Origin of the sequence: Streptomyces sp. NPDC087901 (genome assembly GCF_044742205.1) — a bacterium.
Lineage (GTDB): Bacteria > Actinomycetota > Actinomycetes > Streptomycetales > Streptomycetaceae > Streptomyces.
This window is the reverse complement of the sequence record NZ_JBIUUC010000010.1, coordinates 1-115,343: the sequence shown is the minus strand read 5'-3', so window position 1 is coordinate 115,343 and position 115,343 is coordinate 1. Positions and strand designations below refer to the sequence as shown.

Annotated in this window: 95 protein-coding genes (1 of these 95 running past the window's edge); 51 read left to right on the top strand and 44 right to left on the bottom strand. The window is 70.2% G+C overall.

The genetic code is table 11. The features are described 5' to 3' along the window. Positions 1-191: the final stretch of an urease accessory protein UreD gene (locus ACIOEW_RS27670; protein WP_401966767.1), read on the top strand. 583 nt of this gene lie to the left of the window's left edge; only the last 191 of its 774 coding nucleotides appear in the window; its start codon lies beyond the left edge, outside the window; the stop codon is at positions 189-191. Between the two features lie 155 nt (positions 192-346). Further along, a complete protein-coding gene (locus ACIOEW_RS27665) occupies positions 347-1,924 on the top strand; it encodes an alpha/beta hydrolase (protein WP_401966766.1) in 1,578 nt (525 codons plus the stop codon). Between the two features lie 65 nt (positions 1,925-1,989). On the opposite strand, the gene ACIOEW_RS27660 is transcribed toward ACIOEW_RS27665, so the two are convergent. The 6 genes from ACIOEW_RS27660 to ACIOEW_RS27635 form a co-directional block, all read right to left on the bottom strand. Continuing rightward, on the bottom strand, positions 1,990-3,039 hold the full coding sequence (locus tag ACIOEW_RS27660; RefSeq protein WP_401966764.1) for an NAD-dependent epimerase/dehydratase family protein: 1,050 nt from the start codon (positions 3,037-3,039) through the stop codon (positions 1,990-1,992). 64 nt (positions 3,040-3,103) lie between these two features. Further along, the gene (locus ACIOEW_RS27655; RefSeq protein ID WP_401966761.1) at positions 3,104-3,817 is read right to left on the bottom strand and encodes a lysophospholipid acyltransferase family protein; all 714 of its coding nucleotides are present in this window, start codon (positions 3,815-3,817) and stop codon (positions 3,104-3,106) included. A gap of 143 nt (positions 3,818-3,960) precedes the next feature. Further along, positions 3,961-4,401, bottom strand: coding sequence for a Crp/Fnr family transcriptional regulator (locus ACIOEW_RS27650; protein ID WP_401966759.1), 441 nt, complete (start codon positions 4,399-4,401; stop codon positions 3,961-3,963). A 147-nt stretch (positions 4,402-4,548) separates the two neighbouring features. Beyond that, the gene (locus tag ACIOEW_RS27645) at positions 4,549-5,280 is read right to left on the bottom strand and encodes a GAF and ANTAR domain-containing protein (protein ID WP_401966757.1); all 732 of its coding nucleotides are present in this window, start codon (positions 5,278-5,280) and stop codon (positions 4,549-4,551) included. 87 nt (positions 5,281-5,367) lie between these two features. Further along, positions 5,368-6,138 (bottom strand): GAF and ANTAR domain-containing protein, encoded by a 771-nt coding sequence (locus ACIOEW_RS27640; protein WP_401966756.1) that lies wholly within the window; start codon positions 6,136-6,138, stop codon positions 5,368-5,370. Between the two features lie 329 nt (positions 6,139-6,467). Further along, a complete protein-coding gene (locus ACIOEW_RS27635; RefSeq protein ID WP_401966755.1) occupies positions 6,468-6,917 on the bottom strand; it encodes an STAS domain-containing protein in 450 nt (149 codons plus the stop codon). Between the two features lie 383 nt (positions 6,918-7,300). On the opposite strand from ACIOEW_RS27635, the gene ACIOEW_RS27630 reads away from it, so the two are divergent. After that, on the top strand, positions 7,301-7,705 hold the full coding sequence (locus tag ACIOEW_RS27630) for a DUF5133 domain-containing protein (protein ID WP_401966752.1): 405 nt from the start codon (positions 7,301-7,303) through the stop codon (positions 7,703-7,705). A gap of 57 nt (positions 7,706-7,762) precedes the next feature. Here ACIOEW_RS27630 and ACIOEW_RS27625 read toward each other — a convergent pair whose 3' ends face one another. Both ACIOEW_RS27625 and ACIOEW_RS27620 read right to left on the bottom strand, forming a co-directional pair. Beyond that, positions 7,763-8,653: a sugar ABC transporter substrate-binding protein gene (locus ACIOEW_RS27625; RefSeq protein WP_362555813.1), complete on the bottom strand. Its 891-nt coding sequence runs from the start codon at positions 8,651-8,653 to the stop codon at positions 7,763-7,765. Between the two features lie 119 nt (positions 8,654-8,772). Continuing rightward, positions 8,773-9,177: a cupin domain-containing protein gene (locus tag ACIOEW_RS27620; protein ID WP_362555815.1), complete on the bottom strand. Its 405-nt coding sequence runs from the start codon at positions 9,175-9,177 to the stop codon at positions 8,773-8,775. Between the two features lie 271 nt (positions 9,178-9,448). Here ACIOEW_RS27620 and ACIOEW_RS27615 point away from each other — a divergent pair, with 271 nt between their 5' ends. From ACIOEW_RS27615 to ACIOEW_RS27560, 12 genes are all read left to right on the top strand, one after another. Continuing rightward, the gene (locus tag ACIOEW_RS27615) at positions 9,449-10,012 is read left to right on the top strand and encodes a carboxymuconolactone decarboxylase family protein (RefSeq protein WP_350993841.1); all 564 of its coding nucleotides are present in this window, start codon (positions 9,449-9,451) and stop codon (positions 10,010-10,012) included. Further along, positions 10,009-11,547, top strand: coding sequence for a sugar ABC transporter ATP-binding protein (locus tag ACIOEW_RS27610; RefSeq protein ID WP_401966749.1), 1,539 nt, complete (start codon positions 10,009-10,011; stop codon positions 11,545-11,547). The genes ACIOEW_RS27615 and ACIOEW_RS27610 overlap by 4 nt, the downstream gene beginning before the upstream one ends. Then, positions 11,544-12,557, top strand: a complete 1,014-nt coding sequence (locus ACIOEW_RS27605) for an ABC transporter permease (protein ID WP_401966747.1) — start codon at positions 11,544-11,546, stop codon at positions 12,555-12,557. The genes ACIOEW_RS27610 and ACIOEW_RS27605 overlap by 4 nt, the downstream gene beginning before the upstream one ends. 86 nt (positions 12,558-12,643) lie before the next feature. Then, on the top strand, positions 12,644-13,600 hold the full coding sequence (locus ACIOEW_RS27600; protein WP_401966745.1) for a sugar ABC transporter substrate-binding protein: 957 nt from the start codon (positions 12,644-12,646) through the stop codon (positions 13,598-13,600). 172 nt (positions 13,601-13,772) lie between these two features. Then, the gene (locus tag ACIOEW_RS27595; RefSeq protein WP_362555823.1) at positions 13,773-14,690 is read left to right on the top strand and encodes a LysR family transcriptional regulator; all 918 of its coding nucleotides are present in this window, start codon (positions 13,773-13,775) and stop codon (positions 14,688-14,690) included. A 139-nt stretch (positions 14,691-14,829) separates the two neighbouring features. After that, complete coding sequence (locus ACIOEW_RS27590) at positions 14,830-15,750, top strand: VOC family protein (RefSeq protein WP_401966742.1); 921 nt, start codon at positions 14,830-14,832, stop codon at positions 15,748-15,750. A 32-nt stretch (positions 15,751-15,782) separates the two neighbouring features. Next, positions 15,783-17,231, top strand: coding sequence for an NAD-dependent succinate-semialdehyde dehydrogenase (locus ACIOEW_RS27585; RefSeq protein ID WP_401966740.1), 1,449 nt, complete (start codon positions 15,783-15,785; stop codon positions 17,229-17,231). A 5-nt stretch (positions 17,232-17,236) separates the two neighbouring features. Then, the gene (locus tag ACIOEW_RS27580; RefSeq protein WP_401966737.1) at positions 17,237-18,025 is read left to right on the top strand and encodes a fumarylacetoacetate hydrolase family protein; all 789 of its coding nucleotides are present in this window, start codon (positions 17,237-17,239) and stop codon (positions 18,023-18,025) included. Between the two features lie 34 nt (positions 18,026-18,059). Then, a complete protein-coding gene (locus tag ACIOEW_RS27575; protein ID WP_401966735.1) occupies positions 18,060-18,431 on the top strand; it encodes a VOC family protein in 372 nt (123 codons plus the stop codon). A gap of 24 nt (positions 18,432-18,455) precedes the next feature. Next, positions 18,456-19,241 carry an alpha/beta hydrolase gene (locus tag ACIOEW_RS27570; RefSeq protein WP_362555832.1) on the top strand — a complete coding sequence of 262 codons (786 nt, stop codon included), beginning with the start codon at positions 18,456-18,458 and terminating at the stop codon, positions 19,239-19,241. Next, positions 19,238-19,705: a heme-binding protein gene (locus tag ACIOEW_RS27565; RefSeq protein ID WP_362555834.1), complete on the top strand. Its 468-nt coding sequence runs from the start codon at positions 19,238-19,240 to the stop codon at positions 19,703-19,705. The genes ACIOEW_RS27570 and ACIOEW_RS27565 overlap by 4 nt, the downstream gene beginning before the upstream one ends. Positions 19,706-19,708: 3 nt before the next feature. After that, a complete protein-coding gene (locus tag ACIOEW_RS27560) occupies positions 19,709-20,761 on the top strand; it encodes a methionine synthase II (cobalamin-independent)-like protein (protein ID WP_401966733.1) in 1,053 nt (350 codons plus the stop codon). 61 nt (positions 20,762-20,822) lie between these two features. On the opposite strand, the gene ACIOEW_RS27555 is transcribed toward ACIOEW_RS27560, so the two are convergent. After that, the gene (locus ACIOEW_RS27555; protein WP_401966731.1) at positions 20,823-21,110 is read right to left on the bottom strand and encodes a putative quinol monooxygenase; all 288 of its coding nucleotides are present in this window, start codon (positions 21,108-21,110) and stop codon (positions 20,823-20,825) included. A 221-nt stretch (positions 21,111-21,331) separates the two neighbouring features. Here ACIOEW_RS27555 and ACIOEW_RS27550 point away from each other — a divergent pair, with 221 nt between their 5' ends. From ACIOEW_RS27550 to ACIOEW_RS27530, 5 genes are all read left to right on the top strand, one after another. Further along, positions 21,332-22,783 carry an aldehyde dehydrogenase family protein gene (locus ACIOEW_RS27550; protein ID WP_401966728.1) on the top strand — a complete coding sequence of 484 codons (1,452 nt, stop codon included), beginning with the start codon at positions 21,332-21,334 and terminating at the stop codon, positions 22,781-22,783. A 42-nt stretch (positions 22,784-22,825) separates the two neighbouring features. Continuing rightward, the gene (gene lhgO / locus ACIOEW_RS27545; protein WP_401966726.1) at positions 22,826-24,037 is read left to right on the top strand and encodes an L-2-hydroxyglutarate oxidase; all 1,212 of its coding nucleotides are present in this window, start codon (positions 22,826-22,828) and stop codon (positions 24,035-24,037) included. A 130-nt stretch (positions 24,038-24,167) separates the two neighbouring features. After that, positions 24,168-25,028, top strand: a complete 861-nt coding sequence (locus ACIOEW_RS27540) for an amidohydrolase family protein (protein ID WP_351002612.1) — start codon at positions 24,168-24,170, stop codon at positions 25,026-25,028. A 13-nt stretch (positions 25,029-25,041) separates the two neighbouring features. Continuing rightward, a complete protein-coding gene (locus ACIOEW_RS27535) occupies positions 25,042-26,751 on the top strand; it encodes a thiamine pyrophosphate-dependent enzyme (RefSeq protein WP_401966724.1) in 1,710 nt (569 codons plus the stop codon). 16 nt (positions 26,752-26,767) lie between these two features. After that, positions 26,768-27,838: an Ldh family oxidoreductase gene (locus tag ACIOEW_RS27530; RefSeq protein WP_401966723.1), complete on the top strand. Its 1,071-nt coding sequence runs from the start codon at positions 26,768-26,770 to the stop codon at positions 27,836-27,838. A 123-nt stretch (positions 27,839-27,961) separates the two neighbouring features. Here ACIOEW_RS27530 and ACIOEW_RS27525 read toward each other — a convergent pair whose 3' ends face one another. The 11 genes from ACIOEW_RS27525 to ACIOEW_RS27475 all read right to left on the bottom strand — a co-directional run bounded on the left by ACIOEW_RS27525 (position 27,962) and on the right by ACIOEW_RS27475 (position 42,760). Beyond that, the gene (locus ACIOEW_RS27525; protein WP_362555848.1) at positions 27,962-30,082 is read right to left on the bottom strand and encodes a glycoside hydrolase family 6 protein; all 2,121 of its coding nucleotides are present in this window, start codon (positions 30,080-30,082) and stop codon (positions 27,962-27,964) included. 219 nt (positions 30,083-30,301) lie between these two features. Next, positions 30,302-31,846, bottom strand: a complete 1,545-nt coding sequence (locus ACIOEW_RS27520) for a cellulose binding domain-containing protein (protein ID WP_401966720.1) — start codon at positions 31,844-31,846, stop codon at positions 30,302-30,304. Continuing rightward, positions 31,843-34,599 carry a glycoside hydrolase family 48 protein gene (locus ACIOEW_RS27515; protein WP_362555852.1) on the bottom strand — a complete coding sequence of 919 codons (2,757 nt, stop codon included), beginning with the start codon at positions 34,597-34,599 and terminating at the stop codon, positions 31,843-31,845. The genes ACIOEW_RS27520 and ACIOEW_RS27515 overlap by 4 nt, the downstream gene beginning before the upstream one ends. A gap of 150 nt (positions 34,600-34,749) precedes the next feature. Next, positions 34,750-36,282 (bottom strand): endo-1,4-beta-xylanase, encoded by a 1,533-nt coding sequence (locus ACIOEW_RS27510; RefSeq protein ID WP_401966718.1) that lies wholly within the window; start codon positions 36,280-36,282, stop codon positions 34,750-34,752. A gap of 749 nt (positions 36,283-37,031) precedes the next feature. Beyond that, positions 37,032-37,430 (bottom strand): cupredoxin domain-containing protein, encoded by a 399-nt coding sequence (locus tag ACIOEW_RS27505; RefSeq protein WP_362555856.1) that lies wholly within the window; start codon positions 37,428-37,430, stop codon positions 37,032-37,034. A gap of 3 nt (positions 37,431-37,433) precedes the next feature. Continuing rightward, positions 37,434-37,964: a hypothetical protein gene (locus tag ACIOEW_RS27500; RefSeq protein WP_401966715.1), complete on the bottom strand. Its 531-nt coding sequence runs from the start codon at positions 37,962-37,964 to the stop codon at positions 37,434-37,436. A 151-nt stretch (positions 37,965-38,115) separates the two neighbouring features. Then, on the bottom strand, positions 38,116-38,274 hold the full coding sequence (locus ACIOEW_RS27495; protein ID WP_351002619.1) for a hypothetical protein: 159 nt from the start codon (positions 38,272-38,274) through the stop codon (positions 38,116-38,118). Positions 38,275-38,520: 246 nt separating this feature from the next. Then, positions 38,521-39,471, bottom strand: coding sequence for a cytochrome c oxidase assembly protein (locus ACIOEW_RS27490; RefSeq protein ID WP_362555860.1), 951 nt, complete (start codon positions 39,469-39,471; stop codon positions 38,521-38,523). 118 nt (positions 39,472-39,589) lie between these two features. Further along, the gene (locus tag ACIOEW_RS27485; RefSeq protein WP_362555862.1) at positions 39,590-40,615 is read right to left on the bottom strand and encodes a 6-phosphofructokinase; all 1,026 of its coding nucleotides are present in this window, start codon (positions 40,613-40,615) and stop codon (positions 39,590-39,592) included. Positions 40,616-40,758: 143 nt separating this feature from the next. Continuing rightward, entirely contained in the window at positions 40,759-41,487 is a 729-nt protein-coding gene (locus ACIOEW_RS27480) for a glutamine amidotransferase (protein ID WP_351002622.1), read from the bottom strand. 34 nt (positions 41,488-41,521) lie between these two features. Beyond that, positions 41,522-42,760, bottom strand: coding sequence for a MurT ligase domain-containing protein (locus tag ACIOEW_RS27475; protein WP_351002623.1), 1,239 nt, complete (start codon positions 42,758-42,760; stop codon positions 41,522-41,524). 260 nt (positions 42,761-43,020) lie between these two features. Here ACIOEW_RS27475 and ACIOEW_RS27470 point away from each other — a divergent pair, with 260 nt between their 5' ends. The 12 genes from ACIOEW_RS27470 to def all read left to right on the top strand — a co-directional run bounded on the left by ACIOEW_RS27470 (position 43,021) and on the right by def (position 55,355). Then, positions 43,021-44,187 carry a LysR family transcriptional regulator gene (locus tag ACIOEW_RS27470; RefSeq protein ID WP_401966711.1) on the top strand — a complete coding sequence of 389 codons (1,167 nt, stop codon included), beginning with the start codon at positions 43,021-43,023 and terminating at the stop codon, positions 44,185-44,187. 415 nt (positions 44,188-44,602) lie between these two features. Then, positions 44,603-46,168, top strand: a complete 1,566-nt coding sequence (locus ACIOEW_RS27465; protein ID WP_362555867.1) for a 4-hydroxyphenylacetate 3-hydroxylase N-terminal domain-containing protein — start codon at positions 44,603-44,605, stop codon at positions 46,166-46,168. Between the two features lie 113 nt (positions 46,169-46,281). Further along, on the top strand, positions 46,282-47,217 hold the full coding sequence (locus ACIOEW_RS27460; RefSeq protein ID WP_401966708.1) for a VOC family protein: 936 nt from the start codon (positions 46,282-46,284) through the stop codon (positions 47,215-47,217). Beyond that, on the top strand, positions 47,214-47,966 hold the full coding sequence (locus ACIOEW_RS27455) for a dimethylmenaquinone methyltransferase (RefSeq protein WP_401966706.1): 753 nt from the start codon (positions 47,214-47,216) through the stop codon (positions 47,964-47,966). Before ACIOEW_RS27460 ends, ACIOEW_RS27455 begins: the two co-directional genes overlap by 4 nt. A gap of 24 nt (positions 47,967-47,990) precedes the next feature. Continuing rightward, complete coding sequence (locus ACIOEW_RS27450; protein WP_362555872.1) at positions 47,991-48,392, top strand: cupin domain-containing protein; 402 nt, start codon at positions 47,991-47,993, stop codon at positions 48,390-48,392. Between the two features lie 56 nt (positions 48,393-48,448). Then, positions 48,449-49,999 carry an aldehyde dehydrogenase family protein gene (locus tag ACIOEW_RS27445; protein WP_401966704.1) on the top strand — a complete coding sequence of 517 codons (1,551 nt, stop codon included), beginning with the start codon at positions 48,449-48,451 and terminating at the stop codon, positions 49,997-49,999. A gap of 11 nt (positions 50,000-50,010) precedes the next feature. Next, on the top strand, positions 50,011-50,412 hold the full coding sequence (locus tag ACIOEW_RS27440; RefSeq protein ID WP_362555876.1) for a RidA family protein: 402 nt from the start codon (positions 50,011-50,013) through the stop codon (positions 50,410-50,412). 78 nt (positions 50,413-50,490) lie between these two features. Continuing rightward, positions 50,491-51,948: a cytosine permease gene (locus ACIOEW_RS27435; RefSeq protein ID WP_362555878.1), complete on the top strand. Its 1,458-nt coding sequence runs from the start codon at positions 50,491-50,493 to the stop codon at positions 51,946-51,948. 93 nt (positions 51,949-52,041) lie between these two features. Next, the gene (locus tag ACIOEW_RS27430) at positions 52,042-52,638 is read left to right on the top strand and encodes a flavin reductase family protein (protein ID WP_362555880.1); all 597 of its coding nucleotides are present in this window, start codon (positions 52,042-52,044) and stop codon (positions 52,636-52,638) included. Next, entirely contained in the window at positions 52,635-53,831 is a 1,197-nt protein-coding gene (locus ACIOEW_RS27425) for an acyl-CoA dehydrogenase family protein (protein WP_362555882.1), read from the top strand. Before ACIOEW_RS27430 ends, ACIOEW_RS27425 begins: the two co-directional genes overlap by 4 nt. A gap of 72 nt (positions 53,832-53,903) precedes the next feature. Further along, positions 53,904-54,722 (top strand): fumarylacetoacetate hydrolase family protein, encoded by an 819-nt coding sequence (locus ACIOEW_RS27420; protein WP_362555884.1) that lies wholly within the window; start codon positions 53,904-53,906, stop codon positions 54,720-54,722. Between the two features lie 87 nt (positions 54,723-54,809). Next, entirely contained in the window at positions 54,810-55,355 is a 546-nt protein-coding gene (def, locus tag ACIOEW_RS27415; protein WP_362557417.1) for a peptide deformylase, read from the top strand. Between the two features lie 9 nt (positions 55,356-55,364). Here the strand turns inward: def and ACIOEW_RS27410 are convergent, their stop codons facing one another. Beyond that, complete coding sequence (locus ACIOEW_RS27410; protein WP_362557415.1) at positions 55,365-56,015, bottom strand: TetR family transcriptional regulator; 651 nt, start codon at positions 56,013-56,015, stop codon at positions 55,365-55,367. Between the two features lie 169 nt (positions 56,016-56,184). Between ACIOEW_RS27410 and ACIOEW_RS27405 the strand changes: the two genes are divergently transcribed. Both ACIOEW_RS27405 and ACIOEW_RS27400 read left to right on the top strand, forming a co-directional pair. Continuing rightward, positions 56,185-57,414 carry an acyl-CoA dehydrogenase family protein gene (locus ACIOEW_RS27405; protein ID WP_362557413.1) on the top strand — a complete coding sequence of 410 codons (1,230 nt, stop codon included), beginning with the start codon at positions 56,185-56,187 and terminating at the stop codon, positions 57,412-57,414. 148 nt (positions 57,415-57,562) lie between these two features. Next, on the top strand, positions 57,563-57,961 hold the full coding sequence (locus tag ACIOEW_RS27400; RefSeq protein WP_401966698.1) for a hypothetical protein: 399 nt from the start codon (positions 57,563-57,565) through the stop codon (positions 57,959-57,961). Between the two features lie 61 nt (positions 57,962-58,022). On the opposite strand, the gene ACIOEW_RS27395 is transcribed toward ACIOEW_RS27400, so the two are convergent. Then, the gene (locus ACIOEW_RS27395; protein ID WP_362557409.1) at positions 58,023-58,511 is read right to left on the bottom strand and encodes a glutathione peroxidase; all 489 of its coding nucleotides are present in this window, start codon (positions 58,509-58,511) and stop codon (positions 58,023-58,025) included. Positions 58,512-58,547: 36 nt separating this feature from the next. Further along, positions 58,548-59,552 carry an AsnC family transcriptional regulator gene (locus tag ACIOEW_RS27390; RefSeq protein WP_362557408.1) on the bottom strand — a complete coding sequence of 335 codons (1,005 nt, stop codon included), beginning with the start codon at positions 59,550-59,552 and terminating at the stop codon, positions 58,548-58,550. A gap of 150 nt (positions 59,553-59,702) precedes the next feature. Here ACIOEW_RS27390 and ACIOEW_RS27385 point away from each other — a divergent pair, with 150 nt between their 5' ends. From ACIOEW_RS27385 to ACIOEW_RS27375, 3 genes are all read left to right on the top strand, one after another. Continuing rightward, positions 59,703-61,262: an amidase gene (locus ACIOEW_RS27385; protein ID WP_362557406.1), complete on the top strand. Its 1,560-nt coding sequence runs from the start codon at positions 59,703-59,705 to the stop codon at positions 61,260-61,262. Between the two features lie 101 nt (positions 61,263-61,363). Next, positions 61,364-62,794: an MFS transporter gene (locus ACIOEW_RS27380; RefSeq protein ID WP_362557404.1), complete on the top strand. Its 1,431-nt coding sequence runs from the start codon at positions 61,364-61,366 to the stop codon at positions 62,792-62,794. Positions 62,795-62,841: 47 nt separating this feature from the next. Continuing rightward, positions 62,842-64,089, top strand: coding sequence for an amidohydrolase family protein (locus ACIOEW_RS27375; RefSeq protein ID WP_362557402.1), 1,248 nt, complete (start codon positions 62,842-62,844; stop codon positions 64,087-64,089). Here ACIOEW_RS27375 and ACIOEW_RS27370 read toward each other — a convergent pair. After that, positions 64,059-64,625, bottom strand: a complete 567-nt coding sequence (locus tag ACIOEW_RS27370; protein ID WP_362557400.1) for a GNAT family N-acetyltransferase — start codon at positions 64,623-64,625, stop codon at positions 64,059-64,061. The two genes, ACIOEW_RS27375 and ACIOEW_RS27370, sit on opposite strands and share 31 nt — an antisense overlap. 13 nt (positions 64,626-64,638) lie before the next feature. Beyond that, on the bottom strand, positions 64,639-65,220 hold the full coding sequence (locus tag ACIOEW_RS27365) for an XRE family transcriptional regulator (RefSeq protein WP_362557398.1): 582 nt from the start codon (positions 65,218-65,220) through the stop codon (positions 64,639-64,641). A gap of 178 nt (positions 65,221-65,398) precedes the next feature. On the opposite strand from ACIOEW_RS27365, the gene ACIOEW_RS27360 reads away from it, so the two are divergent. Then, positions 65,399-65,836, top strand: coding sequence for a hypothetical protein (locus tag ACIOEW_RS27360; RefSeq protein ID WP_362557396.1), 438 nt, complete (start codon positions 65,399-65,401; stop codon positions 65,834-65,836). A 33-nt stretch (positions 65,837-65,869) separates the two neighbouring features. On the opposite strand, the gene ACIOEW_RS27355 is transcribed toward ACIOEW_RS27360, so the two are convergent. Next, complete coding sequence (locus ACIOEW_RS27355; protein WP_362557394.1) at positions 65,870-67,210, bottom strand: chloride channel protein; 1,341 nt, start codon at positions 67,208-67,210, stop codon at positions 65,870-65,872. 147 nt (positions 67,211-67,357) lie between these two features. Beyond that, positions 67,358-68,794, bottom strand: coding sequence for a DUF2252 domain-containing protein (locus tag ACIOEW_RS27350; protein ID WP_401966691.1), 1,437 nt, complete (start codon positions 68,792-68,794; stop codon positions 67,358-67,360). 168 nt (positions 68,795-68,962) lie between these two features. Here ACIOEW_RS27350 and ACIOEW_RS27345 point away from each other — a divergent pair, with 168 nt between their 5' ends. Beyond that, the gene (locus ACIOEW_RS27345) at positions 68,963-70,780 is read left to right on the top strand and encodes a glycoside hydrolase family 15 protein (protein ID WP_401966689.1); all 1,818 of its coding nucleotides are present in this window, start codon (positions 68,963-68,965) and stop codon (positions 70,778-70,780) included. Between the two features lie 44 nt (positions 70,781-70,824). Here ACIOEW_RS27345 and ACIOEW_RS27340 read toward each other — a convergent pair whose 3' ends face one another. Together ACIOEW_RS27340 and ACIOEW_RS27335 are read right to left on the bottom strand one after the other, a co-directional pair. Continuing rightward, positions 70,825-72,594, bottom strand: coding sequence for a cation:proton antiporter (locus ACIOEW_RS27340; RefSeq protein ID WP_401966688.1), 1,770 nt, complete (start codon positions 72,592-72,594; stop codon positions 70,825-70,827). 256 nt (positions 72,595-72,850) lie between these two features. Continuing rightward, positions 72,851-73,540 carry a hypothetical protein gene (locus tag ACIOEW_RS27335; protein WP_401966686.1) on the bottom strand — a complete coding sequence of 230 codons (690 nt, stop codon included), beginning with the start codon at positions 73,538-73,540 and terminating at the stop codon, positions 72,851-72,853. 66 nt (positions 73,541-73,606) lie between these two features. Between ACIOEW_RS27335 and ACIOEW_RS27330 the strand changes: the two genes are divergently transcribed. Beyond that, positions 73,607-73,837 (top strand): DUF6011 domain-containing protein, encoded by a 231-nt coding sequence (locus ACIOEW_RS27330; RefSeq protein ID WP_401966685.1) that lies wholly within the window; start codon positions 73,607-73,609, stop codon positions 73,835-73,837. A 4-nt stretch (positions 73,838-73,841) separates the two neighbouring features. Here ACIOEW_RS27330 and ACIOEW_RS27325 read toward each other — a convergent pair whose 3' ends face one another. Then, positions 73,842-74,723 (bottom strand): acyl-CoA thioesterase, encoded by an 882-nt coding sequence (locus ACIOEW_RS27325; RefSeq protein ID WP_401966683.1) that lies wholly within the window; start codon positions 74,721-74,723, stop codon positions 73,842-73,844. Positions 74,724-74,769: 46 nt separating this feature from the next. Continuing rightward, positions 74,770-77,283 (bottom strand): DUF3516 domain-containing protein, encoded by a 2,514-nt coding sequence (locus ACIOEW_RS27320; RefSeq protein WP_362557386.1) that lies wholly within the window; start codon positions 77,281-77,283, stop codon positions 74,770-74,772. 170 nt (positions 77,284-77,453) lie between these two features. On the opposite strand from ACIOEW_RS27320, the gene ACIOEW_RS27315 reads away from it, so the two are divergent. Continuing rightward, positions 77,454-78,245 carry a metal-dependent hydrolase gene (locus ACIOEW_RS27315; RefSeq protein ID WP_351000169.1) on the top strand — a complete coding sequence of 264 codons (792 nt, stop codon included), beginning with the start codon at positions 77,454-77,456 and terminating at the stop codon, positions 78,243-78,245. Between the two features lie 153 nt (positions 78,246-78,398). Here the strand turns inward: ACIOEW_RS27315 and ACIOEW_RS27310 are convergent, their stop codons facing one another. After that, positions 78,399-79,394, bottom strand: a complete 996-nt coding sequence (locus tag ACIOEW_RS27310) for an Lrp/AsnC family transcriptional regulator (RefSeq protein ID WP_401966680.1) — start codon at positions 79,392-79,394, stop codon at positions 78,399-78,401. A gap of 275 nt (positions 79,395-79,669) precedes the next feature. Between ACIOEW_RS27310 and ACIOEW_RS27305 the strand changes: the two genes are divergently transcribed. Continuing rightward, a complete protein-coding gene (locus ACIOEW_RS27305) occupies positions 79,670-81,319 on the top strand; it encodes an MFS transporter (protein ID WP_401966677.1) in 1,650 nt (549 codons plus the stop codon). A 31-nt stretch (positions 81,320-81,350) separates the two neighbouring features. Here ACIOEW_RS27305 and ACIOEW_RS27300 read toward each other — a convergent pair whose 3' ends face one another. The 4 genes from ACIOEW_RS27300 to ACIOEW_RS27285 all read right to left on the bottom strand — a co-directional run bounded on the left by ACIOEW_RS27300 (position 81,351) and on the right by ACIOEW_RS27285 (position 88,587). Further along, entirely contained in the window at positions 81,351-83,141 is a 1,791-nt protein-coding gene (locus ACIOEW_RS27300) for an ABC transporter ATP-binding protein (protein WP_401966674.1), read from the bottom strand. After that, the gene (locus tag ACIOEW_RS27295; protein ID WP_401966673.1) at positions 83,138-84,898 is read right to left on the bottom strand and encodes an ABC transporter transmembrane domain-containing protein; all 1,761 of its coding nucleotides are present in this window, start codon (positions 84,896-84,898) and stop codon (positions 83,138-83,140) included. Before ACIOEW_RS27295 ends, ACIOEW_RS27300 begins: the two co-directional genes overlap by 4 nt. A gap of 63 nt (positions 84,899-84,961) precedes the next feature. Further along, entirely contained in the window at positions 84,962-86,743 is a 1,782-nt protein-coding gene (locus ACIOEW_RS27290) for an ABC transporter ATP-binding protein (RefSeq protein WP_362555550.1), read from the bottom strand. Next, positions 86,740-88,587: an ABC transporter transmembrane domain-containing protein gene (locus tag ACIOEW_RS27285; protein ID WP_401966671.1), complete on the bottom strand. Its 1,848-nt coding sequence runs from the start codon at positions 88,585-88,587 to the stop codon at positions 86,740-86,742. Before ACIOEW_RS27285 ends, ACIOEW_RS27290 begins: the two co-directional genes overlap by 4 nt. Positions 88,588-88,835: 248 nt before the next feature. Between ACIOEW_RS27285 and ACIOEW_RS27280 the strand changes: the two genes are divergently transcribed. Beyond that, positions 88,836-89,570: a hypothetical protein gene (locus tag ACIOEW_RS27280; protein ID WP_401966670.1), complete on the top strand. Its 735-nt coding sequence runs from the start codon at positions 88,836-88,838 to the stop codon at positions 89,568-89,570. A gap of 15 nt (positions 89,571-89,585) precedes the next feature. On the opposite strand, the gene ACIOEW_RS27275 is transcribed toward ACIOEW_RS27280, so the two are convergent. After that, positions 89,586-92,519: an FAD-binding and (Fe-S)-binding domain-containing protein gene (locus ACIOEW_RS27275; protein WP_401966668.1), complete on the bottom strand. Its 2,934-nt coding sequence runs from the start codon at positions 92,517-92,519 to the stop codon at positions 89,586-89,588. 43 nt (positions 92,520-92,562) lie between these two features. Then, a complete protein-coding gene (locus ACIOEW_RS27270) occupies positions 92,563-93,009 on the bottom strand; it encodes a MarR family transcriptional regulator (RefSeq protein WP_351000149.1) in 447 nt (148 codons plus the stop codon). Positions 93,010-93,217: 208 nt separating this feature from the next. Here ACIOEW_RS27270 and ACIOEW_RS27265 point away from each other — a divergent pair, with 208 nt between their 5' ends. From ACIOEW_RS27265 to mltG, 3 genes are all read left to right on the top strand, one after another. Further along, entirely contained in the window at positions 93,218-95,026 is a 1,809-nt protein-coding gene (locus ACIOEW_RS27265) for an ABC transporter ATP-binding protein (RefSeq protein ID WP_401966665.1), read from the top strand. Between the two features lie 67 nt (positions 95,027-95,093). Further along, positions 95,094-95,702 (top strand): hypothetical protein, encoded by a 609-nt coding sequence (locus tag ACIOEW_RS27260; protein WP_401966663.1) that lies wholly within the window; start codon positions 95,094-95,096, stop codon positions 95,700-95,702. A gap of 370 nt (positions 95,703-96,072) precedes the next feature. Beyond that, positions 96,073-96,933: an endolytic transglycosylase MltG gene (mltG, locus tag ACIOEW_RS27255; RefSeq protein WP_401966660.1), complete on the top strand. Its 861-nt coding sequence runs from the start codon at positions 96,073-96,075 to the stop codon at positions 96,931-96,933. Between the two features lie 21 nt (positions 96,934-96,954). Here the strand turns inward: mltG and ACIOEW_RS27250 are convergent, their stop codons facing one another. The 4 genes from ACIOEW_RS27250 to ACIOEW_RS27235 form a co-directional block, all read right to left on the bottom strand. Beyond that, complete coding sequence (locus ACIOEW_RS27250) at positions 96,955-98,046, bottom strand: NAD(P)-binding domain-containing protein (RefSeq protein WP_401966658.1); 1,092 nt, start codon at positions 98,044-98,046, stop codon at positions 96,955-96,957. 175 nt (positions 98,047-98,221) lie between these two features. Beyond that, positions 98,222-99,430, bottom strand: coding sequence for an LLM class flavin-dependent oxidoreductase (locus ACIOEW_RS27245; RefSeq protein WP_401966656.1), 1,209 nt, complete (start codon positions 99,428-99,430; stop codon positions 98,222-98,224). Further along, entirely contained in the window at positions 99,427-100,260 is an 834-nt protein-coding gene (locus tag ACIOEW_RS27240) for an ATP-binding cassette domain-containing protein (RefSeq protein WP_401966654.1), read from the bottom strand. The genes ACIOEW_RS27245 and ACIOEW_RS27240 overlap by 4 nt, the downstream gene beginning before the upstream one ends. Before the next feature lie 263 nt (positions 100,261-100,523). After that, positions 100,524-100,607, bottom strand: a complete 84-nt coding sequence (locus ACIOEW_RS27235) for a putative leader peptide (protein WP_401967072.1) — start codon at positions 100,605-100,607, stop codon at positions 100,524-100,526. 91 nt (positions 100,608-100,698) lie between these two features. On the opposite strand from ACIOEW_RS27235, the gene ACIOEW_RS27230 reads away from it, so the two are divergent. Further along, positions 100,699-101,106 (top strand): YjbQ family protein, encoded by a 408-nt coding sequence (locus ACIOEW_RS27230; RefSeq protein ID WP_401966652.1) that lies wholly within the window; start codon positions 100,699-100,701, stop codon positions 101,104-101,106. 1,147 nt (positions 101,107-102,253) lie between these two features. On the opposite strand, the gene ACIOEW_RS27225 is transcribed toward ACIOEW_RS27230, so the two are convergent. Together ACIOEW_RS27225 and ACIOEW_RS27220 are read right to left on the bottom strand one after the other, a co-directional pair. After that, on the bottom strand, positions 102,254-105,700 hold the full coding sequence (locus ACIOEW_RS27225; protein ID WP_401966650.1) for an alkyl sulfatase dimerization domain-containing protein: 3,447 nt from the start codon (positions 105,698-105,700) through the stop codon (positions 102,254-102,256). Beyond that, positions 105,700-106,971, bottom strand: a complete 1,272-nt coding sequence (locus tag ACIOEW_RS27220; RefSeq protein ID WP_401966648.1) for an MFS transporter — start codon at positions 106,969-106,971, stop codon at positions 105,700-105,702. Before ACIOEW_RS27220 ends, ACIOEW_RS27225 begins: the two co-directional genes overlap by 1 nt. A 239-nt stretch (positions 106,972-107,210) precedes the next feature. Between ACIOEW_RS27220 and ACIOEW_RS27215 the strand changes: the two genes are divergently transcribed. From ACIOEW_RS27215 to ACIOEW_RS27200, 4 genes are all read left to right on the top strand, one after another. Beyond that, on the top strand, positions 107,211-108,488 hold the full coding sequence (locus tag ACIOEW_RS27215; protein WP_401966646.1) for a PucR family transcriptional regulator: 1,278 nt from the start codon (positions 107,211-107,213) through the stop codon (positions 108,486-108,488). A gap of 691 nt (positions 108,489-109,179) precedes the next feature. Next, on the top strand, positions 109,180-109,617 hold the full coding sequence (locus ACIOEW_RS27210; protein WP_401966643.1) for a hypothetical protein: 438 nt from the start codon (positions 109,180-109,182) through the stop codon (positions 109,615-109,617). After that, a complete protein-coding gene (locus ACIOEW_RS27205; RefSeq protein ID WP_401966642.1) occupies positions 109,614-113,003 on the top strand; it encodes a GH116 family glycosyl-hydrolase in 3,390 nt (1,129 codons plus the stop codon). The genes ACIOEW_RS27210 and ACIOEW_RS27205 overlap by 4 nt, the downstream gene beginning before the upstream one ends. A 248-nt stretch (positions 113,004-113,251) precedes the next feature. After that, entirely contained in the window at positions 113,252-114,178 is a 927-nt protein-coding gene (locus tag ACIOEW_RS27200; protein ID WP_401966640.1) for a helix-turn-helix domain-containing protein, read from the top strand. Positions 114,179-115,343 lie beyond the last annotated feature (1,165 nt).

The following is a 115,343-nucleotide window of genomic DNA, read 5'->3' as shown; positions in this document are numbered from 1 at the left end:
GCCAACTGCTCCTCGTGGACCCGGCCTTCGACGATGCGGGCCCGGAGACCAGGCTGCTGGGACCCACCGCCGTGCTCACCCGTCTCGCGGGCCCCGCCGTCCTGGTGACCGCGCTCGCCACCGACGCGAGGGAGCTGCGCTCCGTGCTGGACCGGGCTGCGGGCGAACTGGCGGCCCCCGCGAGCTGCTGAACACCGCTGGCAGGAGCCCGCTGTCCGGTTATCGATTCGGTAAAGAAGTATGTGTGCGATCTGTTCTCAGGCGGCTCACAGGAGACAGGATCCGCGGGAGGTACCTACTGAACAGCGCCGCACCCGAAGGCGCTTCACCATGGGGGAGGTTCCACTTGAGACGCACAGCAGCGCTCGGCTCGGCCGGCGCTCTGATCGCGGGCACGCTCATAGCGGGCGCGATAGCCGCACCGGCTGCCACCGCCGACGGCCGCCACCACAACGGCTCCGAGGCACGCGGCGTCCAGCTGGCCGCGGCACGCGCGGCCAGGGCCGGCATCGACTGGGCGGACTGTCCTGCCGACTGGGCCATCGCCGCGCCGATCCAGTGCGGATGGGTCACCGTCCCGCTCGACTACGCCCGGCCCGACGGCAAACAGATCAAGATAGCCGTCGACCGGCACGTCAGCACCGGGACCAGCAGCGAGCGCCAGGGCGCCCTGATCTACAACCCGGGCGGCCCGGGTGGCTCGGGCATGGCGTTCCCCAAGCGGATCGCCACGAAGAGCCCGCTCTGGCTGAACACGGCGAAGGCCTACGACTTCGTGGGCTTCGACCCCCGCGGTGTCGGCCATTCGGCGCCGATCTCCTGCATCGACCCGCAGGAGTTCGTCAAGGCACCCAAGGCCGACCCGGTGCCCGACTCCGAGGCCGACAAGCGCGCCCAGCGCAAGCTCGCCGCCGAGTACGCGGACGGCTGTGCCGAACGCAGCGGCGACATGCTGCCGCACATGACGACACCGAACACCGCCCGCGACCTGGATGTCATCCGCGCCGCGCTCGGCGAGAAGAAGCTCAACTACCTGGGCGTCTCCTACGGCACGTACCTGGGCGCGGTCTACGGCACGCTCTTCCCGGCCCATGTCCGCCGCATGGTCGTCGACAGCGTCGTCAACCCGGCGAAGGACAACATCTGGTACCAGGCGAACCTCAACCAGGACATCGCCTTCCAGAAGCGCTGGGACGACTGGAAGGCCTGGGTCGCCGCCAACGACGCCACCTTCCACATCGGCGACACGCCGCAGAAGGTCGAGCAGGAGTGGCTGAAGCTGCGCGCAGCCGCCAAGAAGAGCCCGATCGGTGGCGTCCTCGGTCCCGCCGAGCTCATCGGCTTCTTCCAGAGCGCCCCGTACTACGACTCCGCCTGGGCACCCACCGCCCGGACCTGGAGCGCCTACCGGGCCGGTGACACCCAGGCACTGATCGACGCCGCCGCCCCCGACCTGTCGGACACGGCGGGCAACATCCGGTCCGAGAACAGCAACGCCGTGTACACGGCGGTCGAGTGTGCTGACGCCAAGTGGCCCACCAGCTGGCAGAAGTGGGACCGCGACAACACCCGGCTGCACAAGGACTACCCGTTCATGACCTGGGCCAACGCCTGGATGAACCTTCCCTGTGCGACCTGGCAGGCCAAGCAGCAGACCCCGCTGGACGTCCGCACCGGCAAGGGACTGCCCCCGGTGCTGATCGTGCAGTCCACGCGTGACGCCGCCACTCCGTACGAGGGCGCCGTCGAGCTGCACAAGCGTTTCCAGGGTTCGCGCCTCATCACGGAGGAGGGCGCCGGATCGCACGGCGTCACCGGCCTGGTCAACCCCTGCATCAACGAGCGGGTGGACAGCTACCTGCTCACCGGGAAGACCGACCGGCGCGATGTGACGTGCACCCCGCACGCCACGCCGAAGCCGTAGCACCCGAGTGACGGGACGGGCCGCCGGTAGGTCACCGGCGGCCCGTCCCTGTTGGCCGGAGCGGCTCACACCTCCCGGTCGTACCGCTCCAGCCAGGCGTCCTCCGCCGCGTAGTCGAAGAGCCCGGCGCCGTAGGCCCGCACCATCGCCGGATAGGCGTCCGTCCAGTCACGGCCCGCGAGCTGCCCGGCGATCCACTCGACCGTCTCCGGCAGCGACTCGGCATAGCCCGTCACCGCCCGGTACCCGAGCTCCCGCTCCGCGGCCGTCATGTCGTACACGATGGGATGCGGAGTGCTCCACGGCGTGTCACCCACGCCCTCCGGTGTGGCGGCTCCCCGCATCAGTACGGTCTGCGCACTCCGGCCCAGCACCGCATCCACCGCCTCGCCGATCTCCGCGACCGTCGGTGCCTGCGGATCGGCGGCGTTGAGCACCCGCGAGCCCGGCTTCAGAGCGGCGAGGCGGATCAGCTCAGCCACATTGGAGGCGTGGACGGGATGGAAGCGCGAGGTCCCGCCGTACGCCAGGACCCGCCGCGTGCGGCCGTCCAGGGCCCGCTTCACGAAGTAGAGCTCCCGCGGTGAGCGGCAGTAGGGGCCGTGGACCGCGCCCGCCCGCAGCAGTGTGACCGGCAGCGAGTCACCTGCCGCCAGCAGGTCCTGCTCCAGCCGGATCTTCCGCGTCGCGTACGTGGCCCCGCCCGGCGCGACCGTGGCCTGAGACTCCGGAACGGGCACCGGGTAGCGTGGCCACCCGTCCGGCTCGTCCTGGGTGTCGAAACTGCGGCCTCGGCCGTCCGCGTACACCGCGCCGCTGGAGACGACCACCGCGGAGCCGACCCGGTCCGCGAGAGCCGTCAGCTGCAGGGCGTGCTGCTCGCCGTACGCCACCATGTCCACCAGCACGTCACAGCCGTCGCCGAGCGCCGTCGCGAGCGCGCCGTCCTCGTCGCGGTCCAGAGCGGTCGTCCGGACGTCCGCGTGCCAGCTCGTGTCACGGTCACCGCCGCGCGAGGCGGCAGTGACCTCCCAGCCGTCCTCGACGAGCGAGCGCACCGCGGCCCGCCCGATCTGACCCGTCGCTCCCAGTACCCATGCGTGTCCCTTGCTCATGCACCGCACGCTAGGGTCTGCGCGAAGCTCGGACCAGCGGGGTTCACCGAGCGCGAATCCGCCGTCAGCGTTGCCGTTTCGGGAACTTTCCCGCGCTGTCGGCCTGTTCGGCCGCCTTCACTTTGGCCGCGTACTCGTCGACGTACTCCTGACCGGAGAGACCGAGGATCGCGTACATGATCTCGTCGGTGACCGCGCGGATCGCAGCCTTCTCGTTCTCCAGACCGGCATAGCGGGAGAAGTCCAGCGGTTCGCCGAAGCGGATGGTGACCTGCTTGATGCGCGGGACGACCTTTCCGGGCGGCTGGATCTCGAACGTGCCGACCATCGCGCACGGCACCACGGGCACCTGTGCCCGGATGGCCATCACCGCCACACCGACCTTGCCCTTGTAGAGCCGGCCGTCGTGCGAGCGGGTGCCCTCCGGGTAGATGCCGAGCAGCTCGCCCCTGCTCAGCACCCCGAGCCCCTCGCGGATCGCCGCCTGCCCGGCGTTCTTGCCCGACCGGTCCACCGGGATCTGACCGATGCTGTGGAAGAACGCGGCGGTCAGACGGCCTTTCACGCCGGGTCCCGTGAAGTACTCCGCTTTCGCGAGGAAGGTGATCCGCCGCTTGATGATCGCGGGCATCAAGAAGTGGTCGGAGAAAGACAGGTGGTTGCCTGCGATGATCGCCGCGCCGTCCTCCGGAATGTGCTCCGTCCCCTTGATGACAGGACGGAAGAACAACCGCAGCAGCGGGCCCAGGACGACGTACTTGAGCACGTAATAGAACACCCGGTTGCTCCCTAGTGTGGCGAACCGTCGCGCGGAGTCCGTTTGTGCTGGTCACCGCCGCTTTCCAGGCCGTTCAGTGTAGGTGCAGCTCTCGCCGGGTGTAACCACTTCCCGTCGTCCTCTCGCGGCCCAACGAGCGGGTGTCAGGCGTGCGTGGCCGATTCGTACAGATCGAGCAGCCGGCTGCGGGTGGCCTGCAGCCGCTGGGCGAGCACCATGCCGACCCACTGACTGATCGCGAATCCGAACACGGGGTCCGAGCGGCACTCGGCCCGTACGCGTGGAGCGTCGAATTCATGGGCACGGACGGGGCTCAGCGTCTCGGCGCCCAGCTCCCACTCGTAGGGCGGGAAGAGCCAGGACAGGCCGACCAGATCTCCCGGCTCCAGCATGGCGATCTCCGCACGGCGCCGGTGTGGAAGCCGTGCGTCCAGCGTCACCGCCCCCGTCTTGAGGATCCAGAAGCGGTCGGCTACGGCATGTTCCTCGAAAAGCCGCTGCGCCGCTGGGAACTGAACGTGTTCGGAGAGGCTCAGAAGGTGGTCACGGTGTGCGGACGTAAGGGCCGAGAGTGTGGTGGTCATCGGAGTTCTCCTCCGAGGAGCGGCTGTGTACGGAATTCACGTGGCATCCAAAGGTGTTGTTCCCCTTCACGGCGGAAGTACGCAGCACAGGGCCGGCCTCGCGTCGGATGCCGTCCGGGCCGGTGCCGACCGCCACCGGCCCCGTCCTTACGGTGTCCGGGCCAGGACGGTGCCGGGCTCGATCAGCCTGCGTACCAGTTGATCCGCCACCTCGGCGGGGCGCAGGTCGCTGCGGGCGGCGTAGGCCTGCAGTTGGCGGGCCGCCTCGTACGGCGGGATGTGCCCGGTGGCGGCGAGCATGCCGGCAGCCGTGTCCAGGAGTGCCTTGGCGGAGAGCGTCGACTGCATGCGGGTCACGATGTCGGAGGGCCGCAGCGGGTCGCTGCTCCAGGTCACGACAGCCGTCACGGCGACGTCGGCGAGCGCTTGGACGAGCGCCGTCTGCTCCGGGGCGAGAGCTCGCGGATCGTGGGAGAGCAGGCTGAGGGCTCCCACGGCCCGGCCCTGCACGCGCAGCGGCAGCGCATGAGCACTCGCATAGTCGCCGGAGCTCGCCAGCGTCGCGAACTCCGGCCAGTGGGCCGCGCCGTCCCGGATGACGGGCGCATGCACGGGAATGTTCGTGCGGTACGCGTCGGCGCCGGGGCCCCGCAGGATCTGCGAGGTGAGAAGACCGGTCAGCCCCGGGCGGTCGTCCGTCGTGGCGGCGGTCCGCAGATCTCCACGGGCGTTCGCCAGCAGGACACCGGCATCGTCCATCCCGGTCAGCGGGAGGCAGTGCCGGGTCAGACGGTGCAGCAGTGTGAGGGGTTCGACATCCCTGGCGAGGGTATCGGTGAGGTCGACGAACGCATCGGCCAGTTGCTGTTCCCTGTTCATGCGACTCCACCGTCTTCCTGTCGCTCTTCCGCATCGGAGCGGGTGCCGGTGGCCGCCGCTCGCATTCCGGGACGATCACGACCAACCTCAGTCATGAATCCTGACCTTCCCCTCGAGGACGGAGCGGGCAGCTTCCGTCACTGTCAGATCATGGGCGAAGGCATGTGCTCTGAGGCGCGCCAGCGCCTGCTGGGGATTCACGCCCAGGTGAACCATGATCATGCCGGTGGCCTGGTGTACCTCTTCATGATCGCTCTCCGCCATGGCCAGCCACCTGTCCTCGTCCGGATCGGACGTGGCAGGCCCCCCGGGCAGGTTCAGCAGCGCGGTGGTGATGGCCTCCGCCATGGGGAACGCGAAGGCCCGGTCCCGTTCGGAGAGGTCACCCGGATCCTCCCGGTACAGATCGAGCGTGCCGAGCGCCAGTCCGCCCGCCCCGAGCGGCAGCGAGAACACGGCGCGCACCCCGAGTGCGACGGCCTGCTGGGCGAAGAACGGCCAGCGCCTGACATCCGGGCCCTGCGTCAGATCGGCGGCGAGTACCGGTGCCACCAGATCGATCGCGGACTGGCACGGACCGTCACCCAGGGTGTACTGGGCCTCGGCGAGCTGTCCGGCGACCTCGCTGCTGGACCACCACAGGACGCGTGCGTCCCCTTCGCCCTGCAAGGAGATCGAGGCACCGGTGATGTCCAGAAGGTCCACGCACGCCTGACACAGGACAGCGGGCACCGCCACTTCCGATTCCTCGGCGGTGGCGCGGGCGAGCGCTTCGGAGAAGCGTCCGGCGTCTCCGGGCGGGATGCCCTCGACCGGGTACGAGGACTCCTCGTCGTCCTCGTGGGCCACGGGTTCCACGGCGCTTCACCTCCGATGGCTGGGCCTCACCACCATCCTCCACCACCCCGGCTGCCAGGACCCGCAACGGGATCACGCGTCGACCGAGTGATTCGTCCCGTGAACGGGCCGGGCCCACGGGTCACGCCCCGCCGCCACGGAGAGGGGGCTGCCGCCCGGCCGGCCGGTTCCCGTACGCCCGCTGCTCACGTGCCCGGAAAGTGAGAGTCGCCGGAACGCACCCGCCGGTCCGGAGGACCCCCGGCGTCCCCGGCGACGCCGGAGCGGGGCGGGCCACTCCGCGGACAGCCTCTCCCGCACCCGAACCCTGCGAAGGCAAGGGGAACCGCTCAGCAGACGGTCGTGGAGCCTGCCGACGCCGTCGCCCCCAGGGAGTCGGCAGCCGATTCGCGCTGCCGGTCGGCCCGCTCCTGGACCAGGCGGCGGAAGCCGGCGAACGCCCCGCGCCCGGGCGGACACCCGCCACGCGGGGGCAGGCCGGCGACCGCTTCCATCACCCGCTTCGGCTGCGCCTGCCAACCCACCACGATGACCCGGAGGAAGCGGAGCTGTGCGCGCCGGTGCAGTTCGAGAAAGAGCAACAGCCCGGCCGAATCCATGAACTGCACGTCGTGGACGTCCAGCAGGAGCACGTCCGCGCTCGGCTGTACGTCGTTGAGCACCTGCTCCAGGAAGGGCGCAGCCGCAGCGTCGAGATCCCCGGCCGCGCTGACCAGGACGGGACTCCCGGTGCGCTGTAGTGCTGTGGTGAACGTAGCCGCCACCGGATCGCCGCCCACACTCCGGCCCTGCTTTTCCGCTTGCTCCCGCCCGATCAGGCTCGGACGATGCCGCTGAGCGCGGCCGGTGCCCGCCATGCGCGCCGCTGAGCCCGTCACGGTTGAGCCCTTCGTGTCACGACTGACGCGACACGGCGTATTCACCGTGTCGCGAAGGGGCCGCGCGGGAAAGGATTCCGGTGCCGGCAGGACTCGGCGCAGCCCGGTGCCGCACGCCGAGTCGTTCCCCTCGTTGCGAAGCGATGGCTCCCATGACGACTTCTCCTTCTGTCTCCTCCGTGCAACCGCAGGGCTCCGGTGGACGTCGCCGTAGGGCCGAGGCCGGGCCCCGGGGAAAGCCTCTCCTGGAAGAACCGACGACAGCGTGGGCGATCGGCATGATCATGGCCGCGACGCCGTGCTCGGCTCTCCAGGCCGCACAGATCCTGGCGACCGCGGCGGAGGGCGCCCACGTCACCCCGGGGCAGGCCGCCGCGGCCATGATCGCCGGATCGCGCGGAGCGACTGTGCCGACGCATCTGGAGCGTTCACTGCGCAGGGCGATCGGGAATGCGCGCACCCCGTCCCTCGCGGCAGCCCGGGTCGCCCTGCTGCCGAGCCGCAAGCGGACCGAGGAAGTGCTGGCGGAGTTCCGGCGGTGCCGGTCGCGGCTGGCGGCATCACCGCCGGACGAGGCGGCGCGCCGGGCGGTCGACGACGCCGCGTACACCCTGTGCGTCATGCTGGGAAGGACGAGCGTGCACGATGCCGTGCTGGCTGCGGAGCAGCACCTGGCCTCTCCGGCTTGAGGTCTGTCCCGACGGGGTTGAGGGTCCGGTGCCGTCAGGGGCGAGGGTCCGGTGCCGTCAGGGGCAGTACTGAGGAGCCTGGTTCAGGTTGTTCTTCGTGACCAGGACCAGGGGGACGGAGCCGATCCGGTCCGCCTTCCTGCCCGCGAGCAGCGCCAGGGTGTTCCTGACGGCCATTGTTCCGTTCACCAGGGGGGAGTTGGTGACCGTGGCGGACAGGGTCCCCTTCTTGATCGCGGCCAGACCCCTGTCGGTCCCGTTCACCGTCACGATTCTGACGTCCTTCCCCCCGGCCGCGTCGAAGGCCTTGCGCACGGCGAAGGCCATCTCCTCGTTGGCGACGAACGCGTAGTCCAGGCCCGGGTGTTCCCGGATCATGACCGTTGCTTCCTCCTGCGCCCGCGCCGGGTCGAACATGCCTGGTCTGCTGGCCACGACCGGAGTGTTGGAGGGCAACGCGGCAGTGAAACCGGAGACGAGCAGATCGGATGCGGCGCCCGGCGCTCCGGCCACGACGCCGACCTCGGCCTGCTTCCCGTTCGCGTCCTTGCCTATCCACTCGGCGTCCAGCCGCCCCGCCTGTTCGAGGTCCACGACGACCGCACCGAGGATGTCCGAGGTGTCCTCGGGGACCACCGAGGTCAGGAAGACCGGCACGCCGGCACTTCGGGCCCGGGCGATATCGCCCGGCAGGGCGCCGATGTCCACGGTCTGGACGATCAGCGCGTCCACCTTCCAGGACGTCATCTTTCCGATGTTGGCCAGCTCCTTCGCCGCGTCCTGCTGCGAGTTCGCGGTGAAGAGCTTGACGCCCGCGTTCTCGGCGGCGAGTTCGACGGCACCCTGGAGACACGTGTGGAAGTCGGAGTGGGCTCCGTTGACGAAACCGAGCGTGACGGTGGTTTCGTCTTGCCCCGCGTCGGAGCCGCCGCCGCAGCCGCTCAGCATGAGAGCGGCGCCGGCCGCCGATGCGGTGAGGGCTCTGCGGGATCTGCGGCGGCTGTCCGGTCGACCGGGTCTGTCATGTGGGAGGGACACGGGGGAGTACCGCCTTTCGTAAGGGCTCTTCAGCCCATCTGGTCCTGCGGCGAGAGGTGTTCCACCGTCACCCCGGTCCCGGTGAACGTGCGGGTCACATGTCCTGAGCTGTAGACCCACAGAATGCGCAACGGCGTGTCGCCGACGTTGCGGAAGAGGTGCGGGACGGGGGCGGGGACGTACGTGGTGTCGTACCGCACCAGACGGGTCACCTCGCCGTCGATGACCACCTCCGCGTCACCGTCCAGGACCGTGACGTGCTCGTCGCAGTTGTGCGAGTGCAGGGGCGCGCCGGAGCCGACCGGGTAGACGCTGATTCCGCTGGTGATCCGGTTCTCGCCATGGGCGGAGGCCGTCGTGATCAGGGGCGTCGTGACGACAGCGCCGCCACGGTCGAGCAGGGGGACTTCCGCGACTTTGATCACGGTGGACATCAGGGGGTTCCTTTCGGCGGAGCTGAGCCGAACGAGGCCGGGGCCTGTCCGGCGGATCGTGGCTGGTTCGCGTCTGATCCGCCGGGCAGACCCTAGGGCCAGGAACCGGGAAGGGATGCCCTCCGGTATGCAGTTTTACATTGCACGTCAGGAGGGATGTGGTTGCCGGATACGCGGGTACGGTCGGCCACCATTGCACGGCGAAACCGGACCGTGCCCGAGGCTAAGGCGGATTGCCGACATGAGGCTCCCCGTACTCACCGAACACGAAATGACTCCGCCCCAGAAGGAGCTGGCCGAGCGCATCACGGCCCGCCGCGGTGCGGTGCGGGGGCCGTTCCGGGTCTGGCTGCACAGCCCGCAGATGTGTGAACGCGCCGAGTCGCTCGGCGCCTTCGCCCGCTTCGACTGCAGCCTTCCCGAGCATCTGCGCGAGCTCACCCTGCTGCTCGCGGCCCGCAACTGGGACGCCCAGTACTCATGGAACGCGCACGTGCGCACCGCGATAGAGGCGGGAGTGCCCGAGGAGGCGGTCCGGGCCATCGCCGAGCGGCGCCGGCCGGACTTCGGGAACGAGCCGGACCAGGCGTTCTACGAGTTCTGCCGGGAGATCCTCCAGGACCACTTCGTCTCCGACGAGACGTTCGCCCGCGCCCACGAGCACTTCGGTTCGCAGGGCCTGGTCGACACCATCGGGGCTCTCGGCAACTTCACCATGCTCGGCATGTGTCTCAACGCCTTCCAGGTCGACCTCCAGGCCGACCGTGAGCCCCCCTTCCCGGACATCCGCGGTTTCGAGCGGGTCGTCCGTGACGGGGACGGGCACCGGCCGTGACGGCGCGGACCACCCGTCCGGCCTCCGCGGCCCCCGGCTCCGACCGTTCCGCACCCCTGGTCCGGCTCCGCGGGGTCACCAAGAGTTTCGGCGGGGCCGCCGCGCTCAAGGGGGTCGACCTGGACCTGTATCCGGGAGAGATCCACGCCCTGATGGGCATGAACGGTGCCGGCAAGTCGACGCTCGTCCAGGTCCTCTCCGGAGTGCACCAGGCGGACGGCGGCACCATCGGCGTCGACGGGCACGACCACGCCGGTCTCACCGTGCGCAAGGCCCGCCACCTCGGGATCGCCTTCGTACCCCAGCGCCGCGAGCTGGTCATGGGCCTGAGCGTGGCCGAGAACATCATGCTCGGCGACCTGCCCCGCCGGGGCGGGCTCGTGAGCCGGCCGCAGATGGTCTCGCGGGCCCGGACCGCTCTCGCCGGCCTGGGCATCGACATCGACGTGCGGCGTACCGCGGGCGAACTCACCGTCGCCGAGCAGACCATGGTCGAGGTCGCGCGGGAGGTCCGCCGCGGCGGATGCGTGCTGATCCTCGACGAGCCGACCGCGTGCCTCGGCGCGGAGGCCGCCGGACGGATCAGGGAGCTGGTCCGCAGACTGCGCGACGAAGGCGTCGCCGTCGTCTACATCTCGCACTACATCGACGAGGTACTGGGCCTCGCGGACCGGGTGACGGTGCTGCGCGACGGCGCAGTGGTGCGCAGCGCACCGGCCTCCGAGTTCGACGCGCCGGAGCTCGTACGCGGCATGGTCGGCCGGGACGTGGTGTCGCACCGGCCGGAGCGCCCCGTACCCGGGGACGAGGTCGGTCTCGCGATCTGCGGACTCACCCACGGCCGGTCCATCCGTGACTTCACCGCGCAGGTCCGCAAGGGGGAGGTCGTCGCCGTGCTCGGTCCCGCCGGGGACGCCCAGTCGTGCCTGTTCGACCTGCTCTCCGGGCGGCAGCGGCCGCAGAGCGGGGAGCTCCACGTGGACGCCAGGCCCGTGCCGCTGGGACGGGTGCCGGCCTCGCTCGCGAGCGGGCTGCGCTGCGTCACGGGGGACCGCCGTGCCCTGGGCCTCGTGCCGGGACTGTCCGTGGACGAGAACCTGATGCTCGCCGACGACCGGTTCCACCGCAGGAGGCTGCACCGCCGGGGCGACCTCGCCCGGCGGTCGGCGACCCGCCGGACGGACTACGGGGTCGTGACGCTCGGCGGCGACCCGCCGGTCGGCAGTCTGTCCGGCGGAAACCAGCAGAAGGTGCTGCTGGCCAAGTGGCTGGAGACCGCCCCCACCGCCTGCTTCCTCGAAGACCCCACCAACGGCGTGGACGTCGCAGCCGTGGCGGACATCCACACCCTCATCGACGCCCTCGCCTCGCGGGGGGTCGCGGTTCTGCTCGCCTCCTCGTCCGCGGAGGAGGCGATGCGCCTGGCCGACCGCATCCTCGTGGTCCGGGCGGGGCGCACCGTCGCGGAGTACGAAACCACCGCCATCACCCACGACGAACTCGTCGCCACCGCCCTCGGAGGAGCGCCGAAGTGAGCCTGAAATCCCCCTCCGTCGCCCCTGACCGGGCGACCGCGCCGGCCACCGCCCGGCCCCGCCCGACGATCAGGTCGCTGGGCCGGATACCCCACGGCGGGCTGATCGCCGTACTGATCCTGATGATCGTCTTCACCGCTCTGCGGGCGGACTCGTTCACCACCTCGCAGAACCTCCTCAACATCCTCCGCCAGATCAGCGTGACCGCCGTCATCGCCGGCGGACTCACCCTGCTGATGACGGCGGGCGGCATGGACTTCTCGATGGGCAGCAATGCCGCCGTGACCACCGCGGTGGCCGCGCAGCTGCTCTCCCACGGACATTCCACGACCGTCACGGTGGTCGTCACCCTGCTGCTGGCCACGGTGATCGGCCTGGTCAACGGCTTGGTCGTGACCTTCACACGGGTGGCGCCGTTCGTCGCCACACTGGCCACGGCCATGCTGCTCGACGGTGTCGCCCTGCTCGTCCTGAACGGCATGAGCATCTCCATCGGGGACCGGATGTCGGCGCTCGGCAACTCCAAGGTCCTCGGCATTCCCTGGCTGCTCATCGTGGCCGTCGTGGTCCTGGTGGCCGTCGGTCTGGCGATGCGGTTCACCACCTTCGGGCGGGACGCCTTCGCGATGGGCGGCAACGAACACGTCGCCCGCCTGAGCGGCATCAACGTACCCGCCCGCAAACTCGCCCTCTACGGTCTCGCCGGAGGTCTGTCCGGTCTGGCCGGCCTGATGCTCCTCTCCCGGCTGGGTGCCAGCGCACCCAACACCGGAGGCCTTCAGCTCCAGCTCACCGCAGTGGCCGCCGTCGTCATCGGGGGCACGCTGCTGGCCGGCGGGCACGGCACGATTCCCGGCACCGTGCTCGGTGTGATCCTCCTGGGCGTCGTCGCCAACGCGCTGAACCTGCTCCAGGTGAACAGCTACTACCAGCCCGTCGTCACCGGTGCGGTGCTCCTCGTCGCAGCAGTGGTCAACGAGTTCAACCGCAGGTCCGGGCCGGGTCACTGACCCACGGCCCGCCCGCTGTGCCGACCTCGTCGGCTTCCCCCCCCCCACACCCTTCCCGTCAATGTCGCAGGAAAGGTCATACCTCCATGTCTTCGACCACCCGTTCCCGCCGCGTCCTCGCGGTCTCGCTCGCCGGCGTCGCCGCGCTCGTCCTGTCCGGATGCTCCGACAGCGGCGAGGCCGGATCCGGTGACGGCGCCACCTCCCTGGGATTCGTCAACGGCGCCAACACCCACTTCCACACCTGTCTGCTCAAGGCGGTCGAGCAGACCGCCAAGGTGAAGGGGGCCAAGCTGTACTCCGCCAACTCCAAGCAGGACGCGGGCACCGAACTGTCCAACATCGAGGACATGATCGCCCGGAACGTGAACGCGCTGATCGTGCAGACCGTCAATGTCGACGCACTCGAAGGCGACATCACCAAGGCGAAGAACGCGGGCATCCCGATCTATCTCACCTCGGTCGCCACCGACGACCTCTCCGACATCCTGGGTGCCGCCGTGGTCGACCTGAAGAAGGTCGGCGCCATGGACGCCGGATGGATCGAGAAGGACGCCGCCGGAAAGCAGGTCCAGGTCGGCGTCGTCGCCGGTGCGCCGGGTGCCGCCTCCGACCTGCTGGTCGGCGGCTTCAAGGCGGCGCTCCCCGCCACCGCGAAGGTGGTGGCGAACCAGCCCGGCATGTTCAACCCCGCAAAGGCCCAGGATGTCGCCGAGAACATGATTCAGGCCCATCCCGACCTCGACTACGCCTTCGTCGCCAACGAGGAGATGGCCTTCGCCGTCCGCAAGGCGTTCGATGCCGCCGGCGCCAAGGACGTCAAGATCGTCTCGGTGAACGGTACGGAGGAGGGGATCGCCGCCGTCCAGGCGGGCACGCTCTCCGCGACCGTGGCCAACTCGGCCATGACGATCGGACAGACCGCCGTCGAGAAGGCGCTCGCGCTGCTCGCCGACAAGAAGGGCGACAAGATCAGCAATGTTCCGTTGACTCTTGTCACCAAGGACAACGTGGCGCAAGCTCCTCAATACTGCCCCAAGTAACCCGGACGGGTGGGTTTCCGGTGCGTGTGGTGCGGCTCGGTCACAGCCAACGCCCGTACCCTCACCGCACCACCCCCGGCCCTGCCGCGGCCGGCCGTGTACGGCAGCAACACCCGCCCTTAGGCACGACCGGTCCCGGGTCCACGCGGCCCCGGGGCCACCCGGAGGATCCATGGACCGCCTGCTCGTCATGCACAGCTTCGTCACCGTCGCCCAGACCGGCAGTTTCAACGGAGCCGCCAAGAAACTGGGCTCCTCGGGCTCCCTGGTGTCACGGCACGTGGCGGAGCTGGAGCGACAGGTGGGCGTACGCCTCGTCCATCGCACGGCCCGTTCGGTGAGCCTGACCGAACAGGGGCAGAGATACGCCGAATTCTGCATTCGCATTCTCGGAGAGATAGAGAGCGAGGATGCTTCCATTGCCCACCTTCACGACCGTCCCGAAGGGTCGCTGAGCATCAGCTGTCCGAAATGGATAGGCAGTCTCGATCTGGGTGACGCCATTGCCGCATTCTCTGCGGCCCATCCGAAGATTCAGGTGCGCTTCGAGCTCGGCGGAATGTCCGACCGGACCTATGACTTCCTGGAGGGCGGCTTCGATGTCGCGTTCCACACCCGGGACCTGCGCGACTCCGGCGTACGCCTCAAGAAGATCGCCTCGCTGCCGTTCGCGCTGTGCGCGGCCCCCTCGTACCTGGAGCGCCACGGGGCGCTGACCGAACCCAACGGCGTCGCCTCCCACGAATGCCTGGTGCACGTCAACGACCCCGTCTGGCGCATCGGGCACGGGCACGCCTCCACACTGCACAAGATCCGTAACGTGGCGTTCTCGTCCAACTCCTACATCGCGCTGCAGAAGGCCGCCGTCCACGGCCGTGGCATCGGTCTGCTTCCGCAGCGGTCCGCGTACGACGACCTGCTGTCCGGGGCCCTGGAGATCCTTCTCCCCGAACGGGGCGTCCCCGACCGCCCGCTCTTCGCCATCTACGGACCCGGCCCGTCCACTCCCCGCAAAGTCGGCGTATTCCTCGAGTTCCTCACCGAATGGTTTTCCAAGAACCCCATTCCCAGGATTCCCGACGGTGTTTGAGAGGCAGGCCGCACTCCGTGCAATCAAGGATTGCGGAGCCTGCACGGCAGGACCGTTGAGGCATGCGCCCGGAAAATCTAGGATCGCCGGGAACGGTGACCGGTCCGCATGCGGCGACATCATCTGAAGTGAGGAATCCATGGGGATCCAGCGAATCGAATCGGTCACCTACAGCGTCGAGGTACTCGAGGAGTCTGTGCGGTTCTTCGAAGACTTCGGCCTCTTCCTGGTCGAACGGACCGACGAGCACGCGGTGTTCGAGACCCTCGCCGGCCAGACCCTCCACCTGGACACCCGCCCCGGACCGCTGCTCCCGGCACCGGTCGAGGACGGCCCCACCCTCTGTGAGGTGGTGTGGGGCGTCGACACCGCCGAAGAGCTGGAGCGGATCGTGGAAGCGGTGCGACGGGATCACCCCGTCCGCACGAGCGCCGACGGGGTCCACCGCACCGTCGACGTGACCGGCTTCGGGGTGGGCCTCACCCTCGCCCGGCCCAGGCCCCTCCCGGCCCGCTCCCGGACCGCCAACATCTCCGGCGACGTCAACCGCTGGAACGCCCCGCTGGAGACGGTCGGACAGGTCCGGCCGCTGCGGATGTGCCACGTGGCCCTCAACATCGCCAAGGAGGGCCGGGAACAGGCCGTCGCCTTCTACACCGGCCTGCTCGGCTTCCGGCCGACCGACGTCATCGAGCCCATGGGCGTGTTCATGCAGGCGCCCGGCGACGACGACCAGCACACCTTCCTGCTGTGCCACCGACCCGACCGGGCGGGCGTCAACCACATCGCGTACGAGGTTCCCGGCTTCGACGACGTGGTCGAAGGCGGCAACCACATGATCGAGCGCGGCTGGCGGGAGGCCCGGAAGCTGGGCCGGCACACCATCGGCTCGAACGTCTTCCGGTTCCTGCACGCCCCGTGCGGCGGCCGCGTGGAGTACGCCTGCGACATGGACCGGGTCGACCACACGTACGAGACCCGCGTCCACGCGACCGCACCGCCGCACACCATCTGGTCGCTGCGCTCCAACCGGGACGCCCAGGACACTCCGGCCTCCTGAACCCACACCATTCCCCGAGAGGGCACCCACCCATGACCACCGACCAGGGTTACCCGCCCGTCCGCATGTTCATAGCGGGCGAGTGGTGCCAGGGCAGCACCGGACAGACGTCCCCCGTCGTCAACCCCGCCACCGAGCAGGTGATCGGTGAGGTGCCGCTTGCCACCGCCGCCGACCTGGACCGCGCGGCCGAGGCCGCCGCCGGCGGCTTCGAGATCTGGCGTACCACTCCTATCGCCCGCCGTACCGCGATCCTGCACGCCGCGGCCGACCTGGCCACGGCGCGCGCCGAAGTCATCGGCCGCATCATGACCGTGGAACAGGGAAAGCCGCTCGCCGAAGCCGCCGGAGAGGTCCGCAGGGTCGCCGACTCGCTGCGCTGGCACGCCGACGACGCCCGCCGCGCCTACGGCCGCATCATCCCCTCCGCACCCGGCACCCTGCTCACGGTGCGCCGCGAGCCGGTCGGCCCCGTCGCCGCCTTCGTCCCGTGGAACTTCCCGGCCGGCTCGCCGATGCGCAAGATCTCCGCCGCACTCGCCGCCGGCTGCTCCCTCGTCATCAAGGCGTCCGAGGAGACCCCGGGGACGGCCTGCGCGCTGGTGCGCTGCTTCGAGGACGCCGGTGTCCCGGCGGGGGCCCTCAACCTCGTCTTCGGCGAGCCCGCGGAGGTCTCCGCCCGGCTCATCGCCCACCCGGTCGTCCGGCTGGTCGCCTTCACCGGCTCCGTACCGGTCGGAAAGCTGCTCGCCGCCGATGCCGGTGCGCGGATGAAGCCCTCACTGATGGAGCTCGGCGGGCACGCCCCGGTCATCGTCTGTGCCGACGCCGATCCTGCCGTCGCGGCCCGCCGGGCGGCCGGCGCGAAGTTCGCCAACGCCGGGCAGGTGTGCACCTCGCCCAGCCGGTTCCTGGTGCACGAGAGCCTCGTCGAGGAGTTCACCGCCGCCTTCGTGAAGGCCGCCGAGGCCCACCGGGTCGGCGACGGGCTCGACGCGGCGACCACCATGGGGCCGCTCGCCAACGAGCGCCGGCTCGGCGCGATGGAACGCCTCACCGCCGACGCCGTGGCCCGCGGCGCGAACGTCCTCGTCGGCGGTGAGCGCATCGGGGGACCGGGCTACTTCTTCCCGCCCACGGTCCTGACCGACGTCCCCGCCGACGCCCTCGTCATGACCGAGGAGCCCTTCGGCCCGATCGCCCCCATCGTCTCCTTCGCCGAGCTGGACGACGCGCTGGCGCAGGCCAACTCCCTCCCGTACGGACTCGCCGCGTACGGCTTCACCGAGTCCGCGGCCACCGCCGAACGGCTTTCGGACGGTCTCCAGGCGGGCATCGTGTCGATCAACCACTGCGGTGGCTCCGTCCACGAGGCACCCTCCGGCGGAATGAAGGACAGCGGCTACGGGCGCGAGGGCGGCCCGGAGGGTCTGGACGGCTACCTCGTCACCAAGCGCGTCTCCCACCTGCTCGCCGGCTGACCACCATGAGATACACGCGTGTCGCGGCGCGCGGAATGGCGGTGTGGGGCCGTGTCCACGACGAGCACATCGAGCTGCTGTCCGAGTCGCCGCTGGACGGCCGGCCCACGGTCATCGGCACCGTGGCGACGGCCGACGCCGTGTGGCTGCCGCCCGTCGTCCCGCCCGTCTTCTACGCCGTCGGGCTGAACTACACCCGCCACATCGAACACGCCCGCGCGCTGGGCAACACGGCGGCCGTCATGCCTGAGCGGCCGGAGATCGGCTACCGCGCCAACAACGCGCTGACGGGACACCTCTCGCCCATCGTGAAGCCGCGGGAGGTGACCGGCCGGTTCGAGGCCGAGCCGGAACTCGTCGCCGTCATCGGCCGCACCCTGCGGCACGCCACGTATGAGCAGGCCAGGGAAGCGGTCTTCGGCTGGACGATCGGCAACGACGTCAGCGCCCGCACCTGGCAGCACGAGGACCGCACTTTCTGGCGCAGCAAGAACGCCGACTCCTTCAAACCGATGGGGCCCTGGATCGAGACGGAAGTGGACGCGCTCGCCCAGACGACGACCCTGCGGGTCGACGGCCAGGTGCGGGCCTCCTTCCCGACAGGCGGCATGGTGTTCGACCCGTACGACTACATCGTCGAGATGACCCGATACCTCACCCTGCAGCCGGGCGACGTCCTGTGGATGGGCGCCGAGTCCACCTGCGGGCTGGAACCGGGCAACACGGTCGAGGTCGAGATCAGCGGCATCGGCGTCCTGGCCAACCCCGTGCACGAGGAGCCGCCCCGATGCTGAGCCGCCGCGAGCAGACACCGAAAGGAAAGAAGCGATGAGCAGGGAACCCCGCTACATCCATCACGTCAACTTCCCCACCACCGACCCCGACCGCACCGCCGATTGGTACGCCAGGGTCTTCGGGATGAAGCGCATCATGCCCAAGTCCAACACCCGCGTGGTGCTGATGACCCGGGGCAACTTCGACCTGCACTTCACCCCGGTCGAGGAGATGGAACGGATGGCGCCGTACCACTTCGCCGTCGAGGTCGACGACTGGGACGACTTCATGGCGCACCTCAAGGAACTGGGCATCCGGCACACCCGCCCGATCGAACGCCCGGAGAACCAGTCCAAGTTCTGCTACATCCACGACCCCGACCACACCATGATCGAGCTGGTCTTCCACGGCAAGCGCCCCAACTGACCGGTCGTTGCGAGGAGATGTTCCATGCCCTACGCCGATTCCGACGGCACCTCCATCTACTACGAACGCCACGGCAGCGGCCCCGCGATCCTCTTCGTCCACGGCTCGGGCGGTCACCACGCCGCCTGGTGGCAGCAGGTCGCCGCACTCCGTGACGAGTTCACGGTCGTCACTGCGGACCTGCGCGGATTCGGCAAGTCCGACTCGTCCATGCCCGAGTTCGACGGACAGGACTTCCCCGGCGACGTCGTCGCCGTCCTGGACGCCGAGGAGTTGACCGACGTCATGGTCGTCGGCCAGTCCATCGGCTCCGTCGCCGCCCTGCGGGCCGCCCTCCAGCGCCCCGACAGGGTGTCCGCCGCAGTCCTCGGGCACTCCCTCGGCGGCATCAGCCACCCGGAACTCACCGAACTGGCCGCCGCCGACCGCGCCGAGGCCGTCAAGCTCCCTGTCATCGACCGGCTGCTCACCCAGGGCTTCCAGCGGGAACGGGCCGACCTCACCTTTCTGTTCCAGCAGATGGGTACCTTCAACGTCGCGAAGATGGCCGACCTGCGCAACCTCGACACCGACGGCCCGAGCCTGGACGACATCCGGGAATCCGGGGTGAAGGTCGCCTTCCTGGCCGGCGAGAAGGACGCGGTCCTCAGCGTGAAGACCGTCACCCGCGCCCACGAACTGCTGCCGGGTTCCCACCTGGAGATCGTCCCCGGCGCCCCGCACTCCATGTACTGGGAAGCTCCCGCGAAGTACAACGCCGCCGTCGCCCACCTGCGCCGCACCCTCACCGCACCGAAGGAAGCAGTATGAGCAGCCTCACCCTCGACGCCGCCGACGCGATCGCCGACGCCGTCATCGAGCGCGCCCAGTCGCTCGGCAAGGCCGTGAGCGTCGCCGTCGTGGACGCCGGCGGATTCCCGGTCACCATCCGACGGTCGGACGGTGCCCGGCCGCTCACCCCCGACATCGCGCGGGCCAAGGCGTACACCGCGGCTGTGATGCAGCGGCCCGGCAGGATGCTGAAGAAGTGGCAGGAGAGCCAGCCCGTCTTCTTCTCCCAGCTCTCCCAGCTGCCCGGCGCGGCCATGCCGATCATGGCCGCCGACGGCAGCGTCACCGTCAAGAAGGACGGTGTGATCATCGGCGGCCTCGGTGTCGCCGGTGGCACCGCCGACGAGGACCAGCAGCTCGCCGACGAGATCCTCGACTCCCTCGGCTACGAGTTGGAGTTCCCCGCCTGGGGCGTCCCCGGCAAGCCCACCGGTAAGGAGTGAGTCATGGCGGACACGTTCAACTACCGCATCGACCACCACGGCAGCCTGGTCCGCCCCGCGGCCCTGCTGACCGCCCGCGAGCAGTACGCACGGGGTGAGACCGGGGCCGAGGTCCTCCAGGAGGCCGAACGCACCGCGGTCGAGGAAGCGGTGACGTTCCAGCGCAGGCTGCGCACCACCGTGGTCACCGACGGCGACTTCCCCCGCGAGGACTTCCGCAGCGCCGTGCTCGACCACGTCTCCGGCTTCCGGCGCACCGGCGAGGAGACCGACGGCCTGGCCCGCTGGGTGGCGGAGACCCTGCCGAAGGCCGACGGTCCGCTGGTGGCAGACGGGGCGGCGCGGTTCGCCGAACTGACGGTGATCGCGCCCAAGGTGTCGCTGCCCTCGCCGGCCTACCTCGCCGCGACGTGCTTCGACCCCGGTCCGGCCGGCTCCGGCGGTCCCGCCTCGGCCCGGGAGCTCGGCGAGGCGCTCGCCGAGATCATCCACCGGGAGATCGAGCTGCTCGTCGCACGCGGTGTGAAGCTCATCCAGCTGAACAACCCGCTCCTGCTCGCCCACACGGCCACCGGGCCCGCCGCACCGGCAGCGCTCTCCTTCGAGGACGCACTGGCCGTGGACGCGCTGGCGGTACGCCTGGACACGCGCCCCGAAGGCGTACGGGTGGGCATCTGCCCCGGCTGGTCGGCGCCCGCGCAGGTGGACCGGGCCGCAGCCGAACGGCTCTTCACGGCAGTCCCGGCGGACCGCTGGGTGCTGCCGTTCGACCGTGGCACGGCGGCCGAGGTCGACCTGCTCGCAGCCCTGCCCGAGGACCGGGACGCCTGTCTGGGCGTCGTCGATCCCACGGTCGCGGCGATCGAGGAACTGGACACGGTGCTGACGCGCATCGACGCCGCCGCCGAGGTCAAGGACCTCGAGGACATGGCGCTCTCGCCCTCCCGCGGCTTCGCCGACACCGCCGGCCGGCCGCTGCTGACGACGGAGGAGCAGCGCCGCAAGCTGATCCTGGTCGAGACGCTGGCCCGCTACTGCTGGGGCAACGAGTTCTGACCCCGGACACCGGTGAGCCGGGAAGCACCGCGGTGCTTCCCGGCCATTCCCGAACCTGATCTCAGAGGCGTTCGGCGAACGTCACCGTCCGGTCCGTCAGCAGCGGACGCACCGTCCCGACGATGAGCTCCGTGAAGTGGTCCGTCGACGCGTGCGCGTCGAATCCCGCCCGGTCGGCGTACACCTCGTACAGCACGAAGCCGCCCGGTACGTCCTCTTGCGCGTGCACCTCGTACTCCCGGTTCGCGGGCTCGTTCCGGGTGTGCTCGCGCATCTTCAGCAGTGCGTCCCGCACCGTCGCCTCGTCGGCGGGCTCGCAGCGGTAGTGGGCGAAGACGGCGTACGCCATGGGTGTCTCTCTTCCGGTCCTGCGGTGGTGCGCGACTGCGCCTCGGGTCAGCCGATTCCAGCACGGATCAAGCCCGTCGCGGCCCTCACGACGTGCAACCAATGACTGCCGTCCCGGCTCTGTGCGTCGTGCCCTTTGGTGGTGTGTCGTACAGGCGGTTCCCCGAAACCGGATCCGCGACCGCGACGACCGCATCGCGGCGAACGAAAGAAGTGATTGTGATGCGTACCGTGGAAACCCTCCTGGGCGGGGAGTGGGTGGCCTCCGGCGAGTGGATCGACGTGCACGACCCCGCCGACCTGCGTGCCCCGGCCTTCCGCGTCCCGGCGCTGAGCCCTGAGGACGTCACCCGCGCCTACGACGCCGCGGAGGCGGGCGCATTGCTCTGGCGGCGCACCAACCCCATCGAACGGGGCACCGTACTCGGCCGCGCGGCCGCGCTGCTGCGGGAGCGCGTCGACGAGATCGCCGCCGACATCGCCACGGAGAACGGCAAGACCCGCGCCGAGGCGCGCGGCGAGGCGCTCAAGGCCGCCGACTTCCTGGAGTACTACGCCACGCTCGTGGGCCGCGGCGGCTACGGCACGCTGCTGAACGACGTCCGCCCCGACACCCGCACCAGCGCCCACCAGGAGCCGCTCGGGGTCGTACTGGCGATCACCCCGTGGAACGACCCGCTGATCACCCCGGCCCGCAAGCTCGCGCCCGCCCTGGCCGCCGGCAACGCGGCCGTGCTCAAGCCCGCGACCGAGACCCCCGTCTCCGGACTCCACCTCGCCCGCGCGCTGCACGACGCCGGTCTGCCCGCCGGCGTACTGAACGTCATCACCGGCCGTACCGGCGAGATCAGCGAGGCCCTGCTCGGCGACCCGCGCATCGCCGCGGTCACCTTCACAGGCGGCAACGCGGTCGGCGACCGGCTGCGCGAGCGGTTCGCCATCCGCAACATCCGCTTCCAGGGCGAACTGGGCGGCAAGAACGCCTCCGTCGTCCTCGCCGACGCGGACCTGCCCAAGGCCGCGAAGACCGTCGCGGCGGCCTCCTTCGGACAGGCCGGACAGCGCTGCACCGCCACCAGCCGGGTCATCGTGCAGCGGGACGTGTACCTGGAGTTCACCCGGTTGCTCCTCGACGAGGTCGCAGCCCTGCGTACGGGACCCGGTCTCGACGCGGGGACGACCATGGGGCCGCTGTCCGGAGCCCGTCAGCGTGACGCCGTGCTCGCGGCCGTCGAGGGCTCGGTCAAGCAGGGCGCGACCGTGATCGCGGGAGGGGCCGGCGCGGGGGAGGAGCTGCCCGAGCACGGCTGCTTCGTCCGCCCCACCGTCCTCGCGGACGTCACGCCCGCCATGGACATCTGGCGCGACGAGGTCTTCGGCCCGGTCCTCGCCCTGCGTGCCGTCGACTCGTTCGACGAGGCCGTCGACGCGGTGAACGACTCCGCCTTCGGACTCGCCGCCGCCGTCTTCACCCGGGACCTGGGCGCCGCCCACCGCTTCGCCGACCGGGCCGAGTGCGGACAGATCGCGGTCAACCTGACCACCCCGGGCTGGGACGTCCACCACCCCTTCGGAGGGTTCCGGGACTCCGGGTCACCCTTCAAGGAGCAGGGCACCGAAGCCCTCCGCTTCTACACCCGCGTCAAGACCGTCGCGATCCACTTCGGCGTATGACGCCCGTACCACCCGCGCCACCCGAACAGAGAGGAGGGGCCGATGGCTGACGAGACGATCGGCGTCGTCGGCGCCGGCATCGTGGGCCTTGCCACCGCCCGCGAGATCGCCCTGCGCCGCCCCGGCACCCGCGTCGTGGTCCTGGAGAAGGAGAGCGGCGTCGCCGCCCACCAGACCGGCCACAACTCCGGCGTCGTGCACGCCGGGATCTACTACACGCCCGGCAGCCTCAAGGCCCGGCTGTGCACCCGGGGCGCCGCCCTGCTGCGCGAGTACTGCCAGGACAGGTCGCTGCCGTACGAGGAGTCCGGCAAGCTCGTCGTCGCCGTCGGTGACGACGAACTGAGCCGCCTTGACGGCCTCTACGCCAATGCCCGGGCGAACGACGTGCCCGGCGTACGCAAGGTGTCGGCCGGCGAGATCCGCGACATCGAACCGCACGCCGTGGGCAAGGCCGCGATCCACTCCCCGCGCACCGCGGTCACCGACTACGTCGCCATCGCCCGTGCCTTCGCCGACGACATCGTCGCCGCAGGCGGCGAGGTGCGCCTCGGCTTCCCGGTGACCCGGGTGACCCGGCTCGGCCACGGCGGTCTGGAAGTCGCCTCAGGCGACGACAGCCTCACCGTGGACCGCCTCGTCCTCTGTGCCGGACTGCAGAGCGACACCGTCGCCGAACTCGCCGACGACGGGGCCGAACCCCGGATCATCCCGTTCCGCGGCGAGTACATGACGGTGAGCCCGGACAAGGCCCATATGGTGCGCGGGCTGATCTACCCCGTGCCGGACCCCCGCTACCCCTTCCTCGGCGTCCACTTCACCCGGCGCGTCACCGGCGAGGTGGAGGTCGGCCCCAACGCCGTCCTCGCCCTCGCCCGCGAGGGATACCGCCGCACCCAGGTCGACGTGCGCGAACTCCTGCGCATCGCCGCCTTCCCCGGCACCTGGCATCTGGCCCGTCAGCACTGGCGCACCGGCATCAAGGAGATGCGCGGCTCGCTGTCCGCCCGCGCCTACATGAAGGCCGCGAAGCGGTACGTCCCCGACATCGGTGCCGGGGACGTGAAGCGCGGCGGCGCCGGCGTCCGGGCCCAGGCGCTGGGCCGGGACGGGTCACTCGTCGACGATTTCCGCATCCACCGGGTCGGCGCGGTGACCGCCGTGCGCAATGCGCCGTCGCCCGCCGCGACATCCTCGATGGCGATCGCCGAGCACATCGTGGACACCGTGTTCGGCGACGGATCCGCGGACTGAACTCGCTTCTGTACTGCGCCTATTCGTGCAACAACAGCTTGCGCGCGTGGATATCGGCAGACCCGATCGAGCCGCCTAACGTCTCATCCGTAGCACCCCACCACTCCCCGGAATCGAAAGAGGCACCGCCATGTTCGTCGTCGACACCCAGATCCACGTCTGGAAGGAAGAGACCCCGGACCGCCCCTGGGTCCCCGGAGCTCGCGAGCGCATCCGCCTCAACGGCCACCGCGAGGAGGCCTTCAGCTACGAGGAGGCGCTTGAGCTGATGGACGAGGCGGGCGTCAACCGGGCGCTGATCCTCCCGCCGTCCTGGGAGGGCGACCGGATCGACTACGCCCTGGAGGCGTGCGAGGCCCACCCGGACCGCTTCGGGATCATGGCCCGCATCCCGCAGAACAAGCCCGAAGAGGGCAAGGCCATGCTGAAGGACTTCTCGCAGAACCCGCACATCAAGGGAACCCGGCTCACCTTCCACCGGCCGCAGGACCGCAACTGGATGATCGACGGCACCAACGACTGGTACTGGCCGATCGCGGAAGAGCTGAAGACCCCCACCATGGTGCACGCCCCGATCTGGAAGAAGGAGATCGGTGAGATCGCCGGCCGGCACCCCGACCTGAAGATCATCATCGACCACATGGGCATCATGGCCCGCTGTGTGGACGACGCCATCGGGTACTGGGTCCAGGAGACCGCTGACCTGCACGAGCACCCGAACATCTACGTCAAGCTCTCCGCACTGCCGGGCTACTCGACGCAGCCCTTCCCGAACAGCAACATCGAGCAGTACGTGCGCACGATGGTCGACCGGATGGGACCCGAGCGCTGCTTCTACGGCACCGACATCACCCGCCTCCTCGGTCACGGCATCAGCTACACCGACACCATCGAGCAGTTCACCAAGCACTGGGACTTCACGCCCGAGGAGCTTGAATGGATGATGGGCCGCGGCATCGCCGAGGTCCTCGACTGGCCGATCGAGGGCTGAGGACGAACCAGAGATGACGGACACCTTGAACACGCCAGGCGCCGACGGCGGGGATGCCTTCGTCTCGGCCTGCACCGCCGTCGGCGCCGACTACATCTTCTGCTCATCGGGATCCGAATGGGCCCCGGTGTGGGAGTCCCTGGCCCGCCGCCACCGCGACGGAGTCCCGTGCCCCCGGTACCTCGACCTCACGCACGAGACCGTCGCGGTCGGCATGGCCACCGGATACGGCCTCATCAAGCGCCGTCCGCAGGCCGTGCTGCTGCACGCGGCCCCCGGCCTCCTCCAGGGATCGATGGCCGTACACGGGGCGCTGCTCGCCGGAGTCCCGATGGTGGTCACCTCCTCGGAGTCGAGCACGTACGGGGACGGGCCGGGCCAGGACCCCGGCGGCCAGTGGTACCGCAACCTGTCGATCGTGGGCGGACCGCACACCATCGCGCAGCCGTTCACCAAGTGGTCCAACGAGGCCGCCAGCGTGCACACCCTGACCGGGATGGTCACCCGGGCCGCGGAGCTCGCCTGGCGTGCCCCCGCGGGTCCCGCCTACCTCAACATCCCGCTGGAAGTGCTGCTGGAGGAGTGGGACGGGCGCGAGGCCAAGCCCGTCGTCCTGCCGGGCTCGACGCACAGCTCGCCGGAAGAGGTCGATCCGGTCGCGCAGATGATCCGCGAGGCCGAAAACCCCGTGATCGTCACGGAGACGGCGGGGCGTGAGGCCGGCGGGTTCGAGGCTCTGCTGGCCTTCGCCGAGGCCTGGAACATCCCGGTCGTCGAACCCGACTCCGCGGTCTGCGCCAACTTCCCCCGCACCCATCCGCTGCACGCCGGCAGCGACATCGGGCCGTGGATGGACGAGGCCGACCTCATCCTGCTGGTCAACTGCCGGGTCCCGTTCTACCCGCCGAGCCGCAGCCCCTCGAAGGCGAGGATCGTCGTGATCGACGAGGTGCCGCAGCGTCCGCACGTCGTCTACCAGGTGCTCTTCGCCGACCGCTACCTGGAAGGCAACGTGACGAACACGTTGCGCCAGCTAACCAAGAGGGCGAAGGACCTCGACGATGCGGCCGTCAAGGTGCGGCGCGCCACCCAGGACGAGCGTCACACGGCCGAGCGGGCCGCGGCGGAACTCGCCGAGACGAAGGCGGCAGGGGCCGAGGGCATCGACCCCGTGCTGGTGGCGGCGACCCTGCGCACCCTGGTCGCCGGCCGGGACGCGATCGTCGTCGACGAGACCATCACGCACAGCCGGGTCGTCAGGCGCCATCTGCTCACCGAGAACCCCGACTCGTACTTCTACGTGCAGGGCGGGCTCGGCCAGGGCATCGCGGTCGCGCTCGGGGCCAAGCTCGCCGCCCCGGACCGGCCCGTCGTCCTCACCATCGGCGACGGCGCGTTCACCTACAACCCGGTCATCCCGTCGTACGACGCCTCCAAGGCGTACGACGTGCCCGTGCTGATCGTGGTGTTCAACAACCGTGTCTACAAGTCGATGAACCTCAACCACCGCAGGTTCTACCCCGACGGCGCGGCGGCCGAGACGGGCGAGTGGCTGGGTACCGACCTGCACCGGCTGCCCCGGCTCGCGGCCTTCGCCGAGCCGTTCGGCATGCACACCGAGACGGTCGACGCCCCGGACGCCCTCGGCCCCGCCCTCGAACGGGCACTCAAGGCCGTCGACGGCGGCACCACCGCCGTTGTCGACGTCCTCGTCACCCGCTGACCCCAGGAGAACCTCCATGACCGACACACCGACCACCGCGCCGGCAAAGATCCTGGTCCCCGCCGAGGACCTGCGGACCTTCTCCGCCGCGCTCCTGGAGACCGGCGGCCTCAGCCCCGAGCACGCCCGCACCACCGCGGACGTGTTCGTCTGGGCCGCGCTGCGCGGCGTCGACTCCCACGGCATCGCCCGCGTCCCCGCCTACCTGGAGCTGCTGGCCAAGGGCGTCGCCAACGCCCGGCCCGAGCTCACCGTCGAGTCCACCACGCCGGCCGCCGCAGTCCTGGACGCCGACCGCGCCCCCGGTCCTGTGGCCCTCACCGCCGCCGCCGCGGAGGCCGTGAACAGGGCCCGGACCAACGGCATCGCCACGGTGGGCGTACGCCGCACCGTCCACACCGGCGCCATCGGCTACTACGTTTCGAAGATCGCCGAACAGGGCCTGGTCGGCATCGGCTTCGTCTCCGGGATGCCCAACATGGGCTACACCGGAGTCAAGGGCGCCGCCGTGGCCACCAGCCCGCTGGCCATCGCCGTACCCGCGGCCGACCGTGCCCCGCTGCTCCTCGACATGGCCACCGCCACCATCGCACTGGGCAGGATCCGCCAGGCGAAGGCGAGCGGCACACCCCTGCCCGAGGGTGCCGCGGCCACCGCCGACGGCCGCCCCACCACCGACCCGGCCGAGGCCGTCATGCCGCTGCCGCTCGGCGGGGCCAAGGGCTCCGGCATGTCGCTGGCCTTCGAGCTGATCACCAGCGTGCTCGTCGGTGCGCCGATCTTCTCCGCCTTCCACTCGGACGACCCCCAGGGCCGCAAGCACCGGCAGAACGCGCTCCTGGTCGCGATCGACCCGGCGGCCTTCGGCGACCCGGAAGCGTTCGTGGCGTCCGTGGACGCCACCCTGGGCACGCTCAAGCAACTGCCCCCGGCGGACGGTGCGGACGGGGTCTACTACCCCGGCGAACGCAGCGCCGCCACGGCCGCCCTGCGCGGTGAGAACGGAATCGCGGTGGCCCCCAAGGTCTGGCAGCAGCTGACCGCGGCCGCCGCGGAGGCGGGCATCACCGTCCCCACCGTGCTCTGACGGTCCCGCCACATGACACCGCCCCCTGCCGGTCATCCGGCAGGGGGCGGGTCCGTGGAGAGGCCCGGGCCCGGCCCCCGTCACCGTGTCAGGACGGGACGGGACGGGGGCCGGAGCGCGGGATCAGGGGGCGGTGCCCCAGGCAAGCGTGCCGGTGACGTACACACCGATCTTCGCCGCGTCGGCGTAACTGGTCACGGTCGAACGGCTGTAGTCGTCCGCCTCGCTGAAGTTGGACCAGTCGCTCTTGTTCAGCCGCAGCTGCATCTCACCCGTGGACGCGCCCGCCGCCAGGGTGCCGCTGCCGAAGCCGACCTCCAGGTAGTGGCTGGCACCGGCCGCCGAACCGGCCGTCTTCACACCGTGCGTCAGGGTCCCGCAGCCGATGACCGCGTAGTCGCACGAGGTACCGAAGGTGGAGGCCCCGGCCTCGGGGGTGAACCAGTAGCGCAGCTTCACCGTGGACAGGTCCACCGCGGTGCTGCCCGTGTTGACCAGCTGCAGACCCATCCGGATCTGGTTGTCGGTCGCGGAGGAGTCCGTGTTCTTGTACTGGACCTTGAGCGCGCCCGTTCCGGTGCCGCCGCCCGCGGACGTGGTGGCGGACAGGGCGGAGGAGGCCGCCGAGACGTTGCCGGCCGCGTCCTTGGCCTTGACCGTGTAGCTGTACGCGGTCGACGCGGTCAGACCCGAGTCCGTGTACGAGGTCGTGGTGGAGGTGCCCACCTGGACCCCGCCGCGGTACACGTTGTAGCCGGTCACACCGGTGTTGTCGGTCGAGGCGGTCCAGGACAGCGAGACACTGCTGCTCGTCTTCGCTGTCGCGGTCACACCGGTCGGCGCGGTCGGCGCCTGGGTGTCGTCGCCGCCGCCGGGGTTGCCGCCGCCGTCGAGCGGCGGGTAGGCGTTGCGCACGAGCTCCTGGAACTGCGCGGAGAACCAGTGACCCGCGAGCGGGGAGTTCGCCAGCGCGCCGGTCATGCTGTTGCCGTTGCGGCCGTTACCGGTGTACGTGGGGTCGCACATCCTGTCGAAACCCTTGCCCTCGTCGTTCTCGACGGGGGCGCTGTTGCCGTCCGACTCGCCCGGGGGCTTGGCCCACACGTACGCGTCGATACCGGACTCAGGGGCCGAGGTGGGACGTTCGCCGATGCCGGCACCGGTCTGGTTGCACCAGTTGCCGGCGTGGATGCGCCGGTCGACCCGGCCGCCGTTGACGTAGTCGTCGACGCTGGTCAGCGGGCCCGCGCCGGTGGGCCGGGAGGTGCCGCCCCAGCCGTTGCGGGCGGTGTCGATCAGCATGCCGATGCTGGAGTTGAAGCCCTCGCTCACCAGCAGCGTGCGCAGCGCCTGGGCGAACGTCAGCTCATCGGTGTAGTAGTTCCAGTCGACCCACTTGGACTGGCGCACCGTGGTGCCGTTCACCGAGTCGGTGATCTTGAAGTTCGGCTCCTTGAGAGCCGAGTAGTTGGCCGTGTTCACGATGAAGCCGGCCACGTCGTTGACCGTGGCGCCTTCGGACGTGGCGGCCTTCTTGAACTCCGTGGCGGCCGGACCCATGTTGCTGTCCCAGCCCAGCCAGCCGTGGTGGGCGGCGTCGATGTAGTTGTAGACGTTGGGGATGGCGCCGAGGGTGTGCAGGGCGTAGCCGACACCCTTCTCGTAGTTTCCGTTCGCCTTCATCGTCGCGCAGGCGTCCGTGGAACCGGCGGTGCCGCCCGCGTTGGTGACGATGTTGGGCAGCGAGTCCGGCTCGATGATGGTGACGATCCGCAGGCTCGCGTACGCCGGGTCGGCGAGGATGTCGGAAATCGGGTCGATGTACTCGTTCTTGTACCGGTCGAGCTCGGTGGGGCCGAGCTCACCGTTGGACGCCAGCGCGGCACAGTCGCGTCCCGGCAGGTCGTAGATGACGACCTGGAACAGGTTCGCTCCCTGGTCGAGAGCGGTGTCGAGGTGCTCGCGCAGGCTCATCGCGGAAGCCGAGCCGCTGATGGCCGCGATGCGGTCCATCCAGACGAAGGCCGGTGTGTCGGCGATCGCGGCGCCACCCGGTTCGGCCGCCGCCTTGGCGGACCAGTCGGGGTTCACATATGCCGTGGCGCCCACATAGGGGTTGTCGACCCGCGCGGCTGCCGATGCGGGGGTGGGCATGGCCACCATCAGTGCTGCGCCCATGGCCAGGGCGGAGACTGCGGCCAGCCTCCGGTGTAGCCCGTGCATGATCGTGCCTCTGCTACTCATTGCGGCTCCGTGCTCCTCTCGTACGCCTGCGGAAGCTCCCCGCAGACGGGTCGTGGGGGTGTTGCCGGGGGCCGGGGCCCCCGCAGGCCGCCGTCAGCGGGGACGGTGACCCGTGGTGCGTCGGTGGGACGGTGGTGGTTCCCCGATGGCGGGCACAGCGGGGCGAATGGAAAGCCCGCCATCGGGAGTGCGGTGGGTGGCCGGCCGTTCAGCGGCCGGTCACGGGGCGGTGCCCGCGGACAGGGCGCCGTTGACGTACACCCCGACCTTCGAGGCGTCGGCGAAGGCCGTGTTGGCCGCCCTGCTGTAGTCGTCGGTCTCGTTGAAGGCGGACCAGTCGGCCTTGTTGAACCGGAGTTGCATCTCCCCGGTGGAGGCGCCGGGCGCCAGGCTGCCGCCGGTGAAGCCGACCTCCAGGTAGTGGTCGGCACCCGGTCCGGCGGAACCGGCCGACGCCACGCGGTGGGTGACCGCGCCGCAGCCGAGGACCGCGTAGTCGCACGAGGTGCCGTACGAGGCGGAGCCGGACTCACCGCTGAACCAGTAGCGCAGGGTGACCTTGCTCAGGTCCACCGCCGTGGTGCCGCTGTTGACCAGCTGGAGGCCGGGCCTGATCTGGTTGTCTCCGGGCGACGCGTCGTTGTTCTTGTACTGCGCCTTGAGTGCGCCGGTCGTCCCGCCGTTGCCCGCCGTGGTGGTCGCCGTGACCGCCGGGGAGGCCGCGGAGGTGTTCCCGGCCGCGTCCCTGGCCCGCACGGTGTAGTTGTGCGAGGACGAGGCGGCGAGGCCGGTGTCGGTGAACGAGGCGGATGTGGTGGAGCCCGCCTTCACCCCGTCGCGGTAGACGTCGTACCCGCTGACCCCGGTGTCGTCCGTCGCCGGGGTCCAGGACAGGGAGACCGAACTGTCGGTCGTACCGGTCACGGCCACACCGGCCGGCGCCGTCGGCGCCTGGGTGTCCTCGCCGCCACCGCCGGGCTCCGTGCTCGCCTCGAAGGAGAACTCCTTCATCCCGAGGCCCTGACCGCCCTGCCAGATCTCGAACCCGGCCTCGGCGTCGATCAGGTAGTGCGCCGGGTCGATCGACCCGCGGCCGACGCCGTCGTCGATCAGACCCTTCACATCGAAGTCGGCGAGCTCGGTGGCGCCGCCCTGCAGGACGTACGAGATCACCTTCCAGCCCGAGGCGCCGGGACCCGTCCAGACGTCCCAGGTCCGGCCGTCGAGCTGCACCGTCGCGGTGCGGGACCCGATCGGCTGGACTCCGCCGCGGTGGTTCATCCAGATCATCACCTCGGTGCCGTCCGGCTGGTCGTCGGTGACCGGCGCCGAGTTGAACCAGATGTCCATCGACACGTTGTACGCGCCGGAGTCGACCTGGGTGGTCGACCAGTCGGTACGTACGCTGCCCAGCTCGTCGACGCGCAGCGGCAGCCCGCTGTCCGTCGTGCACGCCCCCCAGTGACAGCCCTTGTAACTGGAGGGGTACGTCGCCGGGGCGCCGTTCGTCGGCAGGGAGAACGAGGACTTGGTGACGCTCCAGGCGCCCGTCGCCGGGTCGACGCTGACGCACTGCTCGGTCTCGGAGTTCCACTCGTTCTGCTGGTAGAGGTACTCCCCGCCCTGCAGTTCGGTGGTTCCCCACTGGGTGCAGTCGGTGACCGGCACCGCCGATGCGGCCGAGGCGCCGGTGAGCATCGACGCGGCGGCGAGTACGAGTGCCGCGGCAGTCCCGGCCAGCGCCGGGAACCTCGGGCCGGTCACGGCTCGACTCCCCAGGCAAGGGTGCCGGCGACGTAGGCCCCGACCTTGGACGCGTCCGCGTACGTGGTGTTGGCGGCGCGGCTGTAGTCGTCGCTCTCGTTGAAGTTGGACCAGTCGCTCTTGTTGAGCCGCAGCTGGAGCTCACCCGTCGACGCACCGGCGGCCAGCGTGCCCGCACCGCCCGTGAAGCCGACCTCGAGATAGCGGTCGGCACCCGTCTTCGGGCTGGAGACGGCAACCACGGAGTGGGTGATGTTGGACGAACCGAGCGCGGCGTAGTCGCAGTACGTGCCGAAGGTGCTCGGGCCGCCGTCGGAGGTGAACCAGTACCGCACCTTCACCGTCGACAGATCGATCGGGGCGCTGCCGGTGTTCAGCACCTGCAGGCCCAGCCTGATCTGGTTGTCGGTGGCAGAGGAGTCGGTGTTCTTGTACTGGATCTTCACCGCGCCGGTGCCGGTCGAGCCACCCGTCTTCGTGGTGGCGGTGACCGCCGCCGACAGCGCGGAGGTGTTGCCGCCCGCGTCCCGTGCCGCGACCGTGTAGCTGTACGCGGTCCCCGCGGCGAGGTCCGGGTCGGTGAACGTCCGGGTGGTGGCGTTCCCCGCCAGCACCCCGTTGCGGTACACGTCGTAGCCGGTCACGGCGACGTTGTCGGTGGAGGCCGACCAGGAGAGCGACACGCTGTTGCTGGTCGTCGCCGTCACGGTGAGGCCGGCCGGAGCCGTCGGCGCCTCGGTGTCCCCGCCCGGCTCGCTGCCGCCCTCCACCAGCAGCTCCGCATAGATCGCGAAGGCCAGCGCGAGCGCCGCCTGCGCCCAGAACCGGTGGTAGGTGAAGGTGGGGGCGGCGCCGCCGTCCAGGTAGGCCTGCACCTTCGGCCAGTCCGGGTCGTCCTTGTACCAGCTGCGGATGTCGATGAAGGTCGAACCCGGCTCGATGGTGTCGCCGTTCGGCATGGTGCCCGACCACCCGGCCGGGATGTACACCTCGTCGTTGAAGCGGTTGTAGTCCTTCCTGGTCTCCGGCACCGAGATGCCCTTGTCGGTGGCGTTCAGCGCCATCGCGTCGAGCAGCGCCTTGGCCAGCGCCCCGGCGTCCTCGTCACCCGACTTGGCGGCGTAGTAGGTGAGCGTCTTGACGTACGCGGCGCCCACACCGACGTCGTTGGCGTAGTCGACGACCGAGACGTGCAGACCCGCGTTGTTCCCGGGGGACGCCGCGTCCCAGGTGTCGGGCTGTCCTGTCCACTTGAGCGTGGACGGGAAGCGGAAGCTGCCGTCGGCACCCACCGTCGTCTCGGACGAGGCCCAGGCGACCCACTTGGACAGCACCGCCTTGGCAGCCGCGTTGCCCGTCTCGTGGTAGTACGCGGCGAGGCGCTCCATGCCCCAGGCCTGGAAGCCGAACCAGTTGTTGCTCGCCGGGTCGTGGTACACCGGCTGCCAGTCGTAGGCCATGCCGTAGAAGGTGGGAGTGCCCGCCGGCGGCTCGCTGTAGCTCCCCTCCCAGCTGTTGGTGCAGCCACCCGCGAAGGCGCCCTCGCTGGACTGCAGCCAGGTCAGGAACTCCAGCTGACGGGTCAGGCTCTTGGACCAGTCGGACCTGGCGGTCGCCGACTTCGGGGTCAGCGCCGGCACATTGGACAGGGCCCAGGCCGCCAGCGGGTTCTGATAGCCCTGGTGGGAGGCGCCGTCACCGATGCGCCAGGCCCAGCCGCCGCCACTGCCGGCCGCCGCACCGCCCCAGGCGTAGTACCAGGAGAGCAGGTAGTGCTGGGAGTCCCGGCCCGTGGCGGCCGGGCAGGATGCCGGGTCGGTGCAGTCGCCGATCCGCTTGAAGTACTTGTCGAACATGGCGTAGCGGAGGTAGTCGCCCATCTTGGCGGCCTTCGCGACGGAGGCCGAGACCTGGCTCTCCTTGCCCTGGCCGGAGGCCCAGCGGTACGCCCAGTAGGCAGCCTGCACCGCGCGGGCGTCGGCGTCCGGCGCGTTGGTGTACTTCCACTGCTTGGCGTAACTCGCGTCGCCGACGAACAGGTCCAGATACCCGTTGGGACCGCCGTACTTGAAGAGGTCGGTGGTGGGCTGCGGGACGGTCTCCCAGACCGACTCCTGCGCGCCGCGCTGGTAGGTGTTGATGTAGGAGGCGCCGGCGCCCGGCCCGGACTCCCCGCCGGTGCCCGGCTTGTTGCCGTACCCGTAGACGTTGTCCAGGTCCATCAGCCAGTGCATGCCGTACACGTCCATCGTCCCGTAGGACGAGGCGAGTTCGGTGGCGAGCGGGTCGGTGCCCACCTTGACGGTGCCGTCCAGGGCGGAGGGGTAGCCGCTGGGCAGCGGGTGCTCCGGGGCGTAGGTCGCGGGTGCCGACGGGTTGTAGGAGTCGGCGGTCGACTGGTCCGCGTGCTGGGGGATGATGGTCTTCTCGGCCACCGCCCAGGCCGCGTTGAAGGGCGCCCAGTCACCGGTCACCCGGCCGTACGCCGCCTCCAGCCACATCCAGAAGCTGACCGCCTCCGACGTGGTCTGGTGGCCGTGGTCGGGTGCCTCCACCATCAGGGTCTCGACCGAGTGGTACGGCAGGCCGTCCGGGCTGAAGTAGCCGTTGGCGGACGCCTTGATCTTGCCGTACTGGGTGAGGAAGGCCTGGGTGTACGGGTCGTCGGCCGCGGCCGCGCGGGCACTGCTGCCGGCCGTCTGCTCGGCTGGCTTGGCGACGGCGGTGCCCTGCGCCAGGCCCATGGCGAGCATGCTGCCACCCAGGGCGCTACTGAATGTTCTACGTGATATCGACACAAATCCTCCATTGGCGGGTGTCGTTGGGGGAAGGGAGGAGGCGAAAGCGGGGATGGCGGAGAAGTGGGGGAGCGCGGAAGAGGGTCGGGCCGGTAGGGCCGGCCGTCAGGGCTCGATGCCCCAGACCAGGTCACCGGCGACGTAGACGGCGACCTTCGGCGCGTCCGCGTACGAGGTGCCGGTGCCGTGGCTGTAGTCGTCCGACTCGTCGAAGTTCGACCAGTCCGTCTTGCTGAGGCGCAGCTGGATCTCGCCGGTGGTGGCGCCCGGCGCCAGACTGCCACCGGTGAAGCCCACTTCGAGGTAGTGGTCGGCGCCGGCCTCCGGGGTGCTCACGGCGGCGACCCGGTGGGTCACGCCGGAGCAGTCGATCGGGGACCAGTCACACCAAGTTCCGTACGTGGAAGCTCCGTTGTCGGAAGTGAACCAGTAGCGGACTGTGACGTCCGAGAGGCTGACCGCCGTGGTGCCGGTGTTCACGAGTTGGAGACCGGGCTTGATCTGGTTGTCGCCCGCCGAGGAGTCGCTGCTGCGGTACTGCGCCTTGAGCGCGCCGGGGTCGCCGCCCTCGCTCCCGTCGTCGCCGCCGAGCGCGGTGCGCACGGCGGAGTACGCGGGCTTCGGCAGCAGGTTCTCGTCGTACAGATTGGCGGCACCCTGACCCGGGAACGTGCTGGGGACCCAGGAGTACTTGTCCGTGTAGTCCCAGACGGTGATGCCGACGCAGCGCTCGACCGCCAGGCAGGCCTCGGTCGTCTGCCGGTAGTACGAGGACTGCGTGGCGGTCTTGGCCGCATCGGCGGGCAGCTGCATACGCACGTCGAGTTCGGTGACGGCCACGTCGAGACCGAGATCGGCGAACCGCTGCATGTTCGCCTGCATCTGGTACGGGAAGCCGTACTGGACGGCCAGATGCGCCTGCATTCCGACCCCGTCGAGCGGCACACCCTCGTCGAGCAGCTCGCTCACCAGGGCGTACATGGCGTCGCTCTTCGCGCCGAGCCCCTCGATGTTGTAGTCGTTGACATACAGCTTGGCGTCGGGGTCCGCGGCATGGGCGGCGCGCAGGGCGGTGGCGATGTAGTCGCTGCCCATGGCGGTGTAGAAGGGACTTGTGCGGAAGGTCCCGTCCTCGTTGAACGGCTCGTTCACCACGTCCCAGGCGGAGACCGCACCGCGGTAGTGCGTCGCCTCCTCGGTGACGTGGTTCGTCATGGCGGCCTCCACCTGGGCCGGCGGCAGCGAGCCGACCCAGCCGGGCAGCTGGCTGTGCCAGACGAGGGTGTGGCCCCGCACGGTCTGGCCGTGCTGCTCCGCGAAGTCGGTGATCACATCACCCTTGGTGAAGTCGAACCGGCCCTGCGCCGGCTCCGTGGTGTCCCACTTCATGGAGTTGCCGGGGGTGATCTGCCCGAACTCGGAGCCCAGGGTGGCCGCGTAGGCGGCGTCGGGGAGTTCGGGATTATCGGTGGCGGAGCCGAAGTACTTGCCCTGGGCGGCGGCGAGTTCATGCAACGTGCCCTGGTCGGCCGCGGTCGCCGGGCCGCCCGTCAGGGTGGTGGCGAGGGCCAGGGCTCCGACCAGTAGGGCCGGGAGCCCTCCGGTGCGGCTGTGTCTACAGCGCTTCACCAAGCTCATGACGAACGCCTTCCTCTGCCGGGTGGCGTGGAGCGTGACGGGGAGCGCGGCTGCGCCCCGTAACGCCCCTTTGGCCACCTGGCGTTGGGGGAGAAGGGAGGGGAGTGGAGTGTGCAAGACTTGATTGTGGGAGCGCTCCCAAGGTGGCGTGGTGATGGGCACCTGTCAAGACTTAAATCACAACTGCCTTACGGGCGCGTTAACTCGGCCATACGTCGAACGGACGCCGGTGGCAGCGTGGTTGACGGTCCTCGGAGCCGCCCGTGGTGCTCGACGGCAGAGTCTGTCCCGCCGGCGTGTGAACGCTCCGATGGGCGCGGGGGTGAAGGTGCGTGCGGGGCGGGCGCGGCGTGTTCGCGATGGCGTGTGCACGGCGGTGGAGGGCGTCGCGGGTGTCGGCGAGGTCGCGCACGGTGGGTGATGGCCGGGGAGGTTCCTGCGTCAGTGCACCGACTTCCGGCAGGCCGGCGTCATCGCTTCGCACCGCCCGCTCCCCGTCGGCGCAATCCGCTGGACAGCCGAGCGGAGGAGGGCGGCCGGCGGCTCCACGGAGAAGCCCGCGCCGGGCGCGGTCCGCGTCGCGTGAGTAGTGCAATCGTGTACCAATTTTTGCGGAGAGTGACGAGCGGACCGCGCCGGGGGCCGGTGCGGGCTGGGTGTCCGAGTGGTCCGCACGGCGTACGCGAACGTGTACGCGTACGGCCGCCCGGTCGGGCGAGCCGGTCCGCCGGGTGGCGCGGAAAGTCGTCTCAGCGCACCGTGAGCGAGCCGTTCATCGTCGGATGGATGGTGCAGATGTACGGATATGAGCCCGGCCGGGCCGGAGCGTCGAAGGTGACCGTTTGCCCCGACTTCACCTGGCCGGTGTCGAAGGCCTTGCCGGACGTGGCCGTCACTGTGTGAGTTGCCGAATCCTTGTTGATCACGGTGACCTTCGTACCCGGGGCGACGGTCAGGGCGGCCGGATGGAACGCGAAGTCCTTGATCGTGATCAGGGCGCCGCCAGCCGGCCGCGAGGCGGTGGGCAGGGTGGGGGATGCGGAGGACGAGGAGCCGCCACCGCCGCCGGAACAGCCGGCCAGGGCGGTGGCGCAGGCCACCGAGGCCACCACGGCGATGCGCGCCCTCGCGGGAAGCAGCGCGAGCACGGCTCAGTACCCCCCGTTGTTCGAGGGGGAGGGGGAGGGCGGGGCCTTGGTGATCTTGTTTCCGGCGGTGTCGAGCACGTACCAGGCCGCACCGAAACCGTTCGATCCCTGTCCGTTGGTGTCGCCGGCGTTCGTGTCGCCCGCGTAGCGGTACAGCGGGTGCCCGTTGTACGTGATCTCCTTGCGGCCGTCGTCACGCGTCGTGGTGCCGAGCAGGGAGGCCTTCACGCCCTTGCCCGCGACCGGCTTGCCGGTGACGGTCACGGGCGGCCAGGCCGTTGCGCAGTCACCGTTGCAGGTCGACTTCGAGGAGGTGTCCGCCTCCCAGAGGTACAGGGTCCGGCCCTCGTCGTCGACCAGGATGGTGCCCAGCGGGCTCGACGCGGCCGCCACGGTGCCGGAGGCCGGCGAGCCGCTCGCGGACGCCGCCGACGACGCCGTGCCGCCGCTTCCGCTGTCGTCCGAGCATCCGCCGAGCACGGCGGCCAGCAGGCCCACCGTGACGGCAGCGGTCGTTCCAGCGCGGTTCCGCATCACGCACTCCTCGAGCCCGGCCGCCGTGACGGCGGCACCGTGGCCCGAACAGTAGGGGCCGACCCGCCCGGCCCCGGACAGGCGCTCGGGGCGAGCCGGGGGCCGGCACCGTCCGGGTGTAAGCAACCGGCCGTTCCCTGCTCCGTCCGGCTCAGGTCTCGCGGGTGGCCGCCATTCCCATCGTGATCAGCCCCAGCACCACCCAGCCGAACCAGAGCCAGCCGTTGCTCCCCAGCGCCACCGTGTACGCGGTGACTGCCACCAGGGCACCTACGGTGAGCATTCCCATGGTCTTCGTGGATCCGGACATGCGCGCACCCTCCTAGAGGTACTGTCCCGGGTTCCCCGTCTGCGCCCCGCCGCCCAGCACACACGATCGCCGCACGGTGCCGCAGGACAGGTGGCTCCGCCACATGACCCGCCGCACCGTACGCCGGTCGCACGCAGCGACCGCCGTTGCGCCCGCGCTCCGCGCGGACGACGGGGGAACCCCGGACAGGACCTCATCGGCCGCGCGGCCGTGGATGCCATCGTCACCCCGAAGGCCCCTCCACCGCTACTGTCCGCGCGCCTGCAACGAGGCGAGATAGGCGTTGTACGCCTGGAGCTCCTGGTCGCCGTCCCGGTCCGCGGCCCGGTCCGTGCGCTTGGCCGTCCGCTGTTCCGAGCGGTACCACTGGAACACCAGAGCCACCAGGACCAGCACCGACGGGATCTCGCTGAACGCCCACGCGATGCCTCCCGCGGCGTTCTGGTCGGACAGGGCGTCGATGCCGAGAGAGGCCGGGGGGTTCTCGTAGACCTTCACCATCGGCTGGCTCGCCATCATCAGCGCGATGCCGAAGAAGGCGTGGAACGGCATTCCGGCGAAGAGCTCCAGCATTCGCATCAGATAGCCCGGGCGGTGGGGCCCCGGGTCGATGCCCATGATCGGCCAGAAGAAGACCAGCCCGACCGCCAGGAAGTGCACCATCATCGCGAGGTGCCCGGCCGTCGAACCCATCAGGAAATCGAAGAGCGGAGTGAAGTACAGCGCGTACAGGCTGGCGATGAAGAGCGGGATCGTGAACACCGGATGCGTGATGATCTTCATGTACCGGCTGTGCAGCAGCATCAGGAGCAGCTCGCGGGGCCCCTTGGTGCCACGCGCCGCGACCGGCAGGGCACGCAGCGCCAGGGTGACGGGCGCGCCCAGCAGCAGGAGGATCGGCGACAGCATGCTGATCACCATGTGCTGCACCATGTGCACACTGAACATGACCATGCCGTAGTCGTTCAGCTTGGTGCACATCACCAGGGCGATGGTCAGCACCCCGACGACGAAGAAGACGATCCGGTTGACCGGCCACGCGTCCCCGCGCCTGCGCAGCCGCAGGACCGCGTACCCGTACAGGACCACTGCGAGGACGCAGCCGGTCAGGAAGAACGGGTCCGCGGAGAACTGGAGTCCGCGTCCCAGCGTGAACGGCGGCAGATCCATGTTCATGCCGTGCCCGCTGTGATCCATCTGTTCACTCCCGATGGGGACGCCGGGACGTCCCCGTTTCGTGCCGGTTGTCCCGACCAGAGTAGAACCGCCCCCGGCCGCAGTTGCGGCCGGGGGCGGTCTCGGGTCGTGGTGTGGCTCAGAGCACGCACTCGGCCTCGGCGTAGCGCTCCGCCGGGACCGTCTTCAGGGTCTCCACGGCGTCCGCGAGGGGCACCATCGTGATGTCCGTGCCGCGCAGGGCCGTCATCATGCCGAACTCGCCGCGGTGTGCGGCCTCCACCGCGTGCCAGCCGAAGCGGGTCGCGAGGACGCGGTCGTACGCGGTCGGCGTGCCGCCGCGCTGCACATGGCCGAGGATCACCGGGCGCGCCTCCTTGCCCAGGCGCTGCTCCAGCTCGATGGAGAGCTGCGTCGCCACGCCGGCGAAACGCTCGTGCCCGTAGATGTCCTTGACGCCGGTGTCGAACTCCATGGAGCCCGCGCGCGGCTTCGCGCCCTCGGCGACCACGACGATGGCGAACTTCTTGCCGGCCGAGAAACGCCGGCCGACCAGCTCGGTCAGCTCGTCGATGTCGAAGGGGCGCTCGGGAACCACGATGGCGTGCGCGCCGGCCGCCATGCCGGAGTGCAGGGCGATCCAGCCGGTGTGACGGCCCATGACCTCGACGATCATGACGCGCTGGTGCGACTCGGCGGTGGTCTTCAGCCGGTCGAGGGCCTCGGTGGCCACGCCCACCGCGGTGTCGAAACCGAAGGTCACGTCGGTGGAGGCGATGTCGTTGTCGATCGTCTTCGGTACGCCGACGATCGGCAGGCCCGCCTCGGACAGCAGGTTGGCCGCCTTCAGCGTGCCCTCGCCGCCGATCGGGATGATGGCGTCGAGGCCGAGGTCCGCGACATGGCCCCTGGCCTGTTCGACGCCGCCGCGCAGATGCGCGGGCTGGACCCGGGAGGAGCCGAGGATCGTACCGCCGCGGGCGAGGATGCCGCCTACGGCGTCCAGGTCGAGCTTGCGGTAGTCGCACTCCAGGAGGCCCCGCCACCCGTCGTGGAATCCGATGACCTCGTCGCCGTGGTCGACGACAGCACGGTGGACGACGGAACGGATGACGGCATTGAGGCCGGGGCAGTCGCCGCCGGAGGTGAGCACACCAATTCGCATTGCCCGGGAAACCTTTGCAACGTGGGCCGACGACCGGACCACGTCGTCCGGTTGGATCCCCGCCACCCTACCGGCGCAGGGTGGGGGGACCGAACCGGGCGTCCGCCTGCTGGACTCCGCTCAACTGAGCCGAATACGCCTCATCAGGCGGGCTGGGTGGCGGCGGCGATGCGCTCGGCGCGCAGCGCCTCGTACCAGCGGTCGTCGGTGGGCGGCAGCGCGTTCACATCGAGGGCCAGCTTCAGCAGCAGATCCGCGATCAGCGGGTTGCGCGCCATCACGGGCCCGTGCATGTACGTACCGAACACGGTGTCGTTGTACGCACCCTCCGTGCCGTCGCCCGTGCCGTTGCCCCGGCCGAAACGTACCTGGGCGAACGGGCGTGCTGTCGGCCCGAGATGAGTGATGCCCTGGTGGTTCTCGAAACCGGTCAGCGGCGGCAGTCCGAGGTGCGGGTCGATGTCACCGAGCACGTCGCCGACGCACCGCGCACCCTCGCCGCGGGTGGAGACCACGTCGAGCAGCCCGAGACCCTGCTCGCGCTCACCGAGGTCGTTGACGAACTCGTGGCCGAGGATCTGGTATCCGGCGCAGACCGAGAAGATGATCGCGCCGTTGGACGCGGCCCGGCTGAGACCGCCGTCGCGGCGCAGCCGCTCCGCCGCGAGCCGCTGCGGCCTGTCCTCACCGCCGCCGATCAGGTAGATGTCGCCGGAGGTGGGGACCGGCTGGTCGCTGCGCACGTCGACGCGCGACACGTCGAGCCCGCGCTGTCGTGCCCGGCGCTCCACCACGAGGGCGTTGCCCTGGTCGCCGTAGGTGCTCAGCAGGTCCGGGTAGACCCACACCAGCCGCAGGCTGTTGTTGCTCATGCTTCGTCCTCTCCGGAGGGGGCCGGGGCCGGGGTCAGTTGCCGACACGACGGCGCAGATCCTGGAAGGCGGTGTAGTTGGCGATGACCTCGATACGGCCCGGCGGTGCGTACTGCACCGCCTCGTCGAGGTTCTCGCAGACCCGGAAGTCGAGACCGGCGACTTCGAGGCGGACCGCGAGGTCCAGCTTCCGGTCGCCGAGAACGAAGATCGGGTGGCCCGCGAGCTGGGTGTAGTCCACGTCCCACAGCCACGAGGTGTCCGTGCCGTCCGCGCCCCGCGCGTTGACGGACAGGATCACCGGGGTGGGCGGCGGATCGATCAGGGAGAACGTCTCCAGCCAGCCCGCCGGGTTCTTCGCGAGCAGGAGCCGCAGCTCACGGCCGAGGAAGGTGACCACGTCGTAGCGGCCCGCGACGGCCTGCACCTGGTACATCCGCTCCAGGGCGACCTGCGGCGGCACCCCGAAGACGGCGGCCACGGCGGCCGAGCTGGTGGCGTTGGCCTTGTTCGCGCGGCCGGGCAGCTGCAGATGGATCGGCCATGCCGAACCGTGCGGGTCGAGCACGTAGTCACCGTGCAGGACCCAGCTGGGCGGCGGGCGGCGGAAGCCGCACTCGCCGCAGAACCAGTCGTCGCCGGGGCGCTGCATCACACCGCCGCAGGACGGGCAGGACCAGGCGTCGTCCTTCCACGCCTGGCCGGCCGCGACCCACACCACGTTGGGGGAGGAGGAGGCCGCCCAGACGATCAGCGGGTCGTCGGCGTTGGCGACGATCACGGCCTTCGAACCGGACAGACCCTCCCGCCACTTCTCGGCGAGCATCCGGGTCTCCGCGGCACGGTCCAGCTGGTCGCGGGAGAGATTGAGGAGTGCGATCACCTTGGGCGTCGTGTCGCGGGCGACTCCCGCGAGGTACTTCTCGTCGACCTCGATCACGCCGTACTGCGCGTCCGAGCCGCCGGCCAGGGCCGAGGTGATGCCCGCGGGCATGTTGGCGCCGAGCGCGTTCGACACGACCGGGCCCGCGGCCCGCAGTGCCTCGGCGATCAGCCGGGTCGTGGTCGTCTTGCCGTTCGTCGCCGACACGAGGATCACGTCCAGGTGCTGCGCCAGCCGCCCGAGCAGGTCGGGGTCGAGCTTGAGCGCCACCCGGCCGCCGATCACCGATCCGCTGCCTCGCCCGGCCGCTCGCGACACCGCCGCAGCGGCCTTGCCCGCCGTCACGGCCAGCTTGGCCCGCGGCGACAACGGCTCCGTGTTGCCTGCCATCGTCCTAGATCCTCCTTGCATCGGTCCGCGCCCAGCCTATCGATGTCCGGCGCGGCGGAGGCACGGCGGCACCGCCAGGGCCGTGGAGTTCCCATGGAACGGGCAGCGGGTGAACCAACACCACTTTGCCGATCTGGCAAACATACAGGTCAGACGGGACCTGAGTCCTCGGGGTGGGCCCCGGCCTTTTCCCGTTGCCCGGAGGGTGCCGCGAGAGGCGGCCTCTCGTCGCGCTTCCTCGCCCCTGCCCCCTCCCTCCCGTGCCGCGCCGGTGGCCGGTTTTCGGTGTTCCGTGCGGGCCGGCCCGCACGGAACCGTTCGTCGGCGGCCGGGCAGCGCCGTGGTACGTCATCGACGGCGCCGGCTACGCGATCCTGTGCCTCGCGGTTGCCGCCGACACGGCCGCGACCTGCACGAGCATGCGCCCGGCCACGCCGTACGCACGTCGAGGAACCGATCCGGAAGCGGGGCTAATCTGCCTGCTTGTCGGCATGCGCCGGCGGCCACGGAAGGCAGGCACCATGGACTTTCGTCAGCTCGAGTACTTCAAGGCGGTCGTCGAGGCCGGCTCGGTTTCGCAGGCTGCCAAGAACCTCAACATGACGCAGCCGCCGGTGAGCCACGCCATCGCGAAGCTGGAGGCCGAGCTGGGGGTGCGCCTTCTCGACCGGACGGCGAAGGGAGTCCACCCCACGTCGGCCGGCCTCTATCTCCTCTCCAAGGGCGGACGCCTGGTGGAGGACCGGAACCGCGCCGTGGAGACGCTGAAGCTGATGGGCGAGGGGGCGCTCGGTGAGCTGCGCATCGGCGTGGAGCCCATGGTCATCAACGAGATCATCGCCGACGTCCTTGCGGAGTTCCTCGACCAGGCTCCGGGCGTTCGCGTCGGTCTGACCGACGTCACTCCCGACGTCATCGTGCAGGGTATTCGAGACGGCCGCCTGGACATGGGCTGCATTCCCTTCGGCCCCAGCCAGTTCGCTGGATTCGTCGCGGATTTCTGCGATTCGTATCCCGTCATGGATATCGACATCAAGCTCGCTGTTCCGCGGAATCGTGCGCGAGAGGAACACCCCGACGGAAAGGGCTGGGGCCGCTGGATCCTTCCGTATCGGATTCCTGCCTTCGTGGGCATGCCCGATGTCGTGGAGGCCGCCCTTTCGGACGACGACTCCTTCGAGGTCCTCGAAGTCTCCACGCCGCAGACCGCCCTCGCCTTCGTCGCGGCGGGGCTCGGTGTGGCTCCCGTTACCCAGCGCATCGCGGCCAGGAGTGATGCGGTGGCGCTCCTCGATCCTCCGCGCTGGCTCGCCCCCATGCAGGCGACGCTTCTGTGGAGCCGCGAGGCTGAGATCAGCCCGCTGATGGAGCGCTGGCTGCAAGCGACTCGCATCGTCGCGGAGCATCGGCGTGCGCTCGGCTCGTGAGCGGAGCCATACACGAAACTATGCCCCCCTCTTCTGTGTCACGTATGGGCTGGGAGAGAAATGGCGTGAGTGCATCTCGCAAATCGAGATGAATTCTCTGTGACGTGCGTCACTCATGACCCTTCCCGGGCTCCGTCGCCGTACCCCCGAGGATGTGAAAACTGCCTGGTCAGGGCCGGTTCGTGGACAGAACCGAAGTTGCCCTGCGGCTCGTCGGCCGGCGTGCCCGATCCCTTCGCGCCCCAACGATTCCTATTGCCCGGCACTACCGCCCATGTAAGTCTTCCGAGCAATTCGACGCCGCAGGCAGCTTCGGATCAGTGAGGTAAATCCTTCTTTCTGGATCGCTGATCGCGTATGGCCTGGACCGGCGACGTAATTCATTCCGTGGGGGAGAAGATGGGGTTTTCGGTCCATGAACATGGGAAACGCGAATCAGTCGGCAAATAACTCTGCCGGACGCGAACACATCCCCTTCACCGGAGATGAGTATCTCGAGAGTCTCAATGACGGCCGCGAGGTGTGGATCTACGGGGAGCGGGTGGAGAACGTCGCCGAGCATCCCGCGTTCCGAAACTCGGCCCGCATGATCGCTCGCATGTACGACGCCCTGCACGATCCCGCGCGCAAGGACGTCCTCACCGCGCCCACGGAGTGGGGAGGCTTCACCCACCGCTTCTACCAGGCGCCGAAGAGCGTCGAGGAGCAGGTGGCGTCCCGCGATGCCATCGCCGAGTGGCAGAAGATCACGTGGGGCTGGATGGGACGTTCCCCCGACTACAAGGGCTGCTTCCTCGGCACCCTCGGCGCCAACGCGGAGTTCTACCGCGGCTTCGAGGACAACGCGCGCAACTGGTACCGCAAGGCCCAGGAGAAGACGTGGTACATCAACCACGCCATCATGAACCCCCCGGTCGATCGCGGTCTCGGTGCAGACGCCGGCAAGGACGTGTTCGTCCGGGTCACCAGGGAGACCGACGCCGGTTTCTACGTCAAGGGCGCCAAGGTGGTGGCGACGGGGTCGGCGCTCACGCATTACACCTTCGTCGGCCACGTGGGCCAGGTCGCCGTTCAGGACCCTGCCTTCTCGCCCGTGTTCATCATGCCGACGAACGCCCCCGGCGTGAAGCTGCTCTGCCGCACGTCCAACGAGTACCGCGCCGCCGCGCTGGGCAGCCCGTTCGACTACCCGCTCTCGAGCCGCCTGGACGAGAACGACGCGATTCTCGTGCTCGACGACGTGTTCATCCCCTGGGAGAACGCGTTCATCTACAACGACCTCGAACAGGCCAACAAGTACAACATCCACTCGGGCTATCTGGAGCGTGCCTCCCTGCACGGGTGCACCCGGTTCGCGGTCAAGATGGACTTCCTGGTCGGGATGCTGTCCCGCGCCCTCGACGTCACCGGGGCAGGCCAGTTCCACGGCGTCATGTCCCAGCTCGGCGAAGTCATCGCCTGGCGCAACACCTTCTGGGCGCTGTCGGATGCGATGGCGAAGAGCGCGGTGCCGTGGAAGGGCGGCATGATCCAGCCCGACCCGCAGTTCGCCGGCGCCTACCGGGTGATGAACCAGCTGGCCATGCCGAAGATCAAGAACATCATCGAGCAGGTCGTGGCCAGCGGGCTGATCTACCTCAACTCCCACGCCAACGACTTCAAGACCCCCGAGATCCGTGGCTACCTGGACACCTACCTGCGCGGTACGGGTGGCATCGACGCCGAGGAACGCGTCAAGGTCATGAAGATGCTCTGGGACTCCATCGGCACGGAGTTCGGCGCCCGGCACGAGCTGTACGAGATCAACTACATCGGCAGCAACGACGTGACCCGTCAGACCAACCTGTTCGGCGCCCGGGGCAGCGGTCTCCTCGACTACTGCAAGAACTTCGCGCAGAGCGCCATGGACGAGTACGACCTCGACGGCTGGACCGTGCCGGACCTGATCGGACCGGACGACGTCAGCATCCTCAAGCGCTGACCGTCCGCGCGGCCCCCGGCCCGTCCTTCGGACCGGTCCCCGGGGCGACCCGGCTCATCAGGCGGCGACGAACAGAGCGCGCCGCCACGCTCGCACCCACCACAGGAGGACCCGTGGCTACGGCAATTGATGCTGCCCAAGTCACCTACGAGGCACCCGATCTCGAAGTGATGGAGAAGTTCCTGACCGCGTTCGGTATGACGAGGGCCGAGGGCAGCGACGACCGGACCCTGTACATGCGGGGGACGGGCACCCAGCGACACATTCACGTGACCCGCAAGGCCGACCGGCAGCGCTTCGTCGGCGCCTCGGTCGAGGTCGCCGCCTTCGACGATCTCGTCGATCTCGCCGCGAAGCCGGGGTCCTCCCCGGTCAACGAGTCGACGGAGCCCGGCGGTGGCTACGAGGTCGCGATGACCATGCCCGACGGCATCGAGATCCGGGCGGTCTGGGGCCGGGAGAAGGCCGAGCCGCTCGCGGACCGGGAGCCCTTCGCGATGAACAACATCCGCGACAAGAACCGGGTGAACGCCCCCGTCCGCCAGTCCGTCGCGCCGTGCACCATCGCGCGCCTGGGACACTTCGTGCTCCACGTGAAGGATCACGACGCCTCCATGGCGTGGCTGAACGAGCGCTTCAACTTCCTGCCGTCCGACTACTTCCTCCCGCCGGGCGAAGAGGGCCCCGTCGTCGGCACCTTCGTCCGGCTGGACCTGGGCGAGCAGCTCGTGGACCACCACTTCCTGCTCGTGCTGCAGTCGGACTGGGTGGGCGTTCACCACAGCGCGTTCGAGGTGACCGACGTGGACGCGGTCATGTCCTCGCACGACTACCTCCTCCAGCAGGGGTACGGCCTCGACGTCGGAGTCGGCCGCCACCTCCTCGGCAGCCAGATCTTCGACTACTGGAAGGACCCGTTCGGCTTCCGTGTCGAGCACTACACCGACGGCGACACCGTGGACGGCACCCATGGTCCGGGCACGTTCAACGGCACGGCCAGTGACACCACGCAGTGGGGGAACCGTCCGCCCCTGGAGTTCTTCCAGTGAGCGGCGCGACGCCGGCGAAGCACGGCGGACCACTGTCGGGAACGGTCCGGGAGCAGCTGGCGCGGGCGGGCTCGGCCACCGTGGCCAACATGCTGCTCAGGCGAGGGCTGCGCAATGCGGTGATGGCCGGTGTCCGGCCGCTGGCCGACGGCGGGCAGCCGCTGGTGGGCCCGGCCTACACACTGCGGTTCATCCCCGCGCGTGAGGACCTCGACACCCTCGCCGACTACGCGAGCAGCGACAACGTGCACCGGCGCGCGATCGAGGAGTGCCCGCCCGGCGCGGTGCTCGTGATCGATGCGTTCGGTTCCACGGACGCGGCGTCCATGGGCGACATGATGGCGGCGCGATTGAAGAACCGCGGAGTGTCGGGCGTGGTCACGGACGGCGGCTACCGCGACTCCGGTGCCATCAGGAGGACCGGGCTGCCGTGCTTCCACCGGGACAACGCCCCCAGGGCGACCCCGATCGCCCTGCACCCGGTCGCGCTGGACGAACCCGTCGGCTGCGGCGGGGTGGCGGTCTACCCGGGTGACGTCCTGCTGGGCGACGGCGACGGCGTCGTCGTGGTTCCGCGTGGACTGGCCTCGGACATCGCCGCGGAGGCCGCCGACGCGGCGGCGTACGAGGAGTTCGCGGCTCTCGGGATCCGGCGCGGCCGGTCCCTCTTCGGGCTCTTCCCCGGCACCCCGGAAAGCCGTCAGGAATACGACACATGGGTGGCCGCGGGCCGCCCGGGTCTGGAGTGAACAGTGGACATCGACCCCACAACCATGAAGTCGCTCGAAGTCCTGATCCATTCCGTCGATCTCGACGACGAGAACTGGATCGACTACCCCGACTACGGGTTCCGCCAGTACTTCCTTTTCAAGAACCCGGAAACCGGCGCCAGCATCGCCCTTCTGGAGTACGAGAAGGGCGGCACCATCCCGACGAAGCACACGCACGCCTCGAACCAGTTCATGTACTGCCTCGAGGGCGAGTACGAGTACACCGACTCCGGCCTGCGGCTGCGTCCCGGTTCGTTCTACATGAACCCGAAGGACCACCCCCACGGCCCGACGCTGGCCCACGAGCGCAGCGTGCTGATCGAGATCTACGACGGCCCGCACTACTACGAGAAGCCCGAGTACCACACCGACGAGACGATCGGGGACTTCCTTGCGAAGGAATGAGGAGCTCACCCGTATCCGTATGCCTGCTGAATCCACGACGTTGCTGGGGAGTGATGATGACCGAGACGACCACGACTCTGTTTGACAGCGAGAAGGTGCTGGCCGAATTCGGGCTCGACCAGGTGCATTCCGGTTCGTACGCGGATTCGCTCGGCTGGGGAACCGTCGAGGGCCGTCCGGTCATCGAGGCGAGCTGCCCTGCCGACGGAGAGACAGTGGGCCGGGTGGCGGCCTCCGACGCCGAGGACTACGAGCTGATCGTCGCCGCCGCCGTCGGGACGCAGGAGAGGTGGCGGATGGTCCCGCCGCCGAGGCGTGGCGAATTCGTGCGCCGGATCGGTCAGTTGATCGAGGAGAACATCGACAGTCTGGCGGCCGTGGTCTCGCTGGACACCGGCAAGTCGACGATGGAGGCCCGGGGCGAGCTCCGTGAGGCAGTCGACATGTCCACCCTGGCAGCCGGCCAGGCGCGGATGATGTACGGATCCACGCAGCAGTCCCAGCGCGCCGAACACCGCATGTACGACCAGTGGCTGCCGCTGGGTGTCGTCGGGCTCATCAGCGCGTACAACTTCCCGGCGGCCGTCTGGGCGCAGAACGGGTTCCTCTCCGCGATCGCCGGCAACACGGTGATCTGGAAGCCGAGCCCGAAGGTGCCGCTCACCGCCATCGCCCTGCAGAAGCTGGTCAACAAGGCAGCGGCTGAGCTGGGCTGCGAGGGCGTCTTCTCCCTGTTCATCCCCGCTGACGACGCCGTCGCCGAGAAGCTGATAGCCGACACCCGCGTCGCCATGGTCTCGTTCACCGGCTCCACCGGCGTGGGACGCAAGGTCGCCGACATCGTCGGCTCGACGCTCGGGCGCCGCTACCAGCTGGAGTGCTCGGGCAACAACGGCTGCATCGTCGACGAGACCGCCGACCTGCAACTCGCGGCGAAGGCGCTGACGTTCGGCGTGGTCGGCACGACCGGCCAGCGCTGCACGAGCACCCGCCGGGTCATCGCCCACGTGAGCATCGCCGACGAGCTGGTCGGGCTGATGAAGAAGGCCTTCGACCAGATCACCATCGGGGATCCGCGCGAGAAGGACACCGTCGTGGGCCCCCTGATAGACCGCCGGGCGGTGGAGGACTACAGGGAAGTCCTCGCAGGTGCCGAGCGGGAAGGGGCGTCCGTGGTGTACGGCGGCCGGGTGATCGACCGCCCAGGGCTGTACGTCGAGCCGGCCATCGTCACGGGCGTCGAACCGCACTTCGCCATCGCCCAGTCGGAGACTTTCGCCCCCATCGTCTCCGTGCTGGCCTACGAGGACCTCGACGAGGCGATCGCGATCCACAACGGCGTGGCCCAGGGGCTGGCCTCGGGCATGCACAGCACCGACCTGACCCACATCGAGACCTTCCTCTCCGCCCGGGGCAGCGACTGCGGCATCGTGCGCATCAACATGGGCACCACGGGCGCCGACGTCGGTGCCGCCTTCGGCGGCGAGAAGGAGACCGGCGGGGGCCGTACGGCCGGCTCAGGCGCATGGCAGGGGTTCATGCGCCGTCAGAGCGTCTGCGTGAACTGGGGCGGGACGTCCGCCTGGGACAGCCGGATTGACCTGTGAGGACCACGACCATGAAGAAGAAACGATTCTCCTCCGATGCCGTGCGTGAGCCGGCGGACAGGACCTGGTCCAACTGCCTCCGGGTGGACGACCTGATCCTGGTCTCCGGGATGACCGCGCGCGGGGCGGACGGCGAAACCCTCCTCGGCGACACCGCGTACGCACAGGCCAAGGTCGTCTTCCAGAAGATCAAGGACCTGGTCGAGGCGGCGGGCGCCGTCATGGACGACGTCGTCAAGATGACCATCTTCGTCACGCGCATGAGCGACAACGCCGAGGTGTGGAAGGCCCGTCAGGAATTCTTCTCCGGCAACTTCCCGGCCTGCTCACTGGTTCAGGTCGCCGCCCTCGCCAAGCCCGAGATCCTGCTGGAGATCGAGGCCGTCGCCGTCGCGGGATGCAGCACGGACTGACCGATCACGGCGACACCAGGCGCGTTCCCACGCGGAGCGCGCCACGGGCGCTATTTCTTCTCCGACGGGTAGGAAACTGTGTCGTCACCAACAAGAAACCCCAAGTCCGCCGATTCGGTGCTGTCGGCCGCGGCGGAGGACCATGCGCTGGCCAGCGTCCCGACGGCTGAGCGACGGAGCGGCTACCAGCTGGCTCTCAGCCCGATCAGCGTGGCCACCGCCCTCGTCGTCTTCGCCATCGCCGGATTCACCGTGGTGCTCGCCGGTTTCACGGTGGGCCTGATAGTCGGAACCCTCGTGGCTGCCTTCGGGATGTTCCTCGGCAAGGCCCTGGGCCGCATGGCCTTCCAAACCGGCATGTCCAGCACGATCACCTCCCGGTTCTTCGGATTCGGCTTCCGGGGTTCGGCGATCGGCTCGGTCGTCTTCGCGTTCATGATCCTCGGCTTCCTGGCCATGGAGTCCGCCCTTCTCTACCAGGGCACACTGCTGATGCTCGATCTGCCCGACTCCTGGGCGGTACGCATCCTTGTCTACGGCCTCATGACGCTGCTGTGGATCGGTCTCGCGATCTTCGGCATCAAGCTCGCCCTGCGCGCGTCCGGCGTTCTGACAGCGGTCACGATCCTCGTCACGATTTACATGATCATTCATATCTACGTGATCGAGGGCGCCGATCCGATGGACGTGTTCCGCTACGCGGGCGTCGTTCCCGGAGGCCTGTGGCCGCGGTTCGAAGCCGCTGTGTCGGTCATGGGCGCGACAGCCGGAACCATCGCCCTGGTCACGACGGACTTCGCCCGCTACTGCCGTACGCGCCGCGACGTCACGATCCTGGCCGCGGCCGGCCCGGTCACCCAGAACATCGTCATGACCGTCCTGGGATCGCTCGTCGTGATCGGCGGCATGCCCGACGTCGTCGCCTACCTCATGGCGCACGACAGGGGCCTGACCCCGGAGGCGGCAGCTGCCGCGGGCAGCACGTTCGTCATGCAGAACACGGGCGCCTTCTTCGTCGTGTTCGCCGCCTGGATGGGCTTCGTCACCATCTACGCGGCCCAGGCGAAGGCCCAGGCCATCAACGCCTACTCCGGATCGCTCTCCCTGGTCAACCTGGTGGATGCCCTCACGGGCAGGAAGCCGGGCAGGGCCGCGATGGTGGTCGCCGGAAACATCATCGCGCTGGTGATGATCGGCGCCGGGATCCTGGAGAAGTTCAGCACCTACCTCGCCTATCTGGGCGCCATGACCCTCGGCATGTGCGGCGTGATGATCGCGGACTACTACCTGGTGCGCAGGGCGCGGTACGACCGTGCCACCCACCGGGTCGAGAACTGGAACTGGGCCGGAGTCACCACGCTGGTGCTGTCCGCCGGCGTCGGCATGGTCCTGATGGCCACCGATGTCTCCGCCCTCGGATTCCTGGTCTCGTTCGTCGCTGCACTCGCCCTGTACCCGGTGCTCAGGAACCGGATGCCCGAGGGGACAGGAACCTCGTTCGTCGCGGGCGAGGAAGCCGCCGAAGAAGCCCGTTGACCCAGGCCGGCAGCCCATGTCAGACGCATGCGGCTGCCGGTTCCCCCCGGCCCCTGTGCGGGCCGTACCCACGATTCATCCAGGAGGTTCGGGATGACCGACATCATGTGGGACGCCGAGATCTATGAGAAAGCCGCTGACGCAAAGACCCTTGCGCCGAGCGCCGCGATCCCATCACTCGCCGATCCCCGTCAACTTCGCAATACGCTGGGCAACTTCGCCACCGGCGTGGTCGTGCTCACCTACCGCGCCGACGACAGCTACTACGGCGTCACCGTGAACTCCTTCACCTCGGTGTCCCTGGATCCGCCTCTCGTGCTCGTCTCCATGCAGCGGTCTTCGCGCGCACTGACGTACCTGCTGGAGCGCCCCTTCGCGGTCAACGTGCTCGGGGACAACCAGCTCGACACCGCGCTCCACTTCGCGGGCAAGCCGCAGTCCCGGCCCGTCGAATGGGTCGGGGACGACCTGGCGCCCCGGATCAACGGCTCGCTGGCGTACTTCCAGTGCACGCCATGGGCGGGCTACGACGGCGGGGACCACGCCCTGGTGCTCGGGCGCGTGGTGTCGTACGGCCAGCAGGACGACACCCGGCCCCTGCTCTTCTACCGCGGCCAGTGGAGCGCCCTGGCCCCGGAGACCGAAGCCGGCGCCGGGGACGGCGCTCAGCCCGAGAGGAGCCGTCCGTGACGGTCCGCACGCAGACACACGACGAAATCTCCGGGCTCCTTGAGGAACTGGACGCCATCTACCCGCTCCTGCAGAGCGAGGCCGCGGACAGCGAGCGGCTGCGCCGACCGACGCCGGTGGTGCAGGATGCCCTCCGCGACAGCGGAATCTTCAAGCTGATGTTGCCCGCCGAGCTCGGCGGCATGGACGCCTCCCCGCTCCAGATCCTCCAGGTGATGGAGAAGCTGTCCCATGCGGACGCCTCGCTGGGCTGGCTCGTACGGGCCCTCACGAGTGAGACGGGAATCGCGGCCACCTACCTGGGGGACGCGGCGGTGGCCGAACTCTTCGCCGACGGCACGTACCCGCTGGTGGCCGGGCAGTCGACCTCGTTCACGGGCCGGGCCGTACGCGACGAAGGCGGCTACCGGGTCAGTGGCGTCTGGCAGTTCGCTCCGGGAGTCTCCATGGCCACGCATCTCAATCTCGCGGCGACGGTCGAAGGGACCGGGGAGCAGGTGGTCTGCCTCGTGCCCCGGTCGGCCGTGCGGATCAGCGACAACTGGGACATGCTCGGGCTGCGCGCGACCGCGAGCCTCGACTACCGGGCCGAGGACGTGGCGGTCGACGACACGTACGTCTTCGGCATCGGTCCCGAGAACGCGCGGCGAGGCCGTTACGCGAACTGGCTGAGCCCCGCCCCGGCGGCCGGACTGCACCAGGCCGCCTGGTCGCAGGGTGTCGGCCGGCGCATGCTCGACGAACTGCGCGAGCTGACCCGGCGCAGGAACCCCGCCGAGGGGTCCCTGGTCACCAGCGATGAGTTCTTCGCCGAGTTCGCCCGCCACTTCTCGCACGTCCGCGGCACGATGGCGCTGCTGCGCGAGACCTGGCAGGACAACGAGTCGACGCTCGCCGCCGGGGCTCAGCTCAGCGACGAGCAGGAGACGATGTCGCGCCTCGCCTGCAGCCTCGCAGGCCGGACCGCGCTGGAGATCAGCCAGCTCGTGCACCGTTTCGCGGGTGCGCAGGTCATGAGGGACGGCGTGCTGCAGCGCTTCTTCCGCGACAGCCACGCCGGAAGCCAGCACCGGGGCTCCTCGCACATCGTGACGCAGAAGTGCGGCCGGATGCTCTCGGGCACCCTGCCCGCCGGTTCGCACTGGGGATTCTTCGACCTGGTCGTCCCCGAGCCGTCAGCCCCGGGCGCCTGAGACGTCTTCCGGCGCATGCGGCCACGTCGCGGAGCGGGCTGCGGCAGCCGGAGAAACAAGGAGGAGAGAGACATGAAACTGGCAACCGTGCGCACCCTCGACGGGACGGCCGGAGCCCGCGTGGACGGCGAGGTGCTCACCGAGATCCCCGGCTACGCCGATATCGGAACCCTGTTGAGGGAGGAGAACTGGCGCGAGATCGCGGGCAACGCCACCGGGCGCCGCCGTCGCGTCGACGAGACCGAGCTGGACGCCGTCGTACCCCACCCCTCGAAGATACTGTGCGCCGGCCTCAACTACACCGGCCACATAGAGGAGATGGGCAGAGGCCTGCCCTCCTTCCCCACCCTCTTCGCGAAGTTCGCCGACACCCTGACAGGTCCGGCCGACGCCGTGGCGGCCGTACCGGAAGACCCGGAGATGGACTGGGAGGGTGAGCTCGCCGTCGTCGTGGGACGGACCGCCTACAGGGTGAGCGAGGAGGAGGCGGCAGACTGCATCGCCGGCTACACGGTGGCCAACGACATCTCGATGCGAGGCTGGCAGTACCGCACGACGGAATGGCTCCAGGGCAAGATCTGGGCGCGCTCCACCCCGGTGGGCCCGGTCCTGACCACGTCCGACGCCTTCGACCCCGCAGCCGCGACGTTGCGCACCACGGTCAACGGAGCGACCGTGCAGGAGCACGGCATCGCGGACCTGCTGTTCACCCCCGCCCACCTCGTCGCGTACATCTCCACCATCCTGCCGCTCCGTCCCGGAGACCTGATCCTCACCGGCACCCCGGGAGGCGTGGGAAGGGCGCGCACGCCGCGGTGGTACCTCAAGGCCGGCGACGTGGTCGAGGTGAGCATCGACGGGATCGGCACGGTGTCCACGCCGATCGTCTGAACACAGTGGTGCACAGGAGCTGCCACCGCCCTGTTCCGTGTGCCCGGCGGGGCCGGGCACACGGAGGCGGAACGTACGATGGCCGTCATGCGAAACCGCCCCATCCCCGGCAGTTCCGGCCTCGTCCGGACCATGAGCCTCCTCGGCGACCCGGTGCTCCACGCCGCGTGCGAGCCGGTCACGGACTTCGGGCCCTCGCTCGCCCGGCTGGTCGAGGACATGTTCGCCACGATGTACGCGGCGCAGGGCGTCGGGCTCGCCGCCAACCAGGTCGGTGTGCCGTTGCGGGTGTTCGTCTACGACTGCCCCGACGACGAGGACGTCCGTCATCTCGGCCACGTGGTCAACCCCACCCTTGTCGAAGCGGACGGCATCACCGTGCGCGGCCCCGAGGGCTGCCTCTCGCTGCCCGGCATCGAGGCGGGCACGCCCCGCTTCGACCACGCCGTGGTCGAGGGGCTGAACATCGAGGGGGAGCCGGTACGGATCGACGGGACCGGCTTCTTCGCCCGCTGCCTCCAGCACGAGTGCGATCATCTCGACGGCTCCGTCTACACGGACCGGCTGACCGGGCTGCGCCGGGCACGCGCGCTGCGCGCGGCCCGCCGGGCGCCCTGGGGGCGCACCGGCTGACCGGCCGCGTCAGAACCCGGGGCCACCGGGGCGGTCGCCCGCCGCGGCCAGCCTGCCCCAGAGCAGATCGGCCAGGCTGCGGACCAACTGCTCGCGTGAGCAGGGGCGTTCGCCCAGCCACCAGTCGCCGGCGGCATGCATCATGCCGACGATGCCGTGGCCCCAGATCCGGGCCATCTCCTGGCTGTCGGGGCCGAGGTCCACCCGCTCCGCGATGACCATGGCGAGCTCCTCGCCGAGGCGGCGCAGCAGCGGGGCCGAGTGCCTTCCGACGTCGAAGCCCTGCTCGGGGGAGGGCACCGCGTCCTCGGACGGGTGCATCAGGAAGCGGTAGACCTGCGGTCGTGCCTCGATCGCCGCGAGGTAGGTGTCGAGCGTCGCCTCGACGCGTCGGCGGCGGTCGGCGGGGGCGTCGAGCGCGGCTCGCAGGGCGCTCAGCAGTGCGTCGGTGTGCCGTTTGGCGAGGGCGCGGTAGAGGCCGCCCTTGTCGCCGAAGTGCCGGTAGAGGATGGGCTTGGTGATGCCCGCCTCTGCGGCGATGGCGTTCATCGAGGCCCCGGGGCCGTCTCTGAGCACCACGCGGTCGGCGGCCTCGAGCAGCTCACGGCGGCGGCGTTCGGCCGCTGTCCGCTGTCGCTCGGCCTGTCGTGTGGTCTCCATGTCGTTTCTCCCACCCCTGACCCTGCATGTCCGTCCTGCCTGCGCAACGTAACACCCTGCCCAGCGGTGCGTGGATCGCCGCCCGGGCGGTTGACACAGGCTACTTGTCGGTAACAGACTGTTGTTACCGCAAGTAACGATCTTTTGACGGCAGTACGTGGAGGGGAACATGGCCGAGTTCACGCTCGAGCTCAACGACGACCAGAAGCAGGTCCGTGACTGGCTTCACGGCTTCGCCGCGGATGTGATCCGTCCGGCAGCTTCGGAGTGGGACGAGCGTGAGGAGACGCCCTGGCCCGTCATCCAGGAGGCCGCCAAGGTCGGAATCTACTCCCTGGACTTCTACGCGCAGCAGTTCTTCGACCCGACGGGCCTCGGCATCCCGATGGCGATGGAGGAGCTGTTCTGGGGCGACGCGGGCATCGCCCTGTCGATCGTCGGCACCGGCCTGGCGGCCGTCGGCGTCCTCGCCAACGGCACCGAGGAGCAGATCGGCACCTGGATCCCCCAGATGTACGGCGACGCGAACGACGTGAAGGTCGCCGCCTTCTGCTCCTCCGAGCCCGACGCCGGTTCCGACGTCGCCTCGATGCGTACCCGCGCGGTGTACGACCAGGCCAAGGACGAGTGGGTGCTCAACGGCACCAAGACCTGGGCGACCAACGGTGGCATCGCCAACGTCCACGTCGTGGTCGCGGTCGTCGACGCCGAGCTCGGGTCCAAGGGGCATGCCTCCTTCATCGTGCCGCCGGAGACCCCCGGCCTCTCGCAGGGCCAGAAGTTCAAGAAGCACGGCATCCGCGCCTCGCACACCGCCGAGGTCGTCCTGGAGGACGTGCGCATCCCGGGGCACTGTCTGCTCGGCGGCAAGGAGAAGCTCGACCAGCGCCTCGCCCGGGCCCGCGAGCGCGCCGCCTCCGGTGGTGGCGAGCGCGTGAAGAACGCCGCGATGGCCACGTTCGAGGCGTCCCGCCCGGCTGTCGGCGCGATGGCCGTCGGCACCGCCCGTGCCGCGTACGAGGTCGCGCTGGACTATGCGAAGACCCGGACCCAGTTCGGCCGTCCGATCATCGACAACCAGGGCATCGCCTTCCAGCTCGCCGACATGCGTACCCAGATCGACGCGGCGCGTCTGCTGGTCTGGCGCGCCTCGTGGATGGCGACCGCCGGCAAGCCGTTCGAGTCGGCCGAGGGTTCCATGTCCAAGCTGTACGCGAGCGAGACGGCCAAGAAGGTCACCGCTCAGGCGATCCAGATCCTCGGCGGCAACGGCTTCACCCGTGAGTACCCCGTGGAGAGGATGCACCGGGACGCGGCGATCTACACGATCTTCGAGGGGACGAGCGAGATCCAGCGCCTGGTGATCGCCCGCACGCTGTCCGGGATGCCCATCCGCTGACGCCCCTCCAGGCCCCCGGTCCCGGCCCCCGCTCCCTGTCGCGCCGACAGGGGCGGGGGCCGCGCCGGTCCGGCGGGAATGGTGTGCCCCCGGTCCGTCCCTGTAGATTCCCCGTGAAGATCGTGACCGGTCGATGGAGGGGGCATCCATGCTGAAGATCGCCATCGCCCGGGCCGTGACAGCCGCCGCTGCCGCGCTCGGGCTCGTCGTCGCGGTCCAGGGCACGGCATCTGCCGCGCCGAAGACGATCGCCGTCGGATCCGGCGGATACGGGCAGTGGAACGCCGACCCGTCCGGTGACATCCCCGGTGACTCGATCCGTGCCTGCGACACGGCCGCGGACGGCTGGAGCGTCGAGGTGAAGCTCGACATCGGCCGCAACGGCACCTGGGACCGTGTCACGAACACCCGGGGCCACAACTCGCCCTACTGCAGCCCGTGGAAGAGCGGCGACATCCAGGAAGGCACGCCGGTGAGCGTCCAGGTGACGTACGTGAACGGCGAAGTCACCTACCCGAAGGGCTCCCTCCTGCTGAGCCACGCCTGACAGCGGGCCCGGTCCGCCGGGTGGGTGGTCACCAGCCCACCCGGCGGGGCGCCGGGGGTACTCAGGCGGGGAGCTGCGCCTCGATGGCCGCGACGACCTCCGGGGCCTCCGGCTCCGTGCGGGGGCGGATGCGGGCGACCGGCTCGCCCGCGGGGGAGATCAGGAACTTCTCGAAGTTCCACTGGACGTCACCGGCCTCGCCGTCCGCGTCCGTGAGCCGGGTGAGCTCCGTGTAGAGCGGGTGCCGGCCGGCGCCGTTGACGTCGGTCTTCGCCAGCAGCGGGAAGCTCACCCCGTACGTCGTCGAGCAGAACGTCTGGATCTCCTCCGAGCTCCCGGGCTCCTGGCCGCCGAACTGGTTGCACGGCACGCCGAGCACCGTGAAGCCGCGGTCCCCGTACTCCTTCTGGAGCCGCTCCAGGCCGGCGTACTGCGGGGTCAGCCCGCACTTGGAGGCGACGTTCACCAGCAGGACCGCCTGACCGCGGTAGGCGCCCAGCGTGGTCGGCTCGCCGGTGAGGGTGTGCAGCGGGATGTCGTGCAGCGTCATGGGTTTCTCCTCGTCATGTGTCTTCCACGGCCATTGTCACGCCCAGAGGTCCATCGGTACGAAGCCGGTCGCCCGGCCGTCCGGATCCAGCAGCCGGCCCATGAGCTTCACAGCGCGCAGCGCGACCGCGCGGTCGGCGATCCGCAGATGGGGGATGGTCGCGGCGAGGCGGACCTCCAGGGCCTGGGCGTCCACCAGGGACGAGACCCAGACAGTGGCGATCAGGTTCTGCGGACCGGCCAGGCCCAGGCACTGCCTGATCTCCGGAAGCTTCGCCAACTCCCGCGCAGTGGCGTCCAGATGCTCGGCCGGAACAGTCCCGAAGAGGGTCACGGCGACCGGTGAGCCGGACAGTGAGCGGGCCAGATCGCAGCGGAGTACGAGACGTCCCGTTTCCAGCAGCCGGTTCAGCCGGCGGCTCGCCGTGTTCACCGAGACGCCGAGGGCCTCGGCGAGTTCGCTGAGGGACATGCGCCCGTTCTCGCCAATCGACGTGACGAGTTCGGCGTACTCGGGCAGGTGCTGTGTGTCGCCCAGTGCCGACCGGCGGGACGCGGTCAGCGCCTCCTGCTGGGTGCGGCTCAGGCTCGTCAGACGCCACACGCTGCCTTCGGTGTAACTGCGGGTGATCAGATGGGCCCGGGTCGCCGCGATCCCGGGAGTGGTGCCCAGCCGGTCCACGATGTAGCTCGAGAGCGCGCCGAAACCGGTGGCCATCGCGGTGATCAGAAGGTCGCGGCCGCCTGCCGCGTGCTCCACGGTCACCGCGTGCGGGTCCGCAGACAGGAGCTCGGCGACCGCTCCCGCCTGCCCCGGCGCGCAGTCGATCTCGATCAGCGCGCCGGCCCCCGAGCCGCCGTACGGATACGCCGTCACCCAGGCGTGGCCGGCGGCCCGCAGCCGCTCCCAGCGCCGGGCCACGGTCGCGGCATCGACCTCCAGGGCCTTCGCCAGCTCGGTCCAGGGAGCCCGTGGGTTGATCTGCAGAGCGTTGACCAGGGCCAGGTCCAGCTCGCTGAGTGAGGCCAGATTTTCAGTCATCGGGAGTCCGTACTGACGGGTGCTTTGGGAAAAAACTGCATTCGATCAAGGTTCACGACAGGGATAGGCAATTCCGAGTGGAATGTTGAGCGGAGATTAGCATCGCCGTACCTCATCAGATCCAGCCACATCCGACTCCGGAGGCGCAGCGTGCAGCAGCCTTTCGCCACCCTCGCCGACGCCGCCGCTGCCCTGCGGTCGGGCGCCGTCGGCAGCGAGGAACTCGTCACTGCCGCACTCGCCGACGCCGAGGTGCTCGATCCGCTGCTCGGTGTGTACGTGACCCGCTTCCCGGAACAGGCGCTTGCCGCCGCCAGGGCGGCCGACTCCCGCCCCGCCGGTGAACGCGGCCCGCTGCACGGGCTGCCCCTCGCGGTGAAGGACAACATCGCCACCGTCGAGGGCGCGGCCACCGCGCAGAGCCCCGTCCACGACCCGCACTGGTGGAGCGGGCTCGACGCACCGGCCGTCGCCCGGCTGCGCGGCGCCGGGGCGGTCGTCCTCGGCAAGACCACCATGGCCGAGTACGCCATGGGCCGCCCCGACCCCGCCCACGGCTTCCCGGTGCCCCGCAACCCCTGGGACCCCGAGCGGTGGACCGGCGGATCGAGCACCGGAAACGGTGCGGGCATCGCCTCCGGACTCTTTCTGGGCGCCCTCGGCAGCGACACCTCGGGCAGCGTCCGGCTGCCCGCCGCGCTCTGCGGAGCCACCGGCCTCAAGACCACCTTCGGACTGCTGCCCGTCGACGGCTGCATCCCGCTCAGCCCTTCGCAGGACGTCCTCGGTCCGATGGCCGTCACCGCCCGCGACTGCGGGCTCCTCCTCGACGCGCTGACCGGCCTCCCGCCCAGGGCTCCCGCGCCGGACGGGGCGCGCGGACTGCGCATCGGTGTTCCGTACGGACTGATCGACGGTCCGGGCGTCACCGCGGAGTGCCGCACCGCATTTCAGGACGCGCTGCGGACCTTGCGTGAACTCGGCGCACAGATAAGGGAGTTGGAACTCCCGGAGTTCGGCGGGCTGCTCGCCGTCAATGGCGTCACCATGCTTGCCGAAGCCTTCGCCGCGCACGGCGACCGGCTTGCCGCCGACTGGGACGGGCACGGCCGGACCTTTCGCCGGCTGGCCGCCGCCGGCGGACTCGTCCCGGCACACCTCTACCTCCGCGCCCAGCGCACCCGCGGACAGCTCACCGCGCAGCTGCTGGCGCGGATGGACGGCCCCGGCGGCGTCGACCTGATCGCCACCCCGACCTGGCCCGCGCCCGCGCGGCCGTACGCACAGGAGGCCGCACCCGGCGAGGAGCTCAACCTCACCGCCGTCTGGAATCCCACCGGCTTCCCGGCCCTCGCCCTGCCCATGGGCGCGGACCCTGCCGGGCTGCCGCTCTCCCTCCAGCTGGCCGGCCGCCCCCGCTGCGAGCACACCCTGATCGCCGCGGGCGACGCCTACCAGTCCGCCACCACCTGGCATCTGCGCCGGGCCGCGCCCGACCCCGGGCAACGGCCCGCCCCGCTCCGGGACCCGGACGGTGCGGGGCCGGACCACACGTCCCTGGCCCCGTCCACGCCCGCTCCTCCCGACAGCTCCGCCGATGCCGGGGCGGCCCTGGCCGCGATCGGCATCACCCCGGGACCGGCCGATCTGGCCGTCGTGCGGGCAGTGGCCCGCTCGCTCCTCGACGCCGGCCGCCGCCCCGCCGCCTGACCCCGGCCGGGCGGCGCCCCACCGACGCCGCCCCCGAACTTCCCCTGACCCACCCTCACCCGCCGCGCCTGTGCGCGCGGCCGTGCCCAAGTGGAGAGCCCATGTCGCGTATCCAGCCCACCGCGGGCGCCGGCGCGCCAGGCCTCGGCGCCACCCGCGTCGCCGCGGTCGTCGGATTCCTGGTCTTCGTCGAGCTGACCAGCGGCATCATCCAGGGGATGATGCCGACCCTGCTGCCCGAACTCGGCACCGTGCTCAACGTCGGCGCGGGCGACCTCAACTGGGTCAACGCGGCCCAGCTCCTCGCCGCCGCCGTCTCCGTACCGCTCTTCGGACGGCTCGGCGACATGTACGGCCACCGGCGGCTGCTGCGCATCGCCGTCCTCTGCCTCGCCGTCGGTTCCGTACTGGTCGCCTGGGCGCCCTCCTTCGAGGTGCTGCTGGTCGGCCGGGTGCTCCAGGGACCGCTTGCGGCGCTCCTGCCCCTGGAGATCGGACTGGTCCGCGACCGGCTGGACGCCGCCGGTGCCCGGAGCGCCATCGCCATGCTCGTCGGCGCGCTGACCTTCGGCGCCAGCGCCGGCATGGTCGTCGCCGGACTGCTCCGTGAGGCCATATCCTCCGTGCACGGCGTCCTCTGGATCCCGGCCGCTGCCACCTTCCTGTGCGCCGGAGTCGTGTTCTTCCTGGTGCCCGAGTCGAAGACCAGAGCCCCGGGCCGGGTCGACTGGGCCGGCGCCGGACTCCTCAGCGCCGGACTCGCCACGCTGCTGCTGGGCATCTCCCAGGGACCCAAGTGGGGCTGGACCGACGCCACCACCCTGGCCCTGTTCGCCGTCGCCGCGGTCAGCCTCGTCGTCTGGGTCCTGGTCGAACTCCGCGTCGCCGAGCCGATCGTCGACATCCGCCTCACCGTGCAGCGCACCCTGCTTCCCGTCTACGCGGCGAGCTTCCTGCTCGGCACCGCTCTCTTCGGCGCCCAGACCGCCCTGGTGCTCTTCGTGTCCTCGCCCGCCGACAAGCTCGGCTACGGATTCGGCTACGACGCCCTCGGGATCGCCTGGCTGATGCTGCCGTCCGGTGTCATGGCGTTCATCGCCTCGCTGTTCGCCTCCCGGCTCTTCAGGCTCATCGGCGGACGCGGCGCCCTCGCCCTCAGCGGGGTACTCATGACGATCGGCTATGTGTTCCTGATCGCCGCCCACGACCACCCCTGGCAGTTCGTCGTCGTCAACCTCATCGTCGGTTCCGGCGTCGGCCTCGCCCTCAGCGCGATGCCCGTCCTGATCATCGACTCCAGCCCGCACGAGCGCACCGCCATCGCCACGGGCATCTACAACACCGCCAAGACCGTGGGCGGTTCCGTCGCGGGAGCTGTCTTCGCGGCCATCCTCACCGCGCTCACCTTCAAGGGCACCGAGATCCCGACGATCGACGCCTACACCACCGTGTGGTGGTGCTGCGCCGGGGTCTCGGCCCTCGTCGCCGTCGCCGCGGCGGTCGTCGCCCGCCCCGTGAAGTCCGCCAACTGAACCAGCGTCCCGCCCCCTTGCGCCCTCTCCAGGGAAGGAACAGCGCCATGCCCGCCCCCACCACTTCCGTACTCCTGCACAACGGCCTGCTCATCGACGGCACCGGGAGCGAGCCGGTCCGCGACGGTGCGGTTCTCATCGAGGACGGTCGCGTCCGGTGGGCGGGCCGCACCGCGGACAGCCCCGTCACCACGGCCGCGACCCGGCGCGTCGACGTCCGCGGAGACGCGATACTCCCGGGCTTCATCGACTGCCACGTCCACATGGCGGCCCCCGGAACGGCTTTGAGCCACGCCGAGATCGCCGCCATGCCGCACAGCCTGGTCACCTTCCTGGCCGGGCCCAGGATGAAGCAGACGCTCGAAGCCGGCGTCACCACGGCGCGGGACCTCGGCGGCGCGGACGCCGGACACCGGCGGGCCGTCGAATCCGGCCTCCTCATCGGCCCCCGGCTCCAGGTCGCCGTCGCCATGCTCAGCCCCACCGGCGGGCACGGCGACTTCCGGGCCGGCAACGACGGCCGCCCCAACAGCAACCCCATGGGACAGCTGGCCGACGGCCCGGCCGAATGCCGCAAGGCGGTCCGCGATGTGCTCCGCCGTGGCGCCGACTGCGTCAAGATCGCGGCGACCGGCGGGGTATGGAGCCCGACCGACCAGCCCGACGACGACGGCTTCCTGGAGGACGAGATCCGCACGATCACGGAGATCGCCGCCGGCCACCGGGGCAAGAAGGTCGCCGCCCACGCCCAGGGCCGGGGCGGGATCCTCAACGCCGTGCGCGGCGGCGTCGCCAGCGTCGAGCACGGCTACGAGATCGACGACGAGGCCATCGGGCTGATGCTGGAGCGGGGCACCTTCCTCGTACCGACGCTCACCACCGCCAACACCGACCCGGACCCCGGGAAGGCCGCGCCCTGGGCATACGCGAAGAAGAAGCACTGGCAGGACGTCGCCCGCCGGCACATCCCGCGCGCGATCGAGCGCGGGGTGCGGATCGCGATGGGCACCGACTGCGGCATCGCCGAGCACGGAACGAACCTGCGCGAGCTCGGGTACCTCGTCGACTGCGGCATGACCCCGATGGCCGCACTGCGCGCCGGGACGTCCGAAGCGGCCGAACTGCTGGGAATCGCCGACGAGACCGGCACCCTGGAGCCCGGCAAGCGCGCCGATGTCGTGATCGCGCGAGGCAACCCGCTCGATGACATCACGTCCCTCGGCGACTCCGGGAACATCCTGCTCGTCATGAAGGACGGCGTCGTCTACAAGGACCTCGAAGGGCTCACCGCCTGAGCGGGCGCCGCACCGTCCTGGCCGATGGCCTTGTAGTAGAAGGTGGTCGGCTTCAGGACACCGGCGGGGTCGGCGGCGTAGTCCGGAACGGACCCGCACTCCGTCCATCCGGCCGAGCGGTACAGCCGCTCGGCCGGACTTCCGCTCTCGGTGTCCAGGATCAGCAGCGTGACGCCTTCCCCGGCCGCCGAGCGCTCGACGGCGTCCAGCAGGGCCCGGGCGAGCCCGCGGCCGCGCGCCGACGGACGGACCATCAGCTTGGCGATCTCCGCGCGATGACGGCCATTGGGCAGCGGTGCCCGGGTCAGGCCGATCGTCCCCGCGATCCGCTCACCGTCCCGGGCGATCCACACCTGGTGATGTTCCGCGTCCACGGAGGCGGCGCGCTCCCGCCACCAGCACGCGGCGGCATCCCGGTCGAGCGGCGCCAGGAACCCCACGGAGGCTCCGCCGTCGACCGTCTCCACGAGGAGGGCGGCCAGCTCATCGGCGTACGTGACCAGTTCGGGTCCGGTCACCGGGACGATCTCGGTCATGCGGCAGGTCCTTTCACGGTGCGACGATCATCAGTGCGTAGCGGACCCGTCCAGGGCCCGGACAGTGGAAGCGTGAGGGTCCGCGCAGCCGGAAGCGCAGGCAGTCGCCCGGGCCGACCGTGTGCACGGTGGCGTCGACGGTGATCTCGACCGTCCCCTCCAGGACCCAGATGTGCTGCTCCAGACCGGGGACGGGCGGATTCTCGTACGCGATCACGGCACCCGCGTCGAGGATGCCCTCGATGACCTCCGCGCGCAGACCGGCATGCGGAGGCGAGACGGACCTGCGCACGAATCCCGACTCCTCGTCCCGCCAGACCGTCTGACGCCCGGCGGGCACCAGCTGCGGTGGCTGGGCCTCCACCTCCAGCAGCAGCCGGGACATGGTCCGCTCGTGGACGGTGCACAGCCGGCCGAGCTGGGCGGCGGTGGGACTCAGCTCGCCTCGTTCCAGCCGGGAGAGCGTCGAGCGGCTCAACCCGCTGCGCCGGGCCAGCTCGTCCAGTGACCAGCCGCGCTCGACACGTAGTTCACCGAGCCGCGCCGCCAGCCCGGCCTCGACGGACCCCGCCTCTTCCACGCCTGCATCTCTCACATCAGAGAGGGTATCTCTGTTTCGAGACACTCGGCGGTGCGGCCCCCGGCGGGCGCGGGGATGCGCCTCCTTCGTGCTGCCGGTCGGGTGCCGTCGTGTCACGCTGGGACAGGGGGTTCGCCCGGTCGGGCATGTCGGTCCCGCCGGGTGATTCCGCTACCCGAGGAGGCCGACCGGCATGGCCAGTACCAGTAACGAACCGCGAGCCGCGCACGACACCGCCCCGAGCTCCCGTCATCCGTTCCAGACGGGGTGGACGGTCTTCGCCGGAGTCCTGATGATTTTCGGCGGGGCCATGGCGATCCTGCAGGGAGTCGCCGCCATCGCCAAGGACGACGTGTTCGTCACCACGCGCAACTACGTGTTCCAGTTCAGCCTGACCGGCTGGGGCTGGGTCCACCTCATTCTCGGCATCGTCATCGTGCTCGCCGGCTGCGCCCTGTTCACCGGGGCCATGTGGGCGCGTGTCGCGGGTATCGTCCTCGCCGGACTCGGCGCGCTCGCCAACTTCCTGTGGCTGCCGCACTATCCGCTGTGGTCCATCGTGCTCATCGCCATCGACGTCTTCATCATCTGGGCGCTCTGCGCGGGGCCGCAGAAGGGGGAGACCGTCTGACGGAGCAGTACCTCCCGGGACGGGCGGGGCCGCTCACGGTGTGGGCGGCTCCGTCGCGAACGCGGCCGGCGGGGGAGTGATCCGCAGGGTGACGACGTAGGAGACGACCACCGAGACGATCACGAGCGGCATGACGGTGAGTCCCTCGGAGCCCAGCAGCAGCGTCGCCAGCAGCACCGCCGTCATCGGGAGTTTCAGCATGGCCACGCACATCGCTCCGATACCCATGGCGAATCCGGAGGTCGGGTTCAGCCCGGGGAGGTGGGAGAGCGCGAGGCCGCCGGCCGCACCGACGAACATCGCCGGGAAGACCGGACCGCCCCGGAACGCGCTCAAGGAGGCGCAGTAGGCCAGCGACTTGCAGGCGATGAGTACCACCAGGGTGGCCGCCGAGTACCGCGCGCTGTCGGAGAGCAGCGGGTCCAGGGCGTGCTCGCCCGAGTACAGCACCTGCGACGCGGAATTCCCGGTGCCCTCGGCGTACACAAGGGCGAGCACCCCGACGGCGAGGCCCATCGCCACGGTGGCCACCACCGTCCGCCGCTCCACCCTCGGCTGAAGGAACAGCGCCAGCCGGTGGATACCTGCGCCCACGAGTGCCGCGCCCAGCCCGAGCGCGACGGCCCACCCGAATTCGGCGACGGTGGGGCCGTCGGCCGGCGGCACCTCGTGCAGCGCCAGTGAGTACGTCCCCAGGCCCGTCCACGAGCCGAGTCCCGTGAAGATGAGTGCGCCGATCCCGGCCGCCAGGAGTCCGGGCACCAGCGCCACCCCGAGCATCATCCCGGCCAGCCCCGAGGCTTCCATCAGCAGGAACGCGCCGAGAAGCGGAGAACCCAGCAGTGCGCTGACCGCGGCGAAGCTGCCCGCGGCCCCCACCACGGCGATCGCCCCCGGAGCGATGTCCGGCTTGATCAGCCGCACCGCCCACACGGCCAGGCCGCCGCCGAGCGCGATGAGCGGCGCCTCCGGGCCGAGCACCGCACCGAGGCCGAGGGAAGCGATCGCCGCGAGAGTGATGCCGGGCAACTGCGCGGCCGAGGGCGGGCCGGTGCTCACCAGCCCCTCGGCCGGCTTGTGCCCGCCGTCTCCCGGGAGGTACCGGACGGCCAGCCCCGTCAGCAGGCCCGCCACGCCGAGCAGCGGTACCGGCCACCACGAGGGCGTGGAGGCGAAACCCAGGGCGTCGGGCAGATCGTCGTACGTGAGTGACTGGAGTTCGGAGACCAGGGCGAGGAAGCCGAAGGCCGCCGCCGAGATCGGAACCCCGAGGATCGCCACCATCACGAGCATGACCGCGTAGCCGCGGGTGCGGATCAGGGCGACGGGATCAGGTGGCTGGGCGGCGGGCGTTCCGGCTGGCTCGGCCGTCATGCTCGTTGTCTCCTCGGCATCGCGAATCCCCTGGGGACGCCCTGTCCTCAAGGCATCCCCACGGTGATACCACGATGTGGTGACTTGGGTGATATATCCGCGCTGTACGGGTGCGGCGCGAACAGCGCCGGCCGGTCGCGGGCAGGGTCACGTCCCTTCGCCCGCCGGGTCGGCCGAGGGCAGCCGGCCGGACCGTACCGCGTCGACCAGAGCCTGATGGTCTCGCTCGTTCCGGTCGGCGTACGACTCCGCGAACTGCTGGAGCGCCCGGTCGAACGCCTCGCCCCGGCCCAGGTACGACGCGATCGCGATCCGGTCCCCCGACCGGGCGTGGGCCCGGGCCAGTGTGGCGCCGCAGACCTCTCCGAAGACGCCGAGCCCTCGCGGGACCATCAGCTCCGGCTGGGCGATGCCCTTCCAGTCGCGCAACTGCCTGATGTAGAAGTCCCGGGACCGGCCGTCGATCCCGTCCACCCGCTCCCAGCCCAGGAAGATATCGCTCGCCGCCTGCATCAGCCGCTGTCCCGCGACCACCCGGCTGCCCTGGTTCCGGTGCCGGCTCGCGCCCGTGTACGGGGCGAGCACCGAGATGTCCGCCTCCTTGGCCTGGAGGAAGAGCGGGTCCCCGCTGTCCCGCCCGAGCAGGAGGATGATCCAGCACCTGGTGCCGACGCTGCCCACACCGACCACCTTGCGGGCCACGTCGACGAGCCGGAACCCGGAAAGGAGGGTGCGCCGGTCGGACGCCAGACTCCGGCCGTATCCGTCGATCAGCCGGCGGAACTGCTCCTCGAACGCGGTGCGCTCCACGTCGGGCAGCAGATCGGCGACCGGGACGAGCAGGGGCGGGTCCGCGGCGATCCGGCGCCGTCCGTCGACCACCTCGGTGAGCTTGTCGAACGCCTGCAGGCTGTCCCGGCTACGGGCCTTGGCCATGGCGCGGGCCACCCCCTTGCGGCCGCGCTTCCTCAGCTGCTCCGTCGCCACGGTACGCAGCCGGTCGGCGTCCGTCCGTGCGTACCAGACGTCGAGATGGCGCATGCCCGCGAACCGGATCATCCACTCCCGGTACGACCTCACCGTGGCCAGCACGACGGCGGCGCGCTCCCGGTCACCGAAACCGTTCGCCCGGCCCGCGATGACGAGGCTGGCCGCCAGCCGTTTGACGTCCCACTCCCAGGGACCCGGCAGGGTCTCGTCGAAGTCGTTGATGTCGAAGAGCAGCTGCCGCTCCGGCGAAGCCAGCAGCCGGAAGTTCAGCAGGTGAGCGTCCCCGCACAGCTGAGCCCTGATCCCGGAGACCGGAGTGGTGGCGAGATCGGCGGCCATGATCGCGGCCGCGCCCCGGTAGAAGCGGAACGGGGACTCCGCCATGCGCCCATAGCGGATCGGGATGAGCTCGGGCACCCTGGCCGCCGACTGGCCCTCCAGGATGTCCAGCGGATCCGGCCGGCCGGAGCCTGGCTCGAACACCGCGTGGCTCGACCGCGGCACCGCTCGTCGGGCCGCCTTGCCGCGCGCCGCCCGCTCATCGGGCGTGGGGAACTCACCGCCGTACGGAACCGGCCTGATGTCTTGCGGCATCGGGATCCTCCTGACCGCTGCGCGGGCAGGAAGGGACGACGCTGCCCGACTCCTTCCGATCATCGCCGGTCGGCACGATTCCGGCACCAGCAGCCGGGCCGGCCGGGCGGGGGCACCCGGTTCGGCGGATAGTGGATGGTGCACGGGCGTGCCTGAGATTGGATGCACATGGACCGGTACCCGCCCATAGCGGATCACGGCCTCGTGGGTGATCTGCAGACCGTCGCACTGATCTCCGAGCAGGGCGTGGTCGACTGGCTGGCCGCGCCGAGGTTCGATTCGCCCAGCGTCTTCGCCGCCCTGCTCGACCACGATCGCGGCGGCTTCTTCAGGTTGTCGCCGGACGGCCCCGGCCACACCTGCAAGCAGCTCTACTACCCCGACACCGCCGTGCTGGTCACCCGGTTCATGTCACCGGACGGGGTCGGCGAGGTACTCGACTGGATGGTTCCCTCGCACATCCCGGTGGCGACCGACCGGCACACCCTGATGCGGGCCGTGCGCGTGGTGCGCGGGAGCGTCCACTTCACCCTGGAGTGCAGACCCCGCTTCGACTACGGACGCGCCCCGCACGAGCTCGAACTGCAGCCGGACGCGGCCGTGTTCCGCGCACCGGAAGGCACCGGGCACCTGCGGACGAGCTTCCCTCTGGAGCGCGAAGGCCGGGACGTGCGCGGTGAGTTGACGCTGCAAGCCGGCGAGACGGCCGTGGCCGTCTTCACCCTCTGCGCCCCCGGCGGAGCGGCCCCGCCGCCCCCGACCGTCGAGGCGGTCACCGCCGAGCTGTGGTCCGTCGTCGACTTCTGGCAGGCGTGGCTGCGCACCTCCACGTACCGCGGCCGGTGGCCCGGCATGGTGAACCGCTCCGCCATCACCCTCAAACTCCTCACCTACGCACCCACGGGCGCGCCGGTCGCCGCCGCGACGATGGGACTGCCCGAACAGATCGGCGGCGAACGGAACTGGGACTACCGGTACACCTGGGTCAGGGACGGCTCCCTGTCCGTCCGGGCCCTGCTCGACCTGGGGTTCGTCGAGGAGGCGACGGCCTTCACCCACTGGCTCGGCGACCGGCTGCGGGACCGGGAGCACGCCGTCGGCGAAGCCCTGCAGATCATGTACCACGTCGACGGGGAGCCCCTGTTGACCGAGGAGGTGCTCGGCCATCTCTCGGGCTACCGGGGCTCGGCGCCGGTACGGCTCGGCAACGCTGCTGCCGGTCAGCTCCAGCTCGACATCTACGGCGAGGCCCTCTACGCACTGTCCGAAGGACGTGAGGTCGGCATCCAGGCGGGCTACCGGGGCTGGAAGCTCGTGGCCCGCACCCTGGACTGGCTCGCCGACTCCTGGGACCGGCCCGACGAGGGGATCTGGGAGACCCGCGGTGGCCGCCACGACTTCACCTACAGCCGCGTGATGTGCTGGGCGGCCTTCGACCGGGGCCTGCGGCTGGCCGCAGAGTTCAGCAGGCCGGCCGACACGGTCCGGTGGACCAGGGCCAGGGACGAGATCCTGGAGCAGGTGATGGAGCACGGCTGGAGCGAGCCGGACCGGGCCTACGTCCAGCAGTACGGCAGCGCCGTGCTCGACGCCTCGCTCCTGCTGATGCCCCGGGTCGGCTTCCTGGCCCCGAAGGACCCCAGCTGGCTGTCCACCCTGGACGCCATGGACCGCACCCTCGTCTCCGACAGCCTGGTCTACCGCTACGACCCGGCCGCCTCCCCGGACGGACTGCGCGGCTCGGAGGGCACGTTCAGTCTCTGCACCTTCCTCTACGTCGACGCCCTGGCCCGCGCCGGACGGCTGCGCCTGGCCCGGTACACCTTCGAGAAGATGCTCACCTACGCCAACCATGTCGGTCTCTTCGCGGAGGAGATCGGCCCCAGCGGAGAGCAACTGGGCAACTTCCCGCAGGCGTTCACCCACCTCTCGCTCATCACCGCGGCGCGCACGCTCGGCGAGGCCCTGGACCGGCAGCGCGACTGAACAGGGGCCCGGGGCAGGGCCCGGACGCCGACCGCACCCCGCGGTCAGCGGGTCAGCACCCCGGTCGGCGGGCGCAGCAGAATGACGGTGTCGTCGGGCTCCGGCGCAGGCGTCCGAGAGTCCGTCACCGGTACGAGCCGTCCGTCCGGCCGCACCACGAACAGCAGCTCGTGCCCGGGCGGGAGGACGCCACCGGCCGGCTGAGCCACCGCACGGGCACCCGCCGCGTACCTGCGGGACAACTCAGGACCGCTGAGCCCGCCGCCGAACAGTGCCTCCCCGCCCGTGTACGGCGCCACCACTCCGTGGCTCGCCGTGGGTGCCGCGAGCCGGTGGACCGGGCCCTCGATGGTCTCTCGGAGCGTCATCGAGGCGAGGGCGTTGAAGTCGTCCTCACCCGTGAGCAGCAGCACCCCGGTGATGCCCTCGAGTTCCGCGCCGGCGCCGGTCGCGGAGGCGAGAAGTTCACCGGGGGCCAGCTTCAGCCCGGCCTCCTCGATCCGCGCCCGCTCACGGTCGGCACCGGCCCACATAAGGACGTCCAGTCCCGCCGAGCGCAGCGCGCACGCCAGGTCGACCGCCCAAGGAGCGCCGCCCACGAGCAGCGGCCGGGACCGCGCCGGTCGCAGAACCCCGAGCCGCTTGGCCACCGGGAACGCCGTCAGGCCGTACAGCATGACCGTGGCGACGATCACGACGAAGGTGGCGGGCAGGATGCGGTCGGCGCCCGCGATGCCCTTCCCGACCAGCTCGGCCGAGAACGTGGAGGCCGTGGCGGCGGCGACGATGCCACGCGGAGCCATCCATCCGATGAACCACCTTTCCCCGCGCGGTACGTCGGTGCGGAGGGTGGAGAGGTGGGCGATCAGCGGCCTGATCACCAGGACGAGCAGGGCGACCAGGGCGAGTGACGGCAGCACCACGTGCCGCAGCGACGCCGGGGTGACCGTGGCCGAGATGGAGACGAACAGCAGGCCGATCGTCAGCGAGACCAGGGTGTCGAGGAACGGCCGCCGGACGGGGAGGTCCAGGCCGGGCAGATTGGCCATGGCCATCCCCATCACGACAGCGGAGATCAGACCCGTGTCGTCACGCAGCGCGTCACAGGCGGTGGCCACGCCGATCACGGCGGCGATCTGCACCGAGGTGGCCAGTTCCTCGCTCAGCCGCACCCGCCGGAGCAGCAGCCACAGCACGCCGGCGCCCGCCGCGCCGCCCACCGCCCCCACCGCGGTGCTGGCCGCGAACTCGCCCAGCTGATGGCCGAACCCCGGCCGCTCACCCGCAAGGACCGCGTGGAAGACGAGCGCCCCCAGGATGCCGCCCACCGGATCGATCAGCGAGCCTTCCCAGATGAGCACGCGCTGCAGCCGCTCCGTGGGGCGGACGAAGTTGAGCAGCGGCCCGACGACGGTCGGACCGGAGACGACGAGGATCGCGGCGAGCATCACCGCCGCCGCCATCGACATGTCCAGCACCGGTACGGCGAACAGGGCGGCGGACACCAGGGTGAGCAGGGTCCCCAGCCACAGCAGCCGGATCACGACGCGGCGGGTGTGCCCCGTGAGCCGTCTGAGCTCAAGGCCCAGACCGGCGTCGTACAGGATGACCGCCACCGCGAGGGACACCAACGGGGAGAACGCGGCGCCCAGCAGCCGTTCGGGGTTGACGGTGTCGGTGAGCGCACCGGCGGTGAACCCCACCGGCAGCAGCACGAGCAGCGCCGGGACGCGCAGCCGGCTCGCCAGCAGCTGCGAGCCGACTGCGAGCACCACGATCAGTCCGATGCCCACGAGTACCTGATCCGCCGTCATCACCGTGCCTCCTCCGGCGCGAGCGCCGGGGCAGCGGTCGCGACCCGCGGAGCACCGCGCGACGACCACCTTCCGCGGCGGCGGCGAGGCAGGGCCGTCAGGCACGCGTCCGACGCCGGTCGGAGGCCGCGGTATCCATCCAATGGGCTAACGGCCACAGGGGCCGGGCCCGGCACCGTTCGGCCGGGCTACGCCGGCCGGCCTGCCGAAGAGGCCGGGCGGGCCGGTCCCCGGCCGACGTCACTTCACCTTGACGTCACTTCTTCTTGTCGTCCCACGGCGTGCCGATCCAGCTGTCGAACGAACGGACCACCGCCGTGAGCGCGACCGCCAGCCGCGGATCGACCCAGGGGGCGTGCACGACGACCTCATCCTTGGACAGGTACTCCAGCGGGGCCTCCCCGCCCGCCCGCCAGACGATGCGCCGCGGGCCGCGCGGCACATCGCCGCCGCCGTTGAAGGCACTCCCCACGCCGATCATCACCCACAGGGGAAACAGGGGCCACCACACGAACCACCAGAAGATCCGGCCCTTGAGGCCGACGGCCTCCGGGCAGCCGGACTGGGCCACGGTCCAGCGCGTGCGCAGGCCCTTGCCGGACAGAGCCTTCTCCCGGACGAACGTGCCGATCAGCTCGCCCTGCCCGCCCCACACCTGATAGGCCGACACACCCTTGCCCGCCGATGTGGTGACGACTGTCGCCAGCCGTGTCCGGCGCTCCGGTTCGGCCCACAGCACAAAGGACCGGACGCCGTCCTTCCGCGCCGAGAGGTACGCGGGTATGCCGCCGGCCGGCAGCTCGCGCTCCAGGTACGCGACCACATGGAAGTGGCCCTGGGACGTGTCGATGACGACGTGATCGAATCCCTCGGCCACACCGGGGAGAACCACGGGCCTGGCGCTCCCGCCCTTGGGGAGGCCCGTCACTTTCAGGGTGCTCGTCACGTACGGCTCCTCCGTCGGGGTGGTCGGGAAGTCGAAGCGTAGACGGGCACCTGAGAGGATCGACACGTGGAGCCCCCAGAACCTGCCCCCGCCACCGAAGCCGAGCAACTGCCCGGCGCCGCCGCCGCCACCGGCCGCCGCCCGGTGCGCTGCCGCATGTGCGGCCGCCCGCTCACCGGCACGGCCTCACGACGCACCGGCCTCGGCCCCACCTGCGACGCCAGACTGCACCCGGCCCCGCCCGACATCCGTACCCGCCGTCACGAGGTCGACCAGGACCCGCTGCCGGGCACCTGAGCCGTCAGGACGGCTGCTCGCCAAGCCGCCGGAACAGCCCCTCCTGCACCACAGACACCAGCAGATTGCCCTCGCGGTCGTAGATCCGGCCGCGCGCCAGACCCCGCCCGCCGGTCGCCACCGGCGACTCCTGGTCGTACAGGAACCACTCGTCGGCCCGGAACGGACGGTGGAACCACATCGCGTGGTCCAGCGACGCCATGTCGAAGCCGCGCGGCCCCCACAGCGGCTCCACCGGGATGCGCACCGCGTCCAGCAGCGTCATGTCGCTCGCGTACGTCAGCGCGCAGGTGTGCACCAGCGGGTCGTCGCCGAGCGGGCCGACCGCGCGCATCCACACCGCGCTGCGCGGGTCCGCGTCCTTGATCTCCTCCTGCGTCCAGCGCAGCCGGTCGACGTAGCGGATGTCGAACGGCTGGCGCCGCGCCATCCGCTCCAGCGCCTCCGGCAGACCGCCCAGATGCTCGCGCACCTCTTCGGCGACCGTCGGCAGCTCCTCCGGATCGGGCACCACACGGGCCGGCGGCAGCTGGTGCTCGAAGCCGGCCTCCTCCGGGCGGTGGAAGGACGCCGTCAGATTGAAGATGGTCCGGCCCTGCTGAACGGCCGTCACCCGGCGGGTGGTGAAGGACCGGCCGTCCCTGACCCGTTCGACCTCGTAGACGATCGGCACCCCGGGGCGGCCCGGCCGCAGGAAATAGGCGTGCAGCGAATGCACCGGCCGGTCCCCGTCGGTGGTGCGGCCCGCCGCGACCAGGGCCTGCCCGGCCACCTGCCCGCCGAAGACCCGCTGGAGGGACTCGTCGGGGCTGCGGCCGCGGAAGATGTTGACCTCGATCCGCTCCAGGTCGAGCAGGTCGACCAGACGCTCGGCGGGGTTCGTCATGCGCTTCGTCTCCACTCTCGCAGCGGCGTCACCGGTACGGACGCGCTCACAACTGGCCCACGGAGGTGACCCGGACAACCGCCCGGCCCTCCTCGTCGGACGCGGCCAGATCGACCTCGGCACTGATGCCCCAGTCATGGTCGCCGTTCGGATCGGCGAATGTCTGCCGGACCCGCCACAGCCCGTGCTCCGCGTCCTCGTCGATCTTCAGCAGCTTCGGCCCGCGGGCGTCCGGGCCGGTGCCCAGCTCCTCGTACTCGTCCCAGTACGCGTCCATCGCCTCGCCCCACGCGTCCTCGTCCCAGCCCGCGTCGCCGTCCAGCTCCCCGAGGTCGCGTACCCGGTCCAGCGCGGCCAGCTCGACCCGGCGGAACATCGCGTTGCGCACCAGCACCCGGAAGGCGCGGGCGTTGGCCGTGACCGGCTTGACCTCGTCGGCCCGCTCCTGCGCCTGCTCGGCCGTCTCCACCTCGGGATTGGCGAGCTGCTCCCACTCGTCGAGAAGACTGGAGTCGACCTGACGGACCATCTCGCCGAGCCAGGCGATGAGATCCTCCAGGTCCTCGGACTTGATGTCGTCCGGGATGGTGTGCTCCAACGCCTTGTACGCGCTCGCGAGATAGCGCAGCACGATGCCCTCGGTACGGGCCAGCTCGTAGTTCGACGTGAACTCGGTGAACGTCATCGCGCGTTCGTACATGTCGCGGATCACCGACTTCGGCGAAACCGGGTGGTCACCCACCCACGGGTGGCTCTGGCGGTAGACGTCGTACGCGTGCCACAACAGCTCGCTCAGCGGCTTCGGGTACGTCACCTCCTGGAGGAGTTCCATCCGCTCCTCGTACTCGATGCCGTCGGCCTTCATCTGCCCGACCGCCTCACCGCGCGCCTTGTTCTGCTGCGCGGCGAGAATCTGGCGCGGGTCGTCGAGCGTCGACTCCACCACCGAGACCATGTCCAGCGCGTACGACGGCGAGTCGGCGTCCAGCAGCTCGAACGCGGCGAGCGCGAAGGTGGACAGCGGCTGGTTCAGTGCGAAGTTCTGCTGCAGATCGACGGTGAGCCGCACGATGCGGCCCTCCGCGTCGGGCTTGTCCAGTTGTTCCACGACGCCGCCGTCCAGCAGCGAGCGGTAGATCGCGATCGCCCGGCGGATGTGCCGCAGCTGGGCCCTGCGCGGCTCGTGGTTGTCCTCCAGCAGGTGCCGCATCGCCTCGAAGGCATTGCCGGGACGCGCGATGACGGACAGCAGCATGGTGTGCGTGACCCGGAAACGCGAGGTCAGCGGCTCGGGGTCGGACTGGATCAGCTTGTCGAACGTGGTCTCCGACCAGGCGACGAAGCCCTCGGGTGCCTTCTTGCGGACGACCTTGCGTTTCTTCTTGGGGTCGTCTCCGGCCTTCTTGACCGCCTTCTCGTTCTCGACGACATGCTCGGGGGCCTGCGCGACGACGAAGCCCGCCGTGTCGAAGCCGGCCCGTCCGGCACGGCCCGCGATCTGGTGGAACTCACGGGCGCGCAGGGTCCGCACCCGGGTGCCGTCGTACTTGGTGAGGGCGGTGAACAGCACCGTGCGGATGGGGACGTTGACCCCGACACCGAGCGTGTCCGTACCGCAGATGACCTTCAGGAGCCCCGCCTGCGCGAGCTTCTCGACCAGGCGGCGGTACTTCGGGAGCATGCCCGCGTGGTGCACGCCGATGCCGTGCCGCACATAACGCGAGAGGTTCTGGCCGAACTTGGTGGTGAAGCGGAAGTTGCCGATGAGATCGGCGATCTTCTCCTTCTCCTCCTTGGTACACATGTTGATGCTCATCAGCGACTGTGCCCGCTCGACGGCCGCGGCCTGGGTGAAGTGCACGATGTAGACCGGCGACTGGCGGGTGTCCAGGAGCTCGGTGATCGTCTCGGTGATCGGTGTCAGCCGGTACTCGTAGCTCAGCGGGACCGGACGGGTCGCCGAGCGCACCACGGAGGTCGGGCGGCCGGTGCGGCGGGTCAGGTCCTCCTCGAACATCCGGACGTCGCCGAGCGTGGCCGACATCAGGACGAACTGGGCCTGCGGCAGTTCCAGGATCGGGATCTGCCATGCCCAGCCGCGGTCCTGCTCCGCGTAGAAGTGGAACTCGTCCATCACGACCTGGCCGATGTCCGCGTACTTCCCGTCACGCAGCGCGATGGACGCGAGCACCTCGGCGGTGCAGCAGATCACGGGGGCGTCGGCGTTGACCGAGGCGTCGCCGGTGAGCATGCCGACGTTCTCCGTACCGAACAGCTTGCACAGGTCGAAGAACTTCTCCGAGACCAGGGCCTTGATCGGAGCGGTGTAGAAGGTGACCTTGTCCTGGGCCAGCGCGGTGAAGTGCGCACCGGCCGCGACCAGGCTCTTTCCGGACCCGGTGGGGGTGGAAAGGATCACGTTGGCCCCGGAGACCACCTCGATCAGCGCCTCCTCCTGAGCGGGATAGAGGGTGATCCCCTGCGTCTCGGTCCATGACGAGAAAGCCTCGAAGAGGGCGTCGGGGTCGTCGGTCGGGGGCAGCTGATCGATAAGGGTCACGACCCCATCTTGCCTGTCTTCCACCCCGATGAGGGAACCGGACGACGGTACGAAGATCACGGACGATACGCTGCCCCTTCAACTCGGCCGCACCACAACGTTGATGGCCGGAACACGTGCACAGGCGATACCTGTCGCACCTCACGACACATACGGGGGCGGAAACAGCCATGATGGGACCGGCACACTCTCTGTCAGGGGCAGCGGCCTGGCTGGGGGTGGGCGCGGCCGCGGCTGCCGCGGGCCACACCATGCCGTGGCCCGTCCTCGTCGTCGGCGCGCTGATCACCGCGGGCGCGGCGCTCGCCCCGGACCTCGACCACAAGTCGGCGACCATCTCGCGCGCCTTCGGGCCGGTGTCCCGCGGACTCTGCGAGATCGTCGACAAGCTCTCGCACGCCGTCTACAAGGCCACGAAGATGCGGGGCGACTCGAACCGCAACGGCGGCCACCGGACCCTGACCCACACCTGGCTGTGGGCGGTCCTGATAGGAGGGGGCGCCTCTGCCGCGGCGATCACCGGCGGTCGGTGGGCGGTGCTGGCGATCCTCTTCGTCCACCTGGTGCTCGCCGTCGAGGGGCTGCTCTGGCGGGCCGCCCGGATGTCCAGCGACGTCCTCGTGTGGCTGCTCGGCGCGACCAGCGCATGGATTCTCGCCGGCGTCCTGGACAAGCCGGGCAACGGCTCGGACTGGCTCTTCAACGCCCCCGGCCAGGAATACCTCTGGCTCGGTCTGCCCATCGTGCTCGGCGCCCTCGTCCACGACATCGGCGACGCGCTGACCGTCTCGGGCTGCCCGATCCTGTGGCCGATCCCGGTCGGCCGCAAGCGCTGGTACCCGATCGGCCCGCCGAAGGCCATGCGGTTCAGGGCCGGGAGCTGGGTGGAGCTGAAGGTGCTGATGCCGGTCTTCATGGTGCTCGGGGGAGTGGGCGGGGCCGCCGCCATGAACTTCATCTGACGCGTTCCGGGCCGGACCGGTGTCCGGTACGACGGCGCCCCGGGCGGATCTCCCTCCGCCCGGGGCGCCGTTCGGTTGTGCGGACACCGCCCGGGGCCTCTCGTCGGGATCAGGCCGGACCCCGCGAGCCCGGTCTGATCCCGACGAGAGGCCCTAGACGGCTGTGGGAGGGACCAGGCGGCCGTGGGAGATGAGGGAGGCGGCCTGCTTGAGGCGGCGCGTCCGGATGCTGACTCCGTAGGCGTCGACGCCGGGGGTGGTGGCGAGTCGGGTGGTCAGATAGCGGTAGAACTCCTCGGCGTCGCGGCAGATGACGATGGCCATCACGTTGTGTTCACCACTCGTGGCGCCGGTGAACGCGACCTCGTCGTGGCCGGCGATCTCGTGTCCGGTGCGTTCCAGGTGGGCGGGAGCGACGCGGAGCCAGAGCGTGGCGTTGAGGTGGTAGCCGAGGAGTTCCGGCAACAGGTCGATGTCGTACGAGAGGGTCCCGGACGTCTCCAGCGACTCCAGCCGACGGGCCACGCGGCCTTTGGACCAGCCGGTGACCTCGGCAAGTTGAGTGTGCGAGGCACGGCCGTCCTCGGCCAGGGCGTCGAGCAGCGGGCCGTCCTCGGCGGTGAGGGGGAGGAGAGGGCCGGCCGGGGCAGGGGGAGGACTGCCGGCCAGCCGCTGTTCCTGCTCGGCGCCGAGACGCCCGCCGTAGCCGGTCCAGCCGGACGTACCGGGGACGCCGAAGGGGTGGAGGAGCAGGTCGATGCTCAGGTCGAGGACGGCAGCGGACCTGGGCAGCTGCTGGAGCAGCATGTCCTCGCGCGGGGCATGGAGCGGTGACCGGATGACGCAGATGATCTCCGAGCCGCCCGAGGCGATGCCGACGTAGGCGATGTCGGGGCGCCGCGCGAGAGTGTCGGCGAGGGGCGCGGCCCGGTCGGGGCGGCAGCGGATACGGGCCACCCACTGCGCCTCGCCGTGGACGGCGGGATCGACCAGGCCCACGACCCGCATCGCGCCGCTGCGGCGCAGGGCCTGATAGCGGCGGGCCGCCGTCTGCTCCGACACTCCGATCACGTCGCCGATGAGCCGGAAGGGGGCACGCGGTGCAAGTTTGAGTGCACGGAGGATTTTCATGTCGACATCGTCGGTCACGGCGGAAGTCTGTCACGAGGTGGGAGATGGGTGGAGGTTTTCTCCGGATGTGTGGGGCTGCTTCGTTGAATCTGCATGGTTTCGCCGATGCTGGGGCCCGGGTTCGTTCGCATCGTGGGCCCGACGTCCCACCTGCCCTTCGCCCACACCCGAGCGCACGGCACCGTCCGGGCATCGTGGCGGCCGGGGCACCGGCCGTACGCCGGGCGGAACGCGTCGGACGGAATCCCGCTGGACATCAATCGCGGCGCGTCGCGTCGTAAAGGAGTGCTTCCTTGAACGTCACACCTTCGGCGAGCGGCCGGCCCGACCGGCGGGCGGCCACGCTCGCCATGGCCTGCCTGGGCGTATTCGTCGCCTACTTGCCGGTGACCACCGTCGCTGTGAGCCTGCCCGCCATCCAGGCGGCGCTGGGCGCTTCGACGGCCCAACTTTCCTGGGTCCAGGATGCGTTCGTCCTGCCCATGGCCGCGTTCATCCTGACCGCCGGTGTGGTCGGCGACGTCCACGGGCGCAAGAAGGTGTTCCAGGCAGGCCTGTTGCTCTCCGCCGCCGGTGCGGCAGTCGCGCTGGCCGCACCGTCGATCCAGGTGCTGTGGATCGGTCAGGCCCTCGCCGGACTGGGCGCGGCCGCGCTGCTGCCCACGACGCTGGCCCTGATCAGCCATGCCGTTCCCGACCACCGTGAGCGCGGCAAGTTCATCGGACTGTGGGCCACCTCGCTCCTCATGGCGCTGGCCGTCGGCCCGCTGATCGCCGGGGCCGTCCTGCAGCACGTGGCCTGGCGGTGGATCTACCTCCTGGTCATTCCCGTCTCGCTGCTAGCGATGGCCTTCGCCTCGCGGCTGCTGACCGACTCGCGTGCCCCGCACGGCCGACGGCTCGACTGGCCGGGCCAGATCACCGCCGCAGTGGCCGTCACCGCGCTGGTGTACGGCGTGATCGAGGGCGGCGCAGGCTCCTTCACCGACACCCCGGTCCTGGTGGCGCTGGTCGTCGCCGCGGCCGGCGCGGTCGCGTTCGTCGTGGCCGAGCGGCGCAGTGACAGCCCGATGCTGGACCTGACGCTGTTCCGCAGCCCGGCCTTCACGGCCACCACCCTCGTCGCGATGATCACCTTCCTGGCGCTCATCGGCTTCTTCTTCCTGCTGAGCCTCTACTTCGGCCTGGTGCAGCAGCTCGACACCCTGGCGGCGGCCTGGCGCCTCCTCATGGTCACCGCGGCCGCGATCGTCGTCGGCGGTCCCGTCGGACGACTCATGCACCGGTTCCCCGCGCGCATCCTGATCACCGCCGGGCTGCTCGTCGTCACCACCGCGCTGCTCTCCATGACCACGCTCGACGCGGACACGTCCTTCGCCTCCGTCGCATGGCGGCTGGCCCTCCTGGGCCTCGGGATCGGCGGCGTCCTGACGCCCATGACAGCCACCGCCGTCTCCTCCGTACCCCACCACCTGGCGGGGATGGCCGCAGCCGGCAACAACGCCTTCCGGCAGATCGGCGGCGCACTCGGCCCGGCCGTCCTGGGCGCGCTCCTCACCGCCCGGGCCCTCGGCACCTTCCCCGCTCATCTCGCCGACGCCGGAATCACGGGAACGGCCGGGCAGAGCATGGTGGACACCGCCCGTGAGGGAGGGCTCGGCGCGGTCGCCGGGATGGATCTGGGTGCTGCGACCGGTCCGGTCCTGGGCGCAGTGGGCGATGCCTTCCTGGACGGTATGCGCCTGTGCCTGATCGTCGCCGCGGCGCTCACGCTGCTCGCCGCCCTCGTCGCCGCGGTACTGCTGCGCCGGCCGGGCGGGGCGCCCACCCCCTCGGTGACGGTGGCCGTGGCCGGCTCACACACCGCCCCCGACCTTGCCGACGCGGACGAGGTCGCCTCGGGGCAGGGCGGCGGACGGGCCCCGGTGCGGGGACACGGCTGACAGCGGGGCGCACCCGCCGGAGCGCCCCGGCTCAGGAGGAGGCCGGCCGCTCACCGTGCCAGGAGCGCCAGAGCGCGGCATAGGCGCCGTCGGCCGCCACGAGAGCGTCGTGGGTGCCGAGTTCGGTGATCCGGCCGTCCTCCATCACGGCCACCCGGTCCGCGTCGTGGGCCGTCTGCAGGCGGTGCGCGATGGCGATGACGGTCCGGCCGTCGAGGACGGCGGCCAGTGCCCGTTCCGTGTGCCGGGCGGTCCTCGGGTCCAGGAGCGCGGTGGCCTCGTCGAGTATCAGCGTGTGCGGGTCGGCCAGCACCACGCGCGCCAGGGCGAGCTGCTGTGCCCGGGCGCCGTCCGGCCGGTGCCCCGCGTGTCCCAGATCGGTGTCCAGGCCGTCGGGCAGCTCGTCCGCCCACTCGGCGCCGACGGCGGCGAGCGCCGAGCGCAGTTCGCCGTCCGTGGCGGAACCCGAGGCGATCTGCAGGTTGTCACGGACCGTGCCCTGGAAGACGTGGTGCTCCTGCGTGACGAGGACGACGTGGCGGCGCAACCGGTCGGGGTCCAGGTCGGCGACCGGGACCCGCCCCACCGTCACCGAACCGGTGCGCGGTGTGTCCATGCCTGCCAGCAGTCTGCCCAGGGTGGTCTTGCCGGCGCCGGAGGGGCCGACGATCACCAGCCGCTCGCCGGGCCGGACCGTCAGGTCGACACCGTGCAGGACATCGCCCCCGTCGTCGTAGGCGTAGCGCACGCCGGCCACCTCGATCCGGTCGCCGTCCGGGGCGGGCGCGTCGGCCGGTGCGGGGGAGCCGGCCGGTGGTGCCTGCGAGGCCGGTCCCAGGCCCTCGACCCTGGCGAAGGAGGCGCTGCTGCTCTGTATCTGCTCTAGCCGCTGCAGGATGCTGTCCAGGGGTTGCGAGAGCTGCCTCAGATACAGGGCCGAGGCGACCACCGCGCCCAGGCTCATCGAGCCCTGGTCGTGCAGTACACCACCGATCAGCAGGACACCCGCCACGGGAATGACATACGAGACGTCCACGGCGGGGAAGAGCACACTGCGGAGGAACAGCGTCCGGGTCCGGGTGCTGAGGCACCTCTCGATTTCCTCCTGGCACGCCGCGATGCGCCGCTCCTGCAGTCCGAGGGCCTCGACCGTCCGGGCCCCGGCGGCGGTCGCAGCCAGTTGCCCGGCGAGAGCCGAGTTGGCCGCGCCCTCGGCAAGGTACGCGGTGAGTGCCCGGCGCAGATACCAGCGGGCGGCGAACCAGATGCCGAGCAGACCCAGCACGCCGCACGCACCGAGCAGCGGGTCGAGTGCGAACACCGCCCCGAGGATGAACAACGCCCGGACCCCGGCGATGAGGACCTCCGGCCCGGCGTCCCGGAGGGTGGCGCCCACCGAGGCGACATCGGCGGTGCCGCGGGTCATGAGGTCGCCCGTGCCCGCCCGCTCGACGGCCGCGGCAGGCAGCGCCAGAGCCCGGTCCGCGAACTGCTCGCGGATCCGTGCCAGGGTCCGCTCGCCGAAGCGGTGCCCCAGGTAACCGGCCCAGCGGACCAGGAGGAGCTGGGCCAGTGCGAAGACGAGGACGGTGAGCGCGAGGCGGTCCACCGAGGCCACGGTGCTCCCGGCCCTGACCTCGTCGATGATGCGGCCGAGGAGCCATGGGCCGACGAGCCCGGCACCGGCGGCCAGGGCGTTGAGGGCGATCACAGCGGTGAAAGCGCGGCCGTCCAGCCGGATCAGCCGGAGCGCCGCCCGGCGGATACGGGCAGGTCCGGCGACGGGCAGGGCGCGGGACGGGGGCGGTGACCCGGCGGTCATCGGACGGGCTCCCGGCTCGGCGGGACGGCTTCCTCGCCCCCGCGGTCCCCGTCCTCGTCGTCCAGGCCGCGCGACACGAGCAGGCGGTAGCCGCGGTGCCGGTCCAGGAGTTCACGATGGCTTCCGACTGCCGCGACGGAACCGTCGACCAGGTAGTACACGGTGTCCGCCCGATCGAGCAGGAGGGGTGACGTGCTGGTGACGACCGTGGTGCGGCCGGACCGTGCGGCGCGCAGCCGGGCCGCCATGACCGCCTCGGTGTGTGCGTCGACCGCCGATGTCGGTTCCACCGCCAGGAGCACCTCGGGATCGGCCAGCAGGGCCCGGACCAGGCGGACGCGCTGCCGCTGGCCTCCGGAGAGGTTGCGCCCCTGCGCGTCGACGGGCGAGTCGAGTCCGTCCGGCAGTCCGCGGACGATGTCGTGTGCCATGGCCGCGTGGACGGCGCGGGAGATCGTCTCCTCGTCCGGGTTCCCGCGGCCGCGGAGCACGTCACGAAGCGGACCGGCGAACAGATCGGCCTCGTTGTCCGCGACGAGGATCCGCCGGCGCACCTGCGTCAGGTCGATCTCGGCGAGGCTCGTGGCGCCCCAGGTCGCGGCCGACCCGGTGAACCGGCCGAGACGGTCGACCACCGCCGCGGAGTCCGACGGCCGTGCGCTGACCAGTGCGGTCAGCATTCCGGGTGCCACCTCGACACCGGATGCCGGATCACGGAGCGTCGACGGCGCCCCGGGCCCGCGCGAAGTCGCCTCCCCGCCGGTGGACTCGGGCTCCAGGGTCAGGAACCGGATGACTCTGCGGGCGGCGACCAGCCCACGGCTGAGGTCGTAACCGCCCTCGATGAAGGCCGAGACGGGGACCACGAGGACCGCTGCGTATCCGTAGACGGCGACCAGTTCACCGACCGTGATGGTTCCCTGCGCGGCCATCCGGGCCGCCAGCCAGGTCACGGTGCCGAGGAACAGGGCGGGCAGGCCGACGCCGAGCGCCTGGATCCAGCTGGTCACCGAGCCGACGCGGTACCCCTCCGCCCGGAGGGCCCGCGAGCCGTTCCGGTAGCGCTGCGCGTACACCTCCTTGCCGCCGATGCCGTTCAGCACCCGCAGGCCCGCGGCGATGTCCTCGAACCGGGAGGCGAGCCCGCCCTGTTGTTCCCGGTACGCCGCTTCGACGCCCTGAAGCCGCCCCAGCAACGGGCCGACCAGTACGGCGAGCAGCGGCACACCGAGCAGCACCACCGCGGCGAGCAGTGGCGAAACGGTCAACAGCAGCGCGGCCACGACGACATAGGCGAGGACTGCGCCGACCCCGGGTCCGGTGCCGGTCAGCGTGTTGGCGATCATGGCGACGTCGCCGAAGCCGATCGTGACCACTTCGCCCGCCGTGACCCGGCGCGGCAGCGCCGCGCCCAGCTCGGTCGCCTGCCTGACCACCACCTGTACGGAACGGAATGCGGCGTCCAGCCGGACCCTGGTCATCGTGCGGTGCCGCATGATGGCCAGCCACGCGTTCAGCACGCCCGCCCCGAGCAACGCCGCGACCCAGCCGGCCAGCGCGGACTCCCGCCCCGGTTCCAGCCCGTCGTCGATGGCGCGCGACAGCAGGTAGGGGGGCAGCGTCAGACCGACCATCCAGGCGCTGCCGAGCAGTGCACCGGCGGCGATCCTGCGGCGCTGACAGGTGATCAGCCACCACAGGTACCGTAGGGCGCCGCGACAGTCCGGGGTCCCTGGATCCGAGCGGGTTGCTGTCATGTACAGCACCCTAGTGATCGTCGGCCGGTACGGGCGCAGGGGCCCCGGACACGCTCATTCCGCTCAGCCGTGCCAGGACCGCCACAGCGCCGCGTACGCGCCGTCCGCCGCCACCAGCTCGTCATGGCTGCCCAGCTCGCTGATCCGGCCCTGCTCGACGACGGCGATCACGTCCGCGTCGTGCGCCGTGTGCAGCCGGTGGGCGATCGCCACGACCGTGCGGCCGTCCAGCACCCGGGCCAGCGACCGCTCCAGATGGCGGGCCGCGCGCGGGTCGAGCAGCGAGGTGGCCTCGTCCAGCACCAGCGTGTGCGGATCGGCCAGCACCAGTCGGGCCAGCGCGATCTGCTGGGCCTGCGCCGGGGTGAGCGCCAGACCGCCCGAACCGACCTCGGAGTCCAGCCCCTCGCCGAGCGCCCTCGCCCAGCCGTCGGCGTCGACCGCGGCCAGCGAGGCCCACAGCTCCGCGTCCTCGGCGCCGGTACGGGCCAGCAGCAGGTTGTCCCGCAGCGACCCGACGAACACATGGTGCTCCTGATTGACCAGAGCCACATGCGTACGGACCCGCTCAGCCGTCATCTGCGACAACTGCGCACCGCCCAGCGTGACTTCACCGGTCCTCGGGGAGTAGATCCCGGCCAGCAGCCGCCCCAGCGTCGACTTGCCCGCACCGGACGGACCCACCAGCGCAAGCCGCGTACCGGGAGCGACATCGAGCGACACCCGGTGCAGCACGTCAAGACCGGCGCGATAGCCGAAGTGCACCTCGTCGGCACGCACTTCACGGCCGTCCGGGGCCACACCGGCGTCACCCGCGTCCGGCTCGATCTCCCGGACCCCCACAAGGCGGGCCAGCGACACCTGCGCGACCTGCAACTCGTCGTACCAGCGCAGAATCAGGTTGATCGGATCGACCATCATCTGCGCGAGCAGCGCGCCCGTCGTCAGCTGACCGACGGTGAGCCAGCCCTCGATGACGAACCAGCCGCCGAGCATCAGGACCGCGCCGAGAATCGTCACGAACGTGGCGTTGATGACGGGGAAGAGCACGGACCGCAGGAACAGCGTGTACCGCTCCCACGCCGTCCACTCCTTGATCCGCCGGTCCGACAGCGCGACCCGCCGCGCACCCAGCCGGTGCGCCTCCACGGTCCGCCCGGCGTCCACGGTCTCAGCGAGCATCGCCGCGACCGCCGCGTAACCCGCCGCCTCCGAGCGGTACGCCGACGGCGCCCGGCGGAAGTACCAGCGACAGCCGGTGATCAGAATGGGCAGCGCGATGAGGACCGAGAGCGCCAGCGGGGGAGCGGTGACGGTGAGTGCGGCGAGCAGCAGCCCCGCCCACACCACGCCGATGGCCAGCTGCGGCACCGCCTCGCGCATGGCGTTGGCGAGCCGGTCGATGTCCGTGGTGATCCGGGACAGCAGGTCACCCGTCCCGGCCCGCTCCAGCACCCCCGGCGGCAGCCGGACCGACCGCACGAGGAAGTCCTCACGCAGATCGGCCAGCATCTCCTCGCCCAGCATGGCGCTGCGCAGCCGCATCATCCTGGTGACCACGGTCTGGATGACCAGCGCCACCGCGAACACCGCGGCGGTGCGCTCCAGATGGAGGTCGGTGACCCCGTTGGACAGGTCCTCGACCAGTCCGCCCAGCAGATACGGGCCCACGATCGACGAGATCACCGCGACGGAGTTGAGCACCGTGACCACGATGAACGGCCGCCGGTGGCGCCGCATCAGCTCACGGACGTAGGTGCGCACGGTCGTGGGGGTGCCGACCGGCAGGGTCGTCGCCGACTCCGGGGCGGCCGGGTCGTACGCCGGTGGTGCGACGCCGATCATGCCCTCTCCTCGATTTCCTGGATCGTGTCGATCGTGTTGATGTCTTCGGCGTGGTCCGGTGCGGCCGCGATCTCGTCGTCCGTCTCACGGGTGACGACCGCCCGGTAGCGCGGTTCGTCCCGCAGCAGCTCACGATGGGTACCGACGGCCACCACGGTGCCGCCGTGGACCAGCGCCACCCGGTCCGCCAGGTCGAGCAGCAGCGGTGACGAGGCGAACGCCACCGTCGTACGGTCCTTGCGCAGGGCCTTGATGCCCTCGGCGACCCGTGCCTCCGTGTGCGAGTCGACCGCGGACGTCGGCTCGTCGAGCACCAGAGCCTCCGGATCCGTCACCAGTGACCGCGCCAGCGCGAGCCGCTGGCGCTGGCCGCCGGAGAGCGACCGGCCACGTTCGGTGATCCGGGTGTTCATGGGGTCTCCGTCTGTGTCGACGGATGCCTGGGCGAGCGCGTCCAGGACGTCGCCGCACTGTGCGGCCGCCAGCGCGTCCGCGGCGGCGACCCGGCCGGACGACGGCACGTCGAGCAGTTCGCGCAGCGTGCCGGAGAGGAGCACCGGGTCCTTGTCCTGGACCAGGACCGCGGTCCGTGCGGCGTCCAGCTCCAGCTCGTCCAAGGGCACGCCCCCGAGCAGGACCGACGGCACGACGGGAGCCGGGGCGTCCTCGGCCTCGTCCTCCTTCGCCACGGCCGGCTGGGCATGGCCGCCGAGCCGGTCCGCGAGCCGGCCCGCCTCGTCCGGATCGCCGCAGACCACCGCGGTGAACAGGCCCTCGGGAGCCATCAGGCCGGTGGCCGGGTCGTACAGGTCCCCGGTCGGGGCGGCGTCGACCGTGGACGGCCGTGCCACCCGGCTCAGCGAGAGGACGCGGACCGCGCGCTGCGCGGACGGCCGCGAGAAGGAGTACGCCATGGCGATCTCCTCGAAGTGCCGAAGCGGCAGCAGCATCAGCGTCACCGCGCTGTACACGGTCACGAGCTGACCGACGTCGATCTCCCCGTCCCGGGCCTGCGTGGCCCCGTAGGTGACCAGCGAGATCAGCAGCACGCCCGGCAGGAACACCTGGACCGCCGAGATCAGCGACCACATCCGCGCACTGCGCACCGCCGCCTTGCGGACCTCCTGCGAGGCGCGCCGGTAGCGGCCGAGGAACAGTTCCTCGCCGCCGATGCCGCGCAGCACGCGAAGCCCGGCCACCGTGTCGGAGGCCAGCTCGGTGGCCTTGCCCGCCTTCTCGCGCTGGACGTCGGCGCGGCGGGTGGCCCGGGGGAGCAGCGGCAGTACGGCCAGGGCGAGTACCGGCATGGCGAGCGCCACGAGCAGGCCGAGCGAGGGCAGATAGAGGACGAGCCCGATACAGACGATGACGAGGGTCGCGGCGGCGGCGGCGAAGCGGGAGAGCGCCTCGACGAACCAGCCGATCTTCTCCACGTCGCCGGTGGACACCGCGACGACCTCGCCCGCGGCGACCCGGCGCGTCAGTGCCGAGCCGAGCTCCGCGGTCTTGCGGGCCAGCAGTTGCTGGACCCGGGCGGCAGCGGTGATCCAGTTGGTGACGGCCGTCCGGTGAAGCATGGTGTCGCCCACCGCGATCAGCACGCCGAGCACCGCGAGCATGCCGCCGGCCAGTGCCAGCCGCCCGCCGGACCGGTCGACGACCGACTGGACGGCGAAGCCCACGGCAAGCGGCAGCCCCGCGATGGAGCACTGCTGCAGCAGGCCCCATGACATGGACTTGAGCTGTCCACGGATCTGGTTGCGGCCGAGCCAGAGCAGGAAGCGAGGGCCCGACCGGACGTCGGGATCGCCGGGATCCGAGTACGGAAGATCGCGAATTTGCATGACGTCCCAAAGATCGGAATTAGCTGAGATCCGCGGGGGATCTCCAGAAACACGTGGGGATGCGTGTGGGGGGACCAAACCGTCCAAGCCTCGCTCCCCACAGGGGCCGAGGCAAACCCTTTTACGCGCAGGGCCCCGTGGGCGCCGGAGTGTGCCGGGCCGGTGCACGGAGTAAAGATTGGGCACGCATTCGCCGTACGCCGCAGGCGAGGACGGCCCCGGACGCCCGGTGGTGCGAGCATGGACGGATGCGTAGAGCCGGTGCGGTACGAGTGGTGGCCTCGGCGGCCGCCTGCGGTGTCCTGCTCACGACCCTGACGTCGTGCGGCGACGGACAGGACCCGAAGAAGTCGGACACGCGGTCGGCCGGTGCGCAGAAGGACAAGGCGCAGACCACCGGCCTGAAGCGCATCCCGGACGTGGGCGACCGGCTTCAGTCTCGGATCCCGGCCGGCTCCCGCCAGGTCGTCGCCGTGTACGGCATGGGCAAGAACTCTCCGGACTCCACGGTCGTGCTTTACACCCGGACCGGATCCACCTGGGACAAGAACGCCGGATGGAAGGCCCACAACGGCCGCAAGGGCTGGACCGCCGACCACCACGAGGACGACAAGCGCTCCCCGGTCGGCGTCTTCACCCTCACCGACGCGGGCGGCGCACTGCCCGACCCGGGCGCTCTGCTTCCGTACAGCGAGTCGGCCGCCATCCAGGCTCCCCGGTACTGGGCCAAGCCCTACTGGCACGACTTCGACTACGTCATCGCCATCGACTACAACCGCGTCAAGGGCACCGCCCCCAACGACCCGACGCGCCCGGAAGGGCAGTCGAAGGGCGGCAGTATCTGGCTCCACATGGACCACGGCAGCGGCACATCGGCCTGTGTGAGCCTGCCGAAGGCCGCCATGGTGAAGCTGCTCCGCACCCTGGACCCGAAGCAGAACCCGGTCGTGGTGATGGGCGACCGCGCCGCCCTCAAGGCCTGAGCGGCCTGCCCGTACCTATGCGGGACCGGGACGGGTCGCCCGCTCCAGCTCCATCAGCGCCGAGTGGTACGAACGCCCCGTCGCCCGGTCCATCCCGATCTCGCACATGCGGTTCGCGCACAGATACGTGTCGTACTCCCGGGTGTTCACCTCGGCGGCCTCCTTCGCCGTGGCCGAGTCCGTCAGCTCCTTGTGCAGCATGCCGCGGTCGCCGGCGAAGCCGCAGCACGCGGCGTCGTCCGGGATCACGACCTCCTGCGCGCAGGCCTCCGCGACCGTGCGCAACTGTCCGACATCGTCGAGATGTTCCATCGAGCACGTCGGGTGCAGAACCGCGGAACCGGTCTTCCTCAGCACCGTCAGTTCCGGCAGGAGCTCGTCGGCAGCCCAGACCAGCGAGTCGACGACGGTCAGCTCGCGGTGCAACTCCCGGTTGTCATCGGTCAGATACGGCACCACCTCGTGGGCGATGCCCAGCGTGCACGAGGAGGCGTCGACGACCAGGGGCAGCTTTCCGCCGGCGGTCCAGCCCCAGGCGGCCTCGACGATCCGGTTGGCCATCACGGCGTTTCCGGCGTCGTACCCCTTGGAATGCCAGATCGTCGCGCAGCAGGTGCCCGCGACATCCTCCGGAATCCAGACGGGTTTCCCGGCACGGGCCGAGACGAGGACCACGGCCTGCGGGAGCGACGGGCCGCGATACCCCTCCGGGCTGCCGAAGATGCGGTTGACGCAGGCCGGGTAGTAGACCGCGCTCGCTCCCACCCTGGAGGTGCGGGGCAGTTTCCTGGCGGCCGCGCCGGGGATCTCCGGCAGCCACTCGGGCACCAGATCGGGGCGTACGGCCTTGCGGACGAGACCGGTGACCCCTTCGAGGAGCCGGTCGTCGATCCGGTCGGCCGCGGCCACCGCCAGCCGGGCCGCCGCCTCGACGGCGCGGAAGCCCTTCGCGGTGAGCGCGGCGATCCGCTCCTCGCGCGGGGAGTGCCGGAGGTGGCGGAAGTCCTTCATCATGGCGCCCGTGTCGATGCCGACGGGGCAGGCGAGCTTGCACGTGGAGTCGCCCGCGCAGGTGTCGACGGCGTCGTAGCCGTACGCATCGAGCAGCCCGGCCTCCACCGGTGAACCGTCCGACTGCCGCATCATCTCGCGGCGCAGCACGATGCGCTGGCGCGGTGAGGTGGTCAGATCGTGGCTGGGGCAGGTGGGTTCGCAGAAACCGCACTCGATGCAGGGGTCGGCGACGGCTTCCACCTGGGGAATGGTCTTCAGCCCGCGCAGATGGGCCTTCGGGTCGCGGTCCAGGACGATCCGGGGCGCCAGCACCCCGTCGGGGTCGATGACCTGCTTCGTACGCCACATCAGCTCGGTTGCCCGAGGACCCCACTCCAGCTCCAGGAAGGGGGCGATGTTGCGGCCGGTGGCGTGCTCGGCCTTCAACGATCCGTCGAACCGCTCCACGGTGAGCCGGCAGAAGTCCGCCATGAACGCGGCATACCGGTCGACGTCGGACTGCTTCGCCGCGTCGAAGGCCAGCAGGAAGTGCAGATTGCCGTGGGCCGCGTGGCCCGCGACGGCGGCGTCGAAACCGTGCTCGGCCTGGAGCCCCAGCAGTGCCTCGCAGGCGTCGGCCAGCCGGGAGGGCGGGACCGCGAAGTCCTCCGTGATCAGCGTCGTACCGGACGGCCGGGAGCCGCCGACCGCGGTGACGAAGGCCTTGCGGGCCTTCCAGTAGCCGGAGATGGTCCGGGCGTCCCGGGTGAACTCATTGGTCACCGAGGTGACGGGCCGGACCAGCTCCAGCTGTCGCACGACCTCTGCCGCCGCCTCCTCGAACGCCTCTTGGCCCGGCTCGTCCGGGGCTCGGAACTCCACCAGCAGGGCCGCGGTCTCCTTCGGCAGCCCGGCCCAGTCGGCGGGCACCCCCTTGACGCTGACCGAGGCGCGCAGGGTGTTCCCGTCCATCAGCTCCACGGCGATGGCGCCCGCTTCGTTGAACAGCGGGACGGCCGCCGCAGCCGCCGTCAGCGAGGGGAAGAAGAGCAGCGCGGTGGAGATCCGGCGGTCCAGCGGCAGCGTGTCGAAAACAACCTCGGAGATGAAGCCGAAAGTGCCCTCCGAGCCGACCATGAGACCGCGCAGGATCTCCACCGGCGTCGAACCGTCCAGGAAGGCGTCGAGCCGGTAGCCGTTGGTGTTCTTGATCTCGTACTTGGCCCGGATCCGGGCGGTGAGCGCGGCATCTGCCTCGATCTCCGCCTTCAGGGCGAGCAGCCCCGCGCAGAGCCGCGGCTCCGCGCGCGCCAGGTCCTCGTCCGCCGCGGGATCGCCGGTGTCCACCACCGTGCCGCTGGGCAGCACGAAGGTGAGGGAGGAGACGGTCCGGTAGGAATTGCGGGTCGTGCCTGCGGTCATTCCGGAGGCGTTGTTGGCGACGACCCCGCCGATCGTGCAGGCGATCGCGCTCGCCGGGTCGGGCCCCAGCAGCCGTCCGTGCCGGGCGAGGGCGGCATTGGCCCGCATGACCGTCGTCCCCGGGCGGATGCGGGCCCGCGCACCGTCGTCCAGAACCTCGATGCCGGCCCAGTGATGGCGTACGTCGACGAGGATGTCCTCGCCCTGCGCCTGGCCGTTCAGGCTGGTGCCCGCGGCCCGGAAGACCACGTTGCGGTCCTTGCCGTGGGCGTACGAGAGGATCGCGGAGATGTCGTCGATGTCCTCCGGAACGACGACGACCTGCGGAACGAACCGGTACGGACTGGCGTCGGAGGCGTACCGCACCAGGTCGGAGATCTTCCAGAGCACCTTCCGCGGGCCCAGAAGAGCGGTCAGCTCGCCCCGCAACGGCTCGGGCGTGCCGGGCGCCCGGCCGTCGGCGACCCGGTCGTGGGAGGGGGCCCGCACCGTGCCGGGGCGCAGGGATTCCGGGTTCGGTTCCAGCAGCGGCATATCGAGATCCCCTCGGCGGCTCGGCTCGGTGCTCGGCACCCGGTCAGCAGCGGCGGCGCTCCGGCATTCCGTCGACCAGAGCGGTCATCAGCCCGCCGAGCACCTCGCGCTGATCGGCGGTCAATGGAGCCAGGATCTCCTCTGCGGCCGCCCGGCGCGCGTTGCGCAGCGACCGGAGCGTGGCGATGCCCTCCTCCGTGATCTCGATCCGGACCACCCGGCGGCTGTCCGGATCGGGGATCCGGCGCACCCGGCCGCTGGCCTCCAGCCCGTCGACCAGCGTGGTCACGGCGCGGGGGACGACATCGAGACGCTGTGCGAGATCCGCCATCCGGGGGGGACCGTCGCAGTGCGCGACGGTGCGCAGCAGCCGGAACTGCGCGGGGGTGATGCCGATCGGCTCCAGCTGACGGCTCTGAATGCGCTGGAGTCTGCGCGTCAGCCGCAGCAGCTGTTCGGCGAGCACGCCGTCGGGGTCGGGGGAATCCATACCGGGAACAATATCAGGACCTTGTTCATTGTGAGTATAGGTAACAATGAGCTATGCTCTCATCTGTTCGACTGCCAGGGGCTGCGATGTCCGGGCTCCGGGCCCGCGGAGCGGCCACCTGGCCGTCCTGCCCACGTTGTGGACGCGCATGCCGTCACAGGCGCCCGCGCCCGCCTCTCCCGTTGCCGCGCGCCTGACGAAGGAGCCCATGAAACCCGAAGAACCCACGTGGACACCCCCGTCCCGGGACGCCGCCCAGCCGCCCGCCGAACTGCGCCGCATCCTCCGCCTGTTCCACCCCTACCGCGGCCGCCTCGCGGTGGTCGGGCTACTCGTCGGCGCCTCGTCCCTGGTGTCGGTCGCCTCCCCGTTCCTGCTGCGCGAGATCCTGGACACCGCCATCCCGCAGGGGCGGACCGGTCTGCTCTCGCTGCTCGCCCTCGGCATGATCCTCACCGCGGTCATGAACAGCGTCTTCGGCGTGCTGCAGACCCTCATCTCCACCACCGTCGGCCAGCGGGTCATGCATGACCTGCGCACCGCCGTCTACACGCAGCTCCAGCGGATGCCGCTCGCCTTCTTCACCAGGACGCGCACGGGCGAGGTCCAGTCCCGGATCGCCAACGACATCGGCGGCATGCAGGCCACCGTCACCTCGACGGCGACCTCGCTGGTCTCCAACCTCACCGCGGTCATCGCCACGGTCGTCGCCATGCTGGCGCTCGACTGGCGGCTCACCGTCGTCTCGCTGCTCCTGCTGCCGGTGTTCGTCTGGATCAGCCGCAGGGTGGGCCGCGAGCGGAAGAAGATCACCACCCAGCGCCAGAAGCAGATGGCAGCCATGGCGGCCACCGTCACCGAATCGCTCTCCGTGAGCGGCATCCTGCTCGGCCGCACCATGGGCCGCTCGGACTCGCTCACCAAGGGCTTCGCCGAGGAGTCCGAGCGGCTGGTCGACCTCGAAGTGCGCTCTAGCATGGCCGGACGCTGGCGGATGTCGACCATCGGCATCGTGATGGCGGCCATGCCGGCCGTCATCTACTGGGCCGCGGGCATCGCCCTGCAGTCCGGTGGTCCGGACGTCTCGATCGGCACACTGGTGGCCTTCGTCTCGCTCCAGCAGGGCCTCTTCCGGCCCGCCGTGAGCCTGCTCTCCACCGGGGTGCAGATGCAGACGTCCCTTGCACTCTTCCAGCGGATCTTCGAATACCTCGACCTCACGGTGGACATCACCGAGCCGGAGAAGCCGGTACGCCTGGAGAAGGTCCGCGGCGAGGTCCGCTTCGAGAACGTCGACTTCAGCTACGACGAGAAGAGCGGCCCGACCCTCAGCGGCGTCGACGTGACGGTGCCCGCCGGCGCCAGCCTGGCCGTCGTCGGCCCCACCGGCTCCGGCAAGTCCACCCTCAGCTATCTGGTGCCGAGGCTGTACGACGTCACGGGCGGCCGGGTCACCCTCGACGGGGTGGACGTGCGTGAGCTCGACTTCGACACCCTCGCCAGGGCCGTCGGCGTGGTCTCCCAGGAGACATACCTCTTCCACGCCTCGGTCGCCGAGAACCTGCGCTTCGCCAAGCCGGAGGCGACCGACGAGGAGATCGAGGCGGCCGCCCGTGCCGCACAGATCCACGACCACATCGCCTCGCTGCCCGACGGATACGACACCCTCGTCGGTGAACGTGGCTACCGGTTCTCGGGAGGCGAGAAGCAGCGCCTGGCCATCGCCCGGACAATCCTGCGGGACCCGCCGGTGCTGATCCTCGACGAGGCGACGAGCGCCCTCGACACCCGCACCGAATTCGCGGTGCAGGAGGCGATCGACGCGCTCTCCGCCGGGCGCACCACGATCACCATCGCCCACCGGCTCTCCACCGTGCGCGATGCCGACCAGATCGTCGTCCTGGACGGCGGCCGCACCGCGGAGCGCGGCAGTCATGAGGAACTGCTCCAGCAGGACGGGCGATACGCGGCACTGGTCCGCAGGGACGACACGCGACTCGCCCCCGTGGCGGGCTGACCGGCCCCCGCGCAGCGGCAGCCCCGTGGGAGCCGAGCCGGGCGGCGGTACGGCATGATCTCCGCCCATGAGAGCTCTCCTCGGGGTCGAACTCCCCGGCTACCGGCCCGTCGCGGATGACACATGGGCGAACGACCGCGACGACGTGATGTCGCTGCACTTCTTCGCCCTGCCTCCCGACCTGCCGGCCGGACTCGACGACGGCCCGGCCCTGCGCAACGCGCTCACCCACCACACCGCGCGGGCAGGCGGCGGACTCATTGAGGCGTCAGTGAAGAAGCTGGGGGAGCTGCCGGCCCTGCGTCAGATACTCAAACTGCCGCTCCCGGACAGGCCGAGCGGCCAGGCGTTCATCGGCAGCTTCACGGTGCCGCGCGCCGGGTGCAGCACCGTGGTGAAGATCCAGGCGCTGGAACAGGGCATGACGGGGATGCGGGAAGCTGTCGTCCTCGCCAAGGTCGGGCCCCAGGACTACTTCCGGACCCACCCCTACGCCCCGGACGTCCAGGGCGGCCTGCCGTTCCACGTCGCCGACCATGCGCAGTGGGACGCGGAGTTTCCCGACCACCCGCTGACCAGGGTCCGGCGCGCCCTCGATGCCCTGGCGCAGGCCGTTTCGGTGACCCCGGACTTCGCGGCGCTGCCGCCCTTCGCGTGCCCCGTGGCGCGCGGCTGACGCGGCGCGCACGCGACGGCGCCGCCGCCCCCGTGGGACGGGGAGCGACGGCGCCGGGCGGAGCAATGGTCAGATGAGCCAACCCACGAAGTGGACGACGCCGGCCAGCAGGTTGGTGATCAGGTTCATCGGGTGTTTCTCCTTGTGCATGGTGAATCTCTGGGACAGCACAGTCGCGGTCTGCAGCCCGTCGCTTGCGCCCTGTAATCATCAACCGCCGCCCGGCAGTTGAGCAATGAATGCCGATACGATCACGCGTTCCAGCGAACACCCGATCCCCTGTTCGTTTGTTCGCGTCGCGTGGCGCGGGCCGCGTGTCGTCGCGAACGGGGTGCCGGAAGGCGCGATCGGCGCGGGATAGCGTGCCCGCATGGTGAACGAGCCCCCGGACGTACCTCCTGGCCGCAGGCCCGGCCGAAGCATCCGCCCGACCAGGCGCGGCCGTCTCGTGCTGCTCGTCGGCGCCGTCCTCGTCCTTGTGGTGGCCGCCGCCGTACTCGTCCCAGTTCTGACCAGGGAGTCGAAGACCGAGCAGGCCCGCACCCTGGTGATTCCGGAGGGATGGCGGGCCTCGCAGGTGTACGTGGCCGCCGACAAGGTCCTCGGTGAGCCCGCCGGAACCACGGAGAAGGCGGTCGCGACGGCGGACCTGCCGCTTCCGGCCGAGGCGAAGGGCAACCCCGAGGGCTACCTCTTCCCGGCCACGTACCCGATCACCTCCGGCACGACCCCGAAGAGCCTGCTGCGCTACATGGTCGACACCGCGCTGAGCCGCTTCGGCGCGGACCACATCACGGCCGGAGCGGAGCGCAACAACGTCACGGTCTACCAGACGGTGATCATCGCGAGCATCGTCCAGGCCGAGGCGGACACCCGGTCGGACATGGGCAAGGTGGCCCGGGTCGTCCACAACCGGCTCGACCGCGGCATGCCGCTCCAGATGGATTCCACGCTCAACTACGCACTGAACCGCAGCACACTGGACACCACCACGGGCGACACGAAGATCGACAGCCCGTACAACACCTATGAACGCAAAGGTCTGCCGCCCACGCCGATCGGCAACCCCGGAGAGGAGGCGATGGTGGCGGCGATCAGCCCCACTCCCGGCTCCTGGCTGTACTTCGTCACGGTCGCACCCGGCGACACCCGTTTCACCGACGACTACACGGAGCAGCAGCGCAACGTGGCCGAGTTCAACCGCAACCGGCGCACCGCGGGCACCGGCTGAGCAGCATGCCGGCCGGCGCACTCACGCGGACGCGGACACCGCCCCGTCGGGAACAGGCTCGGCCCGCTCCAGCAGCCGGCCGATCGCGCGCACGGCGGCGCGCCCGGCCCGGTTGGCGCCGATGGTGCTGGCGGACGGCCCGTAACCGACGAGATGGACACGCTCGTCGCGCACGGCCTGCGTCCCCTCGACCCGGATCCCGCCACCGGGCTCACGAAGCCTCAGCGGGGTGAGATGGTCGACGGCGGCCCGGAATCCCGTCGCCCAGAGGATGACATCGGCCTCGACGGTGCGCCCGTCGTCCCATGCCACGCCGGTCGGTGTGATCCGGTCGAACATGGGCAGCCGGTCGAGCACCCCCGACTCGCGGGCGCGCCGGACGGCGTCGGTGAGCGGCAGCCCGGTGACGCTCACGACGCTCTGCGGCGGCAGTCCGAGCCGCACCCGCTCCTCCACCATGGCCACGGCGGCCCGGCCCTCGTCCGCGCCGAACGGACCTTCCCGGAACACGGGTGGCCGGCGCGTCACCCAGTACGTGTCGGCCGCCACCTCGGCGATCTCCATCAGATGCTGGGTCCCGGAAGCCCCGCCGCCCACCACGATCACCCGCTGCCCCGCAAACTCGGCCGGCCCTGGATAGTTCGCCGTGTGCAGCTGCCGCCCGCGAAAGGTGTCCTGGCCCGGGTACCGCGGCCAGAACGGCCGGTCCCAGGTCCCCGTGGCATTGATCAGAGCGCGTGTCGCATAGGTCCCCTCGGACGTCTCGACGAGCAGCCGCCCGCCTTCGCCCTCACGCACCGCGCTCACCTCGACGGGCCGGTGCACCCGCAGGTCGAAGGTGCGTTCGTACGTATCGAAGTACGTCCCGATCACTTCGGACGAGGGCCGGTTGTCGTCGGCGCCCGTCAGTTCCATGCCGGGCAGCGCGTGCATGCCGTGCACCTTGCCGTACGTCAGCGAGGGCCAACGGAACTGCCAGGCGCCGCCGGGGCGCGGGGCGTGGTCGAGAACCACGAAATCGCGGTCCGGTTCCAGGCCGCTACGACGCAGATGGTAGGCGCCGGACAGGCCCGCCTGTCCGGCACCGATCACCACGACATCCACTGAGTGCACCCCGACATTGTTCACGCTTCTACCAACCGTGCCGGCGTCGTGGATCTTCCCGAAGCTGTCCAGGAACTCGCCGGCCGAGATGCACCGCTCTCGAAGGACCGCGCCGCCGGGAGCCCCGGCTCCGAGGCGGCCAGCGCCCCCGCTCCGGGGCAGTCAGCGCCCGGCTCCGAGGCGTTCAGCGCCCTCCGGCGAACAACAGCGGAGCCCCGCCCGGCGCGGAGGCCGGCCGGCCGTTCACCGCAGGCACCCCCAGCAGCGGGGACGCCGGGACCGTCGACAGCAGCCCCCGGGCCGCCAGCTCGGGAGTGACACCCTCGCCGAACCAGTACGCCTCCTCCAGATGCGGGTAACCGGACAGCACGAAATGCTCCACACCCAGGGAGTGGTACTCCTCGATCCGGTCCGCGACCTCGGCGTGGCTGCCGACCAGCGCCGTCCCGGCGCCGCCGCGCACCAGACCGACCCCGGCCCACAGATTCGGCGCGATCTCCAGCTTGTCGCGCGAACCGCCGTGCAGCGCCAGCATGCGCTGCTGCCCCACCGACTCGCTCCGCCCCAGAGCCTGCTGAGCGGCCGCGACCGTGTCGGCGTCGAGATCGCCGAGCAGCCGGTCGGCCGTGGCCCACGCCTCCTTCGACGAGTCCCGCGAGATGGTGTGCAGCCGGATCCCGAACCGGACCGTGCGCCCCTGCTCCGCGGCCAGCTCCCGAATCCAGTCGATCTTCTTCTTCACGTCCGCGGGCGGCTCGCCCCACGTCAGATAGACGTCGGCGTGCGCGGCCGCGACCGGTCCCGCCGCTGCGGACGAACCGCCGAAGAAGATGTCGGGCAGCGGGTCCGGCGGCAGCGCCGTCAGCCCGCCCTCCACCTGGTAATGCTCACCGTCGAAGTCGTACGGCCGCCCGCTCCAAGCCCCTCGTACCACCGACAGGAACTCCGCGGTCCTGGCGTAACGCCGGTCATGGTCCAGATGGTCCCCGAACCGACGCTGCTCCGTCGAGTCACCGCCCGTCACCACGTTCAGCAGCAGCCGCCCCCGGGTGATCCGCTGATAGGTCGCGGCCATCTGCGCCGCGAGCACCGGGGAGATCACCCCGGGCCGGAACGCCACCAGGAACTTCAGCCGCTCGGTGTGCTGGGACAGGGCCACGGTCGTCAGCCAGGCGTCCTCGCACCAGGTGCCGGTCGGCGTCAGAACCGCTTCGAACCCCAGCTGCTCCGCCGCCTTCGCGATCTGCGCCAGGTACTCGATGTCCGGGGCGCGGACCCCGCTGACCGGGGTGATCCGCTCCCGCTTGATCCCGCCGTCGGTGTAGGCGTGCCGGTCGACGAGCGTGCGCCCGTCGCCGCCGGTGGGGAGGAACCAGTGCAGATGGACGTTCATGAGGAGGCCTTTCCGTACGAGCGGGGTGAGCGGGTTCGTAGATCGTTCGAGGGATCGGCCCCGGGCAGGGCCGGAGGGCCGGCCTCCGTTCCGAGTTCGTCGAGCAGCCGTGTACGCAGCGCGGCGAACTCGGGTGTGCCGGGGCGGCGCGGGCGGTCCGACGCGACCGGGGTCCCGTACGCGATCGCCCCGTCCCGCAGCACGAGCGCACGGTCGGCGAGCAGCAGCGCCTCGTCGACATCGTGCGTGACGAGCAGGACCGCGCAGCCACGGTGCCGCCGGAGCTCTGTCACCAGCCGCTGCGCCGCGGTCCCGGCCAGGGCGTCGGGCGCTCCGGACGGCTCGTCGAGCAGCAACAGGTCAAGCTCGCCGGCCGGCATCTGTGCGAGCGAGACGCGCGGTGCCTCATGGCCGGAGAACCTCCTGGGCCGGACCCGGTACCGCTCGGTGGTTCCCGCCGTGGCCAAGTCCCTTTCGGCCGGGGCGCGTTCGGGACGCCCCGCCAGTCCGGACAGCACACAGCGCCGGACCTGGCTCCACCACGTCGGCCGAGGGGCGCGGAAGACCAGCGCCCGCCGTTTCGGCACCAGGACAGTCCCGCGGATCTCCCGGTCGAGACCGGCGAGCACCCGCAGCAGCGTCGACTTTCCGCTGCCGCCGCGCCCGAGGACCGCGGTGAACTCGCCTGCGCGCAGGGTGAGATCGAGTCCATTGATGACGGCCCGTCCGTCGAACGAACGGATCAGCCCCTCAACCCGTACGGCATCCGCCGGTGGACCGGCCGGGGCGGGGGAGGAGGTGCTCGCAGGTCCGTGCGGGTGGCTCGCCATGGCAGCAGCCTTTCGGGGATACGGACGACGGCATCGGGTGGCGGGGCCCCGCGCGGCTCACCCGGCCGCAAGCCCGGCACCCGGGCACGCGCCTGCCCGGCCGGGCAGGCGAAGGGCCGCGACGGAACTACGGAAGGAGACCGAGGGGACGGAATGCCAGGGGGCCGCGGCGGCGGAACGCGTACGCCACCAGGAGCAATGAAGCGGACGAGCCGCTGCGCCGGATGCTTCCGGTCACCGGCGGGCTGTGCGCCGAGAGAGCGTCAGCAGCCGCGGCAACACGCGGCGGAGGCCACCCGCAGCAGGTCGATGTGACCGCGCGAAGTGAGCATGACTGACCGGAACATGGCGCCGAACGTAGCCGCCGGCAGGGGGACGGTCAACGGTGTCTCGGCACGTGGACGAGCAATCCCGTGGAGCGGGCAGGACAATGAACCCATGTCCTCCGCCTTCACCACCAGCGTCCTGCACATCACCACCGGCACGACGGAGACCGTCACCGATCTGACGTCAGACTGCGAGCAGTTCCTCACCCGGGCGGCCCCCGGCCGCGACGGCCTGCTCAACATCTTCGTCCCCCACGCGACCGCCGGCATCGCCGTGCTGGAGACCGGCGCCGGCAGCGACGACGACCTCCTGTCCGCCCTGCACGCTTTGCTCCCCGCCGACGACCGCTGGCAGCACCGCCACGGCAGCCCGGGCCATGGCCGTGACCATGTGCTTCCGGCCTTCGTCCCGCCGCATGCGACGCTGCCCGTGATCGCGGGGCGACTGGAGCTGGGGACGTGGCAGTCGGTGTGCCTGGTGGACACGAACGTCGATAATGCGAACCGTCAGGTGCGCTGAGCTTCCTGGGTTGACCAAGATCGCTCCCAGAGGCCGTGCCGCCGATTCTCCGTACGATGCGTGCGCGAACGGAGAGAACCTTGCACGGTACGGACCTACACGCGATCGAGCGTCCCTACGACGGATGCGGTAAATGCCTGCTCGGAGTGCGGCGACTGTCGCGCGTGAAGTTGGCGACGTCATCCCCCGAGCGCCAGCGGGAGAACGTGCTCACCGCCGCCGCATCCGTGGGCGCGCACATGTCTGGACGCCTACGCCCCGGGCATCAACGCGGGCGACGTCACGGTTGTCACAGCGGACATCCTCGCCCACGCCGACCTGGCGGCGCTTGGCTCGCTCTTCACGGGGGACCTCGTCTGGGGCGAGCCGTCGTTGAAGCCGTACGTCAGCTGCCCCCGCTTCCCCGGCGACGCCAGGCGGCGCCAACCGCTCAGGGCCGAGCCCGTCACGGTTCTGGGCAGAGTGCCCGCGTCGTACAACGAGGCCGGCACTCTGCCGTCATGGCATGTACGCAGGTCAAGGCGACAGAGGGCTGCCCCCGACGAACGGTGCACCGATGGTTTCAGGTGGCGCGAAGCGCTCGGGCGGTGGTTTCAGTTCAGAGCGGCGCGCAGTGGGCAATGCCTGAGCTTGCGGCGCGAAACCTTGATGACAGCCCTTGAGTGGGAACGGCGTGGTGGTGATCCCGCCCGCAACGCCGGCTTGTCCCGGCTTTCGGAGCCATACGTGATGAGGGCACGGCCGCCGAGGGGCCGTGCCCTTCAACACCACGTCGGCGATGGCGGCGCGAAACTGATTGCGCGCCTGCTGGGAGGGCCTGCGGGAGGGCGGACCCTGCCCGTGCCCCTGGTCAGCTGTGGCGGTCTCTGGGCGGTAACCGGCTCAGGCCACGCCACACACCACTTGACGGCCACGCCCCGGCATCGGTCGGAACCGGTGGAAGTCGGTAGAGAACTCTGCCACTGAGGCCGACACCCGTTGAGGCCCGCCGACTGCTCGCTCGTGCCAAAGGGGCGCGGTGAAGCGCGCCGGTCGGAGCCCACACAACCGTCGGTGCCAGGACAGGCTCGGCGCCATCACGGACGACCGCCGAGCGAGGCTGCGCATGCTCCGCGACCCGCCCGGCGTCGACGATGAGCGTATGGGGTCAGAAGGCCCACTGTGCGCGTCCTTCCGTCCGTGCGCGCAACTCGGAGTCGCGGTCGCTGCCCTCCAGCACCGCACGGGATTCCGCCACAGCCCACCCGAAGACGCCCTTGGACATGGTGGAGGTGGCCGCCTTCTCCAGCGCACGGAAGATCTCCGTACGGGACTGGTGGGCGGCCTTGCTGTCGGGGTCCGCATCCACCGCCATCTGAGCGAAATGGCCGGCGAGACGGTCGTCGCCGCGTGCCAGCAACTCCTTCGCCCGCTCGCCCAGTTGTTCTGCGCTGCCGGCGAGTTGTGCTACTTCGCGTGCAAGCGCACCACGCCCAGCGGGCTTCAGCCGCGACGGGTCGCCGTCGTACCATCCGCCGTACAGGCGCCAGATGCCTCGGACCACGAACTCGGGCTCGTCGTAGGACGGGTTGAGGTAGGGCTTGGCCATCAGCTCAGCCGGAGCGGTGACCTGAGACAGCACCTCGTCGAGCGTGGCCCCTGCGTTCATGAGGGTGACTGTCTGGTCATGGAGGGTCTCCAGGAGGGCCGCTGAGTCGGACAGGGCGGTACGCACCCGCTCGGCGCCGACGATGGGCAACCCGTGTCCCGGCAGCAGGAGTTCTGCTCCGAGGCCAGCCATCCAGCGCAGCGATTCGGCCCACTCGCGCGCGTAGCGCTGGACCTTCTGAGGGTTCCCCGCGTTGGGGCTGGCCCAGATGAAGAAGTCTCCGCAGCACAGGATGCCGCGTTCGGGAATCCAGGCGATCGCGGCATCGTCCGTCTCGCCCTTGCCGTGTCGGAGGTGCACCTCGAGGTCGCCCACGCGAAGCGTCGAGCGGTCGGAGAAGGTCGTGTCGGGGCGGCGGAACTCGGTCGGCCAGTTGATGCCGGGTGACTGGAACTGGCGTTGGTTGATCACGGTGTTCCAGCCGTGTGTAGCCACATACCGGTCGAACCGCGGCAGTACCGCCTCGTGCGCGACCACGCGGGGCCGGGGCAGCCCACGTTCTGCGGCTTCGGTGTCGAACGGCACGGTGCCGTAGATGTGGTCGATGTGGCCATGAGAGTACACAGCTGTGTGGAGCGGCTGGTCAGTGATCGTGCGTACCGCGTCGAACAGCCGGCCCGCGGTTCGCGCGTCCCCGGTGTCGTACCAGAACAGCCCGTCCTCGGTCTCGAACGCGTACACGTTGCCGAACGCCGGCCACATGTGGACGCCCTCGGCGATCTCGTGCAGTCCCTCCCGGCGCAGTACGCCGGTGTGGTAGGCCGAGGAGTCTTCCCTCCCCTTCCAGACATCGTCGGCGTATTCCAGGAGCTTCGACTTCTTCGCCATGGTTCTACTCGCTCTCTTCCGTCTCAGTTCAGGGTCAGCAGTGCGTCCACAGCCACGAGTTCGTCGCCTCTCACGCACAGGGGGTTGACATCCGCCTCCACCACATCGGGGTGTTCGCGCAACACGGTGGCCAGCGCCCGGACCGCAGCCGCGGTCGCCTCGGCGGGGGCGCCGAGTTCGGTCTCGGCCCACGCCGCGAGGGCCTCGGCCTCGGCGGGGTCGAGGCTCCCGTCCTCGGCGGTCAGGAGCGCTCGGCGGGGGGGCGGTGGTGTCCTCGGCGCGCTCACCGCCCGCCCCCAGGACGAGCGCCGTGCCGTACAAGGGGTCGCGGATCGCGCCGAGTGCGATCTCTGTGGTGTGTGCGAGCAGGGGCTGAGCTACCAGGCGGCGTCCCGGGTCGGCGGACACCGCCCGCAGACGCGCTGCCATGACGGTTGCGACGCCGAAAAGCTCCGCGTCCGTCACGCCGACGTGGACCAGTCCCTGCCGAGCCCGGTGCGGTACGTCGGAGGCGTCCCCCTTGAGGACGTACGGGGGGCTCCATCCGGCAGCGCGGACGGCATCCACGAGCCGTTGTGGGTCCTCGGCGGCGATCATCGGCGCATGTGTAGCGCCTGCCGCCGTGAGCAGGGGAGCGGCGTGGAGTTCGGAGAGCGTGCGGGCTGTCGGTTGCGGCTCCCCGGCCCGCACCGGGGCTCCTGCCGGAACGGGGCGCCCCGGCAGGAGCCCGTGCAGCCTGCGGGTGAGCGCGCCGATGGAGCTGAGCACCGTCTCCGGCAGTGCGAGCGCTTCGATGGCCCCGTCCGGGGCGCAGGCCCACACGAACCAGGCGGGCGTGCGGGTGCGCGCGGTGAGGGCGGCGATGCGGCGGTAGGCGACGGGGAAGCGGTCACCGAAGGTGAGGTAGAGAACGATGGCATCGGTCTCGGGGTCTTCGTCCAGGACATCGAGCAACGCGGAGACCCGGTCGAGCGAGCGGAAGAAGTTGCCGCCGAGGTCGACGGGGTTGGCCAGGGAAGCGTCCACCGCGTCGAGTGCCGTGAGCCGCTCGCGGGTCAGGGGAGAGAGGGTGGGGACGCGGGCGCCCAGTGCGGTCAGACGGTCGGCCAGCACTCCGCCCGCACCGCCCGACATGGTCAGCACGGCGAACCTGGGAGCCGGCGGAAGGACCGTGCCCCGACGGGCGTTCATGACCGCTTCGACCAGATCGTCGTCGTCCTGCGCGAGGACGATTCCCTCCTGTCGGCAGAGCGCGGAGAGCAGGAGATGGTCCCCGGCGACGGCAGCGGTGTGCGACAGCGCCGCGCGCCGTCCGGCGTCTGACGAGCCCACGGTCAGCGCGACGACTCGCTTGCCCGACGTGCGGGCTCGCTGGGCCAGTCGACGCAAGCCCTGTGCGTCCGAGACGCCCTCCAGGTAGAGGACCAGCACCTCGACCTCGGTGCGGCCGAGGAGGTGTGTGCCCGCCTCCGCGGCGGACACGCAGGCCTCGTTGCCGACACTGACGTACGCGGTGAAGCCGATGCCCGCACGCTCCAGCTTGTCGGCGAGGACGAAGCCGAGGGCGCCGCTCTGGGTCACCACTGCGACGGGTCCGTCCTGGACGCGTTCACGATCGAGATAGGCGGTGGTCGAGATCTGTACCTTCGCCGCATGGTTCACGAGTCCCAGGCAGTTGGGCCCGAGGACGGGCATGTCACCCGCAGCGTGCTGCAGTTCGCGCTCGAGCGCCTGTCCTGCGCTGTCGGACTCCGCGAAGCCGGACGCGTATACGACGGCCGAGCGCGCCCCCCTCTCCCGGGCCTCTCTGAGTAGACCCGGTGCGGCACCGGCGGGCGTCGCCAGGACGACCAGGTCGGGCGGGGCGGGCAGGTCGGAGAGACGCGGCACGGTGCGAACGTCAAGCAGCGCCGGCACGGGGCGGCCCACGATCGTCAGCTGACCTTCGTAGCCGCAGTTGCGCAGTCGGTCGACGGTCAGCCGGCCCCAGGAATCGGATCGCGTGGCCGAAACGCCGACGACCGCGATCGACTGAGGAGCGAACAGCGGGGCGCAGCGGTCCGCGACCGCTGCCTCAGGGTGAGCGAGGCCGAGGTCCGAGGCGGTGTCGGCGGTCATCAGGCGGCTCCTTCTTGCGGGTACAGGGTGGTGGAGGACGACAGCAGTCGGGCGGCGTCGTGCTGGGGGCGGATGATGACGGCTCCGACGGCCGCGGCCACCAGGCAGATGACGGAAAAGACGACGAAGGCGTGGGAGAAGCCCGTCAGTGGATCCGTGGCGGCCTGGAGGAGGTCGCCGGTGACCGTGGGGGCCAGGACGCCGGCGAGCGTGGCGACCGCCACGTTGAGGCCCAGCACGGCCCCGCGCCGTTTCACGGGCGAGATCTCGGCACTCAGCGTCTGCCCGGTGGCGAAGACGACCCCAGCGGCGCCCAGCCCGGCCATCACAAGGATCAGGGGCCCCAGACGTCCCGGTACGGCGACCGCGACCAGCGGCAGGACTCCGCCGACCGCTACCATCCCGGCGCTCAGCAGCCCGCGCGAGCGCCGGGTCGGCACTCCGCGCAGGGTCAGCCACTGTGACAGGGCGCCCGTGCCGAACGTCAGTGAACCGCCGACCACCCAGGCCAGCGCGACGAGGTAGCCGGAGGCCGAGACCGAGTAGCCCAGTCCGTCCTGGAGATAGCGCGGGAGCCACGCCACCGTCAACGCCAGTCCCCAGTACCCGGCGAAACCCAGCAACGCAGTCCCCAGCCATGTACCGGAGAAAAAGATGCGCAGGTACGACACGTCGTCTGCGGGTGTCTCCGGAGCGGCGGCGGGAGCCGGCGCCGCGGCGGGGCCCTCCCCGTCCACCGTCAGCCACAGGAGGCACCACACCACACCGGCCAGCGCGACCGTGGCGAACCCCGACCGCCAACCGAAACACCCGATGATCCAGGTCAGAATGGGTGCGGCGAGCACAGAACCGATGGCCGCACCAGTGGCCAGGATGCTGGTGGGAAGCTGCCGGTGCTCGTCGTCGAACCACTTGTGCAACGCGTGGTTGGCAGTGCCGTACGCAGGACCTTCCGCGGCGCCCAACACCACGCGGGTGGTGAACAGGACGGCGACACTTGTCGTCCAGATGATCGGGACCTGGGCCACGGACCAGATCACCGCCAACACCAGCAGCAACCACCGGGTGGGCACCCGGTCGGCCAACAGCCCCACACCGAAGGCGGAGAGACTGAAAAGGAAGTAGAAGCCGCTCGCTACATGGCCGTAGCCGGCCGCGTCCAGGCCGAACGCTTCGCTCAGCGGTTTCGAAACCAGGCCCAGTAGCGCTTTGTCGGCGAAGTTGACCAGCATGAAGCCGAGCAACAGGAGCGTGACCCACCAGCGCGGCACCCGGCGCCCCCTGTGGGGAACCGAGGGCGGTGCTGAATCTGCTGTGCGTAGTGCGTCGCGGCTGTACGGCACCGTGCCTCCCGGGATTCGGCGGTCGGGTGACGCCCCGGGGCGGCTGCCCCAGAGGCGGTGCGGGGTATGACATCCTCCGCATCCCGTCGTGCTTGGATCAGCATGAAGGCCCCCGTTGCTGGGCTGCAGCGCAACTTGTCACAGCGCCGGGGCTAGGATCCTGTGACATGTCACAGAAGCTGTCTTCCGTGCTTGCCTCCGCTCTGGAGAAGCTCGAACGCCGGCTCCCGCTGATCGCGCGGACCGCCGTCACCACGTACGCCGCCGGCTCACCGCTGTATGGGGACACCGCTCCGGAGCACCTTCACCTGCACATGGCGCACACTGTGCGCGAGATCGGCCGGCTCTTCATCAGTGCGCTGCGTGAGGACCGCGAACTGACGGAGGAGGAGACCCTCCCCCTGGCGGAACGCGCTCGTGAACGGGCCGAGGACGGCCTGCCTGCGGAAGATCTGCTCGACGCCTACCTGTTGATCGGCGAGCTGTTCTGGCGTGAACTGTCCGCGCTTGCCGGGCCAGGACCTGACGAGCGGGATCAAGGCAGTGAGAGCACCGATTCGCGGGCCGCCGAGCGTGCCGCACTTCTGCTCGCCGTCGGTCCGCTCCTGTCTCATCTTCACCGCACCGCACTCGCCGGGGTCCGCGCCCACCAGGAGGAGTCACGGCTCATTCTGGGTTCCATCCACGACCCCTCCCGCCGCGCCGCGCGGGCCCTGCTCGCGGGCGAACAGGCTCCCGAAGCCCCGGGCCTCGAACTCGCGGACTCCTACGCCGTACTCGCTCTCGCCATCACTCCGGACGCCGCCGAGCGCACCGGCAACCCCACCGGGCGTCAGATAGCCGGGCGTCGCAAGGTCCACCGCGTCGAGCAGGAAGCCGCGCGTGCCCTGGCCCCTTGCACACTGAGCGCTCTCGATGCCACGGGCGGGGTGCTGCTCGTACCGGTACCCGTTGCATCGGACCCACCGCATCAAGCCCTGCTCCGCCTTGCGGGCGCCGCCGGCGCGGACGTGGTCGCAGCCTGGGCGCCACCGGTCAAGAACGCCGATCTGCCGACGACGGCCGAGCGGACGCGCGAAGTACTGCGCTTGGCGATCGTCGGCGGTGCAACGGCGGGTGTGCACGTCCTGGACGACGTACTGCTGGAATATCAGCTGGCGCGTCCTACTTCGGCCCGCGAGCGACTCCTCGCCCTTGCGCACGTCCTTCGCTCGGAACCCCGCCTGCTGCACACCCTGCACGCCTATTTCGACAACGACTGGGCCAGACTGCGCACCGCCCGAGCACTGGGTGTGCATCCCAACACCGTCGACAACCGCCTCCTGCGCATCGCAGCCCTGACGGGCGCCGACCCCTCCACCTCAAGGGGGCTGGTGCTGCTGGGCGCTGTCCTGACGCTGGAGCGAACGGCTCCGGAGAGCACCGGCAGCACCCCCGAATGCTGAGTGGCGTGCGGGGAAGCGGCGCGCACCCGACGATCGGGCGACGCGCTCTTCGCACCCCGACGGCTCAGGAATGACTTCCTGCCGGATCAGCGGTGTGGGGCGGTCCTGGGGCCTCGTCGCCCGAGTCCGTACAGGCTCTTCGGGATGCCAGCCGCCCGCTCGGCCAAGTCCGCGTCTTATCAGATGGGTTGGAGAAGCGCTTCCAGCTGTGGAGGGTTGCAGTGAGGCCGAGTACGGCCACGTGAGCGTATCCGCCGGTCGACGATGTCGTGAAACCTCTGTCACCGCCGATCGTCCACCATCTGGAGCCGCTCGCCCCGCATGCAGCGTAGGGCGCGGGGCGGTGAAGGGGGCGGAGACGGGGCCGGGAAGAGTGCAAGCGGTCCTCCGGTTGCGTCCAAGGTGTATGAGGCAGGCAACTCGTAAACTCCATCGGCAGATTGACCCGATGTCTCATCCCTGATTCGCCCCTCAACTCGCATTGGAACGCAAAGTCCCCTTCATGCATCGGAGGTACCTTCACGTGCTTACACGCCGTTTCGCCATCCTGGCACCGACCGCAGCGCTGGCCGCGTTGGCCGTCGGGGCAGTGGCCTTCGCGTCCGACAGCGCAAGCGCGGGGGAAACCCGCCACCGCGGTACAAGTGGCGGCGCAGATTGGCAACGCAAGGTCAAAGACGCTCTGCCCTCCTTGGGACACCGCAACTGGATCGTCGTGACCGACTCCGCGTACCCGCAGCAGACGAGCCCCGGAGTGACGACCGTGGTCACCGGCGGACACCAGGTCGACGTGGTCAAGGGAGTTATCGACCTGCTGGGCAAGCAGCCGCACGTCAAGGCTCATATACAGCTCGACAAGGAGCTCGGATACATACCGGAGGATTCGGCTCCCGGAATCACCCAATACCGCAAGGACCTCGGCAAGGCACTGGCCGGGCAGGAGACCAAGTCCCTCCTGCACGAAGACCTGATCGGCAGGCTCGACGACGCCGGCCGGGAGTTCAACGTCATCGTCCTCAAGACCGACCTCACCCTTCCCTACACCTCCGTCTTCTTCGAGCTGGACGCGAAGTACTGGGACGCCGACCGCGAGGCCGACCTGCGCAAGCGGATGGAGCAGGCGCGATGAGGCGACGGAGCGGATCACTGACAGCGATTCTTGCCGTCTGCGCCCTCCTCGGCACGGGAGCCGGCACGGGTGCCGCGACGACCAGGGGAGTGGACACCCCTGCCTTCACCGAAGGCTTCGAATCAGGCGCGCCGCCCTCGGGCTGGCGCGTCGCGAGCGGTTCCTTCGGCCGGCTCATCACGGACCGAGCGACGTTCCACAACGCCGACCGCCCCTACCTCAAGGAGGGGAAGTACTTCCTGTCCACACTTGAGGCGTCGGACCAGGCCGCCAACGACGGCTACACCGGCACCGTCGTCTCCCCGAAGTTCACCCTCGCCCGGCCCACCGTCACACTGCTCGTCGGCGGTGGATCGAGCGCGAGCACGTATGTGGCGCTGTGCTCGTACGACGCCTCGGCCACGGACGGCTGCGGCGAAGAGGTCGCCCGGGTGAGCGGCAACAACAGTGAGGTCATGCAGTACCGCACGCTCGACGGCTCGAAGCTGGTCGGCAAGGACGTCATCCTGAAGGTCGTCGACAACTCGACGGGCGCATGGGGACATGTCACCCTCGACGACATACGTGCCAACGTGCCGCCCACCCCCACCGCACCCCGCGTCGCCCGCACCGCCGAAGCGGCATCTCTGACCTGGACGGCTCCGCCCGATCCGGAGGTGCGTACATACGCTGTGTATCGCGCGTCCGCGCAGAACGGCCCCTACGCGCGCATCGGCACCGCCGACACGACGTCCTACAGGGACGGTTCCGCCGCGGCCGACCAGACGTACTACTATCGCGTCGCTTCTCTCGATGCCACCGGTATCGAGTCCGAGGCCGTCACCACCCTCGCCAGGCCCTACGTCGACCTCTTTGCCCAGGGCGAGCCGACCGCCTACAGCGGGGACAACCTCACCGACACCCGGTTCGCGGTCGGTCCGCTCGGATCGGCCGGAATAGTGCACGACGGCACGGGCGCCCGCCCCACGTGGTGGATTTTCAACAACCTGGGGCAGCTGGCCTCCAACGGCTGGCACAACGCACCGGACACGTACACCACTGGACAGGTCCCCAACAGCTTCTTCGGGGTACGGACACAGACCCCGGACGGAAAGTCCATCGTGCGGGCCCTGCAGACCGAAGCCGTCGGCGGCACCGCCTTCCCCCCGATGAAGTCACTGACCCAGCAGGGCGAATACCCGCAACTGGGCTACCACTTCAAGGACGACGCACTGCCGGTTCAGGTGTCCGAAGAAGTCCTGAACCCGATGATCCCCGGGGACACCAAGAATTCGGCGATCCCGACCGCGATGTACCGGTTCACCCTCACCAACCCCACCGACGAGCCCGTCAAGGTCTCTCTGCTCGCCTCGCAGCAGAACGCGGTCGGTTTCGACGGCTACAAGTCCATCGGCGGCGACAACGACCGCGTGGTCGACGGCTATGGTTCCAACCGCACCCACGTCGTCACCAGCGGCGACACCACGGCGCTGAGCATGTCCGGCAGGGCGGGCGCGGGCAGCATCAACCTCACCACGTCCGGCAGGAACGTGTCGGCAACCGCCTCCTGGGGCTCGCTGGACACACTCGCGGGCGACCTCTCCGACGACGGCAGTCTCGGCGGTCCGCGGGATGCCTCCTCGCCGGGTGACCGGACCACGGTCGACGGCGCCCTCGCGATCCCGGTCACTCTCGGGCCCGGGGAGAAGGCCACCATTCCGGTCACGCTCAACTGGCACTTCCCCGGCGCCAAGAACTACAACGGCGGCGACGGGCGCCAGTACGAGAACTGGTGGAAGTCCGCCGACGACGTCGCCGACTACGTGACGAAGAACTACAAGCAACTGCTCCGCGACACCGACGCGTACCATGACGCCCTCTACGACTCGAACCTGCCGCGCTATCTGATCGACCGGGTGTCGGCGGCCACCGCCGTGCTTCATTCTCCGTCCGTGTGGTGGGCGAAGAACGGGTTCTTCGGCGGGCGGGAGGGCTGGGGCTGCTGCCCCGGCATGCCGACGCACGTATTCCACTACGCGCAGGCACAGGCCTGGCTGTGGCCGGAGGTCGGGCAGCGGTGGACACAGCAGTGGCTCGACAACATGGACGGCACGGGCAAGATCCCGATGCGGTTCAATGGCGACAGCACCTTCACCATGGACGGTCAGACCGGCGTCATCCTGTCGGCCTACCGCACGTACCAGACCTCCGGCAAGGTGTGGCTGGACGGTAGCTGGCCCAAGGTGAAGCAGGCCATGGACTACGTCGTCGCGCACGGCGACGCCGACCACGACGGCATCCTCAAGGGCTCCTTCAACACCACGCTCGACGGTGGCGAGACCGGCGACGGCTCCTGGCTCGGCTCCATGTATCTGGCGTCCGTGCACGCCGCCCAGAAGATGGCCGAGGCGCAGGGCGACCCCGCGACGGCCGCACAATATGCCGCCATTTATGAGAAAGGGCGTACAGCAGGCGAAAAAGCCTACTTCAACGGCGAGTACTACACGGAGATCAACACCGGTGTCGGAGCCTCGTACGGCAACGGCTCCGAGATCGACATGCTGCTCGGTCAGTGGTGGTCCACCCAGCTGGGCCTCGGAGACATCTACGACACCGAGCACATGGACCTCGCGGCGAAGAACCTCTTCAGGAACAACTACAGGGACAACCTCCTGGGCGACACCCCGTACTCCGGCTACAACTACGCGCACCAGTTCCGCCAGTACGCCCTGGAGACCGACGGCGGCCTTCAGATGACGACATGGCCACACAACGACCAACCGACCAACACCCCGCTCTACTACGACGAGTTGATGTCCGGGTTCGAGTACTCGGCCGCGGGACTCATGCTCCAGCGCGGGCAGACGAAGGAAGGCCTTCAGGTCGTCAAGGCGATCTCCGACCGCTATGACGGCAGGGCACGCAAGGGGCCTTACATCAACATGAGCACATGCTCGACCGGCGACGGCACCGGCAGCCCGTTCGGCGACGACGAGTGCGGCAAGTACTACGCACGCACCCTTTCGTCATGGTCCCTGCTCACCGCGATGCAGGGCTTCTCCTACAGCGGGCCCGACAACTCCCTCTCGTTCGCTCCGACGTGGCGGCCATCTGATCACCGGTCGTTCTTCTCCACGGGTGGCGCCTGGGGCACGTTCACCCAGAAGCGTGCGAAGGGCTCAGGGCAGACCGACGCCATTCAGGTCCGACACGGATCCCTGACACTGCGCCGGTTCTCTGTTCAGGTGCCGGAGGGCACCGCGGAGGTCAGGCTGTCCGTCGGCGGTACCAGCAAGGCCCTGCGCGGGGCGGATGTGAAGGTGCACGGCACTACGGCCACCGTCAGCCTGCCGATGCCCGTTGAGGTACGGAAGGGGGAGCGGATGGCTGTCCGGCTGATGTACTGACCCATTTTCGGCGTGGGCAGAGTCCCGCCGGGCGAGGCGGTCACAAGCGTGGCCACCTCGCCCGCCGCCATCCTTCCATCGGCCCGCTACTCCTGCCCACGACCGCTCGGATCGCAGGCCGGTCGACTCCATCGGCGACGGACGCACGCGTCTCATGGACCGTGACGACTTGTCCGTCAGAGGGAGGAGGTCGGTGCGCTCTGGCGGAACGTGTTCTCCACGGTCATCATTCTGCTGCCGGGCAGTTGATGGCCCTAGGACTACGGCTGCCTCGGGCTGACCTACGTTCCGAAGGGATGTGCGACTTGCCGCCCCACTCCTGGTACCCCATCCCGACCCCCGGCGTCGAGGAACTCGGGCTCGCGCTCACGGGCGCCGGCCGCATAGAGGCGCAAGGCCGGAAAGTCACCGGGCGCGCACTGCCGGCGTACGGTGCGGTTCTCGTCATGCGTGGCAGTGGGGGACTGAGCCACGGCAGGAGCCCGGCGTCCTGCCACCGCATCGCAGAAGGCACCTTGTTCTGGCTGCCGCCATACGTCCCGCACAGCTACGGCCCCGACCGGGGGACATGGTCCGAACGGTGGGTCCTGTTCCAGGGGCCGGCCACGACCGCGTACGAGAAGCTGGGTCTGCTCGGCGCTGGGGAACCCACGATCCGGCCGTCCGACCCCAGAAAGCTGGAGTGTGCCTTCGATGAGTTGGCCGACGTGGCAGCGCGCCCCGCCTCGCTCGCCCGGGACCTTGCGGCGGGCGCTGCACTGCAACGGTTGATCGCGCTCGCGACGTCCTGCGGCTCCGCGCCGAAGACCACACGACCTTCACTCGGCGAGCAAGTCGTGGCCCTGCTCGAAGAGTACGCATTCGAACCGCTCAGTCTGACGCATCTCGCACGCCGGCTCACCGTCGCCCCGGACACGTTGACTGCGGCCGTGCGCCAGACCACCGGTTGCACCCCCACCGACTACCTCCTGCGGGTGCGCATCATGCGCGCCAAGGTGCTGCTCACCACCACCGACTTGGCCGTCGCCGCTGTGGGCCGTCGCGTCGGGTACCAGGACCCGGCATACTTCAGCCGCCTGTTCGCTCACCGAGTCGGCTTGCCCCCTTCCGCGTTCCGTCGTCAGCAGCGAACCACGCGCGCCCGGGCGGACCAGCTCGGGCCGACGCTTCCATAGAACGCTTCCGGCGGCCGAGTCGGGGACACTCAGCTGACGGGGCGGAGAGGAGTGGCAGCCTGGGCGCCGCGTGTCGGCCCGAAGGGTTTGCCGCCATAGGCATGTCATCTCCCGTCACCGGTTCCTCCTCCGGTGTCCGTCAGCCGTGTGCTTGCGGACACCACGGGTCTCGTAGCCTGTGATCTCCCCCCTCGCCGTGGCCGGTTCCCGCGACCTTCTCATTCCGTCGAGGATCTGCGGGTCTTCGCCGGCTCCGGCAGTGTGCGCACTCGTCAAGAGTTGTCGGGGCCGATTCGTTTTCCCCGGTGCGCAGTTGTACCTCGGCGAGGGTGACCACGGCGTACGGAAGACACCAGTTCTGCCCCAGAGAACGCGCGAGTTCGACGGAGGTCCGGGCAAGCGTGAGGGCACGGCGCTGCGCGCCGAGGAGCAGTTCGATCCCCTCCCCGCGAGATTGCTCTGGTCGAAAACCAACAAGGGTCCCCGGTTCGCCGGGTGACGGCGATCGCTCGCCTCGCGTAGTCCCGAGCAGCCGCCAACCGGTTCTCCTTGCAGGCCAGTTCATTCACTGCCGACAACGCGCTGGACAACAGCAGCGAGTCGCCGGTAGTGACCGACCGGAACAACCGGGCCCGCTTCTCCGCCGGGCTCCCGGCGGAGCCGGAGCCGCGCCGAGGACCGGAAGAATGGCCGCCAGGCCGGGATGCTCCGCGTCGATCACCGCGCGCTCGGAGGCCGAGCGGCTCATCAGGTATCGGTCGATGAAGGCGCCGTACGGTGTGGAATCCTCCGCTTCGTGGCTTGTGCCCCACAGCGTACAGACGCCGAGTCGAACGGCGGCGCGAGTGGCCTCCGAAGCCGCGGCCGGGTCTTGCCGACGCCGGCCTCTCCCCGTACGAACGCGAGCGGTGTGCCGTCTGTGGCGAGGGCGTGTGCAGTGAGGGCGGACAGGGTGCCGTCACGGCCGACGAGGGGGTGCGGCGCAGGCCGGCGGACCGGCGCGGGGAGCGGGACCGGTTCGAGACCTGTCGCCGCGGGGAGGCGCCTGGGGCGATGGCTTTGAGGGCCAGCTAGTACTGCAACGGTCTTTGTTCTGATGTGTGGGCAGTTTCTGGTGGTGTGTGGCCGCGTCGTTTGTAGTGGCTGATCCGGGCTTGGAACTGTC

Bases quoted from the DNA above. Each gene is read 5' to 3' on its own strand.
- def (WP_362557417.1), top strand. From the start codon at position 54,810: ATGCGAAACCGCCCCATCCCCGGCAGTTCCGGCCTCGTCCGGACCATG.
- ACIOEW_RS27620 (WP_362555815.1), bottom strand. From the start codon at position 9,177: ATGTCCACCGTGATCAAAGTCGCGGAAGTCCCCCTGCTCGACCGTGGC.
- ACIOEW_RS27395 (WP_362557409.1), bottom strand. From the start codon at position 58,511: ATGACGCTGCACGACATCCCGCTGCACACCCTCACCGGCGAGCCGACC.
- ACIOEW_RS27285 (WP_401966671.1), bottom strand. From the start codon at position 88,587: ATGCAAATTCGCGATCTTCCGTACTCGGATCCCGGCGATCCCGACGTC.
- ACIOEW_RS27340 (WP_401966688.1), bottom strand. From the start codon at position 72,594: ATGACGGCGGATCAGGTACTCGTGGGCATCGGACTGATCGTGGTGCTC.
- ACIOEW_RS27615 (WP_350993841.1), top strand. From the start codon at position 9,449: ATGACTCCGCCCCAGAAGGAGCTGGCCGAGCGCATCACGGCCCGCCGC.
- ACIOEW_RS27560 (WP_401966733.1), top strand. From the start codon at position 19,709: ATGGCGGACACGTTCAACTACCGCATCGACCACCACGGCAGCCTGGTC.
- ACIOEW_RS27660 (WP_401966764.1), bottom strand. From the start codon at position 3,039: ATGAGCAAGGGACACGCATGGGTACTGGGAGCGACGGGTCAGATCGGG.
- ACIOEW_RS27650 (WP_401966759.1), bottom strand. From the start codon at position 4,401: ATGACCACCACACTCTCGGCCCTTACGTCCGCACACCGTGACCACCTT.
- ACIOEW_RS27490 (WP_362555860.1), bottom strand. From the start codon at position 39,471: ATGGATCACAGCGGGCACGGCATGAACATGGATCTGCCGCCGTTCACG.
- ACIOEW_RS27270 (WP_351000149.1), bottom strand. From the start codon at position 93,009: ATGGATTCCCCCGACCCCGACGGCGTGCTCGCCGAACAGCTGCTGCGG.
- ACIOEW_RS27405 (WP_362557413.1), top strand. From the start codon at position 56,185: ATGGCCGAGTTCACGCTCGAGCTCAACGACGACCAGAAGCAGGTCCGT.
- ACIOEW_RS27355 (WP_362557394.1), bottom strand. From the start codon at position 67,210: ATGACGGCCGAGCCAGCCGGAACGCCCGCCGCCCAGCCACCTGATCCC.
- mltG (WP_401966660.1), top strand. From the start codon at position 96,073: ATGGTGAACGAGCCCCCGGACGTACCTCCTGGCCGCAGGCCCGGCCGA.
- ACIOEW_RS27575 (WP_401966735.1), top strand. From the start codon at position 18,060: ATGAGCAGGGAACCCCGCTACATCCATCACGTCAACTTCCCCACCACC.
- ACIOEW_RS27280 (WP_401966670.1), top strand. From the start codon at position 88,836: ATGCGTAGAGCCGGTGCGGTACGAGTGGTGGCCTCGGCGGCCGCCTGC.
- ACIOEW_RS27465 (WP_362555867.1), top strand. From the start codon at position 44,603: ATGAACATGGGAAACGCGAATCAGTCGGCAAATAACTCTGCCGGACGC.
- ACIOEW_RS27540 (WP_351002612.1), top strand. From the start codon at position 24,168: ATGTTCGTCGTCGACACCCAGATCCACGTCTGGAAGGAAGAGACCCCG.
- ACIOEW_RS27515 (WP_362555852.1), bottom strand. From the start codon at position 34,599: ATGCTCGCCATGGGCCTGGCGCAGGGCACCGCCGTCGCCAAGCCAGCC.
- ACIOEW_RS27225 (WP_401966650.1), bottom strand. From the start codon at position 105,700: ATGACCGCCGACACCGCCTCGGACCTCGGCCTCGCTCACCCTGAGGCA.
- ACIOEW_RS27430 (WP_362555880.1), top strand. From the start codon at position 52,042: ATGACCGACATCATGTGGGACGCCGAGATCTATGAGAAAGCCGCTGAC.
- ACIOEW_RS27570 (WP_362555832.1), top strand. From the start codon at position 18,456: ATGCCCTACGCCGATTCCGACGGCACCTCCATCTACTACGAACGCCAC.
- ACIOEW_RS27485 (WP_362555862.1), bottom strand. From the start codon at position 40,615: ATGCGAATTGGTGTGCTCACCTCCGGCGGCGACTGCCCCGGCCTCAAT.
- ACIOEW_RS27630 (WP_401966752.1), top strand. From the start codon at position 7,301: ATGGCCGCGACGCCGTGCTCGGCTCTCCAGGCCGCACAGATCCTGGCG.
- lhgO (WP_401966726.1), top strand. From the start codon at position 22,826: ATGGCTGACGAGACGATCGGCGTCGTCGGCGCCGGCATCGTGGGCCTT.
- ACIOEW_RS27205 (WP_401966642.1), top strand. From the start codon at position 109,614: ATGAGGCGACGGAGCGGATCACTGACAGCGATTCTTGCCGTCTGCGCC.
- ACIOEW_RS27530 (WP_401966723.1), top strand. From the start codon at position 26,768: ATGACCGACACACCGACCACCGCGCCGGCAAAGATCCTGGTCCCCGCC.
- ACIOEW_RS27275 (WP_401966668.1), bottom strand. From the start codon at position 92,519: ATGCCGCTGCTGGAACCGAACCCGGAATCCCTGCGCCCCGGCACGGTG.
- ACIOEW_RS27580 (WP_401966737.1), top strand. From the start codon at position 17,237: ATGAGATACACGCGTGTCGCGGCGCGCGGAATGGCGGTGTGGGGCCGT.
- ACIOEW_RS27645 (WP_401966757.1), bottom strand. From the start codon at position 5,280: ATGAACAGGGAACAGCAACTGGCCGATGCGTTCGTCGACCTCACCGAT.
- ACIOEW_RS27400 (WP_401966698.1), top strand. From the start codon at position 57,563: ATGCTGAAGATCGCCATCGCCCGGGCCGTGACAGCCGCCGCTGCCGCG.
- ACIOEW_RS27325 (WP_401966683.1), bottom strand. From the start codon at position 74,723: ATGACGAACCCCGCCGAGCGTCTGGTCGACCTGCTCGACCTGGAGCGG.
- ACIOEW_RS27565 (WP_362555834.1), top strand. From the start codon at position 19,238: ATGAGCAGCCTCACCCTCGACGCCGCCGACGCGATCGCCGACGCCGTC.
- ACIOEW_RS27475 (WP_351002623.1), bottom strand. From the start codon at position 42,760: ATGGCAGGCAACACGGAGCCGTTGTCGCCGCGGGCCAAGCTGGCCGTG.
- ACIOEW_RS27375 (WP_362557402.1), top strand. From the start codon at position 62,842: ATGCCCGCCCCCACCACTTCCGTACTCCTGCACAACGGCCTGCTCATC.
- ACIOEW_RS27480 (WP_351002622.1), bottom strand. From the start codon at position 41,487: ATGAGCAACAACAGCCTGCGGCTGGTGTGGGTCTACCCGGACCTGCTG.
- ACIOEW_RS27500 (WP_401966715.1), bottom strand. From the start codon at position 37,964: ATGCGGAACCGCGCTGGAACGACCGCTGCCGTCACGGTGGGCCTGCTG.
- ACIOEW_RS27370 (WP_362557400.1), bottom strand. From the start codon at position 64,625: ATGACCGAGATCGTCCCGGTGACCGGACCCGAACTGGTCACGTACGCC.
- ACIOEW_RS27380 (WP_362557404.1), top strand. From the start codon at position 61,364: ATGTCGCGTATCCAGCCCACCGCGGGCGCCGGCGCGCCAGGCCTCGGC.
- ACIOEW_RS27350 (WP_401966691.1), bottom strand. From the start codon at position 68,794: ATGCCGCAAGACATCAGGCCGGTTCCGTACGGCGGTGAGTTCCCCACG.
- ACIOEW_RS27440 (WP_362555876.1), top strand. From the start codon at position 50,011: ATGAAGAAGAAACGATTCTCCTCCGATGCCGTGCGTGAGCCGGCGGAC.
- ACIOEW_RS27525 (WP_362555848.1), bottom strand. From the start codon at position 30,082: ATGAGTAGCAGAGGCACGATCATGCACGGGCTACACCGGAGGCTGGCC.
- ACIOEW_RS27360 (WP_362557396.1), top strand. From the start codon at position 65,399: ATGGCCAGTACCAGTAACGAACCGCGAGCCGCGCACGACACCGCCCCG.
- ACIOEW_RS27410 (WP_362557415.1), bottom strand. From the start codon at position 56,015: ATGGAGACCACACGACAGGCCGAGCGACAGCGGACAGCGGCCGAACGC.
- ACIOEW_RS27235 (WP_401967072.1), bottom strand. From the start codon at position 100,607: ATGTTCCGGTCAGTCATGCTCACTTCGCGCGGTCACATCGACCTGCTG.
- ACIOEW_RS27495 (WP_351002619.1), bottom strand. From the start codon at position 38,274: ATGTCCGGATCCACGAAGACCATGGGAATGCTCACCGTAGGTGCCCTG.
- ACIOEW_RS27590 (WP_401966742.1), top strand. From the start codon at position 14,830: ATGGGGATCCAGCGAATCGAATCGGTCACCTACAGCGTCGAGGTACTC.
- ACIOEW_RS27230 (WP_401966652.1), top strand. From the start codon at position 100,699: ATGTCCTCCGCCTTCACCACCAGCGTCCTGCACATCACCACCGGCACG.
- ACIOEW_RS27260 (WP_401966663.1), top strand. From the start codon at position 95,094: ATGAGAGCTCTCCTCGGGGTCGAACTCCCCGGCTACCGGCCCGTCGCG.
- ACIOEW_RS27510 (WP_401966718.1), bottom strand. From the start codon at position 36,282: ATGAGCTTGGTGAAGCGCTGTAGACACAGCCGCACCGGAGGGCTCCCG.
- ACIOEW_RS27600 (WP_401966745.1), top strand. From the start codon at position 12,644: ATGTCTTCGACCACCCGTTCCCGCCGCGTCCTCGCGGTCTCGCTCGCC.
- ACIOEW_RS27315 (WP_351000169.1), top strand. From the start codon at position 77,454: ATGATGGGACCGGCACACTCTCTGTCAGGGGCAGCGGCCTGGCTGGGG.
- ACIOEW_RS27390 (WP_362557408.1), bottom strand. From the start codon at position 59,552: ATGACTGAAAATCTGGCCTCACTCAGCGAGCTGGACCTGGCCCTGGTC.
- ACIOEW_RS27420 (WP_362555884.1), top strand. From the start codon at position 53,904: ATGAAACTGGCAACCGTGCGCACCCTCGACGGGACGGCCGGAGCCCGC.
- ACIOEW_RS27265 (WP_401966665.1), top strand. From the start codon at position 93,218: ATGAAACCCGAAGAACCCACGTGGACACCCCCGTCCCGGGACGCCGCC.
- ACIOEW_RS27535 (WP_401966724.1), top strand. From the start codon at position 25,042: ATGACGGACACCTTGAACACGCCAGGCGCCGACGGCGGGGATGCCTTC.
- ACIOEW_RS27300 (WP_401966674.1), bottom strand. From the start codon at position 83,141: ATGACCGCCGGGTCACCGCCCCCGTCCCGCGCCCTGCCCGTCGCCGGA.
- ACIOEW_RS27200 (WP_401966640.1), top strand. From the start codon at position 113,252: ATGGCCCTAGGACTACGGCTGCCTCGGGCTGACCTACGTTCCGAAGGG.
- ACIOEW_RS27555 (WP_401966731.1), bottom strand. From the start codon at position 21,110: ATGGCGTACGCCGTCTTCGCCCACTACCGCTGCGAGCCCGCCGACGAG.
- ACIOEW_RS27450 (WP_362555872.1), top strand. From the start codon at position 47,991: ATGAAGTCGCTCGAAGTCCTGATCCATTCCGTCGATCTCGACGACGAG.
- ACIOEW_RS27245 (WP_401966656.1), bottom strand. From the start codon at position 99,430: ATGAACGTCCATCTGCACTGGTTCCTCCCCACCGGCGGCGACGGGCGC.
- ACIOEW_RS27550 (WP_401966728.1), top strand. From the start codon at position 21,332: ATGCGTACCGTGGAAACCCTCCTGGGCGGGGAGTGGGTGGCCTCCGGC.
- ACIOEW_RS27585 (WP_401966740.1), top strand. From the start codon at position 15,783: ATGACCACCGACCAGGGTTACCCGCCCGTCCGCATGTTCATAGCGGGC.
- ACIOEW_RS27445 (WP_401966704.1), top strand. From the start codon at position 48,449: ATGACCGAGACGACCACGACTCTGTTTGACAGCGAGAAGGTGCTGGCC.
- ACIOEW_RS27595 (WP_362555823.1), top strand. From the start codon at position 13,773: ATGGACCGCCTGCTCGTCATGCACAGCTTCGTCACCGTCGCCCAGACC.
- ACIOEW_RS27345 (WP_401966689.1), top strand. From the start codon at position 68,963: ATGGACCGGTACCCGCCCATAGCGGATCACGGCCTCGTGGGTGATCTG.
- ACIOEW_RS27290 (WP_362555550.1), bottom strand. From the start codon at position 86,743: ATGATCGGCGTCGCACCACCGGCGTACGACCCGGCCGCCCCGGAGTCG.
- ACIOEW_RS27295 (WP_401966673.1), bottom strand. From the start codon at position 84,898: ATGACAGCAACCCGCTCGGATCCAGGGACCCCGGACTGTCGCGGCGCC.
- ACIOEW_RS27625 (WP_362555813.1), bottom strand. From the start codon at position 8,653: ATGCTGAGCGGCTGCGGCGGCGGCTCCGACGCGGGGCAAGACGAAACC.
- ACIOEW_RS27240 (WP_401966654.1), bottom strand. From the start codon at position 100,260: ATGGCGAGCCACCCGCACGGACCTGCGAGCACCTCCTCCCCCGCCCCG.
- ACIOEW_RS27215 (WP_401966646.1), top strand. From the start codon at position 107,211: ATGTCACAGAAGCTGTCTTCCGTGCTTGCCTCCGCTCTGGAGAAGCTC.